The organism is Phocaeicola coprocola, assembly GCF_041333015.1.
GTDB lineage: Bacteria > Bacteroidota > Bacteroidia > Bacteroidales > Bacteroidaceae > Phocaeicola > Phocaeicola coprocola.
In genome coordinates this window covers 2,076,169-2,191,511 of record NZ_JBGKGM010000001.1, presented here as the reverse complement: position 1 = coordinate 2,191,511, position 115,343 = coordinate 2,076,169, and the positions used below count along the sequence as shown (strand labels likewise).

Annotated in this window: 100 protein-coding genes, 3 pseudogenes and 1 riboswitch (2 of these 104 only partly in view); of the genes and pseudogenes, 52 read left to right on the top strand and 51 right to left on the bottom strand. The window is 40.2% G+C overall.

The features are described 5' to 3' along the window. The 11 genes from ACDG22_RS09020 to lepA all read right to left on the bottom strand — a co-directional run. A protein-coding gene (locus ACDG22_RS09020; RefSeq protein WP_007566079.1) for a voltage-gated chloride channel family protein crosses the window boundary here: on the bottom strand, positions 1 to 670 show its 5' portion. Its footprint begins 608 nt before the window's first position; 670 of the gene's 1,278 nt are visible here — the first part of the coding sequence; it begins with the start codon at positions 668 to 670; its stop codon lies off the left edge, out of view. Between the two features lie 113 nt (positions 671 to 783). Further along, positions 784 to 852, bottom strand: a riboswitch (Fluoride riboswitch). A 299-nt stretch (positions 853 to 1,151) separates the two neighbouring features. Further along, the gene (galE, locus tag ACDG22_RS09015; RefSeq protein WP_007566077.1) at positions 1,152 to 2,186 is read right to left on the bottom strand and encodes a UDP-glucose 4-epimerase GalE; all 1,035 of its coding nucleotides are present in this window, start codon (positions 2,184 to 2,186) and stop codon (positions 1,152 to 1,154) included. Positions 2,187 to 2,390: 204 nt separating this feature from the next. Further along, positions 2,391 to 2,990: an electron transport complex subunit RsxA gene (rsxA, locus tag ACDG22_RS09010; RefSeq protein ID WP_007566073.1), complete on the bottom strand. Its 600-nt coding sequence runs from the start codon at positions 2,988 to 2,990 to the stop codon at positions 2,391 to 2,393. Between the two features lie 19 nt (positions 2,991 to 3,009). Then, positions 3,010 to 3,594: an electron transport complex subunit RsxE gene (rsxE, locus tag ACDG22_RS09005; RefSeq protein WP_022125638.1), complete on the bottom strand. Its 585-nt coding sequence runs from the start codon at positions 3,592 to 3,594 to the stop codon at positions 3,010 to 3,012. A gap of 16 nt (positions 3,595 to 3,610) precedes the next feature. After that, a complete protein-coding gene (locus tag ACDG22_RS09000; protein ID WP_007566071.1) occupies positions 3,611 to 4,273 on the bottom strand; it encodes an RnfABCDGE type electron transport complex subunit G in 663 nt (220 codons plus the stop codon). Next, positions 4,270 to 5,259: an RnfABCDGE type electron transport complex subunit D gene (locus ACDG22_RS08995; RefSeq protein WP_007566070.1), complete on the bottom strand. Its 990-nt coding sequence runs from the start codon at positions 5,257 to 5,259 to the stop codon at positions 4,270 to 4,272. The genes ACDG22_RS09000 and ACDG22_RS08995 overlap by 4 nt, the downstream gene beginning before the upstream one ends. 13 nt (positions 5,260 to 5,272) lie before the next feature. After that, positions 5,273 to 6,610, bottom strand: a complete 1,338-nt coding sequence (rsxC, locus tag ACDG22_RS08990; protein ID WP_007566069.1) for an electron transport complex subunit RsxC — start codon at positions 6,608 to 6,610, stop codon at positions 5,273 to 5,275. A gap of 35 nt (positions 6,611 to 6,645) precedes the next feature. Next, complete coding sequence (locus ACDG22_RS08985; RefSeq protein ID WP_007566068.1) at positions 6,646 to 7,611, bottom strand: Fe-S cluster domain-containing protein; 966 nt, start codon at positions 7,609 to 7,611, stop codon at positions 6,646 to 6,648. A 20-nt stretch (positions 7,612 to 7,631) separates the two neighbouring features. Continuing rightward, positions 7,632 to 8,057 carry a SoxR reducing system RseC family protein gene (locus ACDG22_RS08980; RefSeq protein WP_007566067.1) on the bottom strand — a complete coding sequence of 142 codons (426 nt, stop codon included), beginning with the start codon at positions 8,055 to 8,057 and terminating at the stop codon, positions 7,632 to 7,634. A gap of 132 nt (positions 8,058 to 8,189) precedes the next feature. After that, positions 8,190 to 8,741 carry an RNA polymerase sigma factor gene (locus ACDG22_RS08975; RefSeq protein ID WP_370858844.1) on the bottom strand — a complete coding sequence of 184 codons (552 nt, stop codon included), beginning with the start codon at positions 8,739 to 8,741 and terminating at the stop codon, positions 8,190 to 8,192. 543 nt (positions 8,742 to 9,284) lie between these two features. Continuing rightward, the gene (lepA, locus tag ACDG22_RS08970) at positions 9,285 to 11,066 is read right to left on the bottom strand and encodes a translation elongation factor 4 (protein WP_007568864.1); all 1,782 of its coding nucleotides are present in this window, start codon (positions 11,064 to 11,066) and stop codon (positions 9,285 to 9,287) included. 175 nt (positions 11,067 to 11,241) lie between these two features. Here lepA and ACDG22_RS08965 point away from each other — a divergent pair, with 175 nt between their 5' ends. After that, positions 11,242 to 12,399, top strand: a complete 1,158-nt coding sequence (locus ACDG22_RS08965; RefSeq protein ID WP_007568866.1) for a glycosyltransferase — start codon at positions 11,242 to 11,244, stop codon at positions 12,397 to 12,399. A gap of 27 nt (positions 12,400 to 12,426) precedes the next feature. On the opposite strand, the gene ACDG22_RS08960 is transcribed toward ACDG22_RS08965, so the two are convergent. Next, positions 12,427 to 14,622 carry a DUF5686 family protein gene (locus ACDG22_RS08960; protein ID WP_235776960.1) on the bottom strand — a complete coding sequence of 732 codons (2,196 nt, stop codon included), beginning with the start codon at positions 14,620 to 14,622 and terminating at the stop codon, positions 12,427 to 12,429. A gap of 118 nt (positions 14,623 to 14,740) precedes the next feature. Between ACDG22_RS08960 and ACDG22_RS08955 the strand changes: the two genes are divergently transcribed. Beyond that, positions 14,741 to 15,442 (top strand): Crp/Fnr family transcriptional regulator, encoded by a 702-nt coding sequence (locus ACDG22_RS08955; RefSeq protein ID WP_007568870.1) that lies wholly within the window; start codon positions 14,741 to 14,743, stop codon positions 15,440 to 15,442. A gap of 101 nt (positions 15,443 to 15,543) precedes the next feature. On the opposite strand, the gene ACDG22_RS08950 is transcribed toward ACDG22_RS08955, so the two are convergent. Beyond that, complete coding sequence (locus ACDG22_RS08950) at positions 15,544 to 16,788, bottom strand: ABC transporter permease (protein WP_007568872.1); 1,245 nt, start codon at positions 16,786 to 16,788, stop codon at positions 15,544 to 15,546. Between the two features lies 1 nt (position 16,789). Next, positions 16,790 to 17,992 carry a pyridoxal phosphate-dependent aminotransferase gene (locus ACDG22_RS08945; protein ID WP_007568874.1) on the bottom strand — a complete coding sequence of 401 codons (1,203 nt, stop codon included), beginning with the start codon at positions 17,990 to 17,992 and terminating at the stop codon, positions 16,790 to 16,792. Between the two features lie 213 nt (positions 17,993 to 18,205). Between ACDG22_RS08945 and ACDG22_RS08940 the strand changes: the two genes are divergently transcribed. The 7 genes from ACDG22_RS08940 (at position 18,206) to ACDG22_RS08910 (ending at position 26,130) form a co-directional block, all read left to right on the top strand. Beyond that, positions 18,206 to 19,441 (top strand): fucose isomerase, encoded by a 1,236-nt coding sequence (locus tag ACDG22_RS08940; RefSeq protein ID WP_040312018.1) that lies wholly within the window; start codon positions 18,206 to 18,208, stop codon positions 19,439 to 19,441. A gap of 88 nt (positions 19,442 to 19,529) precedes the next feature. After that, positions 19,530 to 20,012, top strand: coding sequence for a DUF4494 domain-containing protein (locus ACDG22_RS08935; protein WP_085960430.1), 483 nt, complete (start codon positions 19,530 to 19,532; stop codon positions 20,010 to 20,012). 24 nt (positions 20,013 to 20,036) lie between these two features. Then, complete coding sequence (locus tag ACDG22_RS08930) at positions 20,037 to 20,705, top strand: YggS family pyridoxal phosphate-dependent enzyme (protein ID WP_007568879.1); 669 nt, start codon at positions 20,037 to 20,039, stop codon at positions 20,703 to 20,705. Between the two features lie 12 nt (positions 20,706 to 20,717). Then, complete coding sequence (locus ACDG22_RS08925; protein WP_007568881.1) at positions 20,718 to 21,695, top strand: dihydroorotate dehydrogenase-like protein; 978 nt, start codon at positions 20,718 to 20,720, stop codon at positions 21,693 to 21,695. Between the two features lie 250 nt (positions 21,696 to 21,945). Further along, complete coding sequence (locus ACDG22_RS08920; protein WP_007568883.1) at positions 21,946 to 22,875, top strand: GIN domain-containing protein; 930 nt, start codon at positions 21,946 to 21,948, stop codon at positions 22,873 to 22,875. Between the two features lie 336 nt (positions 22,876 to 23,211). Further along, on the top strand, positions 23,212 to 24,870 hold the full coding sequence (locus ACDG22_RS08915) for an AMP-binding protein (protein ID WP_007568884.1): 1,659 nt from the start codon (positions 23,212 to 23,214) through the stop codon (positions 24,868 to 24,870). A 6-nt stretch (positions 24,871 to 24,876) separates the two neighbouring features. After that, positions 24,877 to 26,130, top strand: a complete 1,254-nt coding sequence (locus ACDG22_RS08910) for a hypothetical protein (protein WP_007568886.1) — start codon at positions 24,877 to 24,879, stop codon at positions 26,128 to 26,130. A gap of 93 nt (positions 26,131 to 26,223) precedes the next feature. Here ACDG22_RS08910 and ACDG22_RS08905 read toward each other — a convergent pair whose 3' ends face one another. Together ACDG22_RS08905 and ACDG22_RS08900 are read right to left on the bottom strand one after the other, a co-directional pair. Continuing rightward, positions 26,224 to 26,811, bottom strand: coding sequence for a Crp/Fnr family transcriptional regulator (locus ACDG22_RS08905; RefSeq protein WP_007568569.1), 588 nt, complete (start codon positions 26,809 to 26,811; stop codon positions 26,224 to 26,226). A gap of 32 nt (positions 26,812 to 26,843) precedes the next feature. Beyond that, positions 26,844 to 27,731 (bottom strand): YitT family protein, encoded by an 888-nt coding sequence (locus ACDG22_RS08900; RefSeq protein WP_007568568.1) that lies wholly within the window; start codon positions 27,729 to 27,731, stop codon positions 26,844 to 26,846. Between the two features lie 192 nt (positions 27,732 to 27,923). Between ACDG22_RS08900 and ACDG22_RS08895 the strand changes: the two genes are divergently transcribed. From ACDG22_RS08895 to ACDG22_RS08880, 4 genes are all read left to right on the top strand, one after another. After that, positions 27,924 to 29,153 carry an LL-diaminopimelate aminotransferase gene (locus ACDG22_RS08895; protein WP_007568567.1) on the top strand — a complete coding sequence of 410 codons (1,230 nt, stop codon included), beginning with the start codon at positions 27,924 to 27,926 and terminating at the stop codon, positions 29,151 to 29,153. Between the two features lie 54 nt (positions 29,154 to 29,207). Further along, positions 29,208 to 31,397 (top strand): glutamine synthetase III family protein, encoded by a 2,190-nt coding sequence (locus ACDG22_RS08890; RefSeq protein WP_007568566.1) that lies wholly within the window; start codon positions 29,208 to 29,210, stop codon positions 31,395 to 31,397. Positions 31,398 to 31,515: 118 nt separating this feature from the next. Further along, positions 31,516 to 33,177, top strand: a complete 1,662-nt coding sequence (locus ACDG22_RS08885; RefSeq protein ID WP_040311985.1) for a putative transporter — start codon at positions 31,516 to 31,518, stop codon at positions 33,175 to 33,177. 27 nt (positions 33,178 to 33,204) lie between these two features. Then, on the top strand, positions 33,205 to 35,202 hold the full coding sequence (locus ACDG22_RS08880) for a fructose-1,6-bisphosphatase (RefSeq protein ID WP_270230188.1): 1,998 nt from the start codon (positions 33,205 to 33,207) through the stop codon (positions 35,200 to 35,202). Between the two features lie 79 nt (positions 35,203 to 35,281). Here ACDG22_RS08880 and panD read toward each other — a convergent pair whose 3' ends face one another. Beyond that, positions 35,282 to 35,632 carry an aspartate 1-decarboxylase gene (panD, locus tag ACDG22_RS08875; protein ID WP_007568563.1) on the bottom strand — a complete coding sequence of 117 codons (351 nt, stop codon included), beginning with the start codon at positions 35,630 to 35,632 and terminating at the stop codon, positions 35,282 to 35,284. A gap of 5 nt (positions 35,633 to 35,637) precedes the next feature. Next, positions 35,638 to 36,483: a pantoate--beta-alanine ligase gene (panC, locus tag ACDG22_RS08870; protein ID WP_007568562.1), complete on the bottom strand. Its 846-nt coding sequence runs from the start codon at positions 36,481 to 36,483 to the stop codon at positions 35,638 to 35,640. A gap of 261 nt (positions 36,484 to 36,744) precedes the next feature. Between panC and ACDG22_RS08865 the strand changes: the two genes are divergently transcribed. Both ACDG22_RS08865 and ACDG22_RS08860 read left to right on the top strand, forming a co-directional pair. Beyond that, the gene (locus tag ACDG22_RS08865; RefSeq protein WP_007568561.1) at positions 36,745 to 37,563 is read left to right on the top strand and encodes a glycogen/starch synthase; all 819 of its coding nucleotides are present in this window, start codon (positions 36,745 to 36,747) and stop codon (positions 37,561 to 37,563) included. A 33-nt stretch (positions 37,564 to 37,596) separates the two neighbouring features. After that, a complete protein-coding gene (locus ACDG22_RS08860; RefSeq protein ID WP_270230187.1) occupies positions 37,597 to 39,045 on the top strand; it encodes a DUF4270 domain-containing protein in 1,449 nt (482 codons plus the stop codon). Positions 39,046 to 39,429: 384 nt separating this feature from the next. Here the strand turns inward: ACDG22_RS08860 and gap are convergent, their stop codons facing one another. Both gap and ACDG22_RS08850 read right to left on the bottom strand, forming a co-directional pair. Then, positions 39,430 to 40,440: a type I glyceraldehyde-3-phosphate dehydrogenase gene (gene gap / locus ACDG22_RS08855; protein ID WP_007568559.1), complete on the bottom strand. Its 1,011-nt coding sequence runs from the start codon at positions 40,438 to 40,440 to the stop codon at positions 39,430 to 39,432. A 5-nt stretch (positions 40,441 to 40,445) separates the two neighbouring features. After that, positions 40,446 to 40,706, bottom strand: coding sequence for a hypothetical protein (locus tag ACDG22_RS08850; protein ID WP_270212972.1), 261 nt, complete (start codon positions 40,704 to 40,706; stop codon positions 40,446 to 40,448). A gap of 411 nt (positions 40,707 to 41,117) precedes the next feature. On the opposite strand from ACDG22_RS08850, the gene guaA reads away from it, so the two are divergent. After that, entirely contained in the window at positions 41,118 to 42,671 is a 1,554-nt protein-coding gene (guaA, locus tag ACDG22_RS08845) for a glutamine-hydrolyzing GMP synthase (protein ID WP_270230186.1), read from the top strand. Positions 42,672 to 42,863: 192 nt separating this feature from the next. Beyond that, positions 42,864 to 43,637 (top strand): SGNH/GDSL hydrolase family protein, encoded by a 774-nt coding sequence (locus ACDG22_RS08840; RefSeq protein ID WP_007568554.1) that lies wholly within the window; start codon positions 42,864 to 42,866, stop codon positions 43,635 to 43,637. Between the two features lie 96 nt (positions 43,638 to 43,733). Here ACDG22_RS08840 and ACDG22_RS08835 read toward each other — a convergent pair whose 3' ends face one another. Then, entirely contained in the window at positions 43,734 to 44,114 is a 381-nt protein-coding gene (locus ACDG22_RS08835; RefSeq protein ID WP_007568552.1) for a DUF3127 domain-containing protein, read from the bottom strand. A 209-nt stretch (positions 44,115 to 44,323) separates the two neighbouring features. Between ACDG22_RS08835 and dnaN the strand changes: the two genes are divergently transcribed. The 6 genes from dnaN to ACDG22_RS08805 are packed head-to-tail and all read left to right on the top strand — an operon-like array spanning position 44,324 to position 51,661. Further along, positions 44,324 to 45,448: a DNA polymerase III subunit beta gene (dnaN, locus tag ACDG22_RS08830; RefSeq protein WP_007568550.1), complete on the top strand. Its 1,125-nt coding sequence runs from the start codon at positions 44,324 to 44,326 to the stop codon at positions 45,446 to 45,448. Positions 45,449 to 45,497: 49 nt separating this feature from the next. Then, complete coding sequence (locus tag ACDG22_RS08825) at positions 45,498 to 46,274, top strand: 3'-5' exonuclease (protein ID WP_007568548.1); 777 nt, start codon at positions 45,498 to 45,500, stop codon at positions 46,272 to 46,274. Positions 46,275 to 46,279: 5 nt separating this feature from the next. After that, positions 46,280 to 47,473: a bifunctional phosphopantothenoylcysteine decarboxylase/phosphopantothenate--cysteine ligase CoaBC gene (coaBC, locus tag ACDG22_RS08820; RefSeq protein WP_007568546.1), complete on the top strand. Its 1,194-nt coding sequence runs from the start codon at positions 46,280 to 46,282 to the stop codon at positions 47,471 to 47,473. 20 nt (positions 47,474 to 47,493) lie between these two features. Beyond that, entirely contained in the window at positions 47,494 to 49,167 is a 1,674-nt protein-coding gene (recN, locus tag ACDG22_RS08815) for a DNA repair protein RecN (RefSeq protein ID WP_270230185.1), read from the top strand. Between the two features lie 20 nt (positions 49,168 to 49,187). After that, positions 49,188 to 49,940: a 23S rRNA (guanosine(2251)-2'-O)-methyltransferase RlmB gene (gene rlmB, locus ACDG22_RS08810; protein WP_007568542.1), complete on the top strand. Its 753-nt coding sequence runs from the start codon at positions 49,188 to 49,190 to the stop codon at positions 49,938 to 49,940. A 20-nt stretch (positions 49,941 to 49,960) separates the two neighbouring features. Continuing rightward, positions 49,961 to 51,661 (top strand): trypsin-like peptidase domain-containing protein, encoded by a 1,701-nt coding sequence (locus tag ACDG22_RS08805; protein ID WP_007568540.1) that lies wholly within the window; start codon positions 49,961 to 49,963, stop codon positions 51,659 to 51,661. 133 nt (positions 51,662 to 51,794) lie between these two features. Here the strand turns inward: ACDG22_RS08805 and ACDG22_RS08800 are convergent, their stop codons facing one another. From ACDG22_RS08800 to ACDG22_RS08775, 6 genes are all read right to left on the bottom strand, one after another. Then, the gene (locus ACDG22_RS08800) at positions 51,795 to 54,449 is read right to left on the bottom strand and encodes a TonB-dependent receptor (protein WP_148315617.1); all 2,655 of its coding nucleotides are present in this window, start codon (positions 54,447 to 54,449) and stop codon (positions 51,795 to 51,797) included. A 106-nt stretch (positions 54,450 to 54,555) separates the two neighbouring features. Beyond that, positions 54,556 to 56,316 carry an IS66 family transposase gene (tnpC, locus tag ACDG22_RS08795; RefSeq protein ID WP_143723011.1) on the bottom strand — a complete coding sequence of 587 codons (1,761 nt, stop codon included), beginning with the start codon at positions 56,314 to 56,316 and terminating at the stop codon, positions 54,556 to 54,558. Positions 56,317 to 56,404: 88 nt separating this feature from the next. After that, positions 56,405 to 56,749 carry an IS66 family insertion sequence element accessory protein TnpB gene (gene tnpB, locus ACDG22_RS08790; protein ID WP_007567398.1) on the bottom strand — a complete coding sequence of 115 codons (345 nt, stop codon included), beginning with the start codon at positions 56,747 to 56,749 and terminating at the stop codon, positions 56,405 to 56,407. 1 nt (position 56,750) lies between these two features. After that, positions 56,751 to 57,119, bottom strand: a complete 369-nt coding sequence (locus tag ACDG22_RS08785) for a hypothetical protein (RefSeq protein WP_009131422.1) — start codon at positions 57,117 to 57,119, stop codon at positions 56,751 to 56,753. Between the two features lie 140 nt (positions 57,120 to 57,259). Beyond that, the gene (locus ACDG22_RS08780) at positions 57,260 to 58,273 is read right to left on the bottom strand and encodes a FecR family protein (protein WP_007568084.1); all 1,014 of its coding nucleotides are present in this window, start codon (positions 58,271 to 58,273) and stop codon (positions 57,260 to 57,262) included. A gap of 54 nt (positions 58,274 to 58,327) precedes the next feature. After that, positions 58,328 to 58,804, bottom strand: coding sequence for a sigma-70 family RNA polymerase sigma factor (locus tag ACDG22_RS08775; RefSeq protein WP_007568082.1), 477 nt, complete (start codon positions 58,802 to 58,804; stop codon positions 58,328 to 58,330). Between the two features lie 589 nt (positions 58,805 to 59,393). Here ACDG22_RS08775 and ACDG22_RS08770 point away from each other — a divergent pair. The 7 genes and pseudogenes from ACDG22_RS08770 to ACDG22_RS08740 all read left to right on the top strand — a co-directional run. Beyond that, entirely contained in the window at positions 59,394 to 60,524 is a 1,131-nt protein-coding gene (locus tag ACDG22_RS08770) for an ISAs1 family transposase (protein WP_007565353.1), read from the top strand. A 125-nt stretch (positions 60,525 to 60,649) separates the two neighbouring features. Then, positions 60,650 to 61,744 (top strand): annotated as a pseudogene (locus ACDG22_RS08765) (transposase); the annotation flags it as partial. Positions 61,745 to 61,807: 63 nt separating this feature from the next. Next, a complete protein-coding gene (locus ACDG22_RS08760; protein ID WP_040312234.1) occupies positions 61,808 to 62,194 on the top strand; it encodes an ISAon1 family transposase N-terminal region protein in 387 nt (128 codons plus the stop codon). Then, positions 62,160 to 62,393, top strand: a pseudogene (locus ACDG22_RS08755) (ISAon1 family transposase); the annotation flags it as partial. The gene ACDG22_RS08760 and the pseudogene ACDG22_RS08755, both read left to right, overlap by 35 nt. Positions 62,394 to 62,756: 363 nt before the next feature. Further along, the gene (istA, locus tag ACDG22_RS08750; RefSeq protein ID WP_007566682.1) at positions 62,757 to 64,364 is read left to right on the top strand and encodes an IS21 family transposase; all 1,608 of its coding nucleotides are present in this window, start codon (positions 62,757 to 62,759) and stop codon (positions 64,362 to 64,364) included. Between the two features lie 6 nt (positions 64,365 to 64,370). Further along, positions 64,371 to 65,093, top strand: a complete 723-nt coding sequence (gene istB / locus ACDG22_RS08745; RefSeq protein WP_040311749.1) for an IS21-like element helper ATPase IstB — start codon at positions 64,371 to 64,373, stop codon at positions 65,091 to 65,093. Between the two features lie 82 nt (positions 65,094 to 65,175). Continuing rightward, positions 65,176 to 65,940, top strand: a pseudogene (locus ACDG22_RS08740) (ISAon1 family transposase); the annotation flags it as partial. 422 nt (positions 65,941 to 66,362) lie between these two features. Here the strand turns inward: ACDG22_RS08740 and ACDG22_RS08735 are convergent. Next, on the bottom strand, positions 66,363 to 67,448 hold the full coding sequence (locus ACDG22_RS08735) for an HpaII family restriction endonuclease (protein WP_022125875.1): 1,086 nt from the start codon (positions 67,446 to 67,448) through the stop codon (positions 66,363 to 66,365). A 349-nt stretch (positions 67,449 to 67,797) separates the two neighbouring features. On the opposite strand from ACDG22_RS08735, the gene ACDG22_RS08730 reads away from it, so the two are divergent. Next, positions 67,798 to 68,259: an alanyl-tRNA editing protein gene (locus tag ACDG22_RS08730; protein ID WP_007572024.1), complete on the top strand. Its 462-nt coding sequence runs from the start codon at positions 67,798 to 67,800 to the stop codon at positions 68,257 to 68,259. 12 nt (positions 68,260 to 68,271) lie between these two features. Further along, the gene (locus ACDG22_RS08725) at positions 68,272 to 69,159 is read left to right on the top strand and encodes a DNA/RNA non-specific endonuclease (protein WP_007572025.1); all 888 of its coding nucleotides are present in this window, start codon (positions 68,272 to 68,274) and stop codon (positions 69,157 to 69,159) included. Here ACDG22_RS08725 and ACDG22_RS08720 read toward each other — a convergent pair. Then, positions 69,156 to 69,929, bottom strand: a complete 774-nt coding sequence (locus ACDG22_RS08720) for an EFR1 family ferrodoxin (RefSeq protein WP_007572027.1) — start codon at positions 69,927 to 69,929, stop codon at positions 69,156 to 69,158. The genes ACDG22_RS08725 and ACDG22_RS08720 overlap by 4 nt on opposite strands. 632 nt (positions 69,930 to 70,561) lie before the next feature. Here ACDG22_RS08720 and ACDG22_RS08715 point away from each other — a divergent pair. Next, positions 70,562 to 71,692 carry an ISAs1 family transposase gene (locus tag ACDG22_RS08715; protein WP_007565353.1) on the top strand — a complete coding sequence of 377 codons (1,131 nt, stop codon included), beginning with the start codon at positions 70,562 to 70,564 and terminating at the stop codon, positions 71,690 to 71,692. Between the two features lie 290 nt (positions 71,693 to 71,982). On the opposite strand, the gene ltrA is transcribed toward ACDG22_RS08715, so the two are convergent. The 10 genes from ltrA to ACDG22_RS08665 form a co-directional block, all read right to left on the bottom strand. Further along, a complete protein-coding gene (gene ltrA, locus ACDG22_RS08710) occupies positions 71,983 to 73,389 on the bottom strand; it encodes a group II intron reverse transcriptase/maturase (RefSeq protein WP_007567634.1) in 1,407 nt (468 codons plus the stop codon). A 484-nt stretch (positions 73,390 to 73,873) separates the two neighbouring features. Further along, complete coding sequence (gene rplT, locus ACDG22_RS08705; protein WP_007564746.1) at positions 73,874 to 74,224, bottom strand: 50S ribosomal protein L20; 351 nt, start codon at positions 74,222 to 74,224, stop codon at positions 73,874 to 73,876. A 109-nt stretch (positions 74,225 to 74,333) separates the two neighbouring features. Next, positions 74,334 to 74,531 carry a 50S ribosomal protein L35 gene (gene rpmI, locus ACDG22_RS08700; RefSeq protein WP_007564747.1) on the bottom strand — a complete coding sequence of 66 codons (198 nt, stop codon included), beginning with the start codon at positions 74,529 to 74,531 and terminating at the stop codon, positions 74,334 to 74,336. 80 nt (positions 74,532 to 74,611) lie between these two features. Beyond that, complete coding sequence (gene infC / locus ACDG22_RS08695) at positions 74,612 to 75,187, bottom strand: translation initiation factor IF-3 (RefSeq protein ID WP_007564748.1); 576 nt, start codon at positions 75,185 to 75,187, stop codon at positions 74,612 to 74,614. A 99-nt stretch (positions 75,188 to 75,286) separates the two neighbouring features. Further along, positions 75,287 to 77,227, bottom strand: coding sequence for a threonine--tRNA ligase (thrS, locus tag ACDG22_RS08690; protein WP_007564749.1), 1,941 nt, complete (start codon positions 77,225 to 77,227; stop codon positions 75,287 to 75,289). A gap of 122 nt (positions 77,228 to 77,349) precedes the next feature. Next, positions 77,350 to 79,380, bottom strand: a complete 2,031-nt coding sequence (locus ACDG22_RS08685) for a tetratricopeptide repeat protein (RefSeq protein WP_007564751.1) — start codon at positions 79,378 to 79,380, stop codon at positions 77,350 to 77,352. Continuing rightward, positions 79,377 to 79,931, bottom strand: a complete 555-nt coding sequence (def, locus tag ACDG22_RS08680; RefSeq protein ID WP_007564753.1) for a peptide deformylase — start codon at positions 79,929 to 79,931, stop codon at positions 79,377 to 79,379. Before def ends, ACDG22_RS08685 begins: the two co-directional genes overlap by 4 nt. Positions 79,932 to 79,952: 21 nt before the next feature. After that, positions 79,953 to 80,369 carry a Holliday junction resolvase RuvX gene (ruvX, locus tag ACDG22_RS08675; protein ID WP_022125869.1) on the bottom strand — a complete coding sequence of 139 codons (417 nt, stop codon included), beginning with the start codon at positions 80,367 to 80,369 and terminating at the stop codon, positions 79,953 to 79,955. Between the two features lie 195 nt (positions 80,370 to 80,564). Further along, the gene (locus ACDG22_RS08670) at positions 80,565 to 81,512 is read right to left on the bottom strand and encodes a PCMD domain-containing protein (protein ID WP_118483453.1); all 948 of its coding nucleotides are present in this window, start codon (positions 81,510 to 81,512) and stop codon (positions 80,565 to 80,567) included. Between the two features lie 118 nt (positions 81,513 to 81,630). Beyond that, on the bottom strand, positions 81,631 to 82,131 hold the full coding sequence (locus ACDG22_RS08665; protein WP_007564758.1) for an SPOR domain-containing protein: 501 nt from the start codon (positions 82,129 to 82,131) through the stop codon (positions 81,631 to 81,633). A 220-nt stretch (positions 82,132 to 82,351) separates the two neighbouring features. Here ACDG22_RS08665 and ACDG22_RS08660 point away from each other — a divergent pair, with 220 nt between their 5' ends. From ACDG22_RS08660 to ACDG22_RS08650, 3 genes are all read left to right on the top strand, one after another. After that, positions 82,352 to 82,555, top strand: a complete 204-nt coding sequence (locus ACDG22_RS08660; protein ID WP_007564760.1) for a YtxH domain-containing protein — start codon at positions 82,352 to 82,354, stop codon at positions 82,553 to 82,555. Positions 82,556 to 82,636: 81 nt separating this feature from the next. Beyond that, the gene (locus ACDG22_RS08655; RefSeq protein WP_022125867.1) at positions 82,637 to 83,008 is read left to right on the top strand and encodes a phage holin family protein; all 372 of its coding nucleotides are present in this window, start codon (positions 82,637 to 82,639) and stop codon (positions 83,006 to 83,008) included. 10 nt (positions 83,009 to 83,018) lie between these two features. Further along, the gene (locus tag ACDG22_RS08650) at positions 83,019 to 83,282 is read left to right on the top strand and encodes a hypothetical protein (RefSeq protein WP_022125866.1); all 264 of its coding nucleotides are present in this window, start codon (positions 83,019 to 83,021) and stop codon (positions 83,280 to 83,282) included. Here the strand turns inward: ACDG22_RS08650 and ACDG22_RS08645 are convergent. Next, positions 83,279 to 84,454 (bottom strand): hypothetical protein, encoded by a 1,176-nt coding sequence (locus ACDG22_RS08645; protein ID WP_270230365.1) that lies wholly within the window; start codon positions 84,452 to 84,454, stop codon positions 83,279 to 83,281. The genes ACDG22_RS08650 and ACDG22_RS08645 overlap by 4 nt on opposite strands. A gap of 112 nt (positions 84,455 to 84,566) precedes the next feature. On the opposite strand from ACDG22_RS08645, the gene ACDG22_RS08640 reads away from it, so the two are divergent. Together ACDG22_RS08640 and nifJ are read left to right on the top strand one after the other, a co-directional pair. After that, the gene (locus tag ACDG22_RS08640; RefSeq protein WP_022125864.1) at positions 84,567 to 85,745 is read left to right on the top strand and encodes an ATP-binding protein; all 1,179 of its coding nucleotides are present in this window, start codon (positions 84,567 to 84,569) and stop codon (positions 85,743 to 85,745) included. Positions 85,746 to 85,791: 46 nt separating this feature from the next. Beyond that, the gene (gene nifJ, locus ACDG22_RS08635) at positions 85,792 to 89,340 is read left to right on the top strand and encodes a pyruvate:ferredoxin (flavodoxin) oxidoreductase (protein WP_022125863.1); all 3,549 of its coding nucleotides are present in this window, start codon (positions 85,792 to 85,794) and stop codon (positions 89,338 to 89,340) included. A gap of 169 nt (positions 89,341 to 89,509) precedes the next feature. Here the strand turns inward: nifJ and tnpC (ACDG22_RS08630) are convergent, their stop codons facing one another. The 3 genes from tnpC (ACDG22_RS08630) to ACDG22_RS08620 all read right to left on the bottom strand — a co-directional run bounded on the left by tnpC (ACDG22_RS08630) (position 89,510) and on the right by ACDG22_RS08620 (position 92,092). After that, positions 89,510 to 91,291, bottom strand: a complete 1,782-nt coding sequence (gene tnpC, locus ACDG22_RS08630) for an IS66 family transposase (protein WP_370858843.1) — start codon at positions 91,289 to 91,291, stop codon at positions 89,510 to 89,512. Positions 91,292 to 91,377: 86 nt separating this feature from the next. Beyond that, on the bottom strand, positions 91,378 to 91,722 hold the full coding sequence (tnpB, locus tag ACDG22_RS08625; RefSeq protein WP_009131421.1) for an IS66 family insertion sequence element accessory protein TnpB: 345 nt from the start codon (positions 91,720 to 91,722) through the stop codon (positions 91,378 to 91,380). Between the two features lies 1 nt (position 91,723). Continuing rightward, positions 91,724 to 92,092 (bottom strand): hypothetical protein, encoded by a 369-nt coding sequence (locus ACDG22_RS08620; RefSeq protein ID WP_227994625.1) that lies wholly within the window; start codon positions 92,090 to 92,092, stop codon positions 91,724 to 91,726. A 361-nt stretch (positions 92,093 to 92,453) separates the two neighbouring features. Here ACDG22_RS08620 and yfcE point away from each other — a divergent pair, with 361 nt between their 5' ends. Next, positions 92,454 to 92,993: a phosphodiesterase gene (gene yfcE / locus ACDG22_RS08615; RefSeq protein ID WP_118483029.1), complete on the top strand. Its 540-nt coding sequence runs from the start codon at positions 92,454 to 92,456 to the stop codon at positions 92,991 to 92,993. 116 nt (positions 92,994 to 93,109) lie between these two features. Here yfcE and ACDG22_RS08610 read toward each other — a convergent pair whose 3' ends face one another. From ACDG22_RS08610 to ACDG22_RS08600, 3 genes are all read right to left on the bottom strand, one after another. Further along, positions 93,110 to 94,519: a DUF5723 family protein gene (locus ACDG22_RS08610; protein WP_118483027.1), complete on the bottom strand. Its 1,410-nt coding sequence runs from the start codon at positions 94,517 to 94,519 to the stop codon at positions 93,110 to 93,112. A gap of 357 nt (positions 94,520 to 94,876) precedes the next feature. Continuing rightward, a complete protein-coding gene (locus ACDG22_RS08605) occupies positions 94,877 to 95,629 on the bottom strand; it encodes a LytR/AlgR family response regulator transcription factor (protein WP_178269804.1) in 753 nt (250 codons plus the stop codon). Further along, positions 95,578 to 97,545, bottom strand: coding sequence for a tetratricopeptide repeat-containing sensor histidine kinase (locus ACDG22_RS08600; RefSeq protein ID WP_270230366.1), 1,968 nt, complete (start codon positions 97,543 to 97,545; stop codon positions 95,578 to 95,580). Before ACDG22_RS08600 ends, ACDG22_RS08605 begins: the two co-directional genes overlap by 52 nt. A gap of 295 nt (positions 97,546 to 97,840) precedes the next feature. On the opposite strand from ACDG22_RS08600, the gene ACDG22_RS08595 reads away from it, so the two are divergent. Then, a complete protein-coding gene (locus ACDG22_RS08595) occupies positions 97,841 to 98,725 on the top strand; it encodes an aldose 1-epimerase family protein (RefSeq protein WP_022125858.1) in 885 nt (294 codons plus the stop codon). Positions 98,726 to 98,745: 20 nt separating this feature from the next. Next, complete coding sequence (locus tag ACDG22_RS08590; protein ID WP_022125857.1) at positions 98,746 to 99,513, top strand: TIGR03915 family putative DNA repair protein; 768 nt, start codon at positions 98,746 to 98,748, stop codon at positions 99,511 to 99,513. Between the two features lie 2 nt (positions 99,514 to 99,515). On the opposite strand, the gene truA is transcribed toward ACDG22_RS08590, so the two are convergent. Beyond that, positions 99,516 to 100,274, bottom strand: coding sequence for a tRNA pseudouridine(38-40) synthase TruA (gene truA, locus ACDG22_RS08585; RefSeq protein WP_022125856.1), 759 nt, complete (start codon positions 100,272 to 100,274; stop codon positions 99,516 to 99,518). A gap of 6 nt (positions 100,275 to 100,280) precedes the next feature. Further along, positions 100,281 to 100,922, bottom strand: coding sequence for a DUF5715 family protein (locus tag ACDG22_RS08580; protein WP_022125855.1), 642 nt, complete (start codon positions 100,920 to 100,922; stop codon positions 100,281 to 100,283). A 278-nt stretch (positions 100,923 to 101,200) separates the two neighbouring features. On the opposite strand from ACDG22_RS08580, the gene ACDG22_RS08575 reads away from it, so the two are divergent. The 5 genes from ACDG22_RS08575 to ACDG22_RS08555 all read left to right on the top strand — a co-directional run bounded on the left by ACDG22_RS08575 (position 101,201) and on the right by ACDG22_RS08555 (position 105,796). After that, on the top strand, positions 101,201 to 102,178 hold the full coding sequence (locus tag ACDG22_RS08575; RefSeq protein WP_007564808.1) for a PhoH family protein: 978 nt from the start codon (positions 101,201 to 101,203) through the stop codon (positions 102,176 to 102,178). Positions 102,179 to 102,229: 51 nt separating this feature from the next. Then, the gene (locus tag ACDG22_RS08570; RefSeq protein ID WP_118483019.1) at positions 102,230 to 103,174 is read left to right on the top strand and encodes a phosphoribosylaminoimidazolesuccinocarboxamide synthase; all 945 of its coding nucleotides are present in this window, start codon (positions 102,230 to 102,232) and stop codon (positions 103,172 to 103,174) included. Between the two features lie 122 nt (positions 103,175 to 103,296). Further along, positions 103,297 to 104,037 (top strand): bifunctional demethylmenaquinone methyltransferase/2-methoxy-6-polyprenyl-1,4-benzoquinol methylase UbiE, encoded by a 741-nt coding sequence (gene ubiE, locus ACDG22_RS08565; RefSeq protein ID WP_007564810.1) that lies wholly within the window; start codon positions 103,297 to 103,299, stop codon positions 104,035 to 104,037. A 23-nt stretch (positions 104,038 to 104,060) separates the two neighbouring features. After that, the gene (locus tag ACDG22_RS08560) at positions 104,061 to 104,804 is read left to right on the top strand and encodes a shikimate dehydrogenase family protein (protein WP_022125853.1); all 744 of its coding nucleotides are present in this window, start codon (positions 104,061 to 104,063) and stop codon (positions 104,802 to 104,804) included. Between the two features lie 44 nt (positions 104,805 to 104,848). Next, on the top strand, positions 104,849 to 105,796 hold the full coding sequence (locus tag ACDG22_RS08555) for an alpha/beta hydrolase (protein WP_022125852.1): 948 nt from the start codon (positions 104,849 to 104,851) through the stop codon (positions 105,794 to 105,796). A 72-nt stretch (positions 105,797 to 105,868) separates the two neighbouring features. Here the strand turns inward: ACDG22_RS08555 and ACDG22_RS08550 are convergent, their stop codons facing one another. After that, complete coding sequence (locus ACDG22_RS08550) at positions 105,869 to 107,197, bottom strand: leucine-rich repeat protein (protein WP_178269807.1); 1,329 nt, start codon at positions 107,195 to 107,197, stop codon at positions 105,869 to 105,871. A gap of 223 nt (positions 107,198 to 107,420) precedes the next feature. On the opposite strand from ACDG22_RS08550, the gene ACDG22_RS08545 reads away from it, so the two are divergent. The 4 genes from ACDG22_RS08545 to ACDG22_RS08530 are packed head-to-tail and all read left to right on the top strand — an operon-like array spanning position 107,421 to position 111,406. Then, the gene (locus ACDG22_RS08545) at positions 107,421 to 108,002 is read left to right on the top strand and encodes a LemA family protein (RefSeq protein WP_007564815.1); all 582 of its coding nucleotides are present in this window, start codon (positions 107,421 to 107,423) and stop codon (positions 108,000 to 108,002) included. Positions 108,003 to 108,007: 5 nt separating this feature from the next. Next, complete coding sequence (locus tag ACDG22_RS08540; RefSeq protein ID WP_178269808.1) at positions 108,008 to 108,934, top strand: TPM domain-containing protein; 927 nt, start codon at positions 108,008 to 108,010, stop codon at positions 108,932 to 108,934. Positions 108,935 to 108,958: 24 nt separating this feature from the next. Further along, positions 108,959 to 110,038 carry a chorismate synthase gene (aroC, locus tag ACDG22_RS08535; RefSeq protein WP_022125848.1) on the top strand — a complete coding sequence of 360 codons (1,080 nt, stop codon included), beginning with the start codon at positions 108,959 to 108,961 and terminating at the stop codon, positions 110,036 to 110,038. A gap of 9 nt (positions 110,039 to 110,047) precedes the next feature. Further along, positions 110,048 to 111,406, top strand: coding sequence for a dipeptidase (locus ACDG22_RS08530; protein ID WP_007564818.1), 1,359 nt, complete (start codon positions 110,048 to 110,050; stop codon positions 111,404 to 111,406). Between the two features lie 151 nt (positions 111,407 to 111,557). Here ACDG22_RS08530 and ACDG22_RS08525 read toward each other — a convergent pair whose 3' ends face one another. Then, positions 111,558 to 112,445 carry a glucosaminidase domain-containing protein gene (locus ACDG22_RS08525; protein ID WP_007564819.1) on the bottom strand — a complete coding sequence of 296 codons (888 nt, stop codon included), beginning with the start codon at positions 112,443 to 112,445 and terminating at the stop codon, positions 111,558 to 111,560. Between the two features lie 121 nt (positions 112,446 to 112,566). On the opposite strand from ACDG22_RS08525, the gene ACDG22_RS08520 reads away from it, so the two are divergent. Next, complete coding sequence (locus tag ACDG22_RS08520) at positions 112,567 to 113,049, top strand: cytidine deaminase (RefSeq protein WP_007564820.1); 483 nt, start codon at positions 112,567 to 112,569, stop codon at positions 113,047 to 113,049. A 110-nt stretch (positions 113,050 to 113,159) separates the two neighbouring features. Here the strand turns inward: ACDG22_RS08520 and ACDG22_RS08515 are convergent, their stop codons facing one another. After that, the gene (locus ACDG22_RS08515; RefSeq protein ID WP_007564822.1) at positions 113,160 to 114,779 is read right to left on the bottom strand and encodes an ABC-F family ATP-binding cassette domain-containing protein; all 1,620 of its coding nucleotides are present in this window, start codon (positions 114,777 to 114,779) and stop codon (positions 113,160 to 113,162) included. A 296-nt stretch (positions 114,780 to 115,075) separates the two neighbouring features. Between ACDG22_RS08515 and ACDG22_RS08510 the strand changes: the two genes are divergently transcribed. Next, positions 115,076 to 115,343, top strand: the 5' end (the start) of a protein-coding gene (locus ACDG22_RS08510) for a PepSY-associated TM helix domain-containing protein (protein WP_178269809.1). The gene runs 1,223 nt beyond the window's last position; only the first 268 of its 1,491 coding nucleotides appear in the window; its start codon is at positions 115,076 to 115,078; the stop codon falls past the right edge of the window.

Genomic DNA, 115,343 nt, shown 5'->3' with positions numbered 1-115,343 from the left:
CGCCCAGTTCCGGAACTACAGGAGCCGGATAAAGCGTATGCTCTACGCCCCAGGAATGGCAAGTCAAATGTGCAAAGGCAGCCGACAAAAAGACCGGAAGAATAGATTCATAACGCATTCTTCCCACAATGATTACCTCCAGGCCAAATACAGCTCCTGCCAGCGGTGTACCGAAAATAGAAGCAAAGCCGGCACTGATACCTATTGCCACCATAACCCGATGGTCGCGTCTGGGCAAACGGAAAAGCTTGGAAAAACGGTCGGCTATTGCCCCTCCCATCTGCACTCCGGTTCCTTCACGTCCGGCTGATCCGCCAAACAGATGTGTCAGAACTGTTCCTATATAAACAAGAGGAGCCATCCGAAAAGGAATTATGTCATGCGGAGAACGGATTTCTTCTATCAAAAAATTATTTCCCCGTGACGCCGTACCTGCCAGGTAATGATACATCAGTCCGATGACCAAGCCGGCTACAGGAAGCAGGGCTATAATCCACAGATGGTGTTCACGATATTGGGTTGCCCATTCCAGCGAAACCAACAATAAGGCGGAAGCCGAACCGATACACGCTCCGGATATAGCAGAAAGAAAAAGCCACTTGAATAAATAAAAAAGTAAAGGAAACTGTTGCAGTTTCATCGCAATGTTTTGATTTTTCTGAATCTTCATCTCTTGTCTATATTTTGTCAAACAATAAAAATAACTTCTTCGAAAACGGAAGCCGGATTCTTTTTTCAGACAAGCAGATATAGATTTTCCTGCCAGTCTTACTCCAAAGACCAACTCCGGCAGGAACTATCAGCTACTTTATTAGCGGTTTATAACAGGGAAGTCCCATTCCCCTGACTTTGAATCAGCCTGAATAATCGGTAAAATCGGACAGAATTCAAAATCGGCTGCAAAGTTATACAAAATTCTGCAAACAAAAAACTGTTTCCCGACTCACGTCGAGAAACAGTCACAACACAAACACAAAATAAAACACGACAAAACTACTATGCATTAACGCTCCTTTTCCACTTCTGGAACAGGTAACACTTACACATATTCACATACATCCAAGTGTTTTAAGCGTCTGCATCAATAAAACATTTCTTCAAACGTTTTGGTTTTATATATTAACGTTTTTTATCATTTTTCATTCAACCGATTACTGAACTCCTTTTTCACGAAGTTTCAGCTGCCAGTTCCATGCTGAACGCAGTGTTTCTTCGATAGAAGTTTCAGCCTTCCAGCCCAATTCATTGTTAGCGTAAGAAGGATCGGCCCACACTTGTTCGATATCTCCGGCACGACGACCTGCAATCTGATAATTCAGCTTCACTCCTGTTGACGATTCAAAAGCATGAATCAGTTCCAGAACAGAAAGGCCTCTACCTGTACCAATATTGAATACTTCAACTTTGTCTTTCTGTTTGTTTTCCAGGATACGGTTCATGGCAATAACATGTGCCTTAGCCAAATCGACAACATAAATATAATCGCGGATACATGAACCATCAGGTGTATTATAATCATCACCAAATACACTCAATTTTTCACGGATGCCGATAGCTGTCTGAGTCAGATACGGAATAAGATTCTGCGGAACACCGTTAGGCAATTCACCGATGAGTGCTGTAGGATGAGCACCTATCGGATTGAAGTAACGCAACAGAATAGCATGAATCGGAGAGCCGGAAGCCACAGTATCACGAATAATTTCTTCGTTTATCTGTTTTGTATTTCCATAAGGTGATTCTGCTTTCTTAATCGGAGCCTCTTCTGTAACAGGAAGTTTGTCGGGCTGACCGTATACTGTACATGAAGATGAGAAGATAATGCCCGGAACGTTATGCTTAGGCATCAGCTCCAGCAAGTTAATCAATGAAACCAGATTGTTGCGATAATACAACAAAGGTTTCTGCACTGATTCACCTACAGCCTTGCTTGCTGCAAAATGGATAATTCCTTTAATACCTGGATATTTGGTAAACACAGCATCCATTCCTGCATAATCCAAGCAGTCTACCTGTTCGAATTCAGGACGAATACCTGTAATCTTTTCAATATTATCGACTACATCAGCACGAGAGTTCGAAAGATTATCTACAATAATTACCTCATAACCACTATTCTGAAGCTCTACAACTGTATGAGAACCAATATAACCGGTTCCACCTGTTACCAGAATTCTTTCTTTCATATTGCTATAAAATTACGTCCTTCAAATTTTTTCTTCAACAAAAGTAGAAATAATTATCGAATATCACGTCATCTGTCAGAAAAAACTCTCTCAAATTTATCAAATAAATATGCAAAGGCATAAAAAAAGCAGAACTCTTTCATCCTTCCGGACAGAAAAGAGTTCTGCTCATTCAATATATTAACCAATCAGGTTTCGTGCGGATTACAGTCCAAATAAAACTGCCAGGCCTTTATCTACACCAGAGAAGCCCATGAATGCCATTGCCAGCAGACCAGCTGTGACCAATGCAATAGACATGCCACGCATACCTTTAGGGATATTCACCAGACTGAGTTGTTCACGAATTCCAGCAAAGACGATCAATGCCAAAGCAAAACCGAGAGCTGTAGAGAACGCATAGACAACACCTGTCAGCAAATCATAATTCTTCTGAATAACCAGAATAGTCACACCCAAGATACAGCAGTTTGTTGTAATCAACGGCAAGAATACTCCCAGAGCCTGATACAAAGCCGGAGAAACTTTCTTCAAAATAATTTCCACCATCTGAACCAATGCCGCAATGACAAGGATAAATGCAATGGTCTGCAAATAACCCAGTCCGAAAGCATCGAGCACAAACTTCTGGATAACGTAAGTCACAATGGTAGCCAGCGTCAACACAAAGGCAACAGCAGCTCCCATACCCATAGCGGTTTCTACCTTCTTAGAAACGCCCAAGAACGGACAGATACCGAGAAACTGTGACAACACAATGTTGTTCACAAAGATAGCGGTGATAAATATCAATATATATTCCATATCTTCTACTTTTTAGGAGTTATGCCTTTTTCAGACGGTTTACAATAGCAATCAGGTAACCCAATACGATGAATGCTCCCGGAGCCAGTACAAAGATCAGCATACCATATTCTTCCGGCATGATGGCAATGTTAAACAACTTACCTGTTCCAAGGAATTCACGAACACCGCCCAACAGTGTCAGAGCAATGGTAAAACCAAGTCCCATACCCAGTCCGTCGAAGAACGACGAAAGCGGATTATTCTTTGCAGCAAAAGCTTCTGCACGTCCCAGCAAGATACAGTTTACCACAATCAAGGGGATAAACAATCCGAGGGTAGCATACAGTGCGGGGACATAAGCCTGCATCACCATCTGCAACAAGGTTACGAACGAAGCGATAACTACAACGAAAATAGGAATACGTACCATGTCAGGAACCAGATTCTTAATCAACGAAATCACCACATTCGAACAGATAAGAACGAACATAGTAGCCAGTCCCATTCCCATACCATTAATGGCAGAAGAGGTAGTACCCAGCGTAGGACACATACCCAAAAGGAGTACAAACGTAGGATTTTCTTTTACAATCCCGTTCATCAATACTTTAAAATTATTCATAGTCTGCTCCTTCCTATTAATTATTTTCAACATTTGTACTATCAGCAGCAACAGCTGTTTCAGCATCTGCCTCTTCAGCCTGGGTAGTTGCACCGCTAGCACCATCTACATACTGATTCTTATATGCTGCATAAGCATTGTTCACTGCCAGCAAGAAAGCGCGTGAAGTAATGGTAGAAGCCGTAATCGCATCGATCTGTCCCCCATCCTTGCTTACAGTCAGGGCTGCTTCACCCGGATTCTTTCCGGTAATGTCGCCTTTAGCTCCCTTTTTAAACCAGTCGGCAGCCTTCGAACCCAATCCCGGAGTTTCTGCATGACTTAACAGAGAATAATCGATGATATTTCCATCATTATCAAAACCAACCAATACGGTCAGCGCACCACCGAATCCGTTTGCCGACGACTCTACGGCAGCTCCTATCGGCTCTCCGCCTTTAGTTGCTTTATAAATCTTATAAGTAGCACCGTTTACCTCTACAGTTTCGGGCGCTTCGGCAGGGTTGTTGTCAAATCCCGGAACCACTACAGCAATTGCATCACTCAATGTTTTAGCATTTGCCTGAGCAATCGGCTCAGCGGTAATATCGTTCACCCAGCCCAATAAACCTCCGGCTACTACAGAAAAGCCTGTTAGTGCCAAGGCCATATTCTTTAAAGATGATTCAAGTTTTTTCATTTCTTTACTACCTCCCCGAATCGTTTAGGTTTACAATAAGTGTTAATCAACGGAGTAAATGCATTCATGATGAAAATAGCGAATGACATTCCTTCCGGATAAGCACCGAAAAGACGAATTACCACTGTCAGGAATCCGATAGCTACACCATAAATGATCATTCCTTTATGAGTCATAGGTGAAGTAACATAGTCGGTAGCCATAAAGATTGCTCCCAACATCAAACCACCGGTAAACAGGTGAACGAACGGAGATGCATAAGCTACAGGGTTTGCCAGATGCATCAAGCCTGAGAATACGAACACTGTTGCGATGATAGATACCGGAATATGCCATGAAATGATTTTTTTCCATAACATATATACCAGACCGATAAGCAAAGCCAATGCACTGATTTCACCGATACATCCCGGATTGTTACCCAAGAAAAGACTCATTGTATCGGGCAACTGGCTCAATGCATTTGCATCGCCATGTACAGCCTGCTTCATCAGAGCAAGTGGAGTTGCAGCTGTTTCAGCATCTGTATAGCTTGCCCACTGACCGGTAACAGGCCATGAAGTCATCTGTACAGGGAAAGAAATCAGCAAGAAAATACGTCCTACCAAAGCAGGGTTGAACGGGTTACATCCCAATCCGCCGAAAGTCATCTTACCAATACCGATAGCAACCAGCGCACCGATGATGATAATCCATAAAGGAAGATTAGAAGGCAAGTTGAATGCAAGAAGAATACCGGTCAGCGCAGCAGAACCATCCATAATGGTAGTACGTTCACGCTTCAAGATATACTTTGTAATAGCCCATTCGAAAAACAGACACGCAATGACAGAAGTCAACGTGACAATGACAGCCCCCAGACCGAACATGTAGAATGATACAAGCAAGGCAGGCACCAAAGCGATGATTACACCATACATATTCTTCTGTACGCTGTCACCGCTATGCACGTGGGGTGATAATGATACAATTAATTTGTTTGCCATAATTAAAATTCAATTATTTTTTAGCGTTACGTGCACGGATAATTCCGCCCACCTTACCTTTACCTAAACGAATATAGTCCAGCATCGGACGATGAGAAGGACATGTGAACTGACAAGAACCGCACTCGATACATGACATAATCATTTCATGTTCTACACGTTCCCAGTCGCCATGAGCCGAGCAAGTAGCCAGCAAGAACGGTTCCAGTCCCATCGGACAAGCACTAACGCACTTAGCGCAACGGATACATGGCTGAGGTTCTGCACGACATGCTTCCTTATCGTTCATGATTAATACGCCCGAACTACCTTTGCAGATAGGAACTTCGGTATTGGCCAGTGCCTTACCCATCATCGGACCACCGCCGATTACCTTTCCTGTGTCTTCGGGCAGACCGCCGGCAGCTTCAATAAGCTGGCTCATCGGAGTACCCATACGTGTCAGGAAGTTTGAAGGGTTCTTCAACGATTTTCCTGTAACGGTTACGATACGTTCGAACAAAGGCTTGTTTTTCTGTACAGCCTCGTATACTGCATAAGCAGTTCCTACGTTCTGAACGACTGCACCTACATTAATAGGAATTGCGGGAGGAGCAGGAACCTGACGGCCAATAACAGCATCAATCAACTGTTTTTCACCTCCTTGCGGATATTTCACTTTCAAAGGAACAATCTCAATACCAGGATAAGCAGCAGCCTTCTCTGTCATCAGCTTGATGGCATCCGGCTTATTATTTTCAATGCCGATATATCCTTTGGTAACCTTAGCTGCTTTCATCAGAATCTGTACGCCAACCAATATTTCATCTGCCTTTTCCAGCATCAGACGATGGTCGGCTGTCAGATATGGTTCACATTCTACTGCATTGATAATTACGCAGTCTGCCTTACAGCCCGGAGGAGGAGTAAGTTTTACATGAGTAGGGAAACAAGCACCACCCATACCAACAACACCTGCATTTTTTATCTTAGCAACAATTTCTTCAGGAGTCAGGTTACATTCTTTTACCAGTTCGCTGCTGCGGTCGATGCTTTCTTCCCATTCGTCACCTTCCACATCAATAAAAATAGCCGGTTTACGATAGCCACTGGCGTCGATAACGCTATCCACTTTGTTTACTTTACCAGAAACAGAAGAGAAGATAGCGGCAGAAACAAAGCCTCCTGCTTCAGCAATCTTGGTTCCGACCTTCACTACATCACCTTTTTTTACGATAGCAGTAGCGGGAGCACCGATATGCTGTGACAAAGGGAAAACAGCCTGCTTAGGAAGAGCAAGCGTTTCGATAGCTTTGCCTGCTGACAATTTATTTTCTGCTGGATGAACTCCACCAATTCTAAATGTCTTCACTGTAAATATCTTTTTAATTTAATTACTAATTTTGATTAAGCCTCAGTTTTAGGAGCTTCTTTCGGAGCTTCAGCAGCTTTAACTTCCACTGTTTCCTTTTTAGGTTCAGCTACAGGCTGAGCAGCCTTTGGTGCAGCAGAAGCAGCCTGTGCTGCAGGAGCAGCGTCAGCAGGTTTAGCCTTGCGAGGAGGGAAATTTACTGCAACAATTGCATTCTGAGGACATTCAGTTTCGCACTTGCGGCAAGATTTACACTTAGCCGGATCGATGTATGCCAGATTATTTTCGAGTGTAATAGCTTCGAACGGACAAACCTTCACACACTTGCCACAGCCGATACATGCAGCGGTACAAGCCTTACGTGCAACAGCACCTTTATCTTTATTGACACACTGTACGTATACACGACGGTTGTTCTTTCCTTTCGGACGGATTTCGATAATGTTGCGCGGACATGCTTTGCTACAAGCACCACAAGCAGTACATTTACTTTCATCCACTTCGGGTAATCCGGTTTCCGGATTCATGTGAATGGCATCGAACTGGCAAGCACTCACACAGTCGCCACATCCCAAGCAGCCGAATGTACATCCGGTTTCACCTCCATAAGTGGAATTAGCTACTACACATGAACGCACACCGTCGTACTGAGTAAGTTTAGGACGGTTGGCACATGTACCGTTACATCTCACTACCGCTACTTTAGGTTCTGAAGCTGTAGCCTCCAGTCCTAAAATACCAGCAACCTTTTCCATGGTAGGCTGACCGCCCACCGGACACAGTTTTCCTTCGAGTGAACCAGCCTTCACGCAAGCAGCGGCAAAACCAGAACATCCCGGATAACCACATCCACCGCAGTTAGCTTGTGGAAGCACTTCGGCTACCTGAGCAATTCGCGGATCTTCATACACAGCAAATTTCTTTGAAGCCACAAACAAAATAACTGCGGCAATCAAGCCAATGGCCCCCAATGAAATCACTGCAACCAAAATTAAGTTCATAAAAATATAAAGTTAGTTTATTAATTATATATTGATTCTAGGGTAAACATAAACGAGCGGCTGATTTTCTGCCGGCACATATATATAATAAGGTAATAGGGAACCAGGGTAGCCAAAGAAATCAAAGCCGACAAAACCTCATCCCCCCCAGTCAGTTTCAACGAAAAAATCAGGGCAAGCAATAACACGACAAAAGGGAGTACAAAAGCTAAAAAGACAGCTTTCATACCCATTGAGGTAGTTCCAACAATCATTACTCGTTCGCCAATCTGGCATGGAACTCCATTCTTATTATAAACATCAATTATTTTTTCTTTGGTTTCGGAAGCACTACAGTGTCCTTTCACACTACAAGACGAGCAAGCTGAACTCTGCACAATTCTTACTTTCAAGCGAGAGCCATTGATGTTTTCCACAATACCTAGATGTTTTATACTATTTACCATGTTTTGCAAACCGTACTTTACAAATCCGTGGCAAATGTACTATAAAAATTGTTTCATTGGTAACGTTAACAATGTTTTTCTCATTAAAAAAAGTAAAATTTTATATCAAAGCATCGTCATATCCTTTAGCAATCATCCTTTTTCCAACTCCTGATAAGCAGACTTCAAGCGTTTTACAACTGTAGATCTATTAATACCTGTCTGTTCTGATATTTCCTGATAGGTCATCCCCTCCCAGATTTTCATTTTAACCAAACGGCCCAATTCTTCCGACAGGCCTTCTACAGCCTCTTTCAGATCCTCGAATTTCCGCTCTCTTCTTTCTGCTGAAATATAATTATCGACAAGACAATCGTCATCTTTCAATATATCAAGTTTCAATGGAAGGCAATCCTGATGTTTCTTACGATACACACTACATAAAAAATTCCCAACGACGCAATTCAGCCATGCTCCGAAATGGCCATTTGCCTTGTATACGCATTTTAGTTTTTCATAGAGATGGGTAACAATTTCCTGATACAGGTCTTCTACGCTATCATTATTATTAATGGTACTCTTTCGGATAGCTCTCATTATGCATTCATCATAACGTGACAACAAAATTTCGAAAGCGTGACTGTCACCATTACGAAACATAGAAACCAACTTATCATCCGGGAATATTCTTTCGTTATCTTCCATAGCAGGATTGACTTTTAAGGGTTTAACAATCTGCCCGCACACAGCGTCCCCTGCTCAATTATTCCTTCTGAAACCCAAAGACAACTACTGTAGAAGAGTGATACCGTGTTACAGACAATTTCAAAATCAAGAACTCAAAACCACAAACGAATTTATATTCAACAGAAAGCGTTTTTGAATTCCTATTAAACACGGATTTGTTTAATGATTTGTTACAAAGGAAACTCTTTTTTCCGTAATATCAAAATATTAATTAAAGACTTTGATGAAAAAGTGAAAAAACCTTTTAAAAAGAAGAGTATAAAGTTTTGCCTCCTTTTATAGGAAAAGACAAATTATTTATACAAAAAGACAAAGATTCTACAATAAATTTTCATATAGAACAGCTGGTCGACAAAAGGAGAACATAGACCCTAAGACATTACACCCTCTGTATTTTTCATTATTCAAAGACTGGTACAATACCAAGTCATTTACATATCATGAAAATACAGAGGGCGTCTTTAAAAAGAGCACAGTCTATAGACTGACTAAATTACCTGTTTAATCCAATTTCAACACAGCAAGGAAAGCTTTCTGAGGCACTTCTACCGTACCGATCTGCTTCATACGTTTCTTTCCTTTCTTTTGTTTTTCAAGCAACTTACGCTTACGGCTCACATCACCACCGTAACACTTGGCTGTTACATCCTTACGTACTGCTTTAATCGTTTCACGAGCAATAATCTTAGCACCGATAGCTGCCTGAATGGCTATTTCAAACTGCTGACGGGGAATCAGCTCCTTCAGTTTCTCGCACATGCGACGTCCCAAATCGTATGCATTATCAAAATGAGTTAGGGTAGAAAGTGCATCTACAGATTCACCGTTCAACAGGATATCCAGTTTAACAAGTTTCGAAGGACGGAAGCCCGACTGATGATAATCAAAAGAAGCATATCCCTTCGATATACTCTTCAACTTATCGTAAAAATCTATCACAATTTCACCCAACGGCATTTTATAGTGAAGCTCTACACGATTACCCGAAATATAATCCTGACGAACCAGCTCACCACGCTTACCCAAACACAATGTCATAATCGAGCCAATATAATCGGTAGCAGTAATGATGGACGCATCGATATAAGGCTCTTCGATATGATCGATAAGAGTCGGATCAGGCATGCCACCAGGATTATGTACCTCCTGCACATTTCCCTGCTTATCATACACCATATATGACACGTTGGGAACAGTCGTGATGACATTCATATCAAACTCACGGTCCAGACGTTCCTGAACGATTTCCATATGGAGCAATCCCAAGAATCCGCATCGGAAGCCGAAGCCCAATGCCAATGATGATTCCGGCTGGAAAGTAAGTGAAGCATCATTCAGCTGAAGTTTCTCCAACGATGCACGCAGATTCTCATAATCCTCAGCCTCTATCGGATAGACACCGGCAAAGACCATAGGCTTAACCTCTTCAAAACCATCGATAGCTTTATCACAAGGACGAGAAATATGAGTAATCGTATCGCCGACCTTAACTTCCTTCGAGGTTTTGATACCGGATATGATATAACCAACATCACCGGTACGAAGCTCCTTACGAGGAACCATATCCATTTTCAACACTCCAACCTCATCGGCATCGTATTCTTTTCCAGTATTGAAGAATTTAACTTTATCACCGGCACGAATCACTCCGTTTACTACCTTGAAATACGCAATGATACCTCTAAACGAATTGAATACAGAGTCGAAGATCAAAGCTTGCAAAGGTGCTTCTTCATCTCCCACCGGGCATGGAATCCGTTCGACTACCGCCTGAAGAATCTCTTCTACGCCCATGCCGGTTTTTCCAGATGCACGGATAATATCTTCACGCTTACACCCCAACAAGTCGATAATTTCATCTTCCACTTCTTCCGGCATAGCACTCGCCATATCACACTTATTCATTACCGGAATAATCTCCAGGTCATGTTCCAGTGCCATATAAAGATTAGAAATGGTCTGTGCCTGCACTCCTTGCGAAGCATCTACTACCAATAAAGCTCCTTCACATGCAGCGATAGAACGAGATACCTCGTAAGAAAAATCGACGTGCCCCGGAGTATCAATCAGATTCAGTATATATTTTTCACCTTTATAGGTATACTCCATCTGAATAGCATGACTTTTGATAGTTATACCACGCTCGCGCTCCAAATCCATGTCGTCCAACATCTGTCCTTCTGTGACCTTCACTGTCTGAGTATACTCCAGAAGGCGGTCTGCCAGTGTAGACTTTCCGTGGTCGATATGGGCAATAATACAAAAATTACGTATATTCTTCATTTCTTACTTTTATTATTTTCTGATTCTTCCGGCAGCGTAACATTATTTTACGCCATGCAAAGATAGCGAAAATTGAATAAGGCACAAAAAATCATCCTTTATTAGAAGACAGATTGAGCGCAATCTCGAAAAATTACTCTATTTTTGTACCGATTTTTATTATAAGACTCACAATATGATTACACTCGATTTGGCATCTACCACTTTTTTGCTGGTTGCAGTCTGTGGCATACTTTGTGCGATTCAGTTATGTTACGTTTTTGGAATCTACAACCGCATACATCGGCATTTCAAAAAAAAGAATGAAGCTGCCGGCACAGAACTTCCACCACTATCAGTTATTATCGTGACCAAAGACTCCGGAAGTGCATTAACCAAAAACCTTCCTGCCATTCTCGAACAAGATTATCCGGAATTTGAGGTAGTTGTCATCAATGACAAGTCGGCTGGAGAAGATGAAAACATCCTGAAGTTATTATCCGACAAATACAATAATCTGTATCACACCTTCATTCCGGAAACTGCCCGCTACGTCAGTCGGAAAAAGCTGGGCATCGCAATGGGAATACGTGCCAGCCGTTATGAATGGCTTGTAGTTACAGAACCTTATTGCTGTCCTGTCAGCCGGAACTGGCTGAGAAGACTGGCCGAACAAATGACTCCAAATACAGATATCGTACTAGGATACAGCAATTATCTACCCCAAAAAGGATGGTTTGCCCGACGAATCACAACCGACTCATTTTTCCATTCACTCCGGTATTTAGGTATGGCTTTAGCAGGCAATCCGTATATGGGTATAGGACGTAATCTGGCTTACCGAAAAAGTTTGTATGAAAAGCATAAGGGTTTTGCAGATCATCTGCAACTGCAACGAGGAGAAGATGACTTATTCATCAATGCAGTTGCAAACAAATACAATACTCGTGTAGCTTCAGGAGAAGACAGCATTGTCCGCATGCCGGTTCCTCCTTACAAGCGTATCTGGTTTGAAGAAAAAATGAATGCGATGGTTACCGGACACTATTATCAGGGCATGGCAAGGTTTATCAATGCTATCGACACATGGACCTGCGGACTATTTCATCTAGCTACAATTTCGGCTTTGGCATTCAGTATTATAGAGCAACAATGGATCGGTATGGGCCTCATTGTCTTGTTTTGGCTAATCCGTTTTATTTCGACAATGACTGTCTTTCACCATACGAGCCGCGATCTGAATGAAAACCTATGTTGTATTTTCCCATTGTTTGACATTCTTCGTCCATTATGGAGTCTGGTACGGCAAATGCAATATCTGCTACGCAAAAAGAAAGACTTCCTAAGAAAATAAAGAAAGAATACATAAAGAATTAGATTATCATCTATTGAACAGCTCGAAGGTAAATTTACATCCCACAGATGTGAATTTACCTTTTTCATTTCCCACGAATACCCCAAAATCAAACAGATGTGTACCTATTCCATAACCTAATTCCAGATAGGGATTCAAATGAGGCATGAACAAGATACCTGCATAAACTCTTTCCTTTTGAATAAACGACAGCAACCGACTTACAGGATATAATAATAAAAAAGGAGTTTCATATGTCATATTTCCACGGAAATAATGACGTGAGGCATTATACCAGCGCCCATCCAGCATCTGAAATGTACCTCCGATATCATCATTCCATCCTTGAGGCAAATTGCGATTGGCAAAATTCACATAATCCACAAAATACATATCATTCTGATTTGTAAAAAAACCTCCACCCAGATGATAAGCAATCGTATGCAGGTCACGAACACGTATCTTTTGCTCCGCTGAGAATTCAAAACGTTCATATTCCCCTGAATTCTTCATTATCTTTATTCCACGTTCATAATCTATAAGGAAAGTAGGATAACTCGAGCCAACATTCACCTTTCGATTTCCGTTTATATAATAGTGCATACCCGGTGTCCATTCAACACGCAATCGAGGAGCAAAACTGTTATACTTCAAACGTACCCGGCTTGCCACTTCCGGAGTACTTTCTGCTGCATAACGCCAGTGCATGGCCACCCCTGTCCATAAAGTCAGTCCGTTTATAATCTCAATATTATGAGAAATATTCAGATATACATCCTTAAAGTAATCCAGTTCAAGCCCATCAAAGCTAAACAGACTGTCCGGCATTTCTTTCAGTTGGTCGAGCACCAAACTACTATAGATACGGTTACCGTTTCCTACATTCACAGAAACAGATCCATGTTTCATAGGGTTGTAAACATATTCTGCATCCATTTTAGCATAAAGCTCTTTCTTCGTAAAATTATAACCGATCTGAGGTACGATGTGCAATAATCTCCCATCGTGGAAAAGTTTATTATATTTAAACTCCTGACGATACGAAATTCCATTGCGATGGCTATAACTTACGAGCAAAGGGTTTATTAAAGGAGAGCATGTAATATTACCAACTTTAGATATATCAATATCATAACTACTAATCAAGGCATCTCCCAACTGTCCGATATACACCAGATTTTTCTTAAATTTAGTTTCTACTCTTTGCAAAGTATCTCCCTGTTCCTTGCGGCGACGCTCATCGAAAGACAAATATAAACTGTCTTCCCAATCGGTAAGAGGCAAAGGACGAATACAGGCAAACGAATCACGATCCTGAACCAAACGTGTGGTATCACAAGTTAACGTGTAAGAATTAGACAAATTATATTTATGCCGTTTCTTCAGCAGTACATCCATTTCTTCTTTTTTCTTAAAAATAACCTCATCATACTTTAGCCAGCCCGTATAATTCATTTCCAGGTTATTACGCAAAAACTTAAATACGATATCCAAATTTATCAGCTGAGGAAGATACTTTGTTTTTTCCGTCTCCCCCATACGCATTGCCACATGAAAGCGAATCAGGTCGTACGTTCCATGAAAATTCAGATAACGTATCGTCCAGTCATTCGTAGTTATCCAAAAAAATCCCTCAAGCAACTGGGTACTACGATAACGGGGTATTACACGTATTTTATAAACTTCTCCCTCCTTCCAGTAATCGATCGAATCAAGCAGATAATAATAATGTACACTAGACTGTTCGTTAAGTGGTGAAAGAACTTTGTCTTCCATCAACGAAGGAGCATAAATATTAAACTTAACAAAATCCATTATATCAAAAAAACGGCTGTTACCTCCCGTAAAAGTTGTAGAAACAGCACGAATCTTCCGGTCGTATATATGAGGAGCCGTATAATGTAATTCGCTGATGGACTCATGTATATAGTCATTTACTCCCTTCTCAAAACGAAACATAGAAGGAACATACTTGATGATTCTATTTTGCTTATGAATCTGCAACCGACCTTTCAGGTACAAATCGGCTTTATACTCTCCCACCTCTTGAGCATAGACTGATGCCGAATGAAAAATATGGGAAAGTACAGAATCGGTAACATGTGGTTTGGAAAGATAAGACGGCATATTATCCCCTCCCCTTGCTTCAGTGGCAAAACTTAAAGCAAGAAGGTACATTAACAATCGGAATATAATATGATATATATTTCTTAATTTTCCCATAAACAGAAGCAAATATATAACAAATCCATATGTACACACGACATTTTTCAAGGATAAAATTAAGTTTTTAAATTTTTCTTCCTACCTTTGTGCTACAAAACATGGTTTTATAGCAGTTATGGTCAAGAAGGAATTAACAGAAGCCGAGATTGCCGAAAGTATCCCTGATTTGTGGCAGCCTCTTACCGAATCGCAACGTGAATTACTTGCGCAAAATTTTACAATACAGAAATATAAAAAAAACGAAACAATCTACTGTGAAGGAGAAACTCCCATGCACCTGATGTGCCTGCTCAGTGGCAAAGTAAAGATATACAAGGATGGTGTAGGCGGACGCAGTCAGATTATTCGTGTCATAAAGAATAAAGAATACTTTGCTTATCGTGCTTACTTTGCAGAGGAAAACTTTGTAACAGCAGCAGCGGCATTCGAGCCATGTACAATGTGTCTGATACCCATGCCTGTCATTATCAAGTTAATTCAGGAAAATGCAGATCTGGCAATGTTCTTTATTCGCCAATTATCAAAAGATTTGGGTATTTCGGATGAACGTACGGTAAACCTGACTCAAAAACACATTCGAGGACGTCTTGCCGAATCACTTCTGTTCCTTAAAGATACTTATGGAGTAGAAGAAGATCAATGTACACTTAGCATTTATTTGTCAAGAGAAGATTTGGCTAACTTATCCAATATGACTACTTCGAATGCTATTCGTACCTTATCTAATTTCGCAACAGAAAAACTGATTATTATTGACGGACGTAAGATAAAGCTAATTGATGAAGAACGTCTGAAGAAAATCAGCAAAATAGGATAGCCTCATACCAAGACATATAAAATGTCCTGATATTTTAGTGAAAGTCGATAACCTTCTTTAAAATATCAGGACATTTTTATATGGTTACTGTAAAAATACCCTTATTCGAATCTTACGGATTTAGCCGGATGAATACGACTGACAAGATAGGAAGGTCCTACCAACATTAAAACAGAAACTATCAATGTACAGATATTCAACAACAGCCAGACTCCTATATTCAGCTCAACAGGAACAGAATCGACATAATATGTCGCCGGATCTAGTTTTACAATTTTGAAGTAATACTGTAGAATACAGAAAGAAAGAGCGACAATATTTCCCCACAGCATACCTTTTCTGATAAGAAGTACGGAGAACGAAAGAAAAATCTTTCGGACAGCAGTATTATCAGCTCCCAATGCTTTCAGCACCCCTATCATATTTGTACGTTCCAATATAATAATCAGCAGTCCGGAAATCATAGTAAATCCTGCAACACCAACCATCAGAATCAGAATAACCCACACATTAACATCAAGCAAATCCAACCATGCAAATATCTGAGGATATACTTCTTCTACTGTACGCGAATAATACATATTGCCGTATCGATCACTCTTTTCATCAAACAAACCACGTATATTATCGTTGACCTGCTCGAGTAATGCATAATCACTGACTTCAATCTCCAATCCTCCCACCTGGTCTTTTTCCCAATTATTCAGACGAACGACTGTATATAAATCCGTTATCAAAAACAAATCGTCATAGGCAGAAAAATTTGTTTGATAAATACCAGAAACAGTAAGTCGACGAGCACGAATATTGTTCTCCAGATAATAAGTATACAGATTATCCCCAACCTTTAAAGACAAACGGTCGGCAATGGTTCTCGATACAAGAACTTTATTGCTGGCTATCGAATCTGTAAATGCTGGAATTTCTCCCTCAAGAAGATGGTTTTGCAAAAAAGTCATATCATACTCCTGAGCTATACCTTTCAGAAGCATTCCCTGAAAATTATCAGCAGTCATAATCATCCCCGGCTTACTGGCATAACGCTGTACATGGCTCACAGAAGGTAAGCTTCTTAACACTTGCATCACACTGTCTCCTCCGGCAACCGGAGTTGTCTGGTATGCCTGAGCCTCATCCATACTAGTAACAAGAATGTCCGAACTAAGACCGATAACCTTATCGCGTACCTGATGCTTAAAACCAATGACAACCGCCACCGAGATGATCATTACAGCCAGCCCAATAGCAATTCCAGCCATCGCAATACGTATGGCTGGCTTTGAAACTTCCTTTCCGCCTTCATTATCTTTATAGATACGGCGTGCAATAAAAAGCTTCCAGTTCATATCATTCGTCTACGTGTCCGGGATATGCTTCAAGGGCTTTACGCAACACAAACAAAGCACGCGCCAGGTCTTCTTTTTTCAGAACATATGCAACACGTACCTCATTGCGACCTGCACCCGGAGTCGTGTAAAAGCCTGCTGCAGGAGCCATCATTACAGTTTCTCCTTCATAATTAAAATCGCTTAAACACCATGCGCAGAACTTTTCCGCATCGTCAACCGGAAGTTTTGCCACGGTATAGAAAGCCCCCATAGGAATAGGTGAATATACTCCTGGAATACGGTTCAAGCCATCAATCAGACATTTTCTACGCTCTACATACTCATCATACATTTCACGAGAATACTCTTCCGGTTCATCAAGCGAAGCCTCTGCCGCAATCTGCCCAATCAAAGGAGGACTTAAACGTGCCTGACAGAATTTCATAACAGCTTTACGGACTTCTTCATTCTTGGTTATCAGAGCACCGATACGGATTCCACATTCAGAATAACGCTTAGAAACAGAATCAATCAAGACAACATTCTTTTCGATTCCTTCTAAATGACATGCTGAAATATATGGAGAACCTGTATAAATAAATTCGCGATAAACTTCATCAGAGAACAAGAATAAATCGTACTTCTTAACCAAATCGCGAATCTGATTCATTTCCCGACGAGTATACAAATAACCAGTCGGATTATTGGGATTACAAATCAAAATACCTTTGGTCCGTTCGTTTATCAATTCTTCAAACTTTTCTACCTTAGGCAAAGAAAACCCTTCTTCAATCGTCGTTGTTACTGTACGAATTATAGCTCCCGCCGAAATAGCAAATGCCATATAGTTAGCATATGCAGGTTCGGGCACAATAATTTCATCACCCGGATTCAGACAACTCATAAAAGCGAACAAAACAGCTTCAGATCCTCCGGTAGTAATAATAATATCATCAGCATCAAGGTTTATATCGTATTTTTTATAATAGCCCACCAGTTTTTCACGATAGCTACGATAACCTTGACTGGGACTATATTCGAGAACTGTACGGTCTATATTACGAATCGCATCGAGGGCCGCTCGAGGTGTAGGCAGGTCTGGCTGACCAATATTCAGATGATATACATGAATTCCTCTTCCTTTTGCAGCTTCAGCCAAAGGAGCCAGCTTACGAATAGGTGACTCTGGCATTTCGTTTCCTCTAATGGATATTTGTGGCATAAATAAACAATTTGATTTTAATGTGGCTACAAATATAACCCGAAAGAACAAAATGCACAACATTTCTTATAAAATAAATCCAAAGACGTATTGAGTGAAAAGACTAAACAGGCTCTAAACTCTATCAAAAAACATAAAAACTTCACACAACTTCAGAGAGCCAAAAAGAAAAAAATGTATATTCGTAAATGTTAAACCATTACATATAGAGCTATGAATTTATACCTTATTATATTCACATCCGGAAGTTATAAAATGGAGCAAATTTATCAAAGCCATAAAGAATTGTTCATGGCTTTAGAAAAGCATTTTACCCTCCATTTAGTAAACTATAAAGAAGTAGAAAGTATTCCAGCCAATGCATATAAAATGGCATTTATAGCAAGCGGAGGTGTAGAAGATTGTGTCATCAGAAATTTCAGTATACTTCCCTACCCTATTACACTACTCTCTGACGGATTGAACAACTCGCTTGCTGCCGCTCTGGAAATAGCAGCCTGTGTACGCAATAAGGACATGAAAGTACGCATTATCCATGGCCATACAAGCGATATGGCAAAACAAGTATTATTACACCACAAAGCTTTTGCAGCCAAACGTTCGTTAAAAGGCAAACGTATCGGAGTCATTGGAACTCCGGCTTCATGGCTGGTAGCCAGCCATGTGGACTATTTATTGGCAAGTCAACGATGGGGAGTAAACTATATAGACATACCTCTTCAGGAAGTCTACAAACGGTTCTATGAAATCACAGATGATGAAATCGGACTTGAAGCTTCTATCTTTGCCAACAAAGCAAAAGCATGTCAGGATGCTACAGCCGAAGATCTTTTAAAGGCCATGCGTTTATACAAAGCCATCAAACAGCTATGTGTATCAGAGCAACTAGATGCAATAGCCTTATCTTGTTTTGCCCTTGTAAAACAATTGAATACCACAGGATGTCTGGCACTATCCTTATTAAATAATGAAGGAATACCGGCCGGTTGCGAAGGTGATTTACAAGCTATCATGACCATGCTGATGGCTAAGGCCGTAACCGGACAACCCTCATTTATGGGAAATCCATCATTTATCGACGTCAAACGCAACGAGCTTCTGTTAGCCCACTGCTCTATTGCGACTAAAATGGTTAATGAATTTATCATACGCGACCATTTTGAGACCCAAAGCGGAATTGCTATACAAGGACTGATGCACGAAGGAGATGTAACAATTTTCAAGTGTGGTAGTGAATGTCTGGACGAATATTATCTAGCAGAAGGTTATATGACTGAAAATACAAATCTTTCAACATCCTGCCGTACACAATTAAAAATCAAGCTAAACAAGCCTGTCAGCTACTTCCTGACCAATCCATTGGGCAACCACCATATTCTGCTTCAGGGAAGCCATGCCGATGAGATACAAGAGTTCATGCAACAGAATCGGTGTAAGCCACGCGAATGAACAAATAAATTATCAGTGTAAGAGTTTTTATTAAAATTTTAGTGTACATTTGCATGAACATTGTCAAACTAACACAGAAAAAAAATTCATTATGATGCATAATTGGTTCGAATGTAAAATCCGCTACGAAAAAGTTGCGGAGAACGGCATGAACAAAAAAGTAACAGAACCTTATCTGGTAGATGCACTCAGTTTTACAGAAGCTGAATCACGCATCATCGAAGAAATAACCCCATTCATCAGTGGAGAATTTACGGTAGCAGACATTAAACGAGCTAACTATAGTGAACTATTCCCATGTGAAGAAGATGCAGCCGACCGCTGGTTTAAATGCAAACTGTATTTCATTACACTCGATGAAAAAAGCGGCGCTGAAAAGAAAACAGCAACAAACGTACTGGTACAAGCTTCCGACTTACGGGATGCTGTAAAAAAGCTGGATGAAGGAATGAAAGGCACAATGGCCGATTACGTCATTGCTTCGATTGCAGAAACAGCAATTATGGATGTATATCCCTATTCTGCCGAACCAGACGTTAAGCCGGAATTTCCAGATGCCGATAAAAGATAAGACTGAAAAAAACAACAATCAGAAATGGATATTCAAGCTAATTTAAAGGAAGTAATAGCGGAACTACCGACAAATGTACGCCTTGTAGCTGTATCAAAGTTCCATCCTGCCGAAGCTATCGAAGCTGCATATTCGGCAGGTCAACGCATTTTTGGCGAAAGCAAAGAACAAGAGCTATCCGGCAAGCATGAACAATTACCGAAAGATATTGAATGGCATTTTATCGGACACTTACAAACCAACAAAGTAAAATACATTGCACCCTACATCGCAATGATACATGCCGCCGATTCCTATAAATTACTGGTTGAGATAAATAAGCAGGCTGCCAAGCACGAACGCACTATTCCCTGCTTACTCGAAATTCACATAGCACAGGAAGAAAGCAAATATGGCTTTACATTCGACAGCTGTCGGGAAATGCTTCGTACAGGAGAATGGAAAAATCTGAACAATATCTGTATCGCAGGTGTTATGGGTATGGCGACGAATACTGAGGACGAAACAGAAATTGCCAACGAATTTCATTCTCTAAAAGTATTTTTTGATGAGCTGAAACAAGAATTCTTTTCCGATCGCCCTGAATTTAAAGAAATCTCTATGGGAATGTCACACGACTACCCGATAGCCGTAAAAGAAGGAAGTACAATGGTACGCGTAGGGAGCAAAATTTTTGGAGACAGAAACTATTAAAATCTAACTAATATGGCACAACTAAAAACAACTTTCGCAGGATTAGCACTTGAGAACCCTATTATTATCAGTAGTTCGGGACTTACTAACAGTGCTGAAAAAATAAAAAAACTAGAAGAAGCCGGCGCTGGAGCTGTTGTTCTGAAATCAGTTTTTGAAGAACAAATCAGCATGCAAGCAGGATCAATGCAGGGCTATGGTTCACCAGAAGCAGACGACTATCTGGGAGCTTACGTACGTTCTCATGCGCTTAACGAACATATCAATTTAATAGAAGAAACAAAAAAAATATGTCATATTCCTGTTATAGCTAGCATCAACTGTTACAGTGACAGCGAATGGGTAGATTTTGCTACAATGATGGAAAAAGCAGGAGCAGATGCTCTGGAAATTAATATCCTATCTCTACAGACAGATAAGGATTACACTCCAGGCAGTTTCGAACAACGTCATATAGACATTCTCTGCCACATCAAGAAAGTAGTAAAAATCCCTGTAATCATGAAATTGGGAAGCAACCTTACAAATCCGGTTGCGTTGATTAATCAGCTTTATGCTAACGGAGCTGCAGCTGTAGTTCTATTCAACCGTTTTTATCAGACTGATATAAACATCGACACCATGGCTTTCACCAGTGCCAATGTAATGAGTACTCCTAATGAACTGCCCGACCGTCTGCGCTGGACAGCTATTGCTTCAGCAGCTGTTCCACGTTTGGATTACGCTGTTTCGGGTGGCGTACATTGCGGCAAAGGAGTTATTAAATCTATTTTGGCTGGCGCAGCTGCTGTTGAAGTATGCAGTGTAATTTATCAATATGGTGCAAAAGAAATAGAGAATATGAAAAAAGAACTAAGTGAATGGATGGACGAAAAAGGTTATGAAAGCCTGTCACAATTCAAAGGCAAGATGAACGCAGAATCAGCTGGCGAAATCAATCCATTCGAACGCACTCAGTTCATGAGATATTATAGTAACAGAGAAGAATAAGAATATCGTTGCGAATTAAAAACGAATCCGGCGGACTTAGATATTTAAGTTCACCGGATTTTTTATATCCTTATCTGTATAACTTTCCTCCGCAAAAGATAAAAGTTCCAGATAGAAACAGGATCTACTTATTGCTACCACAGTATCTAGAACATTAAAAAGATACTCTCAAATGTTTTTTTCAGTAAAACATGTTACTTTTGTGATATATCTGCGTCTAAATATATAAAAGACACCAAAACTTAATTTTATGAAAACATTTACATTTGCAGCCTCATTGGCTATAGCACTGACACTGATTACTTCCGAAAGTTGTTCTTTTGCTATAGGAAATACACCTATTAAACCAAGCAAAAAATACGTAACCAAAAAGGTAGAAATCAAGAATATTAATTCTATCAGCGCTTCAACTTCAGTAGACGTTGTATACACACAATCGCAAGGAAAAGCCTATGCAGAAGTATATGCGCCCGACAATATTATTCCATACATAAAAGTCCAGCAAAATGGAAATAAGCTAAAAGTAAACTATGATTTTCCAAAAGGGAAATCATTATCCATACAAGGAAAATATGTATGTGAAGTAAGAGTTTTTGCACCGGAAGTAACAGACTTTTCGACCTCCAGTTCCTCCGATATCAAATTTGCCAACGGACTAAAGACTCATAAAGATGTCACTCTCAACACATCGAGCAGTGGAGATATCGATGCAACAAACATTACTTGCAGCAATCTGAAAATGAGCACTTCCAGCAGTGGAGATATCACAATAGATAATATCACATGCCATATGCTTAGCCTTTCAACCAGCAGCAGTGGAGATATGAAAATTAACACAGCCCGGTGTAACGAAACTGACATTAAGTCGAGCTCATCAGGTGACTGCGAGATAGAATCACTATCATGCAGAGGTACAGTAAAAGCAACAACTAGCTCTTCCGGTGACATCAGCTTATCTGGAAAATGTGAGGATGCTAATTATTCTGCACAGTCAGGAGGAAATATTTATGCCAAAAGTCTGAAATCGAAGAATGTAACAGCCTCAGCCACTTCTGGAGGAGATATTGAATGTTATGCCAGTGACAGACTTTCTACTCATACAAGCAGTGGAGGTGACATCCGGTATGCCGGAAATCCGAGAAGCATAGAAGGGAAGTCGGATAATGTATCCAAACTTTAAAAAAGTAAACGGTTAGAATCTCCTCCTCTATCTTCCACAAGAAAAGATGCTGAAAATCAAGTATTCTATCTAAATCAAGAATCATTTTCAGCATCTTTTTTCTTTTCAGACTCAGTCATATCATGCTCCTACCCAAATCTTTCATCAGCCAGACACTGCATACTTCTTCAGATAAAGATAGCAAACAGCATAACTCCAATAAATAATCAGAATATTTCACCACATAAAGTGCAAAGAATGAAACAGTATGAAGCTGTTTAATTTGGAATACTAAGAATTAAACAATATCTTTGCACAATAAAGCACATTTTGTGCACTACTAAATTTTTACATTTTATGGAAAAAAGTTTTATTGCCTTTGTAGAAGAAAGCATCAAGAAACACTGGAATCTGGATGCATTGACTGATTATAAAGGTGCAACCTTACAATATAAAGATGTTGCCCGCAAAATAGAAAAGTTACATATCCTACTTGCAGAAAGCGGAATCAAACCGGGTGACAAAGTAGCTGTCTGTGGACGAAACAGCTCACACTGGGGAGTGGCCTTTCTTGCCATACTGACTTATGGAGCAGTAGCCGTACCTATCTTGCATGAATTTAAAGCAGACAATATCCACAATATAGTCAATCACTCAGAATCACGCTTGCTCTTTGTGGGCGATGTAGTATGGGAGTCACTAAACGAAGCAGAAATGCCTCTGCTGGAAGGTATCATCCTCATGACTGACTTTACGCTATTGGTATGCCGCAGCAAACAGCTGGAATATGCTCGCGAACATCTGAATGAACTTTTCGGCAAGAAATTTCCTCGTAATTTCCGCCGTGAACATGTATCATACCGCCGCGACAATCCGGAGGAACTGGCTGTAATAAACTATACTTCGGGAACTACAAGTTTTTCAAAAGGAGTTATGCTTCCCTATCGTTCACTGTGGGCTAATACTCAGTTTGCTTTCGATGTACTGACATTAAAGCCTGGCGACAGAATTGTTTCCATGCTGCCAATGGCACATATGTACGGTCTGGCATTCGAGTTTTTATATGAGGTTGCTTGTGGATGTCATGTATTCTTTCTCACTCGTATGCCTAGTCCCAAAATCATTTTCCAGGCATTTGCTGATGTTAAGCCGCATATTGTTATTGCCGTACCACTGATAATAGAAAAAATTATTAAAAAGAACGTACTGCCTAAACTGGAAACACTCAAGATGAAAGTCTTGCTGAAGGTTCCCATTATCAACGACAAGATAAAAGCAACTGTCCGTGAACAGATGATTCAAGGGTTTGGAGGTAATTTTTACGAAGTTATTATCGGTGGAGCTGCTTTCAACCAGGAAGTAGAAAAATTACTTAAAAGCATTGATTTTCCTTATACCGTAGGTTACGGAATGACTGAATGTGGTCCGATTATCTGCTATGAAGACTGGAAACGTTTCAAACCGGGTTCTTGCGGAAAAGCAGCACCTCGTATGGAAGTACGTATCGACAGTCCCGACCCACAAAATATAGTAGGAGAAATTCTAACACGTGGCGATAATGTTATGTTGGGATATTACAAAAATCCTGAAGCGACAGCACAAATTCTCGATGCTGATGGCTGGTTGCACACGGGAGACCTGGGTGTAATGGATGAAGAAGGTAACGTAACCATCAAAGGAAGAAGCAAAAACATGCTTCTCGGTCCTTCCGGCCAAAATATCTATCCAGAAGAGATAGAAGAAAAGTTGAATAACTTACCATTTGTCGCAGAGTGTATCGTTATCCAGCAAAACGATAATAAACTCGTTGCCCTGATTTATCCTGATTTTGAAGATGCATATTCGCAGGGTATGAGCGACAGCGACATAGAAGCAGCAATGGAAGAAAATCGCACAACGCTAAATGCAGAACTTCCAGCTTATTCACAAATTTCACGAATAAAAATCTATCCAGAAGAATTCGAAAAGACTCCGAAAAAGAGTATCAAGCGATTCCTTTATCAGGATGTAAAATAAAAACTGATGAAACTTAACACCAAACTTATAAGCATGTTCCTGTCAGGTTGTCTGCTGGCAGGAACAATGCCTTTTTATGCTCAAACACGCTCCAACAAAGGATTGAAAAAAGGAGTAAATCTAGCAGCTAATATCACAAATAAGAAGAAAGAGCCTCCACGAACCTATCTGAATCTTGGCCTCATAAGCAATTATAGTTGCCTGAATGGTGTAGGGATCAATGCAATTTCCAGTATAACTCATTATCATTCCATAGGATTTCAAGTAGCAGGAATAACCAATGTTACAGGATTAAACGCGTCAGGATTTCAGTTATCAGGTATAGCTAATGTAACCGGAAAAGACACAAAAGGAATTACACTTGCCGGACTGATGAATGTAACAGGAAATTCCTCATCAGGAATCGCAGTATCTGCTATTGGAAACGTTGCCGGACTAGATGCAAAAGGTATTTTTATAGGTGGACTGGTAACCATTGCAGGCAGAAATAGCTCAGGAGTACATTTTGCAGGACTCGCCAATGTTACAAAGAAAACACAAAAAGGTGTCTTTATAGGTGGTTTAATGAATGTAAGCGGAGAAACCCTGAAAGGAGTACAGCTTACCAGTTTACTGAACGTTGCCGGAACTCAGAACAAAGGTCTGCAACTTGCCGCATTAGGAAATATAGCTGTGGATAATCGAGGAATGCAATTGGGTATCACAAACTATGGAGAACAGAACAACGGTTTGCAGGCAGGTCTGGCAAATGTATCTGTCAAAACTGCAAAAGGTTTGCAACTGGGTATTGTAAATATCAGTCAAGATAGTACAGCACATCAAATAGGCTGTATCAACATTACTCCCCATACAAACTACCAGATGATTATCTCAGGAGGCAATCTCAACAAGGTAAATCTGGCTATACGTTTTAAAAATCGACATACATATACAGAACTTGGAGGCGGAGCATTTTACTTAAATTCCGATTATAAAGCATCCGTTTCGGCATTCTATCGGGGAGGTTTATATTGTTCTCTCCTCCCGCGACTAGAGCTGAGTGCAGATGCAGGATTTTACCATATTGAAACACTTGATAATAAGAACCAAGGAATACCAGCAAGACTATATGCTTTACAACCACGAATAAACGTAGAATATCGCATAGGAAGTAAATTGGGAATCTTTGCTTCAGGAGGATACAGCTGGACCCGCCAGTATGGTCACAGTAGCATGTTCGACCACAAAGCAACCTTCGAAGCTGGAATCGTATTATTTTAAATTACTATATCTCTAAAAAAATTACCGCTGTATAAACTCCCTATTCACCAAGGGAACTATACAGCGGTAATTTTATATTCTCAAAAAGAAATTTTATCCATTTAAGCTAGCAGAACGTACTCTACTCAATGTTTCAGGTGTCATTTGAAGCAGAGAGGCGATATAAACAAGCGGTGCACGTTTTAATATCTCCGGATGCAACTGAAGAAGCTTGTTGTACCGTTCGTGTGCTGGTTCAAAACGCAATGTATCTGCTTTAATCTGTGAGTCAATCAAAGAATATTCAAAGAACTTTCTATATAACACTCCGATATCTGAGTGTTCCATAGACAAGCGTTCTATATCATCTTTTTTTATTTCCCACAAAACTGTTGGTTCCAGAGCTTCAATCATTATACGAGTAGGCTTTTGTTTCAGATAACTTTCCAGACATATTATCATTCCTCCCTCATATCCGATATGCTCAGTCACATCCTTATCATATTTAAAATAAAACTGGCGAGTCATTCCTTTTTCTATATAGCGCATGCATTCACATACCTCGCCTTCATTCAAAATAATTTCGCCTTTTTTATATTTCCTACATACCAGAATGCCTGCCATTGCATGAATACTTTCCCGCTCCAGCAAAACATGCTTTCCGGCGGCTATTTGCCGCACAACCTCAACACTTGTCATCATACAATCTCCATATTACCTTTGTTAATATTATATCATCTCACCTTAATACGATCAAAACCTTCTCCAAAGACTCCGATTACTGCACTTTGAGATACAAAAGCTCCCGGATCTATATCTTTTATCAAACGGAAAATAGTATTCGATTCGCTTTTCTTTGCCAATACAAACATCATTTTCACATTGTTATGCGTATAACATCCTACACCATCAATAAAGGTTACACCACGATGGAGATCAAGATTAATACGCTTTCCTATTTCCTCATACTTAGAAGAAATTATAAAAAACTGTACAGACTGACGAGCACTATTCACAACCTGATCGAGAACAAAACTGGAAACAAACAAAACTACATATCCGTATACAACCCGTTCCCAATCATGTAAAACCAAATAGCTGGAAGAGATAATAATTATGTCACACATAAGGATGACACGTCCTAATGATATATCACGATATTTATTGACTATCGCAGCTATAATATCTGTTCCACCGGTACTTCCATTTGCAGAAAAAGCGACTCCGATACCTCCCCCGCAGAATGAAGCCCCTAACACACATGCCATAAAAGGCTGATCATGTATCAAGCTGCCCTTTATCAAATCTTGTATTATAGCCAACAATATAGTTAACACGGCAACCGCCCAAATTGTCTTCAGACAAAATTTAAGTCCCAGTATTTTCAAAGCCAGCAACAATAATGAAAAATTAATAATCAAATATGTGTACTGAACCGGAAAACCTGTTGCCCAAAACACGATAGATGCAATACCGGGAACCGCACCCGATGGGATGTCATTAGGCAACAAAAACACTGTCCATCCCACACCATACATTAGCATACCTAAAGCAATCATCAAATAGTCTCTAGTTTCCCTAAAAAACTGTTGCGACTTCGTAAGCGGCTTCATTTGATTCATCTTATAAATTACAAGTTATAGTTTTTGAATTTGGTGATACAAAATTACGAAAAAATCACCTATAACGATACAATGCAAACAAATTTCTTACAAGAAATAAAGAAAAGGAAATAGACGGTTTTGTAGATCATATAATTTTCGTAATTTTGCCCCAAATTGGGATAAACATTTAGAACTGTTTTAATACATATCATGGCGTTAGTAAACGAACATTTCCTGAAATTACCGAACAATTACTTCTTTTCGGATATAGAGAAGAAAGTAAATTTGTTCAGGGTAACTCATCCTAAAGCTGATATCATTCGTTTAGGAACAGGAGATGTCACTCTTCCCCTTCCCCCAGCTTGTATAGAAGCCATGCACAAGGCTATAGACGAAATGGGACATGAAGCAACTTTTCACGGATATGGTCCTGAAGAAGGTTATCATTTTCTCATTAATGAAATTATTAAAAACGACTATGCTGCAAGGGGAATACATTTGGAGCCTAATGAGCTATTTATCAGTGACGGTAGCAAAAGTGATACCGGTAGTATCGGTGACATTCTTCGTCATGATAATAGTATCGGAGTTACAGACCCCATCTATCCCGTTTACATCGATTCAAATGTTTCCTGTGGACGTGCTGGAGAACTTCAAAATGATGGTAAATGGAGCAATGTAGTATACATGCCTTGCCTTCCGGAAAATAATTTTATTCCTCAAATCCCTAGCCAGCGCGTTGATATCGTTTATTTATGTTACCCCAATAACCCTACGGGAACTGTACTTAGCAAAAATGAGCTTAAAAAATGGGTAAACTATGCTCTTCAAAATGATACTCTGATCATTTTTGATGCAGCTTACGAAGCATATATTCAGAATCCAGATATACCACATTCCATCTATGAAATAAAAGGAGCTAAAAAAGTAGCCATAGAATGTAGAAGCTTTTCGAAAACAGCCGGGTTTACTGGTGTGCGGTGTGGATATATGGTTATACCCAAAGAAATAACAGCAGCGACATTGGCTGGCAAGCGCATCCCACTCAATCCAATGTGGAAGCGGCATCAGGAAGTAAAATTTAATGGAACATCCTATATTACCCAGCGAGGGGCTGAAGCTATTTATACTCCAGAAGGTAAAGAGCAAGTAAAAGCAAATATCCGATACTACATGGACAATGTACAAATACTGAAACGAGCATTAACCGAACTCGGACTAAGAGTAGCAGGAGGTGAAGATGCTCCCTATCTCTGGGTACAAGCACCTAACGGAATGTCATCGTGGAAGTTTTTCGACAAGCTATTATACGAAGCACATATTATAGGAACTCCCGGTATCGGCTTCGGACCTAGCGGAGAAGGATATATGCGATTTACCGGTTTTGGCAAAAAAGAAGATTGCAAGGAAGCAATATATCGCCTCCGTCGATGTTTATAACCAAAAAAAGATAATATACAAGAAAAAACAACATAAAAATTATTTTTAGGTATTATGTCAAAATTAAGATTCAGAGTTGTAGAAAAAGCGTTTCACAAGAAACCAATTGAAGTTACTCCCCCGTCAGAGCGCCCAAGCGAATATTTCGCTAAATATGTGTTCAACCGGGAAAAAATGTTCAAATATCTGCCAAGTAAAGTATATGCCAAATTAATAGATGTTATTGACAACGGAGCTGCACTCGACAGAAGTATTGCAGATGAGGTAGCTGCTGGAATGAAAAAATGGGCAGTAGAATTAGGTGTAACTCACTACACTCACTGGTTTCAGCCATTAACAGAGGGTACAGCAGAAAAGCATGATGCCTTTGTTGAGCATGACGGTAAAGGTGGTATGCTGGAAGAGTTTTCAGGTAAACTTCTTGTTCAGCAAGAAGCAGACGGTTCTTCCTTCCCTAACGGTGGAGTAAGAAATACTTTTGAAGCACGTGGTTACAGTGCATGGGATCCGTCTTCACCTGTTTTTGTCGTAGATGATACATTGTGTATACCTACCGTATTTATAGCATATACGGGAGAATCATTGGATTATAAAGCACCATTACTAAAAGCTATTCAGGCCGTAACAAAATCAGCACTCGATGTAATGCATTATTTCGATCCTTCCGTAAAAAAGATTATTTCGTATCTGGGATGGGAACAGGAATATTTCCTTGTTGACGAAGGTCTGTACGCCGCACGTCCGGACTTACTGCTGACAGGACGTACACTTATGGGACATGAAGCATCAAAGAACCAACAGTTGGAAGACCATTATTTTGGCGCAATACCTCCCCGTGTTGCCGCATTTATGAAAGATCTGGAAATTCAGGCTTTGGAATTAGGTATTCCTGTCAAGACACGACACAATGAGGTTGCTCCCAACCAGTTCGAATTAGCTCCTATTTATGAAGAATGTAATCTGGCTGTAGACCACAACATGCTTATCATGTCGCTGATGCGTAAAATCGCACGTAATCACGGTTTCCGTGTGCTGCTTCATGAAAAGCCATTCAAAGGTGTAAACGGTTCAGGAAAACACAATAACTGGTCATTGGGAACAGATAATGGAACATTGTTGATGGCTCCGGGTAAGACATCGGAAGAGAACCTGCGTTTTATCACTTTCGTTGTCAACACGCTAATGGCAGTTTACCATCATAATGGTCTACTGAAAGCTTCTATCATGAGCGCAACAAATGCTCATCGTCTGGGAGCTCATGAAGCACCTCCTGCAATTATTTCATCTTTCCTGGGTACTCAGCTAAGCAAAGTTCTCGACCATTTGGAAGAAAGTACAAACAATGAGTTAGTAGCCTTGGGAGACAAGCAAAGTATGCGCCTGGATATTCCCCAAATACCAGAACTTCTGATTGATAATACCGACCGTAATCGTACTTCACCTTTTGCGTTTACAGGAAACCGTTTCGAATTCCGTGCTCCAGGTTCAGAAGCCAATTGTGCCAGTGCAATGATTGCTTTGAATGCTGCTGTAGCAGAACAGCTCACAGTATTCAAGAAAGACGTAGATGCATTGATCGAAAAAGGTGAGCCTAAAGTTTCGGCAATTATCCAAGTAATCCGCCAGTACATCAAAGAATGTAAACCTATCCGTTTCGACGGAAATGGCTATAGTGATGAATGGAAGGAAGAAGCCTTGCGTCGTGGACTGGATTGCGAAACCAGCTGTCCACTTATTTTCGATAATTATCTGAAACCGGAAACAATCCATATGTTTGAATCTACCGGAGTCATGAATCGAAAAGAACTGGCAGCACGTAACGAAGTGAAATGGGAAATGTATACTAAAAAGATACAAATCGAAGCACGTGTTCTAGGCGACTTAGTAATGAATCATGTGGTTCCTGTTGCTATTGAATATCAGACAAAACTGATAGATAATGCCTACAAGATGAAATCACTTTTCCCAGCTGATGAAGCAGCCGTATTATCAGCTGAAAATCTAGCAATAATCAAGGAAATAGCAGAACATACAGCATTTATCAAAGACCATGTAGATGCAATGGTGGAAGCTCGTAAAGTAGCTAACCGTATCACCACCGAAAGAGAAAAAGCTATCGCCTACCATGATAATATTGCTCCAATGCTGGAACAGATCCGCTATCATATCGACAAGCTTGAATTGATTGTCGATGACCAGATGTGGACATTGCCGAAGTATCGCGAGTTATTATTCGTGCGATAAACAAATTATTCTTGCCACAAAGGGCACAGAGTTGTACACAAGACAAATTTTACTTGTTTAGAGTGTCACTCTGTGTCCTTTGTGGCGATAATAATTTTATTTTATGTATCTTTACAACATGGAATGGTTATACGATTTATTTTTTGAACAAACAGCCTTACAGGCAGTAATCATACTGTCCCTCATTATATCTACTGGCCTTGGACTAGGGAAATTACACATTTGTGGAATATCCTTAGGATTGACATTTGTTTTTTTCATGGGTATATTAGCCGGACATCTCGGATTTGCTATTGACCCACAGATGCTTACCTACGCTGAAAGCTTCGGACTTGTGTTATTTGTATATGCCCTAGGATTACAAGTCGGTCCTGGTTTTTTCAGTTCTTTACAACAAGGCGGATATAAGTTAAATATGTTAGGACTAGGGGTTATTTTATTGGGTACGATTATGGCTGTGGCACTGACAGCGATTACTCCTATATCTATGCCCGATATGGTAGGTATTTTATGTGGAGCTACAACCAACACTCCTGCTCTGGGTGCTGCACAACAAACACTAAAACAGTTAGGAGAATCAACAAGTGGAGCTGCACTGAGCTGTGCTGTAACATACCCGTTAGGTGTCGTTGGGGTTATTCTGGCTATTATTGTAGTAAAGAAGCTTTTCGTTCGGCCCGCTGATATGGAGCAGCATGAACACGAAGATCCCAATCATACATATATTGCAACTTTTCAAGTGCACAATCCAGCAATATACAATAAAAGCATCCAAGATTTAGTACATATAAGCACCATCAAATTTGTCATATCACGCTTGTGGAGAAACGGACAAGTATCTATCCCTACTTCTGAGAAAATATTAAAAGAACATGACCGGTTATTGGTCATCACAACAGAGAAAGATGTACAGGCTCTGACAATTCTGTTCGGAGAGCAAGAAAAAAAAGACTGGAACAAAGAAGACATTGACTGGAATGCCATCGACAGTGAATTGATCTCAAAGCATATTGTCATCTCCCGCCCGGAAATAAACGGAAAAAAACTTGGTTCACTACGCCTGAGAAATACCTATGGAATAAATATCAGCCGTGTATTACGTAGCGGAGTTCAACTACTGGCTACCCCCGAATTAGTATTACAGCTAGGTGACCGTCTAACTGTTGTCGGCGAAGCCGCTGCTATAAAAAATGTAGAGAAAGTATTGGGTAATACTGTAAAAACCTTAAAAGACCCCAACTTGGCTTCTATTTTCATTGGTATTGTTTTAGGATTGATTGTAGGATCCATCCCTATTGCAATTCCGGGAATCAGTTCTCCTGTAAAATTAGGACTTGCTGGAGGACCGATTATTGCAGGTATAGTGATAGGTTCATACGGACCTCGCCTACATTTGGTAACATATACTACCCGTAGTGCCAGCCTGATGCTTAGAGGAATCGGTCTGTCACTCTATCTGGCCTGCCTGGGACTTGACTCTGGAGTCCATTTCTTTGATACAGTAATGCGTCCCGAAGGAGCATTATGGATAGGCATAGGCTTTCTCATTACTTTTATTCCTGTAGTCATTATGGCACTGGTAGCCCTTCGTCTTTGTAAAATGGACTTTGGCAACACCTGTGGTATGCTATGTGGAAGTATGGCTAATCCAATGGCTCTGAATTATGCAAACGATATAATCCCGAATGATAATCCGGCAATCAGTTATGCAACCGTTTATCCTCTCGGTATGTTTATACGTGTAATCATTGCACAACTTATTTTAATGATATTCTTATAACTAACCATTCTAACCTAAATAAATAACATGAAAATCTATAAACAGATTACACTGGAAATGATACAGAAAGATATCCGCTACCTGGAACTTCTTTCACATAGCTTTCCTACAATCGCTTCGGCCAGTACCGAAATAATAAATCTGGAGGCAATCATGAATTTGCCTAAAGGTACAGAACACTTTTTAGCCGATTTACATGGAGAGTATGAGGCATTCCAGCATGTTTTAAGAAATGCTTCAGGAGCTATCAAACGGAAAGTCAACGAAATATTCGGAAATACATTACGCGAATCTGAAAAGAAGGAAATCTGTACACTGATTTACTATCCGGAACAAAAGCTACAATTAGTAAAAGATGTCGAAACCGATATTGTAGACTGGTATGTTATTACGTTAAATCAGCTGGTAAAAATCTGCCAGAATGTGTCATCCAAGTATACACGTTCCAAAGTACGTAAAGCATTGCCTGAAGAATTTTCATATATCATACAAGAATTACTGCATGAAAGCAGTATGGAACCCAATAAGCAAGCATATATCAATGTTATTATCAGTACTATTATCGACACACATCGAGCTGATGATTTCATTGTTGCAATGTGTAATCTGATACAACAGCTAACTATCGACTCCTTACATATTCTGGGAGATATATTCGACCGTGGTCCTGGTCCTCACATCATCATGGATACTCTCTGCAACTACCATAATTTTGACATTCAATGGGGTAATCATGACATATTGTGGATGGGAGCAGCTTCTGGAAACGACTGTAGTATAGCCAACGTATTACGACTTGCCATGCGTTATGGAAACCTTTCGGCTTTGGAAGATGGCTACGGTATCAACTTGCTTCCTCTGGCCACATTTGCCATGGAAACTTATGCCGATGATCCATGTAAATGCTTTACCCCAAAAATAGACAAGGCAGTAAGTCCATACAATGATAAAACCATCCGTCTGATTGCCCAAATGCATAAGGCCATCAGTATCATCCAGTTTAAACTGGAAGCAGAAATTATCCGCCGCCGTCCGGAATTTGAAATGGAAGACAGATTATTATTGCACCATATAGATTTCGAACGTAAGGTCATCACATTAGATGGACAAGAATACGCCCTGCGTGATGGTTTGTTCCCGACTATCGATCCGGCAGATCCTTATAAGCTAACCGACGAAGAAAGAGATATAATACAAAAATTACATCATTCATTCACCGGAAGTGAGAAGCTTCGTAAACATATGAAGTGTCTGTTCCGCTATGGCTGTATGTATAATGTATGCAACTCTAACCTACTGTTTCATGCCTCCATGCCTCTCAACGAAGACGGCTCTCTGAAAGAAGTAGACATTCTAGGGAAGAAATATAAAGGCAAAGCATTATTGAGCCGAGCAGGCGAATTAATACGCACAGCTTATTTTGCAGAAAACGACAACGAAGAAAAGGTCTTTGCTCTTGACTATGTATGGTATTTATGGTGTGGAAAAAATTCTCCAGCATTCGATAAAAGTAAAATGGCCACATTCGAACGCTATTTCCTAACTGACAAAGAAACGCATAAAGAAGTAAAAGGTTTCTATTATACATTACGAGATCGGGAAGATATATGCGATATGATTATGGATGAATTCGGTGTAGAAGGCGAACATCGCCACATCATCAACGGTCATGTACCTGTAAAAGCTGTAAAAGGAGAAAAACCGATTAAAGCCAACGGAAAACTGATGGTTATCGACGGAGGTTTTTCTAAAGCATATCAGCCAGAAACCGGTATTGCGGGATATACACTTGTTTATCACTCACGCGGTTTCCAACTAGTACAACACGAACCATTTACTTCCACTCAAAAAGCGATAGAAGAAGGGCTTGATATTAAATCAACAACTCAAATCGTGGAAATGAGCAGTAAACGTATGATGGTAAAAGACACCGATAAAGGGCGAGAATTAAGCATACAGATAAATGATCTGAAGAAATTGCTTGTTGCCTACCGGACTGGTACTATCAAAGAGAAATCATTATAGTAATTATATAGTGGCATTTTTTTATGCCACTATATAAAAAGAAAAATCCCGAAGTCAGAAAAACCAACTTCGGGATTTTTTATACTATCTTGTTTGTTACCGTATCAGGGAATATCACTGTTGGCTTAAAGGTTTTGGCCTCTTCAAAGTCCATTAGAGCATACGACATAATAATCACCACATCTCCTACTTGCACTTTACGCGCAGCAGCTCCATTCAGACAAATGCATCCTGACCCACGTTCGCCTTTTATGATATAGGTTTCAAAACGTTCACCATTATTGTTGTCCACAATCTGCACCTTCTCCCCGGCAATCATATTGGCAGCATCCATGATGTCTTCATCAATAGTGATGCTTCCCATATAATTCAAATTAGCTTCGGTTACGGTAACACAGTGAATTTTTGATTTCAACACTTCTATCATCATAGCCGTTACTCCTTATATTTAATATTATCTATCAAACGAACTTCTCCACAGAAAACAGTTATGCACCCTACGATATAACTGCCATCTTTCCAATCGCATACAGTCTGCAATGAATTGCCATCTACAATTTCAAAATATTCCAATCTTAATCCTTCTGCAGTAGAAATAGCAGATTCCACGAATGCTTTTGTTTCAGCCAATGTATGTGTCTGAGCATATTCTACACTCGCAAACAAAGTTTTTGAGATCTGTAAAGCCTGAATACGCTGTTCATCGCTTAAACGAGCATTGCGACTGCTTAGAGCCAGCCCGTCTGCTTCACGAACAATAGGACAACCTACAATTTCCAAATTGAAAGGATATTTGCGTACCATTTCACGAATAATAGCAAGCTGCTGAAAATCTTTTTCCCCAAAATAAGCACGCGTAGGCTCAACAATCAGGAAAAGCTTACTTACAATCTGGCATACTCCATTAAAATGACCAGGACGGAACTTTCCTTCCATTACTGTATCAAGTGGAGCATAACTAAACTGACGAGTATCCGGCTCCGGATAAATTTCTTCAACTGACGGTGCAAATACAAACGAAGCTCCACACTCCTCCAGTAATTTACAATCAGCATCTAAAGTACGAGGATATTTTAACAAATCATTCTTGTCGTTAAACTGAGTGGGATTCACAAAATCGCTCACTACAACAACGTCATTTTCAGCAACAGCACGTTTTACAAGCGAAGCGTGACCTGCATGCAAAGCTCCCATAGTAGGAACCAGTCCGATAGTCTTGCCCTCCTTACGAAGCGCATCTAACTCCGTACGAAGTTCTTGAATAGTTTGAATTAACTTCATTTTCTTTGATTATTAAACCTATAGTTTTCTAAAATCGGCTGCAAAGTAACCACATTTTTATCATATAATAAAACAGATTGATAAAAAAGAGTAAAGTTTTTTATTGGGCATTTACTTGCAAAATGAAATAGTTTCATTTGCAACACTCTATTTTACAAGACATTAACAAACTATAAGGAATAAATAACAAGAGGTATTTGCCTTTCTCGTCCATTTTTTTTATATCTTTGCAAAATGTTTATGAGCAACTATTAAAATAACATGAGCGCGAAAAAAGTATTATTCATTACACAAGAAATTACTCCCTACGTACCCGAAAGTGAATTATCTCTAATCGGTCAAAATCTACCACAAGCCATCCAGGACAAAGGTCGTGAAATCCGTACATTCATGCCTAAATGGGGCAATGTAAACGAACGTCGCAACCAATTACACGAAGTAATCCGTTTATCAGGAATGAACATCATTATCGATGATACAGACCATCCATTGATCATTAAAGTAGCTTCTATCCAAGCTGCAAGACGTCAGGTTTACTTTATTGACAACGATGATTACTTCCAGCACCGTTTGATGACAACCGACGAAGAGGGTAAAGAATATGAAGATAATGGCGAACGTGCTATTTTTTATGCCCGAGGCGTATTGGAAACCGTTAAAAAACTTCGCTGGTGTCCGGATATCATACATTGCCACGGATGGATGAGTGCTATTGTACCTCTATTCATAAAAAAAGCATATTACGACGAACCCTCGTTTAGAGATTCAAAAGTAATTTTCTCGGTTTACGGCAACGGATTCCAATCAAATTTGGTTCCTAACTTTAAAGACCAGATTTTATTTAGAGACATAACTTCTGACGACCTTAACATGATAGCAGACCCAGTAAACCATGATGAATTATGCAAACTGGCTATCACATACTCAGATGGAGTTATCCAAAACAGTGAAAATGTAAATCCGGCTATTATGGATTATGCACGTAGCCTTAATATTCCGGTAGTCGACTATCAACCCGAAGATACTTACGCTGATGCATGCAATGCATTGTACGATAAAGTATGGGAAGAAGCCGAATAACTCTCTTAATATACAACATCTTAATTTGAAACAATGAAACTCAAGTTCTTGGTAGCATTAGGAATTGCCGCCACACTCTACAGTTGTGATGACGAAACGACAGGAATCGGTCAGTTTGTGGCCGACAATGACATGATTCCGGCTAAAGCCGATTCGTATACAATTGAAACAAGATCTCATTTGTTAGATTCTGTTTATTCACGTTCTAGTACGGCTTATCTCGGTAAATTTACAGATCAGGATTATGGCACTTTCAGTTCTGATTTTCTAGTTCAGATAAACTGTCCTGAGAATTTTATATTGCCAGATAGAATTGAAGAAATTAAAGAAGCAACGCTGGGATTATACTACACGAGTTATTTTGGAGATTCTTTGGCAAACCTTCGTGTGCAGGTTGATCCGCTAACCAAGGTTATCAAAGACGACGGCACGGATAAAGCATTATATTATAGTAATATGGAACCGACAGATTATTACGATAAAAATGCTGCTCCGCTAGCCACAAAAGATTATTCAGCATACGACCGTACTATTCCTGATTCTATCAGAAATGAAGATACCTACTACCCCAATGTTTCTATTGGATTAGGAAAAGATTTCTGTAAAGACTTTCTTGAGAAATACAATTATACAGAAACTGTAAACGGAAAGACTATCCATCCCTATTTTAAGGATTCAGAGTCTTTCATCAATAATGTACTAAAAGGATTTTATGTACATACCACTAGCGGCGAAGGTTCTATTTTGTATATCTCTGATATCTACCTTCATCTGACCATAGCATATTGGACAAAAACCGATGAAAACAAAGACACCTTGGTACATACAATCGTTCCGATGTCATCTACCAAAGAAGTTTTCATGTCTACCCGTTTTCAAAACTCAGGCATGAAAGAACTGGTAAACGATACCAAATGTACATACCTTAAAACACCTGCCGGTCTTTGTACAGAAGTAACTCTTCCAATAGACTCAATGTATAAAATACACAAAAACGATACCTTGAATTCGATTTCTGTTTCATTTCAAAAACTGAAAGATCAAAGCAATACTCCTTTTAAAATGGGAACCCCCGGAACCTTGCTTATGGTAAGAAAAAGCGAAATGAAAGATTTCTTCGAAAACAACAAGGTACATGACAATAAAACAACATTCTTAGCAACGTATGATTCTAACTCTAACTCATACTCTTTTTCAAAGCTAAACCGCTTAATATCATATATATTCAGTGAAATAAGAACTGAAATTGAAAAGGGAGAGACGGAATGGAATAATTGGAAAAACGAGCATAAAGACTGGAACAAATTATTACTTGTACCTGTAACAACAGAAACAGACTCACAAGGTAACATCATCGGAGTAGAAAACGACCTGAATGTAAATTCTGCTATGCTAGTAGGTGGTGAAGACCTAAACAATTCATCCGATGAAAATCAACGAATTAAGATGAGTATCATTTACACAAATCCGGTACAAAAGTAAATTCAACTCGTTTGTCATATCAATAAATACCAGATAAAAATATCCTGAATGCTCTTGTTGTAAAAGCATTCAGGATATTTTTATGCCCAATATTCTCTCTTCTCTCTCCTCTTCCTTTCCAAAGATCTTCTTAAAAGGGATATCTCCTAACCTAAGAATAAACATGCTACAAATCAGCAAACTTATCTTATGCTGACAATATCAATAAATGAGTTTCTCAATCCTATCCCTTTACGATAATAATACAAGAACACCCAAAGACATCATTTTCAGAGGAGAATTTAAGCACTTAACATTCAAAGAAAGAAAACAAAACTTGCATACAACAAAAAAGCCGATCGGAAATCCGAGCGGCTTTTTTGTTGTATGGTTTTAATTAACTGATTAGCAGTTTACAGAAGCCATGTGAGCGATCAAATCCAATACTTTGTTAGAGTAACCGATTTCGTTGTCATACCAAGAAACAACTTTAACGAAAGTATCAGTCAAAGCGATACCAGCTTTAGCATCGAAGATAGAAGTGTGAGTGTCACCCAAGAAGTCAGAAGAAACAACTGCATCTTCAGTGTAACCCAGGATACCCTTCAATTCGCCTTCAGAAGCTTCCTTCATAGCAGCGCAGATTTCAGCGTAAGTAGCTGGTTTAGCCAAGTTAACAGTCAAGTCAACTACAGATACGTCCAAAGTCGGAACACGCATAGACATACCAGTCAATTTACCGTTCAATTCAGGAATAACTTTACCTACAGCTTTAGCAGCACCTGTTGAAGACGGGATGATGTTACCAGAAGCAGCACGACCACCTCTCCAGTCTTTCATAGAAGGACCGTCAACAGTTTTCTGAGTAGCAGTTGTAGAGTGAACTGTAGTCATCAAACCATCAGTGATACCCCATTTGTCGTTCAAAACCTTAGCGATAGGAGCCAAGCAGTTAGTAGTACAAGAAGCGTTAGAAACGAACTGAGTACCTTTAACGTAAGTCTTTTCGTTAACACCGCAAACGAACATTGGAGTGTCATCTTTAGAAGGAGCTGACATTACAACATATTTAGCACCAGCTTCCAAGTGAGCCTGAGCTTTTTCTTTAGTCAAGAACAAACCAGTAGATTCTACTACGTATTCAGCACCTACTTCGTTCCAAGCCAATTCTTTAGGATCTTTGCAAGCTGTTACACGGATTTCTTTACCGTTAACGATCAATTTGCTGTTTTCAACATCTGCTTCGATAGTTCCGTTGAACTGACCGTGCATAGTATCATATTTCAACATGTAAGCCAAGTAATCTACTGGGCACAAGTCGTTAATACCTACGATCTGGATATCGTTTCTGTTCTGAGCTGCGCGGAATACGAAACGACCGATACGACCGAAACCGTTAATACCTACTTTAATCATTTTGTTTAAATTTTAAAGGTTTTATAATACAATTTTAAAACACTCGCTTTTTCAAAATCAATCACTGGAAATTTCAGAATCATATCATCCGTTCTTTCCCGATTGCGTTGCAAAAATAAGAATTTCTTTTTGAACTTAGGCACGAAAAGTATTAAAATTAAGAAAAAATCAAGACGTTTTTTCAGCAAATTTCCTTGATACCTCAGTAAGAAAGGATGTTTTATAGCATTTTGCAATCCATAGTTTACACGTTGCTTGAATTTCATCCAGCAAAACCTTCTACACAATGCCTCCCAAAAACATACGTTACAAAGTTTTTGATACATTTATTTCTTTTTAGGAAAAGACAAAAGCCCTCTCTACATGTTCTCTAACCAGGCTTTTTTCTACACCTTATTTATATTATGCCAAGAAGAAATTATCCATCTACATACTTCATATCCTCATTTCCGTAATATTTTGTAGCAAAAATGCCTGCCTCTGGATATTTCAACTAAAAGTTCTCGATATCTCTAAAAATTTTGTACAAAGGTTTTCTACTTTCGTACAAAAAATAAAAAAATATCGAGATGTTTTTCATAAAACATGCCCAGGTTTTTTGCAAAGCACTTGTAGTATTTATAAAAAAATATGAGTATCTTTGCACACATAGAAAATCTTACAGATAGAATAAATATATGCAGGAAAAAATTATTATTCTCGACTTTGGCTCACAAACCACGCAGCTTATCGGCCGCCGTGTACGCGAGCTGAACATGTATTGCGAGATTGTTCCCTACAACAAGTTTCCACACAATGACCCGTCGGTTATCGGAGTTATCCTGTCAGGAAGCCCATTCTCTGTTTATGATGAAAAGGCTTTCAAGGTTGATCTGACTGATATCCGAGGCAAATATCCTATTTTAGGTATTTGCTATGGTGCACAGTTTATGGCTTATACCAACGGTGGAAAGGTAGAACCTGCCAATACTCGTGAGTATGGCCGTGCACACTTGGCAACGTTCGATCATGAGAATCCCTTGTTGAAAGGTATCCGTGAACACTCTCAGGTATGGATGAGTCACGGAGATACAATCACAGCTATCCCTGAAAATTTCGAAATCATCGCTTCTACCGACAAAGTTGCTGTAGCAGCTTATCAGGCTAAAGGAGAAAAACTTTGGGGTGTGCAATTCCATCCGGAAGTATTCCACAGCGAAGATGGTACTCAACTGCTGAAAAACTTCGTGGTTAACATCTGCGGCGGAAAGCAAGACTGGAGTGCTGCATCATTTATCGAAACAACCGTAGCCGAATTGAAACAGCAATTGGGCAACGACAAGGTTGTACTCGGTCTGAGTGGCGGTGTCGACTCATCAGTAGCAGCCGTATTGCTGAACAAAGCGATCGGTAAAAACCTGACCTGTATTTTTGTAGACCATGGTATGTTGCGTAAGAATGAGTTCAAGAATGTTCTTCATGATTACGAATGTCTTGGTCTGAACGTTATCGGTGTAGATGCAAGCGAAAAATTCTTCAGTGAACTGGCAGGCGTAACCGAACCGGAACGCAAGCGCAAGATTATCGGTAAGGGCTTTATCGATGTGTTCGATGAAGAAGCTCACAAGATAAAAGATGTAAAATGGCTGGCTCAGGGAACTATCTATCCTGACTGCATCGAATCTCTGTCAATTACAGGTACTGTAATCAAGAGTCACCACAACGTAGGTGGTTTGCCAGAAAAAATGAACCTGAAACTATGCGAACCTCTTCGCCTGCTGTTCAAAGACGAAGTTCGTCGTGTAGGTCGTGAATTAGGCATGCCAGAGCATCTTATCACTCGTCATCCGTTCCCGGGACCGGGACTTGCCGTACGTATCCTCGGTGATATTACACGCGAAAAAGTACGTATCCTGCAAGACGCCGATGATATCTTTATCCAAGGTTTGCGCGATTGGAAAGTAAAAGATGCAAACGGCAATGAAACAGCTCTTTACCATCAAGTATGGCAAGCTGGTGTTATCCTGCTTCCAGTACAAAGCGTTGGTGTAATGGGTGATGAACGTACTTACGAACGTGCCGTTGCATTGCGCGCTGTCACAAGCACTGATGCCATGACTGCCGACTGGGCTCACCTGCCTTACGAATTTATGGCAAAAGTGTCAAATGACATCATCAACAAGGTAAAAGGCGTAAACCGCGTTTGCTACGATATTTCTTCAAAGCCACCCGCCACAATCGAGTGGGAATAAAAGAATAATATCCCAGTCCAAGCACAGATTACACGAGTTCCTTTCAGGTAAAAACATCTGATAAATTCGTGAAATCTGTGCTTTATTTTTCACCTTATTTTAGTATCCAGAAACAAAAGAAACATCATGTACACAAAATATATGGCATATCTTCTGTCGGGACTACTCTTGAGTACCCAGACAAGTCCCTGTATGGCAATAACAGATGAGCCAAAAGCATCGACAAACATACAAAAGAGTCAATGGAAAGGAAAAAGAGTCGCCTTCCTGGGTGATTCCATCACCGATAAAAAGCATGTAGGAACCACCAAAAATTATTGGCAATATCTGGCAGAAATGCTGGGGATCGAACCTCTGGTTTATGGTATCAATGGCAATCAATGGAACGGTGTATTGAAACAAGCACAGAGGCTGAAAGCAGAAATCGGAAATGAAGTAGATGCCATTATCATCTTTGCCGGGACAAACGATTATAATGCCGGAGTTCCCTTAGGAGAATGGTATACGTTCAGCTACGAAGAAACAACTATAAAAGGTGGAGGAAAAGAAGTACGCAAGAGAAGAAATACCGATCTGAACAGCAATACATTCCGTGGTAGAATCAATGAAGCCCTCAGTTACCTGAAACAAAACTTTCCCGACAAACAAATTATTTTAATGACTCCAATACACCGGGCTCAAGCACGTTTCAGCAATGAAAACATTCAGCCAGAGGAAGCCTTTCCCAATAAACTAGGATTATACGTAGACGAGTATGTAAACGTCATAAAGGAAGCCGGAAACGTATGGGCTGTTCCAGTAATAGATTTAAACAGCATCAGCGGATTATATCCAATGTTTGACACCCATGCCCAATATTTCCACGATGAAGTGACTGACCGCCTTCACCCTAATGCAAAAGGACACTACCGTATGGCAAAAGCTATCATGTATCAACTACTGGTCTACCCTGCCGATTTTGAATAAAGGACATACAGCTTATAATACAGACGGGCTCATGCAAACCGCTTTCTTTGTAAAGCATACTGCATGAGCCCGTAATATTTTTCAACAGAAGAATGATCAGAAAGGCAAATCATCTTTCTCATCCGATGCAGCAAAGTCAACCGGAGCAGCCGGTGCAGCATTCATCGGAGGGAAAGGAGCATCCATAGGCGGCATCTGCTGAGCAGCAGAAACGCGTTCTACCTTCCAGGCACGGATACTATTAAACCAACGTCCCTGCCATTCACGAGCATCTATATCAAAAAAGACATTCAATTCTTCACCTACCTGAATATTAAACTGCTGTATCTTGTCTGCCCCAAACACATCAAAGCACATCCGACGAGGATACTGGTCGTGAGTTTCGATGACATATTCCTGTACCTTCCATTCATTACCACTCTTAGAAACACCACCTCTGGGTTCAAGAACTGCTATAACTTTTCCTGCTAATTCCATATTTTAAGTTTTTAAATCGGTCACGAAATTACGCTTTTCCGAAGAAGAAAACTAATTTTTACCCTCTTTTTTGCAATGCATCTACAATCTTTTCGTAACTTTGGCAAGATTAACAGCACACTGCAAAGTGCTTTATTATCCGGACAAAAACATTCGTCCGAAAGACATATTTTGATATAATTTAGAAAATAATTAATATACGAAAGACCATGAAATTTATTGTTTCAAGTACAGCCTTATTCAGCCACTTACAGGCTATCAGTCGTGTTATCAACTCAAAAAACTCATTACCGATATTAGATTGTTTTCTTCTGGAATTACAAGACGGGACACTGTCGATGACTGCTTCCGACAATGAAACCACATTGTCTACTTCCATCGAAGTGAACGAGTTCGATGGCGACGGCCATCTTGCCGTTTCATCAAAAACGCTACTGGAAGCTCTGAAAGAAATTCCTGAACAACCATTGAGTTTCCAAATTAACCCAAGCAATTTGGAAATCACTGTACAATACCAAAACGGTAAATATAGTTTAATGGGACAGAATGCAGACGAATATCCGCAAACACAGGAACTGGGCAGTAATGCCGTACAAGTCAACATTCCTGCTGATGTCCTCATGGGTGGAGTAAACCGCAGCATCTTTGCAACAGCCGACGACGAATTGCGTCCGGTAATGAATGGTATCTATTTTGATATAACTCCGGAAGACATTACTTTGGTAGCTTCTGACGGTCATAAACTAGTTCGCTGCAAAACATTTGCTGCGCATAGTGATGAAAAAGCTGCATTCATTTTGCCTAAGAAGCCTGCAAACCTACTTAAGAACCTGTTGCCGAAAGAGCAAGGTGATGTACAAATCGGTTTCGACGACCGCAACGCTTCATTCACGTTAGAAAATTACCGCATGGTCTGCCGTCTGATCGAAGGACGTTACCCTAATTACAATTCGGTAATTCCTCAAAACAATCCACATAAAGCAACCATCGACCGTGCTGCATTTATCAGCGCATTACGTCGTGTTTCTGTATTTTCTTCTCAGGCCAGCAGTCTTATCAAACTGAGTCTGTCTGAAAATCAGATGAAAATCTCAGCACAAGACATCGACTTCTCTACCTCTGCAGAGGAAACAATCATCTGCCAGTATGAAGGCAATGCTATGAGTATCGGATTCAAGTCATCATTCCTGATTGACATCCTGAACAATCTTTCTGCACAAAATGTAGTTATCGAACTGGCAGATCCGTCGCGTGCAGGAGTCATCGTACCGGAAGAACAGGAAGAAAATGAAGATATCCTGATGCTGCTGATGCCGATGATGCTGAACGACTGATAAAAAACTAACTTCAGAGCTATTTAAAGCTTAAACAAAAATATTGTATATGAAACTGAATTTAAAGAACCCGTTGGTTTTCTTCGATCTGGAAACGACGGGAACGAACATAAATACAGACCGTATAGTCGAAATTTGCTACCTGAAAGTATATCCTAACGGAAACGAGGAAAGCAAAACAATGCGTGTCAATCCGGAGATGCATATACCGGAAGCTTCTACTGCCATCCACGGTATTCACGACGAAGATGTTGCCGACTGTCCGACATTTAAGGAAATAGCTAAAGACATTGCTCGCGACCTGGAAGGAGCAGATATTGCCGGATTTAATTCCAACCGTTTCGACGTACCGGTGCTTGTCGAAGAATTTTTGCGTGCAGGTATAGACATTGACCTTACCAAACGTAAATTTATTGATGTACAGGTTATTTATCACAAGTTGGAACAGCGCACTTTATCAGCAGCATATAAATTTTATTGCGGAAAGAATCTGGAAGATGCCCATACCGCTGAAGCAGACACACGTGCAACTTATGAGGTGCTGAAGGCCCAGCTTGATCATTATCCGGACGTATTGGAAAATGATATCAAATTCCTGTCCGAATATTCTACTTATAGTAAGAATGTAGATTTTGCAGGACGTATTGTATTTGATGACAACGGTGTAGAAGTGTTCAATTTCGGTAAATACAAAGGAATCTCTGTAGCAGAGGTATTACAGCGTGATCCGGGATACTATGGCTGGATATTAAACGGAGACTTTACACTGAATACAAAGAATGTATTGACAAAAATCAGATTGCGCGAAAGCGGATTGGTGAAATAAGTATAATGAAAGGGAAAAAAATAGTATTAGGTATTACAGGCAGTATTGCAGCCTACAAAGCTGCGGTACTGACACGCTTGTTGATAAAGAAAGGCGCAGAAGTACAAATCGTCATCACCCCGGCCGGAAAAGAATTTATTACTCCTATTACACTATCGGCACTGACCAGCAAACCTGTTATCAGTGAATTCTTTTCACAACGCGACGGAACATGGCACAGTCACGTCGACTTAGGACTGTGGGCTGACGCAATGGTCATAGCTCCTGCCACAGCTTCCACCATTGGTAAGATGGCACATGGTATTGCAGACAATATGCTGGTCACAACTTACCTCTCGATGAAAGCCCCGGTATTCGTTGCTCCGGCAATGGACCTGGATATGTTTGCGCATCCCTCTACTCAACATAATCTGGATATCCTCCGTTCATACGGAAACCATATCATCGAACCGGCTTCGGGCGAACTGGCCAGCCATCTGGTTGGTAAAGGAAGAATGGAAGAACCTGAAAAAATAGTAGAAGCACTGGAAAACTTTTTTGCCAAACAAGAAGATTTGAAGGGCAAAAAAGTAATGATAACAGCCGGTCCTACTTACGAAAAAATAGATCCGGTACGTTTCATCGGCAACTACTCTTCCGGAAAGATGGGTTATGCACTGGCAGAAGTTTGTGCTGAACGTGGTGCGGAAGTGACACTAATCAGTGGTCCTGTAAACCTGAATGTATCTCATCCTAACATTCACCGCATAGATGTAGAAAGTGCAGAGCAAATGTATCAAGCAGCCAAAGAAGCATATGCTCAGGCAGATGCAGGTATCCTCTGTGCTGCCGTTGCCGACTTTACTCCGGAACAAACTGCCGATCATAAAATAAAGCGTGAGAAAGACGATCTGGTATTACGTCTGAAGCCAACTCAGGATATAGCTGCTGCACTTGGAAAAGAGAAAAAGCCACATCAGCTCTTGGTCGGGTTCGCATTAGAAACTAATGACGAGATTCTGCACGCCCAAGATAAGCTCGTACGGAAAAATTTTGACTTCATCGTACTCAACTCCTTGAACGATAAAGGTGCCGGTTTCCGTTGCGATACCAATAAAATTACCATCATCGAACGACAAGGAGAAACTCCTTATCCACTAAAAGGGAAAAAGGAAGTAGCTGAAGATATTATTGACAAACTTGCCTCTATACTTCACTAAGCTCACCGAAAGGAATACATATGTTACAGTCCATTTACATACAAAACTATGCATTAATCGACAAGCTGGATATCAATTTCACATCCGGCTTTTCGGTTATTACAGGTGAAACAGGAGCCGGAAAATCTATCATTCTGGGAGCTATCGGATTATTATTGGGACAGCGTGCTGATATAAAAGCGATTAAAAATGGAGCATCAAAATGCATTGTCGAAGCCCATTTTCATATTTCAAATTATGGAATGGAATCTTTTTTTGCTGAAAACGATATCGAATATGATCCAGAAGAATGTATTCTCCGCCGGGAGGTTTCAATAAATGGTAAAAGCCGCGCCTTTATCAATGATACTCCGGCTTCGCTGGCACAAATGAAACTTTTGGGCGAAAAATTGATTGATGTGCATAGCCAGCATCAGAACCTGCTCCTTAACAAGGAAGGATTTCAGTTGAACATTCTCGACATTCTGGCACAAGATGACAGACAGCTCGTTCAATATCAGCAAGTATATACCGACTATAAACAGGTATGTCGGGAGCTGGATGATTTTATCGCACAAGCTGAAAAAAGTCGCCAAGACGAAGATTATATTCGTTTCCAACTGGAACAGTTGGAGGAAGCTAACCTACAAGAAGGCGAACAAACAGAATTGGAGCAAGAAGCAGATACGTTAAGTCATGCGGAAGAGATAAAAGCTGGACTATATAAAGCCGAACAGCTGATTGACGGAGATGAAGGCGGTGCACTTTCACATACCAAAGAGTGTATGCAAACCCTGCAAGCCATATCGCGTGTATATGCTCCTGCCTCCGATTGGGCTGAAAGACTGAACAGCTGTTATATTGAGCTGAAAGACATTGCACACGATTTATCCGGAGCTGAAGAAGAAATAGAATTTAACCCTTCACGACTGGAATATGTAAACGAGCGGCTGAATCTGATATATAGCCTTCAGCAAAAACATCGGGTAGAATCAACAGAAGCACTTATCGAGCTAACAGCACACTATCGACAGCAACTGGATGCTATTACTTCATTCGACGATCGCATTGCCGAATTGAATCAGCATAAGGAGAAGCTGTATAACGCTGTATTGGAACAAGCCTCCCAACTAACAGCACTTCGCACTGCTTCTGCACGACATATAGAAGAGCATATGAAGTCCCTACTCGTCCCGTTGGGTATGCCCAATGTACGTTTTGCAGTAGAGCTTACTCCACGCAAAGAACCAGATGCCAACGGGATGGACAGCGTGACGTTCCTTTTCTCAGCCAACAAAAACGGAACTTTACAAAATGTGGCTTCCATTGCTTCCGGTGGCGAAATTGCTCGTGTAATGCTTTCCCTAAAGGCTATGATTGCCGGAGCTGTAAAATTACCGACCATCATTTTCGATGAAATCGATACAGGCGTTTCCGGCTCTATTGCCGAAAAAATGGCACTCATCATGCAAGATATGGGACGTCAGAACCGTCAGGTTATCAGCATTACCCATCTTCCGCAAATTGCAGCACGAGGCATTGCGCATTATAAGGTATACAAAGAAGATACAGAAACAGGAACAAACAGCTACATTCGTCTGCTGAACAATGACGAGCGTATAAAAGAAATAGCCAACATGTTAAGTGGAAGTACGCTGACTGAGGCTGCACTGAACAATGCACGTGCACTGTTGGAAGGAAATTCAAATCTTTAAACGAAATTAGAAAACAGCATATGATTGAAAAAAATGAAATGATATTCGGCGTAAGAGCCGTTATAGAAGCCATACAGGCAGGCAAGGAAATCGATAAGGTACTGGTAAAAAAAGATATCCAAAGCGACTTATCGAAAGAGCTTTTTGCTGTATTAAAGGAAACATTCATCCCTGTACAACGTGTACCGGTAGAGCGTATCAACCGTATTACAAAGAAAAACCATCAGGGAGTAGTTGCCTTCATCTCTCCTATTACCTACCAGCGTACGGAAGACATTGTACCTTTCTTGTTTGAACAAGGAAAAAATCCGTTGCTGATCATGCTGGACGGACTGACTGATGTACGCAACTTCGGAGCCATTGCACGTACTTGTGAATGTGCCGGAGTAGATGCTATTATTATCCCTTCAAAAAATAGTGTCAGCGTAAATGCCGATGCAATCAAGACTTCAGCAGGAGCATTGCATACCATTCCCGTATGTCGCGAAAACAACCTTACTAACACTATCAAGTTCTTAAAAGATAGTGGATTCAAAATTGTAGCAGCAACCGAAAAAGGTGACTACGACTATACCAAAGCAACTTATACCGATCCAACTTGTATCATTATGGGAGCAGAAGACACCGGTGTTCCTTACGAGCATCTTGCTTTATGCGACGAATGGATAAAAATACCTCTGTTTGGCTCCATCGAGTCACTCAACGTATCTGTAGCTGCAGGAATCCTGATTTACGAAGCTGTCAAGCAACGTGGATTCACAAATGAAGAATAAAACGTAAACGCTAAAGACACATGAAAAAGACAATACTCATATTAGCTTGTGGAATGTCTTTCCTTACAGGATTTTCACAAGAACTCCCCAAATGGGCAAATAAAGCCAAAAAGGCTGTATTCTCGGTTATCACCTACAACAAGGATAATCAAATTCTGAATACAGGAAACGGATTCTATATAGATGAACAGGGAACAGCTGTTTCCGACTACAGTCTGTTTAAAGGAGCCGACCATGCAGTCATTGTTACCGCTGATGGTAAAGAACTACCTGTAAAATATATTATGGGCGCAAACGACATTTACGATGTCGTTAAGTTCAAAACGGAATTCGACAAAAAGGCAGCAGCTTTACAACCAGCATTACAAGCTGCTACACCAGGAGAAACAGTTTACCTGCTTCCCTACTCAACACAGAAATCTGCCAACGGACAGAATGGAACGATTGCCAAGATTGACACGATAGGGAATAACTCTTTCTACTATACGTTGAATATGCAAACGACAGATAAAACTGTAAGCTGTCCGATAATGAACGGAAATGGCGAAGTACTGGGACTTATTCAAAAAAATTCTGATCCGGAAAGTAAAGAAAGCTATGCTATTGGAGTAACTTATGCTTCATCACTATCTATCAGTGCACTATCGGTAAATGATCTTACGCTAAACTCTATCGGTATAAAGAAAGGGCTTCCTGAAGATGAATCACAAGCATTGGTTTATCTCTACATGGCAGCATCTACACTCGATCGTGACAGTTACCTGGGATTGTTAAACGATTTCATCAGCCAATATCCAGAGAATCAGGAAGGGTATCTGCGCCGTGCTACCTGTTACATAAATTTCGGTGATGACAGTCACAATGCACTTGCCGAAGAAGATCTGAAGAAGATGCTCGACATTGCCAAACAAAAAGATGATGCCCATTATAATATTGCCAAACTGATTTACAGTTACCAGTTGAATAAAGGAGACAAGCCTACATATGCAGACTGGACTTTCGAACGGGCACTTAATGAAATCAATACAGCTATCCAGATAACCCAACAGCCCATCTATTATCAGGTACAGGGAGATATTTATTTTGCCATGCAGAAATACGCTGAAGCTTTTGCAGCTTATGATACGGTAAACAAAAGCTCACTTGCATCGGCAGCTACATTCTATTCAAGTGCAAAAGCAAAAGACTTGATGGAAGGTGTAGACAAAAAAGAAGTCGTTGCACTAATGGATAGTGCTGTAGCACGCTTTAATAAACCATACGGAAAAGATGCAGCTCCATACCTGTATGAACGTGCGGGAGCCAAAACAGCTGTTAAAGATTTCCGGGGAGCCGTAGCAGACTACAACGATTTTTATGATGCCATGATGGGACAAGTTTCTGCCGAATTTTATCTGATCCGCACGCAGGCAGAAATGCAATGCCGCATGTTCCAACAAGCTATAAATGATATTAATAAAGCTATCGAACTGGATCCTCAAAATGTAAATTACTGGGTAGAAAAAGGAGGAGTATGTTTACGTGTCAACCAAACAGCAGAAGCAGTTCAAGCTCTCGAAAAAGCAATCTCTATTGATTCGCAAAACGCTCCAGCCTACCGTATGTTAGGTTATATTCAGGTTCAGCAGAAACAGACAGAAAAAGGTATTGCTAATCTGAAAAAGGCCAAAGAACTGGGTGATGAAGTAGCCATTGGATTGCTCGAAAAATACAGCAAATAAAAAAAACAGTTAAAGGGAATTCATCAGTGAATTTCACTGGATATAGAAAGAGCCATAGTAAACCTGTTTTTAGGAATACTATGGCTCTTCCGTTATTCATAAAAAAGAAATAATCAATGATGTTTGGTAAACATTACAAACGATCTAACTCATTAAAGTCTTGCTTATGAGTTCTACTCTTTTCTTTCCCAAATCTATAAGATATATTCAGCTTTATTTGTCTTGACTCACCCTTTCCCCAATTCCAAAGATGAAAACCTTCAAATGAACTATAATTATCCCAATTGTTAGTCCAAAACAAATCTGTCAATGATAAATTCACAGCTAACCGTTTATTCATAAACGCCCTGCCAAGTGCTATATCAATGTATCCACTTGAATCCATTTTTTCATTTGAGGCTCCAAGTCTTTTAGTTGCATACGACCCATTCATTTCCAATCGGAGTTCCCAAGGAAGACGAAATGTATTCATCATGGTAAAAATTCCAGCTATAGCATCTTTTTTAAATTTCCGGTACGTATCAAAAGCAATATCTTTATAAACGTAATAACCAACTAAGTTCAAATTCATCTCCCACCCCTGAACCGGAGTTAAGCCCTGATTAAAGGTTATCGAGAACTGTTGTTGCTTACCAATATTTCTAGGAGTCATAATTACTTTGTTAATAGACAGAGTATCAGTAATCTGCGCCTTATAATCTTTCATATAGGTATAAGCAGCGGTTACAGAAGTGTACTTATTACTATAGGTTGCACTGATCCGATAAGTTTTCTGAGGCATAAGGAAAGGATTTCCTTTCCAATACGAAAGTTCATCCAGTAAGTACTCAAACGGATTCAAATCCTGATAAGCAGGTCGGTCTATCCTACTCCCATAACTGATAGAAAGAGCCTGTTCGTCTGCTATCTGATAATTCATACTCACAGAAGGAAATATATTGAAATAATTTCTTTTGTTATTCTTATCACCCACTCCATCTACAGTAAACAAACCTCCCTCAGACCAAGTTTTTTCACCTCTTAACCCGACTTCCAAATTTATCCTACTATTCAACGGATATACATAGAGTAAATATGCAGCAAGTATTTGTTCTTTGTAAGTAAAGTCATTGGATTGCGTAACATCTATTATCTCTTTATTATCTTTTATCTCAAAAAATTTATAACCATTGTCTGCATTAACGTTAGAATATTTAATACCAGATTTTAAATCACCTTTTCCAATTTTATGTTGCTGGGCATATGCTAAAGCATAAATATGAATATTCCTACTGTTTACCGATTTATAAAGAAAATCGTTCAAAACCATCCCATCTGGCGATTGGTATGTATTAGGCTGTAAGTTACCAGAGCCACCATCAAACCATGCATAATTTGCATCAACTGTATATTTTACACCTTCTTTAGGAGTTGATACGTAATAGAGATTTGCTCCATAACGATTCCCTTTTTGCATATAATATTCGTTTCTAGCATAAAGAATCTGTTCAAGTTTATTTTGTTCCAAGTTTCTGATCTCTGTTGTTGTAATAGTCTGCCCAGGCCCAAACAAGGCATTTGCCGTAAGCTCTCCACCAACGAGATTTTGTTTATTGAATTTATATTCAAAATTTAAACTTCCGGCAATAGTCTTCCGCTTGTCTGTATCAATAGTCGGACTATAGAATTCTTTCCCCGCCTGAATACGACGCATCCCATAATCCAAGTTATAATATCCAAACTGATGATGATAATTACTTACTAGACTAAACTTACCATGTGTATAACCAAATGTTAACTCAGTATTCTGACGAATATTATCCCAATAAGATACACCATTATTTATCGAAAAGGAATAACCTTCGGAATGCTGTTGCTGTGTATTAATATTAATTATTCCTCCAGATCCTTCGGCATCATATTGAGCTGAAGGATTATTGATAATCTCTATTGAAGTTACGGCAGACGATGACATGGATTTCAGTATGGAAACCAGTTCTTCCTGTTTCATGTAAGTAGGCTTTCCATTAAAAATTATCAATACGCCATTTCTCCCACCTATACTGATATTATCGTTACCATTTACCAATATGCCTGGTGTCTTTTTTAACACATCTAAAGCAGAACTACCAGCTAAAGTAGAACTATTTTTTGGAAAAAATACTGTATTACCATTTACAATTCGTACAGACGGAGTCTGTTTTTCACCTATCACAAGTATATCGTCAAGAAGTATACTTGCAGATTGGAGTTTAATATGAAAAGTAGTATCCTGGTCAAGCTCAAAAGAAGAGGTCAAAAAGGGAATATAACCTAAACAACTGACATATAACTGAATATTTCCTTTTGCAGCGAGTTTGAAAATACCTTTATCAGACGTAATACCTTGACTTAGAGAAGTACTTGTTTGAGAATTTATTACGCTGACAACGGCAGCATCAATAGGGCGACTTAGAGAATCTGTAACCAAACCAGACAGTGTATATTCCAACCTCTTTTGTACAGAATCTGATTTTTGAATTACATAAGTTTTTTCACGTACTTTCGTATAAATAAGTGGCTTTTCTTGTAATATTATCCCTATTATATCCTCGAGGGTCTGATCTTTTGCATGAAAAGTCACATGATAAGACTCAACATCTTTATAGTCGAACAAGATATGAGTGCCACTTTCGTTTTCGAGCTTTTTCAAAGCTTCTGCCAGAGTTACATTGTGTAATTCAACATCGATAGCTTGCGTCGTTTGTGCAGTCAGGGCAGAACTACACAACAACATGAAGCAAAAGGATTGTGCTAACCGTAATTTCATAAAATTATTGTTTTAATTTGTAACCATTCTATTTTCCGCCACGACAATTTTATCGGCTGTTTTTCAGCCGATAAAATAAAAATGTCCGCAAGAAAATAGTTTAGTTTTAACATTCCGATTTATAAAAACATGGCAGAAGGACCTTCTTGTCGCAGTCCTTACCATGAAGAATACATTCAAACAAGTGCTTCAGGTAATCCTGAGGGGCTATATCATTAAGCTTGCAGCTTTCTATCAGAGAAAAGATGAATGCCGAGTTTCCTGCTGCATCCTCACTGCCTATGTTCATACAGTTCTTGAGCAGCAGCTTTACAGGTTTCATCCTTTGCTCACAGAGGTTGTTCGATATTTCCGCAGAACCGTCCTTGAGGATATTTTTCAGGGATTTCCACTGGTTTATCGTATAGTTCACAGCCTTTCTCATCAGTTCGTTTGCCATGAGTTTGGTATCCTGCATCATCATGACCACCTTATGATGGATACGTTCAAGAATAGGTCTCGTAAGCTTAAGTCTTTTTTCCTTAATCTGCTCACCGCTGAGTTTCATTGTGCGGAACAAGTCTTCATTTCTGAACATATCACCGATAGGGTCTATTATATCCATCGCAGTTCTGTCTGATGGCAAGGCATCGACCCACAGCCTCCTGCAGTGTGTCCAGCATCCTATATGAAGCACCTTTGAGTCTTCTCCGTCGAACATCCTGTAAACCGTATATCCGTCTGTAGATACAGATCCCATAAAATGTTCAAGGAAGGTCTTTGCTACATCAGAGGCTCTGCTGCCGTTATTGTAATGATAGTAAACCAACTTGACATGCTTTGCAAAAAAAGCCCATAAATACTTTCTCCTGTAAGCCTTGCCTTCCGGTGTTTCAACTCCGACAAGCTCGGTCGTCTCGTCAACCATAAGGTATTTTGCCTGTTGTACAAACTCCTTGAAGACATCTTCCATAAACTCCCTAAGCCTGGAGATTCCGTTATGGATATAGCCGTTCAGCGTGGTATTGCTTATGTGGATGCCTTCTCTTGCAAGCAGTCTTATCTGTCTGTTCTCAGGCATACTGAAGTCATATTTCAGACAAAGCAGACGGGCAAGCAAATCAGGGGAAAAGATTCCTCCAAGGTTTTTCAAGGGATGCTCCATCGTGTTAGTGAAAGTGCCGTCTGCAAGCTTTACCCTTGCCACCTTGTACACATGCTCCACGTTATGAGCACGCACATGTTCTATAAACCTGTATTCCCACACATCAGCCATTCCGTTACGCTTCATAAGCCTTGCACCATCCGGGAGTTGGTAATAGTCTTCTATTTCATGAACAATTACCTTATCCACCTTCAGCCTGGTCTTTGCTGCACGGGGAGCAGTTTCCTTTTTCCTTGAAGGCCTGCAGTTCTGTGCAGGTACGTTACCGGAAGAGGTATTGCTGCCGGTACCGTTACCATCGGTCTTATTATCATCATCACCTTTCTTGCCAGAACCGTCGTACTCGGACTTCTCCATTGCAGACTTGTCAATGTTACGGTTGTTCAGCAGCCTTCTTTGCTCTGAGGTACGGCCGAAACGGTGTTTCCTGCTGTCCTCAAGTTGAAGCCTGAGATTGGATATCTCATTTGCAAGCATCATGTTCACCTCGTCTTTTGCCTCAAGCTGCTTTCTCATAAGTTCCATTTCCTTTCGATTATTCTCGACTGTTGTGGACAACTCATTGATTGTATCAACCAGAGCCTTGGAGTTCTCTTTGTTTGATTCTTCAATAGCCTTAAGCCTCGCAATCAGTTCGTTTACCTGTTTGCGAAGCCCCGCCTTTTCCTCATTCGCCAGACCCAGTTGGCAGCAAAGTAACTCGTATGCCCTTTCATCAATCATGATATAAAGGTACGAAAAATCAGGCAGTTACGCAAACTTTTTATCGTTTATTCTTATATTATTTTTATTGATAATCAATGTATTAATATTAATCTTTCGGACTGACGTACATCTTGTCAACTACTATACTTTCCGTAAGATAGGCCATGTCCGACCATTGTATCCGGTAGCATTTGGAGACTTCATCAAACACAGGTTTCTTGAATCTCCCCATGACAGGACGTTTCTCGTAAAGCACATAAAATCCGCGTTCATAATGAAGTATTTTCACAACTTTTCGGTTCCTGGACATGAACATATATACATTGGATGCATCGCTCGGGTCAAGTGACATCTCTTCCCTTATACTCTCACACAGGCGGAAGATTCCTTTCCGCAAATCCACATTACCGTTGAACAGGTAATAGTTCAGGTTAGCGCTAAGTCCAAGCATATCATCCTATCATTTTATTAAGCAACAGACTCAAATCAAGAACTGTGGTATTTCTTAGGAACAATGTGGCACCTGATGTCAATTGCAGTTTTACCCACTTAATCGGAGATTCACCTTCAGGTTGTTTCACCTCCAACTTTACGGTTGGACTGTTGCAAGGCTTGCCGGTTATCCGGACTTTGGCAACCTTGGGCTGCTCAACCTGGACTGTCTTGCCTAACTTTTCGCTCCATAGCTGATGACGCTGCCAGTTCATGAACTTGTCGTAATTTACTCCATAATCCGCACAGAACTCACGAAGATCCTTGGTCTCACTGCATAACTGATAGAGGTCATATACCTCCTGGTAGTTTACTTTTTCTTTTGCCATAATCATTGTTGTTTAAGGGTTACGGCGCAAAGGTAGGTTTAGGGAACATGCGTGTCAAGGCGGAAAATAGAATGGTTACTTTTAATTTATATCTGCTATCAATACGAATTACACAATATAACGGGTACCACTTTAGGAAATTATTTTCCAACAATTATCGTTCTGTCTTCAAGTACAACAGGATTTTTACTGACATAATTCAATAATTCCACAACTGAAGCCAGCGATTCATTTCGAAATGCCTTAAAATGTAAACGAGTGTTCATACAATCCTTACTTTTAAATATTACACTCACATTATACCAGCGTCCCAGTTCACACAATATTTCAACCAATGTCTGATTATCAAAATAAAAATTACCTTCAGCCCAAGATGTAATATCTTCAGTTTGCGGTATTTTGACTGTACGCAACTCTTGTTGGTTTGTCAAAATAGCCTGTTCACCAGGATGAATAAATACACTATCCGTCTTTTGTTGTGAAGTAATTTTCAAAGAACCTGAGAGCAAAGTAATTTTCATCTCTTCTGTTGAATAGTCTTTTACATTAAAAACGGTACCTAATGCCTTAGTACTCAATTTACCAGATTGGACAATAAACGGACGAAGAGAATCTTTTGCAACATCAAACAGTGCTTCGCCTTGTAGTATAACCTTTCGTTCGTTTTGGCCAAATTGAGAAGTTTCGTAAGTAAGTTGACTCTCTGCATTAAGTGTAACACATGTACCATCAGGAAGTTCAAGTCGTTTTTGCATACCTCGTGGAACATAAACTGTTGTCATTCCATTTACTGTTTCTTCTTTTACAATCTGCACTGTTTGCGTTGCCTCAAAAACCCGCAATCCTCCTTCAACTTCTTTGGATAAACTAAATATAAAAAACAAAGCAATGCAAGAAGCTATCGCTAGACCTATTATTATTGGAATAATTGATGTTTTTTTATGATGACGCTCAAAAGTTCTCCATTCCTTATCAATATCAGGTTGAGGAATCTGTTGTCGAGCCAAAGATTCTTTAGCATATAATATAGTACGTGCATATCGCAAACATTCTTTATCGGAAAACAAACTTTTCAGTTCTTCTTGCGTAAAAGATGACGGATTTTCCAACGCTTCTAAAACATGAGCTAATTTATCTTCTGAATCTTGTTTCATGATACAAGTCTTTATTATAATGAATTATTATATGGTATCAGGATAATATCAAAGTTACTCTATATCAAATTCCCTCCGTATCAAACGTAAAACTTTCATAACATGCTTCTTTATGCCACTACTGCTAATATGATACTCCTGAGCAACTTCTGCATATTTCTTATTCTGAAAATAACATTGGATAAAAATACCTTTCGTGGGTTCTCCTAGTTTTTCAATAATTTTCTCGATACGTGACATCCGATATTCATATAGTTCTGAATCATCAAATTCTTTCTGTGAGATAAGATCGTAAAGATCAGCATACTGCTGTTCTACTTTTTTATGCCGTAAGTAATCAAGACATCTGTTACGAACAAGCGTATAAAGATAGGAAGACAATGTTTCTAATTTCAACTCATGACGCTGAATCCAGATTTTTTCGAAAACATCATTTACTATATCTTTTGAATTTTCCTCGTCTGTAATAAATTGAAAAGTATAGTAGTCAATACTTCGGTAAATTTTTACCGATAAATTAAAATTAAACATAGAATCGGCATAATCCGGTTCAAAAATATATTCAAGAGATCATTGAAATACTGTCAAGAATGAATCGTCAAGGAGTAAGAAAAGGGATGAAAAAGATATGCTAAACAGCTGAAAACCAACAGAAAAAGTATTACATAATTTGTTGATTATTAGTAAATTAGAAGTATTCCACCACTTTTAATTATGACTAAAGAATCACTCCTTATGCAATACCAATCCGAGTGCAGAAACGCTCTCGAATCAGTTGTAAATATAAGCAAATCTTTTCAGAAAGTATTCATGGATGCAATGAAATTGTTCATGGCTATACACGGCTCTTTCATTTAAAACAACCTCTATAATCCTTGTTATTCTCCGAAAAACCATTATTTTTGCGCACAGCGATGCAGGAAGCACCGCTTCCGGTGTTTCTTTTTATCGTTCATATAAAATTATTTTTGTAGGCGGAAATCAAATGCGACAGAGGTCGTTTTTTGATTTCCGCCTTAATTTTCGCTATGCGAAAATAAGATTTATTTTGCTGATATGCAACATTTTGCATATCTAATATATAAAAAAGAAACATGCATTCTGCCGTCGTGGCAGCATAATGAAACATCTGAAAGAATTTGTGAAATCAGTGCCGGATTACCGCAGGACAGACAAGGGAAACTACAAATACAAGCTGGAAGATATTCTTCTCCTTGTAATACTCGGACGGCTGGGCAAGTGTATGACAAGACCGGATATAATCAGATTCGGCGAGCGTAATCTGAAACGCTTCCGCTCTTTAGGAATTTTGTTGGACGGTGTGCCTTCTGAACCTACGCTCTGCCGTATATTCAAACATATTGATGATGAAGCCATGTCTGAGCGGATGTCTGAATTTACCTCCACCTTCCATGATGAGCTTGTCGGTTGTGCCGGAGACATCCTCTGTATTGACGGCAAGGCAATGAGAGGGACGGTACTTGAAAACGGACGCACCCCCGACATCGTATCCGCCTATTCCCTTGAAGGAGGTTTCACCCTTGCCACGGACATGTGTGAAGAAAAAAGCAACGAGATAACTTCCGTACCCAAACTGTTGGACAAGGTGGATGTGTCAGGATGCATAGTTACGGCAGACGCCATGTCCTTCCAGAAAGCCATCATAGATAAAATCCGGGAAAAAGGCGGTGATTTCCTTATCGAGCTGAAGGCAAACCAGAGAACTCTGCGATATGGGGTTGAGGACAATGTCGAACTTGCAGAGCCTGTGGATGTATATTCGGAAGGCCCTTTTCTTGAACATGGCAGAATAGAGACCAGAGTATGCCGTATCTTTCGTGGAAATGACCTGATTACGGACAGGAAAAAGTGGAATGGAAATCTGACGGTTGTCGAAATACGGACTGCAACGGAGAGAAAATCTGATGGTCAGAAATCTTCCGAGAGGAGGTTCTATGTCTCCAGTTTTCACGGAAGTGCCAGGCGGCTGAGTACAATAGCCAGAATGCATTGGGCAATAGAAAGCATGCACTGGGACCTTGACCGCAACCTGAGGCAGGACTTCATCAGGCGGAATAGTGCAAGGTCCGCCAGAAACCTTGACACGATACAGAGGATAGTACTGGCAATACTTTCTATATGGAAAGGTAAAAGGAAAAAGCTCTCCGACAAGGCTAAGGGAACGGCCGAACTTATTAGAGAACTTTCTTTGGACTTTACCGCAATGATACATATGCTGGATCAAAAATGAGATAATTTGTAATTTCAGAGGATTCGTAACGTTTTGGGTATCAATCATAACAAAATCCCTACTTCCCATAAGAAGTGGGTGGGGGAATTATGTGCCTTTATCTAAGCTTAAATGAAAGAGCCGTGATGGCTATACCTAACCGCGTCAATTTCCTTCAAATGGGACGATATGGATGTTTCTCGGAACAGACATACCGGAACAATTTTGAGAATGATGACTTTGACTGGTTTTCCTTCAATGAAGCCATCATCAGGGAACACCTTAAAGGTGGTCGCAAGGCGATAGCCGTTGATCCGTCTTTCATTCCAAAATCAGGCAGCAAAACGCCGTGGATTGGCTATTTCTGGTCCGGTTGTGCCGGTGAATACAAACGTGGACTGGAAATAACCGGTATTGGAGTTATAGACGTTGACAACCATGAATGTATGACTTTGGGCTCTGTACAGACACCTGATAACGCAACGTTGGAAAGCTACGGGAAGAATCTTGTAGACTGGTACAGTTCTTACCTTATCAGCATACAGGAACATCTGAAACGTATTTCTGGCACTGTCGTATGTGATGCGTTCTTTTCAAAGGCAACTTTCATCAAACCATTGTGTGAGAACGGATTCCACGTTATAAGCCGCTTCAGAAATGATGCAGTGTTGTTTTATCCCACCTTAGAAAATAGGACAGGAAAACGCGGACGTCCAAAATTGTATGACGGAAAGATTGATTTTGAAAATCTGGACATCACAAGATGTACCGAGTATAAAGTGAACAAGGGTAAACTTTATGGACTGAAAGCATACTCCAAAGCATTCAAACGTTTTGTGAGCTTAGCTGTATGGTATCCTATGGATGGAAGAACGGACAAATGGCAGCTGTATTTCTCCACGGACGAGATGCAGGATGCCAAGGAGGTTTTAGACTTCTACAGGACACGTTTCCAGCTCGAATTCTGCTTTCGCGATGCCAAGCAACATGCCGGAATGACGAACTGTCAGGCAACCGACTTCAGAAAACTGGCATTTCACTTCAATGCGTCACTTGCAGCGATAAACCTTGCCAAAGCTGCCTGTAAGAAGATGGGAATGAAATATTCCATATCATCATGCAAGTCAGTCATACACAATGCTTACATGCTTGAACGATTTATTTGCGTGTCTGGGATTGAGCCAAACACGCAATTAATTGACAAACTTTTCAAAGAACTCATTTTATTTACCGCCAAAGCCGGGTCAGTAGAAATTTCGTGGGGATTATTTTTTATACTCGTAAAGTATTGCTTACTTCGCATTATGAAAAACGATTATTTGAACATGCTAGCCAGCCTCGTGTTGCCGGCTCAGATATTAGATTACTTTCTTATCTCTGGAGTTGAACAAACCTCTCAAGAGATTCATATTAGTCTGGATGAAAAGATGAATTCCAAGTTAAGCAATGACGAACATTTTGAATCCAAAGGTTTTATGGAAGCTGTTAATGTGACAGACTTTCCCATACGGGACCATAAGGTAATCCTCAAGATCAGACGTCGTCGTTGGACGGACTTGCGCGCAGGTAAAAGTTTCAGTATTCCCATCGACCTCGATGTTGTAGCCAAGGGAACCAGATACTCCAAAGAATTTGGGGCTTTTTTAAAAGAAACGTATGGAGACATCCCCAGTGACCTGCCGTACGCTTGAGGAATTCTATCATATAGATGGTCATACATTTGAAAAACAGTACAAGGAGGTTCTCAGCGGATATCGTAATTGGGAACAGTTATCCCATGCCGGTGAATGGATGCTGTTTCCGGAAAATATGGGACCGTATCTGGCGATTGACGAGACCTCACTCTCCAACGGTGAACTTTACACCTTTGTAACCAACCGTGATGCCTGTATACATATTCCGGAGCATACCCGTTCACTTTCCGGCAGCTTATTAGGGTATAAAACCATACCTTAAAAGCGTAATTTTTATCCGTTCATCCCCTAAAAGGATGAAAAAATGGATAACCAGACATTAAAATCTCAATTTTTCCGGAGCATATCCGTTCACCTCCGAGAATTGCAGGTTGTAGCACCCTTTTTCCGGAGCATACCCGTTCACTTTAGACGTATGCTTTCAGATTTTCCGGAGTATATCCGTTCAGCCGTGCATGGAATTGTGAGCGTATATCTTCGTTTCCGGAGCATATCCGTTCATTCTTTCCCCGGTTTCAGTTTCCTTTGTGCTGGTAAGCTAACAAGAAACAGCACAGTCATGGCAGGAACAACAAAGGATATGAGTCTGATAAAACAAGTACTCCAGCTCAAGCAGGCCGGAGAATCCAACCGCGGTGTAAGCCGCAAGTTACCGATTGACAAGGAAACCGTCAACGGTTATGTGAATACAGTAAAAGCCAACGGATGGAACATCAGCGACCTCCTTGAGATTGACGATCCCGAGTTGGAACGGATGTTCCATGCTGGTTCTCCGGCATATACGGACAGGAGAATGGAAGAGTTTCTGATCCTGCTACCCAGATACAGGGAACTGCTGGCGGACCCCAAATCCCATGTAAGCCGTCAGGTCCTGTTCGATGAATACCGTGCGACTCATCCCGATGGTTACGGCAAGTCACAGTTCTATTACCATCTGAAGCAGAATCTCGTTGCGAAGAAGGATGTTACGGCCGTACTGGCCAACACCTACAAACCGGGTGAAAAGCTCATGGTGGACTTTGCCGGTGACAAGCTCAGCTATGTGGATGCCGAAACCGGAGAAATTGTCAAGGTGGAGGTGTTTGTCGCCTGCATGCCTTACAGCGACTATACCTATGTGGTATGTGTACCTTCGCAGAAGACGGAGGACTTTCTGTATGCCATAAGGATGTGTCTGGAACATCTGGGCGGTGTACCTTCCATACTGACTCCTGACAACCTCAAATCGGCTGTAATCAGCAATGACCGGCATGAGCCGAAGCTGAACAAGGCTCTTGAGGACATGGGCAACTACTACCATTTCGTGGTACTGCCATGCGACCCGGCATCGCCGACACAGAAGGCTCTGGTAGAGGACTCCGTAAGGATTACATATAACCGTGTCTATGCCAGATTGCGTAACCGTACCTTCCATTCACTCCTGGAACTGAACCGTGCCGTATGGGAGCTGATGGAAAGGCACAACCAGACCCGTATGCAGAAGCGTCCCTACAGCCGTGAGGAGCGTTTTCATGCCATGGAGAAGGAGCTGCTGAAACCCTTGAAACCGGAACCCTATGAGATGCGCCTGTATGCCGATCTGAAAGTACAGGCAAACTGCCATGTGGAGCTGAGACAGGACAAGGTGACCCATTTTTACTCCGTCCCCTATATCCATGTAGGAAAACAGGCAAGAGTAGTCTTTACGCGTTCATGGGTCAAGGTCTATGTGGAGCAGAAACTGGTGGCCTCACATATCCGCAGCCATACATACGGCTATACCACAGTCAGGGAACATCTCGCATCCAGCTGCAGGGTGATTATGGAGCGTTCGGCAGCCTATTATGTGGAGAAAGCAAAAGATATATCACCTGACTGCCATGAATATGTAAAAAGAATCTTTGACCCCAAACGTACCGCACAGCCTGAAGAGGTGTATTACAAGCTGTGCAACTCCATAGTCAGCCTCAGAAGGAAGTATGACCTTGCCACGTTTGACCTTACCTGCCGTCAGTGCATGGAGTACGGTATTTACTCCTACAGCAAGTTTGAAGCCATACTCAGACGTAACGGCATGAATGCATCCGCAGACGAGACGGTAATCTTCCATGCGCCTACACCGTCAAACCACGGGAACATGCGCGGAAAAGACTATTTTACAGGAAATGACATAAACCAACAACAATAAATGATTATGAGCAACGAAACAGAAAGAACACTGCACGAGCTGAAGCTTCCGGGAATGGCAAGCTGCTGGAGCTCTCTGGAAGAAACACATCAGTTGGACAAGCTTACCCTGCGTGAAGGCATGCAGATCATGCTCCAGTACGAACGTGACACGAGAGGGAACAACCGCATCCAGCGTCTTATAAAGAATGCCGGCTTCCGTCTGAGAGCCTCGATGGAAGAACTTGAAACGGACACGGCAAGGGGCATACAGACCTGCTCTGCAGCCGACCTTGCAACCGGAAATTACATCACGGGCGGAATGACGGTCATCATTACCGGACCGGCAGGAACCGGGAAGTCCTACTTTGCCTGTGCCCTGGGTGACAGGGCATGCAGGAACGGCCGGAAGGTACTGTACTTCACGATGAACATGCTCATCGAGAACCTGAAGCTTGCACATCTGGAAGGACGGGAAACAAACTTCTTCCGGAAGCTGAACGCACATGACCTGCTGATTATCGATGACTTTGGGATGGTCAAGCTGGACGGCCAGATACAGCATGACTTTGAACAGATCATAGATGACCGGTACAACCGGAAGGCACTCATCCTGGCCAGCCAGCTTCCCGTTGCAGACTGGTATGATGTGTTCCAAAGCGAGCTCATTGCGGAAGCCTGTCTGGACAGAATCGTGCATAAGGCAATAAAATTTGACCTTAAAGGAGAGAGCCTAAGAAAGAAGTATTAACTTTGCCAACAACACTGAATACTAACTGGGGACTGAACGGATATCACCGGAAATGCTGAACGGGTATCCGCCGGAATATGCAGCCTGTACGAGAGAGTGCTCCCTGGTAGCTGTCGTGGCAGGAACTAAATCAGAGGATGTAATAGCTGTGCTGCAACGAATTGACGAGGAAAGCCGTTATGCCGTTAAAGAAGTGACACTTGACCTTTCAGACTCCATGCGCAAGATTGTACGGACTGCATTTCCTGAAGCCAGCCGTGTAATAGACCGTTTTCACATTCAGAAATTAGCTTGTGATGCCGTGCAGGAATTACGCATCAAACACCGTTGGGATGCCATACAGCAGGCCAATGAGGAAATGGAAGAAGCTAAGCGGAAGAACGAAGATTATGTCCCATACCGATATTCCAATGGCGACACCCGTAGGGAATTACTTATACGCTCCCGGTATCTGCTTTTCAAGTCAGCTGATAAATGGACGGAAAAACAGAAGCAAAGGGCAGCAATCCTATTTGAGGAATACCCTGACATCAAAAAGGCATACGGTTTGTGCCATTCCCTGCGGATGATTTTCTCTAAGAACACCATAAAGGACGCTGCACGTTTGGCTATGGCACGATGGTATAATAAAGTAGAAGAAGCAGGGATGCATTCTTTTAATGTCATTGCTGCTACTTTCTATGAGCACTATGATGAAATACTGAATTTCTACAACCATCGTTCTTCAAATGCGATGGCAGAATCGTTCAATGCAAAAATTAAACTGTTCAGAGCAAATCTAAGAGGAGTAGCTGATAAGAAGTTCTTTTTATTCCGCATTGCGAAGCTATATGCGTATCCCCACTAAATTTCTACTGACCCCCAAAGCCGCTTAGGCTTGGCGAATTTTTAACGAACTATTGTGTAGTAGTACAACCGAGAATAATAAGTCTTATAAATTATCTCAAAGTCTTCATCCGACAATGTGCGATTCTTATTTGAGAAATGAAATATTGTCATAAAATAAAAGTAACAATAAAAAGGAGCCACGACATGCTTATGCCATCCTCAATATGTTTCATAATATCAAATTAAGATATTAGCATAAATCTAAATCCACAGATTTTATACTAACAAATTTATCCGATAAGAAGATACAGACAACGCTTCATCTACACAGAAAGTTCAAAATAACATTTTACACCCAATCAATTGCCTTTAAACTTTCCCTTCAAATAGCTTCCTAAATTATTCCATAAAATTCTTACCGGATAATAGTATTTGATTGAATCAGCGTTTCAGGAGTCCTATTTTCAGATTCAATTTAAAGTAATAAACTCCGTTTTCACGCTCCAGATATCCATATTTATCTTTCTCTGTTGAACCTTTTTCTAAACGTGAATTATAGAAAAGGAAATCGGCAAAGACCTGACGGTAAGCACGCTGATAGCACAAAACATCTCCGTCACCTGTCACAAACAGAAAACCGCATATAGCTGATTCAATTCCATTGTAAAGTTTGGCCGGACGCATACCTGTAGCAAGTGCCAATAAAAATTCTTTTATTTTATACTCATAAAAACCGTGCTTGTTTATCAGTTCGTCCTTTATTTTTAGAGGATTCAGCTGTTTTATCGCTTCTGTAAGCTCAGATACTTTCGTAATACCATCCAGCCACATCAAACGTGTCATTTCAGCGAGCAAACGTCCCATGTGAAGATCAATCATAGAAAGATTACTTCGGAATATCTTATCTGCTACATCATTATATTTCAAAACTCCTCCTAAACGTTCTATCATCAGCATTCGGGATATGACGTCGTCTTCCTCACCTTCCGCATTAATCTTATTTATTGTTGGTACGGCAAATTTTACTCCTGTTTGCTCAAATTTAAAATTAGCCGTACGCCCTCCATCAAGCAATGGTAGCATCATACCCAAGCGCGAACGTACACAAAAACCTGTCAGCGGAGCCGACTCATCGTAAAATGCAACACTAAAGTCGGTACGATCGTCAGTTTTAGCCTCCAAGTCATAAATAGCCACTTCATCAAGAAATTCTTCTACTCCATCTGGAGAAGTTACATCATCCTGACGACTATTACGAATAGCATGCAATATTAGTTCAGCTACTGTTTCGAAATCCTCGCGAGGAACAAGCTTATCTATCTTTTCGCCCTTTATATGGATATTATTTTTTTCGATAACATACTGACGCGTTCCATCATGTTCCTCACGCTGTACCATAGCTATAGGAATACACTGTTGCTCATTCTTTTTTACATCAGAAGTACCGGCATACACATAACCATTTGCCAATAGGCGAAAAAATGCATATAATTCGCCCCATTCTCTTTTTGTTGCCTCAAAAGCCATATTATTATCAGTTTTAACAGGTGCAAAGATAAGTAAAACAGATGTTAATAAAAAGGTTTACATAAGATACAAATATTAAACAATGTTATACAGCAGAAAATTATATCTTTTTTGTTTGCAGTATAACAAAAAGTACCTACCTTTGCAGTGTGTTTTTCATAGTATTAGATTTAAGGTTAACAAAAGGTTGGAGTACAGCGGTACTCCTTTTTTTATGCCCATAAGTAAAGAGATTAAATTCTTATAGATATTTCTCTAAAAATCGCATATATTTGCATACGGATTGTTTTCTTCTTTTTATAATGAGTTGATTCATCCAGCACAAATTTTTCTCTAATAATATATAAATATGGAACAAGAAACTCTACTTAATGAGCATAATAAACAGGAATATCCTCCTATGCATACTTGCGAACATATCGTAAACCGTACAATGGTAAACATCTTTGGATGTGGACGCGCAGTGTCGGCACACATCGAACGAAAGAAAAGCAAACTTGATTTTGCTTTACCTAAGGCGCCTTCAGTTGAGGATATTGAAAATATTGAAAAAACTGTCAATGAAGTAATTGCCCGCCATCTACCCGTCACAACAGAATTTATCACACAAGAGGAAGCTGTTGGAAGATTTGACTTAAAACGACTGCCAGACAATGCGTCAGATACAGTCCGAATTGTACGAGTCGGCGACTATGACGAATGTTTATGTATTGGACTGCACGTTACAAATACCTCAGAAATAGGTACTTTCCGCATTATTAGTTCTGATTATAAAGATGGGATATTCCGCATTCGCTTTAAATTAGCATAACTTAAATAACATATGAGTAAGAAAAAAACAAACTCTACAGGTTCACTGAAAGGGTTTATTCTTCTAATTATTCTTGTAGCAGGAGTTCTTTACTTCTACCAAAATAAAGACAACCCTACCATTTCCAAGCAGCTTCAGCAACAAATGAAGGAAGTTGTTGACAACACAAGTCAACAGTTAGGAAAAGAAACTTCTGAAGCAGAAGTAGATAAACGTACAATATCACAGCTGGAAATACCTGTTACGATAAAAAAACGCAATGAAATCAGACTAAATCGCACAGGATTTACCATTTCATATAATAATTTCTATAAAGTGCCTAATTGGGTTGCATGGGAATTGACACGTCAGGAAACAACCGGAAACGAAGAACGTAAAAGTAAATTTCTCCCTGATCCTGATTTGCCCGAACCACGGGTAGAACATTCTGATTACACTCACTCAGGATACGACAGAGGGCATATGGCTCCAGCTGCAGACATGAAATGGAGTGAAAAAGCAATGCAAGAGTCATTTTATATGAGTAACATTTGCCCTCAAAATCAAAAGTTGAATCGTGATGATTGGGGAGATTTGGAAAATGAATGCCGAACATGGGCAAAAAAATACAGAAATGTATATATTGTATGTGGACCTATTTATGACAGTTCTAATCCTAAACGCGTCGGGCAACATAAAGTAGCTGTACCCGACCGTTTTTTTAAAGTAGTATTGATTTATAACCGCAAAAATCCGGTTGCTATGGGATTTCTATTCGAAAACAAAGCAGGACATCATAAACTGGAAAAATATATGGTATCTGTCGATTCTATAGAAACAATTACTGGGTTAGACTTTTTTTCCCAGCTTCCTGATAACATAGAAAAACAAGTAGAAGCAAATATACCAGCTTTACCTTAAAGTCCCTTATTTGACTTATCAAATAGATACTGACCTTTTTTCTGTGTTAAACAACTATATTCAATGGTGTGCTTCGGACAAGAATGATAGCACGCCAGACACATAGTACAATGACTTCCCCACTCAGGCTTACCTCTCTCCTTTAAATGTATATTACGCACAGGACAAGCCTTTTCACACAAGCCACACGAAATACATGAATCTGCTGCCTTAAAAGGCTTAGGCGACATTAAAGTATGCATAAAAAGAAAATGGATTAAATAACTTTTTATCCATGGAAATGCCCCCTCATAACAATCGATAAGCCGCGCTCTTGCAGCTAATTTACTTGATATATATTCAATTCTTTCTTTTGCTTCTCTCAACTTCTTCGATACTATATGCAACGGATCAACATCAAATCCGGGTAAAGACACATATGTATTAGGCATAATTACAGAAAATCCTGCGTTACATTCCCAACCCTTCTCTTTAATTGCTTTACAAAAAATATCAGCAGTCTTACCTGAATCATCACCGCAAGTACATACAAAAAATACATACTTAGGAGCTGAAGATAGACGAAGCAAAGAAATAAAATCCATCACAATAGTAGGAGGTGCCCATGCATAAACAGGAAAAACAAACCCTAATATTTCTCCTTCTGACAGGGTATATTCTTCTTTCTCAATTTTCACATCTGCTATATCCTCTACCGCATCCCCCAATCTTTTTCCAAGAGATTCAGCCACCCATCGCGAATTACCTGTTCCAGAAAAATAAAATATCATATAAACTGCAATTAAAAATCAAAGGAATCCCTAAAAAGCATGATAAAAAAAATAAAGCGAAGATTATATATCAAATCGATATAAAATCTTTCGCTTACTATAAAAGAAAAGCCGCACCAGAGGCGTGACGAAACTCCGATAAACATGATTTGAGTGCTCTCCCCCTTTGTAATCCACCGGCATAAATGCTACCCGAAGGCGTGGCCCGCCATTGGAAGATGAAGCTGTTCTCGGTATTTCTTATAATTTGATGAGTTTCCCGATTCTGCAAGTGCGGCTTCATTCTTGTATTACAAAAATAATACTTTAATCTGAAAAAACAAAATATTAGTCAGTTATTTTATATGTAGCACACGGCTCTTTCATTTAAAACAACCTCTATAATCCTTGTTATTCTCCGAAAAACCATTATTTTTGCGCACAGCGATGCAGGAAGCACCGCTTCCGGTGTTTCTTTTTATCGTTCATATAAAATTATTTTTGTAGGCGGAAATCAAATGCGACAGAGGTCGTTTTTTGATTTCCGCCTTAATTTTCGCTATGCGAAAATAAGATTTATTTTGCTGATATGCAACATTTTGCATATCTAATATATAAAAAAGAAACATGCATTCTGCCGTCGTGGCAGCATAATGAAACATCTGAAAGAATTTGTGAAATCAGTGCCGGATTACCGCAGGACAGACAAGGGAAACTACAAATACAAGCTGGAAGATATTCTTCTCCTTGTAATACTCGGACGGCTGGGCAAGTGTATGACAAGACCGGATATAATCAGATTCGGCGAGCGTAATCTGAAACGCTTCCGCTCTTTAGGAATTTTGTTGGACGGTGTGCCTTCTGAACCTACGCTCTGCCGTATATTCAAACATATTGATGATGAAGCCATGTCTGAGCGGATGTCTGAATTTACCTCCACCTTCCATGATGAGCTTGTCGGTTGTGCCGGAGACATCCTCTGTATTGACGGCAAGGCAATGAGAGGGACGGTACTTGAAAACGGACGCACCCCCGACATCGTATCCGCCTATTCCCTTGAAGGAGGTTTCACCCTTGCCACGGACATGTGTGAAGAAAAAAGCAACGAGATAACTTCCGTACCCAAACTGTTGGACAAGGTGGATGTGTCAGGATGCATAGTTACGGCAGACGCCATGTCCTTCCAGAAAGCCATCATAGATAAAATCCGGGAAAAAGGCGGTGATTTCCTTATCGAGCTGAAGGCAAACCAGAGAACTCTGCGATATGGGGTTGAGGACAATGTCGAACTTGCAGAGCCTGTGGATGTATATTCGGAAGGCCCTTTTCTTGAACATGGCAGAATAGAGACCAGAGTATGCCGTATCTTTCGTGGAAATGACCTGATTACGGACAGGAAAAAGTGGAATGGAAATCTGACGGTTGTCGAAATACGGACTGCAACGGAGAGAAAATCTGATGGTCAGAAATCTTCCGAGAGGAGGTTCTATGTCTCCAGTTTTCACGGAAGTGCCAGGCGGCTGAGTACAATAGCCAGAATGCATTGGGCAATAGAAAGCATGCACTGGGACCTTGACCGCAACCTGAGGCAGGACTTCATCAGGCGGAATAGTGCAAGGTCCGCCAGAAACCTTGACACGATACAGAGGATAGTACTGGCAATACTTTCTATATGGAAAGGTAAAAGGAAAAAGCTCTCCGACAAGGCTAAGGGAACGGCCGAACTTATTAGAGAACTTTCTTTGGACTTTACCGCAATGATACATATGCTGGATCAAAAATGAGATAATTTGTAATTTCAGAGGATTCGTAACGTTTTGGGTATCAATCATAACAAAATCCCTACTTCCCATAAGAAGTGGGTGGGGGAATTATGTGCCTTTATCTAAGCTTAAATGAAAGAGCCGTGTATGTAGCAGGCACAGACATACTATTATTATCTACAGCAATCTACTCTTAATATTTTCGATAAAATCGAGTAGGAGGTAAACATTAATCATAGGTGTTTATCTCCTATTTTCATGTTCACCGACCTCTCACACCACCGTACGTGCCGTTCGGCATACGGCGGTTCCTATTTTGGGTACCATTCGAGATACGAGCCCATTAAGGTAGGATATCCTGCTTTTCGCAGGCTATCATTATTTATCGCCACTTTCAATATAGGACTGTCAGCGATACGCCAATAACCTTTGCGAGTGTTACCCCATTCACATGCCTTATATTTTTCTATACCGCATTTAATGAGGTTCCCCACCTTGGTCTTGGGTTTCTTCCAAGCTTTCCATATACACATACGTATTCTACGTCTTAACCACTCATCTGTGTCAAGAAGAAAGCGTTTCATATCGGCAAGGTGATAGTATCCAATCCACCCACGTATGTAATCTTTCAGCTTCTGTTTCCTCTTGACGTATCCCCATCCATTGCTACGATTAGTCAGCTCTTTGAGGCTCAATTTCATCTTTGCTTTGGATTTAGGGTGTACTGTAAGGCGATATTTGCCTTTCATTACATAAAAGGAATAACCGAGATACTTCACTCCTCGAACATACGATACTACAGTCTTTTCCTTGTTGACTTTAAGATATAGAGTTCCCTCTATAAATCGGGTTATGGACTCTTTGACTCTTCTTGCTGCCCTTTTGGACTTACAGAATATCATCGAGTCATCGGCATACCGCACAAAAGGAAGTCCTCTGCGTTCGAGTTCCTTGTCCAGCTCATTGAGCATAATATTACTTAACAATGGACTTAGTGGTCCTCCTTGGGGAGTTCCTTCCTCGCTCACTTCGAACAGACCTTTGTTCATTACACCGCTTCGGAGATATTTGTGTATCAGACTGACAACTCTGCCGTCTTTAATAGTACGGCTGAGAATTTCTATGAGTTTGCTATGGTTCACGGTATCGAAGAAGCGTTCAAGGTCAAGGTCTACAACGTACGTGTAGCCTGTATTGATTATCTCTTGGGCTCCTCTCACCGCGTCATGACAACCTCTTCTCGGACGGAAGCCATAACTTCTCCTGGAGAATTGTTTCTCATATATAGGACTCAGAACTTGGTTAATGGCTTGTTGCACCAAACGGTCTACCACAGTGGGGATTCCTAATAGACGCATCTTGCCATTGTCCTTGGGGATTTCTACCCTTTTGACGGGGTTCGGACGGTAAGAACCGTCCATCAAGGAACGGATGAGCGCATCTTTGTTGGCTAATAGCCATAAAAACAATTGTTCACATGACATATTGTCGATACCGCCACAGCCCTTGTTTCCAATCACTGCCTTATAGGATCGGTTTAGGTTCGCAGGACTCAGGATTTGCTCGAAAAGGTGTTCCTTGTCGAATGGTACTTCCACGATGTTGTCTTCACATATCCACATGAAAGTCTGCACTCCCTCATACCATTCGGTTTCCGACCTATCTCTTTGAGGGCAGTCATTAACTTCGGATAATGTTTTCTGCATTCGTTCTTTCATTAGGTATGTTTCAATTACTATCGTTTAATTATTAGGTTCAGTCCTTCGCAAACCTATCGGCTCGTTTGCTACTATGACTTCTGCTGACTTCTCACGGCAAGCTTTACTCCGCTGATTTCGATTTTTTTCTATTTTCATGCGTCCGTGAGACCTCCTCGGATAAGGGTATTAACTTTCAATCTTATGTCTGCTTCATCTACATTAACCGTTCCGAATAGCTATAGGGCTTTGGTTTGGGTAGCAACCTTACCCACGGTTTTTATGCCTTATATGAAGTTTCTGTTCGTCAGACCAGATGTTTGCCGCCAGCTTCTTTCAGATTCCACCTCACGATGGACACCCTTGCTATTGGCTGTATGATTCCCGCTATTAGGGCTCATTGGGGACTTGCACCCGTTAGCTAATACTCATGCCGAGCATACTATACAAAAAAGAGTACCACCTTTTGAGTGATACTCTTTTCTTATACGTTAATCGTTCCTATTTAAGCAGCTTTTGCTTTTGCAACAACAGCCTTGAATGCTTCAGGATGGTTTACAGCTAAATCAGCCAAAACCTTACGATTGATTTCAATACCTGCTTTGTGCAATGCACCCATCAATTTTGAATAAGACATACCTTCCAAACGTGCAGCAGCATTAATACGCTGAATCCACAATGCGCGGAAGTTACGTTTTTTATTCTTACGGTCACGGTATGCATAAGTCAGACCTTTTTCCCAAGTATTCTTAGCAACGGTCCAAACATTCTTTCTTGCACCAAAATAACCTCTGGTTAAACCTAAAATTTTCTTTCTTTTTGCTCTAGAAGCAACGTGATTTACTGATCTTGGCATAGTTTTAATTCTTTTTTGAATGATAGCGCCGATATTTTACAATCGAACTTAAAGCTAATACATTCGGTTGATAATTTAAAATGATACGTTTACGCTTTTTATACTAAGATTACTTCATGCAAAGAAGTTCCTTAACCTGAGCCAGGTTAGCACTATGTACCAATCCTGAGTGTACAAGGTTTCTTTTCTGTTTCTTAGTTTTCTTAGTCAAAATGTGACTGTGAAAAGCGTGCTTTCTCTTGATTTTACCTGTTCCGGTAAGAGCGAATCTTTTTTTAGAACCGGAGTTAGTTTTTACCTTTGGCATCTTATTAAATTTTAATTATTATTACTGAATGGCGGTAACGCACTATACCGGCGCATTACACGCTCTTTTTTCCTATTAAGTTAAGCTTCTTCTGGTTTTGGCGTAGCTGGTTTTACAACTTTTTTAGGAGCTGTAGCCTTTTTAGGTGATAAAGAAATAGTCATTCTCTTACCTTCCAAAAGCGGCATCTGTTCAACTTTAGCATATTCTTCCAAGTCATTAGCAAAACGTAAAAGTAACACTTCACCTTGTTCTTTAAATAAGATCGAACGTCCTTTAAAGAACACATAAGCCTTTACTTTATCACCATCTTGCAAAAAGCCAATAGCGTGCTTTAGCTTAAAGTTATAATCATGCTCATCAGTCTGAGGTCCGAAACGTATTTCCTTCACATTGACTTTTACCTGCTTCGCCTTTTGTTCCTTTGCACGTTTCTTTAACTGATAAAGGAATTTAGAATAATCTATAATTCTACAAACTGGAGGAACAGCGTTGGGTGAAATTTCAACTAAATCAGCATCATGTTCTTCAGCCAATTTCAAAGCCTGAGCTATTGGATATACAGCTGATTCGATATCATCTCCCACAATACGTACTTCTTTGGCACGAATCTGTTCATTGATTCGGTGTTGCCCTTTTAAAGTGTCATTCTTCATTAAAATTCTTTTCTTCCTTGTTTGCTTTTTAAAATTATAAATTATTTTGCCTAATTTCAGAAGCGAAGTAAATACTTTTCTTCCGAAACGGTTGCAAAGTTACCATTTATTTATCATATTATGAACTTCTTCTGCAACATTTTTTGCAAAATCTTCAATTTTCATGGTTCCTTTATCACCTTCTCCCTGTTTACGTACAGCTACTTCACCATTTTCAGCCTCTTTTTCACCAACAATCAGCATATACGGAATACGTTTCATTTCGTTATCACGGATCTTTCTACCGATTTTTTCGTTACGGTCATCCACAATAGCACGAATGTCGCTCTTCTTCAATTCTAAGCGAACTTGATTTGCATAATCATTGAATTTTTCAGAAATTGGTAAAATTGCTACCTGATCAGGAGTCAACCACAACGGGAACTTACCAGCTGTATGTTCAATCAGAACTGCGACAAAACGTTCCATTGAACCAAAAGGAGCACGATGGATCATCACCGGACGATGTTTCTGATTATCTGATCCCATATATTCCAACTGGAAGCGTTCTGGCAAATTGTAATCTACCTGAATAGTACCCAGCTGCCAACGACGTCCAATGGCATCCTTAACCATAAAGTCCAATTTCGGTCCATAAAAAGCAGCTTCGCCATATTCAACTTTAGCCTTTAAACCTTTTTCTTCGCAAGCTTCGACAATTGCCTGTTCTGCTTTTTCCCAGTTTTCATCACTACCAATATACTTCTCGCGATTAACTTTATCACGCAAAGAGATTTGCGCTTCGAAGTTTTCAAGTCCCATAGACTTGAATACAATAGATATAATATCCATAACTCGCAAGAATTCATCTTTTACCTGGTCAGGACGGCAGAAAATATGCGCATCATCCTGAGTAAAGCTACGAACACGAGTCAATCCATGAAGTTCTCCACTTTGTTCATAACGGCAAACTGTACCAAATTCTGCAATACGTAAAGGTAGATCGCGATATGAGCGAGGAGTATTCTTATAGATCATACAGTGATGAGGACAGTTCATTGGTTTCAAGAAGTATTCTTCACCTTCCTCTGGAGTATGAATAGGCTGGAATGCATCCTTTCCGTACTTAGCATAGTGTCCTGAAGTCACATAAAGCAATTTATTACCAATAGGCGGGCACATTACTTCCTGATAATCGTAACGAGCCTGGATACGACGCAAGAAGTCCTGCAAACGGATACGTAACGCTGTTCCCTTCGGCAACCACATAGGAAGACCTTTACCAACAGTATCAGAGAACATGAACAAATCCATTTCTTTACCGATCTTACGATGATCACGTTTCTTTGCTTCTTCCAGAAGTGCAAGATACTCATCAAGCATTTTCTTTTTTGGGAAAGTGATACCATAAATACGGGTCATCTGCTTACGGTCTTCCTGTCCTCTCCAGTAAGCACCTGCTACAGAGAGCAACTTGATAGCCTTAACAGGAGCAGTAGAAGGCAAATGCGGTCCTCTACAAAGATCTGTGAAAGCTCCCTGAGTATAAGTAGTAATATGTCCATCTTCAAGTTCTGAAATCAGCTCACACTTATAAGTTTCACCTCTTTCACCAAACATTTTCAAGGCATCTTCCTTAGATATGCTCTTACGAACCAGTTCTTCTTTCTTTGAAGCCAGCTCTGCCATCTTCTTTTCAATAGCAGGCAGGTCACCTTCTTTTATTACAGCCTCTCCCGGATCAACATCGTAATAGAACCCATTCTCAATAGCCGGGCCAATACCAAACTGAATTCCTGGATACAATTCTTGTAATGCTTCAGCCAGCAAATGGGCACTTGTATGCCAAAAAGCATGCTTACCTTGCTCATCTTCCCACTTATAAAGTACGAATTCAGCATCTTCGTTGATAGGTCTTGTCAAATCAATAGTTTCGCCATTTACAGCACAAGCCAAAACATCCTGCGCTAAACGCGAACTGATACTTTCTGCTATTTGCAGACCAGTTACTCCTTCGTTGTATTCACGAACAGAGCCGTCAGGAAAAGTTATTTTAATCATAATTTTTTGTATTGTTCTATTATTGAATCGCAAAATTAAACAAATAAATGAAGAATAAAGAATGAAGAATGAAGAATTTTAAGCTAGTAGCCGTAAAACCTCCATTCCTCATTCTCTACATTTTATTTATCTTTTGTCTCCGTCACCGAAGTAAAACGTTTTATCACACTATACGCCGAGAATATACCAAGTTCTCCAGCCTTACTCAAATCTTGTATTCCTTGACGATTATTACCCAAAAAGACATTCGTCAGTCCGCGGTTATAATACGCATCAGAAAAGCGAGAATCAAGCTCAATAGCCTTGTTATAATCTACTAATGCAGCATGATAATCCTTCATCACAGCCAAGATATTACCACGATTATAATAAGCATATGTAAAATCAGGAGCCAGACGAATCACTTCATCCAAATCACGACGAATAGCTGCATAATCTAAAACTCTAACTTGCTGTTGACTATTATTATCAACTTTCATCTCATACTCCGCTTCGGTATCACGCTTACGATACTCCAATTGCTTATAATGAATTAGTGCGCGCATGAAATAAGCAGGAAAGAAAGTTGAATCACATTCTATTGCTGCATCCAGATCACTTAATGCGTTATCAAAATCCTGCACCAAATAAAAATCTGTAGCACGAGCATAATAGTGCATCACATTATCCGGGTCTTTTACTATCTTTTCCGTCACCTCATCAATCGATGCAAAATGCAGTTTCACTTGCTCTTCGGTCAATGAAGTTTCGTTATTAATAATCAATAAACGTAATGGCAACACATGACGATTATTCAAATCATCGATGTATTTAGAATAGTTAATTTGTCGTTTTACCTCCTCACCTTTCTCGTAATATGTCAACGCAAACATCGGTTGTGGAAGAATCGTTACATTTCTATCCTGAACACGACCACGATAATCCGTCTTATATTTTGTTGTTTCATCCTCAGAATCAGCTACGATAATTTTACGATAGTTATTCATATTTTTATCCGACTTCTTACGGGTTTTATCATCCGCCGAAGCCGTTTGTTTCTGAGAAGTCTTACCATTCTGAGCATCAAGCTGAGCTTTTAATACCTTAAACTCATCTTCATCCGCGCCCCTCAAATCTCCGATCTTACGACGCGCCTGAGCACGATACTGATATCCAGTCAAGAAGTTAGGATATTCATCTATAACTGCAGTATAATCTTCCATAGCTCCAGAGTAGTCTCCTGTTTTATCACGCAACAAACCGCGATTAAATATTGCCATCATATTATCTGGCTCTACCTTTAAAACAAAATCAAAGTCCTCTATAGCACGATTATCATCACCAACCTGAGCACGTAATAAACCGCGATTATAATGCCCGATAAAATTATTACGGTCAATATCTAATGCAAAATCATAATCCTGCATAGCCCCCCTCAAATTATTTTGATAATAACGAGCCAATGCACGATTAATAAACAAACCTGCACTTCGAACAGATAAACGGATTGCCTCTGTTAAATCAGTTTCTGCATCAGCATATTTTTCGCGCTGCATAAACAACATCCCTCGCGAAGCCCATGTATCAGAATTATAACGATCCATTTCTATGGCTCTATCAGCATCAGTCATGGCCTGAAGGGTATCTTTTTGTTTCAACGAAACCTCTGTACGCATCAAATAGGCATCTGTATAGCGCGGAGCAATGCGAATCAACGTATCCAAGTCTGCTTTTGCCAAAGCATAATCCTCTTCACGCATCCGACATAAAGCCAAATTATGCCACAAACTAATATTCTCTGGATCCAGCTTCAATGCTTTTTCATAATCTTGTATAGCATCTTTAAACTTTTCCTGACGAATACGAGATATACCTCTTATCTGATATGCATTCGGCACAAAAGGATTACGCTTGATAGCTTCGGTACAATCATTTTCAGCACCCTGGTAATCATCCAAATTCATTTTCGCCAAACCTCGATAAAAATAAGGTTCAGCCAAATAAGGTTTAGCATTTATTACCTGATTAAAATACTGAATAGAAAGTACATAATCTTCAAAATACAGAGCGTTTCGTCCAATTGTCATTACCCTATCTGTATTGATCTGAGCATGTAGAGATAATGGCCAATATACACCTATTATATATAATATATATAGAAGCTTTCGAATCATTTTACAGTTTTCACCTTGTAGGCACACCGCGCCTTTCCTTTCAGCATATTATTAAGTTTACCCTTTATCATCTGTTTACGCAACGCAGACAAATGATCAATAAACATTGTACCATCCAAATGATCAAATTCATGCTGCATTACACGAGCCAGATAACCTTCAACCCACTCATCATGAGGATTCATATCTTCATCTAAATAAGTAACATGTATTTTATCAGGGCGCTTTACAGCTTCATGTATTCCAGGTAAGCTTAAACATCCCTCCTCCATAGAAACAAGTTCCTCTCCTGTTTCAAGGATATGTGGATTAATATATGCACGACGGAAATCTTTAAACTCCGGCATATCTTCAGACAAAACGTCCAAATTAATCACTACCACACGGATTGGCAAGCCTACCTGAGGAGCAGCAAGTCCAACACCATCTGCACGATCCATTGTTTCGAACATATTCTGAATCAGTTCTTTCAAATTAGGATAATCTGGAGTTATATCTTCAGCCTCTTGACGAAGAACCGGCTGACCATATACATAAATAGGTAAAATCATTTCTTTTTTATTTTTTAGTTTTTAAATTCTTCTTGACTCGAGATAAGATTGCAAAATAATAGTAGCACTTATTTCATCGACTAATGCCTTATTCTGTCGATCCTTTTTTTTCAGCCCACCAGCCAACATTGTTTGATGCGCTAAAACAGAAGTAAAACGTTCATCAACCAACTGTACCGGCATATCAGGCAGTATCTTTTTCAGGCGATTTATAAAAGGAACAATATTTTTCATGTTTTCAGAATCCTCATTATTCAATTGTTTCGGATGCCCAATAATGATACACTCTACCTGCTCTTGCTTGATATAATTCAACAAGAAATCCATTAACTGATGCGTGGGTACAGTTGTCAATCCGCTAGCGATAATCTGCAATGGATCTGAAACAGCTATTCCCGTACGCTTCCTTCCGTAATCTATTGCTAAAATTCTACTCATAGTTGCCGACAAAAATACAAAATTTGTCGAATACCGGACATACAGCCAGCAGCTTTTTATATTTTTTCACCACGAAAATAAAAGAGTAACATATATCGCAATAACTTTTGCCATACTTATTAATCAATATTCACCGAATATTTACGACCATATAAAACAAAAAAGAGGAAGATCATCATCCTCCTCTAAAATTAATTAATACACTAAGCACACATTATCTATCCAGAATTTATTACCTGGAGATCCGACAAATGCTCCTCCCAAACTAGAAGTAAACTGCAATATCAGATGTGTAGGAGTTTCATCAGAATCTGCCCAGCCATTTTCTTGTATAAGCACACTTTCGCCTTTACTATTTCGCGCATAATATCCTCCAACTCCCAACTTCATGAGTTCTGGATCATAGCTAGAATCATGGGTTATATCACCATACTTTATTTCATAAGTAGCCTTATCATTCCATCCTTCAGTACGGCTATAACGCACAACAGCTGTGCCCACACGTTTGGCAATAATATTTCCATTAGCATCTTCCGTACGCTTCTGAAGCAAACAAGTCATAATAGCGCAATCTTGTCCAGGAACAACGCTTTTACGACTAAAACCTGTCTGTTTTATACGATTTGCCTCACCAGACATCTGCACCTTATAATCATAACGTACTGCTTTAGGACGAGAAGTAAACTTTACACCAGAATTTAAAGCTTTTTCTCCATCTTTTGTTCCCGTAATAGGTTCTTTCATATCTCCTAAAAACATAGAACCTGAAGCCAATACAGTTATATTAACCAATCCTAATACTTTCACGCTTTCAATATGAGTTTCCAAACGAGCACAATACCCATTTCCCCGACGCTCCGGATAAACACTGGTATTTGTCTTTACAATACCCATAACTTTTGCCATAACATTAGAATTTGCCCAAGGAGATCCACCTTGATTTACGTATGCTTCATTCCCTTCTATTACTTTTGTAGGCCCTACCTCATATAATAATTTAGTATCACCTCCAATTACACCCGATTCATGTATCTTACGTGTAACCCACTGATCCATATTACCATATTTCAAAGGCACAACTTTTTCTTGTGCATACGCAATAAAAGGGAAAGCTATGAGAGCCATCACAGCTACTAGTTTCATTTTCATAATTACTACATTATTCATTTTTGCCGAACAAAGGTACAAAAAAAAGCGATAGCCTAAATGCTATCGCTTCGAATACGCTTTATAGAATAATATTTCTTACTTATCGGCCATATTAATTAACTCTATACAGCAACCATGCTCCCTGGAAATCTTTACGATTTGGGTATTTTGCTTTAAAAGCATCTCTAGCACGGGCAGCTTCGCTACGAGTATCAAAAGACTCTACTATAACACGATACATGTTATTTTGAGCATTATAAACAACCTTTGCATTATAACCCTCATTATCCATTTGAGCTTTCAAACCATCTGCGTTCGATTTAACACCGAAGCTACCGCAAACCACGCTATATGCTCGAAGTCCTTCACCTGATACCAATTCTACCTTTTCTTCACGTACTGGAGCTGAAGTTACAGGAGCTACAGGAGCAGTTTCTACCGGAGCAACAATTTCTGCAGGAGCTTCTGTAGTAGTGCTAGCAGCCGAAGCATCAGCTAACTCTTGCTGTTTAGCTTTTTCGTAAGCTTTCTTGTAAGCACTTTCACTTGATTTGCAGGAAGAGAATGCTAAAGCAACGCATAATCCCATTCCCAATACAACGATCTTTTTCATGTTGACTGAAATTTTATTTAAGTTTATTGTTCAATTTTCAGCATTTCAAAATTTACTTGCAAAAGTAGTAATATAAAAGCACCTGATAGTACTTATAATATTAAAATCTGTTAATATCCAAATAGGATTAGCAGCAATAAAAGTTTTTTCCGCACAAAAGAAATAATATCTCAAAGATTTACTTATATTTGTAAATGTAATAACAATAAAGACCATACTTATGAAAGCATTAAACGTAGTAGCTGCATTCTTAGGTGGACTAGCATTAGGAGCAGCAGCAGGTGTTTTATTCGCACCAGAAAAAGGTGAAGATACTCGTAGCAAAATTGCAGAACTTTTACGTAAAAAGGGAATCCGACTGAACCGTGAAGAAATGGATGATTTGGTAGACCAAATCGCATCAGAAGTAAAAGATGCAGAATAACCGAATTAATGAAAACCAAAGGCAGACTTTTACAGAAACGAATGAAAAAGTCTGCCTTTCTTCATCTAAAAACCAATGCCTATGTTTGCTAATGATAAAAGCATCGACAATCTAACTGAATTATTTAAAGAAGTAAAGAAATATCTAAAATTACAAGGAGAATATGTCAAGTTAGACTTAGTAGAAAAGCTAACTATTCTGTTATCTACTCTGACCCTTATATTTGTCCTTATTATATTAGGCACAATGGCAGCATTCTACCTTTCTTTTATGCTGGTATATGTATTAGCATCGGCTACAGGCAGTTTAGTTGCCGGATATGCTATTATAGGCGGAATACTCATATTACTTGCGTTTATAATTTACAGATTGCGCCAAAAATTAATATTTCAGCCAATGGTTAATTTTTTAGCAAGATTATTTTTAGATGACTCTTCCAACAACTCACTTTAAGTTTCAAACAATGAAAACAGAACAGCCTATTACATACAGTATTGAAAGTATCAGAGAACGTAGACTTGCCAAACAAGAAGAATTGAAACTTTCCAAAGACCGAATGCATAATCTGTCACAACAATTATTTGCCCCTCAGCAAGGTCAGAACAAAATAGACAGTTTAATGCAACAAATCAATATGGGTATTGCTGCATATGATGGTTTAATGACCGGTATCAAAATATTACGTAGAGTACGGGGATTCTTTGGAGGAAAGAATAAAAAATATTAAATCCTGTCTAGTAACAAAAATGCATGATAATGCGTATCCTGCTTCACAGGAGTAAGAGGCATATATCCTTCAGCGAGTTTACCATCGCATAAATGCAATTTATAAGTTGCCTTCATTTGACAAAATGCATCCCAAGCCTCTCCATCTTCAGAATAATATTTCACAATATACTTACCATGGCTTAAGCAATGCACATAACGATTGAATATCGTATGTGATACGACTCCCATATTCATACGCAAATTAATCTCTACACAAGGATGAAGTAAATATTTTCCATCTTCTAAACAGATCATCATATCTACTCCCAAAAATCCACAATAACCTTTATTCAACAGCGAGGCAAGACTTTCTTCCATAGTCCGGCAAACATTATTAAAAACCTCATCAGGTATATACTGCGACAGAATCTTTTTTATCTGTCCATCTGATAATAAAAAATTCCCCTTGTAGTTTCCATGTGCGTCAGTATCAAACAGAGAGTAGCCAACAAAACTAACACAACCATTTCCGTCCGCATAAAACTCCATTGCAAAATCACATACCTTATTATATAAAGGTTCTACCATAATTTCGCCCTGCACCCGCAATACACGCGACACCCATCCCTCAGCAGAGTCATTCCATTCCTTAGAAGGCACGTACATAATACCTCTTCCACTTCCTGACCACGGAGCTTTTAAGACACATCTTTCCAAAGAAGTAATATACTTTTTCACTTGGGTCATAGAATTACATGTCATTGCCTTACCACATAAACCATCCATGCGCGAAAAGCTCTCCAATATTTTCACACAACATTGCCGTCCAGAAAGTACTCTTATTTGCCCCATCTGCATATCCGACAAAAGAAAGCTATCATTTACCCCAGCCTTCCTTAAAGTATAAAGCAAAGAAGGACTCCAGCCCCATGGTTTATAAGGCATATTTTCCCATTCAGCACTCCATATTACATCAGGAAGAAAATCTGACGCCGGACACTGTTCTCTCCACAAAGACACACGTGACAAGGAGTCTACTTTTATCGTACTTCCTTCTGGTGCATACCATGCGGGAAGCACAGATAAATCATTCGCCATACGAATTATTTCAGAAGGAGCTTTATAATAAGGAGTAAAATTGGCTAAAGCCATATCATTTTCCGGGTTAAAGAGATAAATTTCGTTTCGCATAAAAACACTTTTTTTACAAGATACAAAGTTAACGTAAAAAAGAATATTTTGTCAACTCCAGTTTGCAAATTGATGAACTATTACTATATTTGCACCGAAGAAACAGAGATTCATGGAAGTATTTTACAGAACACATAATTATTTGGTCGAACATACCAATGCCCCTGTGCGACGCGACCTGATGGATGAAATAGATTGGAGTGCTCGCTTGATAGGTATCAAAGGTACACGAGGAGTAGGTAAAACAACATTCTTATTGCAATATGCAAAAGAAAAATTTGGTTTTGATCGCTCATGTTTGTTCGTAAACATGAATAACTTCTATTTCTCTCAATGCAGTCTGGTCGATTTTGCCGGCGAATTCGTTAAGCGAGGAGGTAAAGTGCTGCTTATCGACCAAGTATTCAAGTTGCCTCATTGGAGTCATGATTTGCGTACTTGTTATGAACGCTACCCTAATTTAAAAATTGTTTTTACGGGTTCTTCTGTAATGCGCCTGAAAGACGAAAATCCAGAGCTGAATGGAATTGTCCGTTCCTACAATCTACGCGGATTTTCATTCAGAGAGTTCTTAAATCTCCAAACAGGCAATCATTTTTCTTCTTATTCATTGGAAGAAATATTGAATAACCACGAACATATAGCTAAAACAATATTACCTCACACAAATCCGCTTAACTATTTTCAAGACTACATACATCATGGATTTTATCCTTTTTTTCTGGAAAAAAGAAACTTCTCAGAAAACTTATTAAAAACCATGAATATGATGATAGAAGTAGACATACTTCTTATCAAACAAATTGAACTAAAATATCTATCCAAAATAAAAAAATTATTATATTTGTTGGCAGTGGATGGTCCAGTTGCCCCTAATGTCAGTCAACTGGCTACCGACATACAAACCTCTCGTGCTACAGTAATGAACTATATCAAGTATCTTGCCGACGCACGACTCATAAATATGGTTTATCCCAAAGGTGAGGTCTTCCCCAAAAAGCCGGCTAAAATCATGATGCATAATACAAATCTGATGTACAGTATTTATCCGGTAAAAGTAGAAGAGCAAGATGTTCTGGAAACATTTTTCGTTAATTCACTATGGAAAGACCATAAAGTAAACAAAGGAGAAAAAGGAACATCTTTCATAGTAGACGAAAATTTAAACTTCCGCATTTGCAATGAAGGATATAAGTTCAAGAACAATCCTAATATCTATTATGCCATGCATAAATCAGAATTAGGACATGGAAACCAAATACCTTTATGGTTGTTCGGTTTTCTTTATTAACGTTTAACGGCACAGATTTTATTACCTAAATATAATTAGTAATTGTATGACTAAACAAAAAAAATTCATCACTTGTGATGGTAACCAAGCTGCAGCACATATTTCATATATGTTCTCAGAAGTTGCAGCTATTTATCCTATCACCCCATCTTCTACAATGGCTGAATATGTAGACGAATGGGCAGCCGCAGGTCGTAAAAACATCTTCGGTGAAACTGTTTTGGTTCAAGAAATGCAATCTGAAGGTGGTGCTGCTGGTGCTGTACATGGTTCTCTTCAGGCTGGTGCATTGACAACTACTTATACAGCTTCTCAGGGTCTTCTGTTGATGATTCCTAACATGTACAAAATTGCAGGTGAATTCTTGCCTTGCGTATTCCATGTATCAGCTCGTACATTGGCTTCACATGCATTGTGTATCTTCGGTGACCACCAAGATGTTATGTCTTGCCGTCAGACTGGTTTCGCTATGCTTTGCGAAGGTTCTGTACAGGAAGTTATGGATTTGGCTGGTGTAGCTCACTTGTCAACAATCAAATCTCGCGTTCCATTCCTGAACTTCTTCGACGGTTTCCGTACCTCTCATGAAATTCAGAAGATTGAAATGCTTGAAAACGAAGATCTCGCTCCGCTGGTAGACCAAAAAGCTTTAGCTGAATTCCGTGAACGCGCACTTAGCCCTAACAAGCCAGTTGCTCGTGGTATGGCTGAAAACCCAGATCATTTCTTCCAACACAGAGAATCTTGCAATCCGTTCTATGAAGCAGTTCCTGCTATCGTAGAAGAATATATGAATGAAATCAATAAGATTACAGGACGTAACTATGGTTTGTTCAACTACTATGGTGCTGAAGATGCTGAACGCGTAATCATCGCTATGGGTTCTGTAACAGAAGCTGCTCGTGAAGCTATCGACCACTTGGTAGCTAATGGCGAAAAAGTTGGTTTGGTTTCAGTTCACTTGTATCGTCCGTTCTCTGCTAAACATTTCTTGGCAGCTGTACCTAAGACTGCTACACGTATTGCAGTTCTTGACCGTACAAAAGAACCGGGTGCAAACGGCGAACCTTTGTATCTTGACGTAAAAGACTGCTTCTACGGACAGGAAAATGCTCCTCTTATCGTAGGTGGACGTTACGGTTTGGGTTCTAAGGATACAACTCCTGCTCAGATTCTTTCTGTATACGAAAACTTGGCATTGCCAACTCCTAAGAACCACTTCACTATCGGTATCGTAGATGACGTTACATTTACTTCTCTTCCACAAAAAGAAGAAATCGCTTTGGGTGGCGAAGGTATGTTCGAAGCTAAATTCTACGGTCTGGGTGCTGACGGTACTGTAGGTGCTAACAAGAACTCTGTTAAGATTATCGGTGACAACACTAACAAATACTGCCAGGCTTACTTCTCTTATGACTCTAAGAAGTCAGGTGGTTTCACTTGCTCTCACTTGCGTTTCGGTGATCATCCTATCCGTTCTACTTACTTGGTAACTACTCCTAACTTTGTAGCTTGCCACGTACAGGCTTATCTGCACATGTACGATGTAACTCGCGGTCTGCGTAAGAACGGTACATTCTTGCTGAACACTATTTGGGAAGGCGAAGAATTGGCTAAGAACCTGCCTAACAAGGTTAAGAAATATTTCGCAGAAAACAATATCACTGTTTACTATATCAACGCAACTAAGATTGCTCAGGAAATTGGTTTGGGTAACCGTACCAACACTATCCTGCAGTCTGCATTCTTCCGTATCACAGGTGTAATTCCTGTTGACTTGGCTGTAGAACAGATGAAGAAATTCATCGTTAAGTCTTACGGTAAGAAGGGTGAAGATGTAGTTAACAAGAACTACGCTGCTGTTGACCGTGGTGGTGAATACAAACAACTGACAGTAGATCCTGCATGGGCTAGCTTGGAAGTTGAAGCTGCTGCTGCAAACAATGATCCAGCATTCATCAACGAAGTTGTTCGTCCTATCAACGCTCAGGACGGTGACTTGTTACCAGTATCTGCATTCAAGGGTATCGAAGACGGTACATGGCATCAGGGTACAGCTAAATACGAAAAACGTGGTGTAGCTGCATTCGTTCCAGAATGGAATCCTGAAACTTGTATTCAGTGTAACAAGTGTGCTTATGTTTGTCCTCACGCTGCTATCCGTCCATTCGTATTGGATGCAAACGAACAGGCTGGTGCAAACTTCCCGACACTGAAAGCTGTAGGAAAACAGTTCGACGGCATGACATTCCGTGTACAGGTAGACGTTATGGACTGCTTGGGTTGCGGTAACTGTGCTGACGTATGTCCGGGTAACCCGAAGAAGGGTGGCAAGGCTCTGACAATGAAGCCGCTTGAAACTCAGTTGGCTGAAGCTGCTAACTGGACTTACTGCGCTGAAAACGTGAAGTCTAAACAGCACTTGGTAGACATCAAGGCTAACGTTAAGAACTCTCAGTTCGCTCAGCCATTGTTCGAGTTCTCTGGCGCTTGCTCTGGTTGTGGTGAAACTCCATACGTTAAATTGATTTCTCAGTTGTTCGGTGACCGTGAAATGGTTGCTAACGCTACTGGATGTTCTTCTATCTACTCTGGTTCTGTTCCTTCAACTCCTTACACAACAAACGAAAAAGGTCAGGGTCCTGCTTGGGCTAACTCATTGTTCGAAGACTTCTGCGAATTCGGTTTGGGTATGGAATTGGCTAACAAGAAACTGCGTAATCGTCTGGAAGAAGCTATGAAAGCTGCTATCGCTGCAGAAGGTACTCCAGCAGAATACAAAGAAGCATTCCAGGAATGGATCGACGGCCGCAACGATGCTGATAAGAGCAAAGCTGCTGCTGAAAAGATCATCCCGATGGTGGAAGCTGCAAAAGATAAATGCTCTTACTGCGCTACTATCGCTGAATTCAAGGACTATCTGATCAAACGTTCACAATGGATTATCGGTGGTGACGGTGCTTCATACGATATCGGTTACGGAGGTTTGGATCACGTTATCGCTTCTGGCGAAGATGTAAACATCCTGGTATTGGATACTGAAGTTTACTCTAACACTGGTGGTCAGTCATCTAAGGCTACTCCTCTGGGTGCTATCGCTAAGTTCGCTGCTTCAGGTAAGAGAGTACGTAAGAAAGACTTGGGTATGATTGCTACTACTTACGGTTATGTTTACGTAGCTCAGATTGCTATGGGTGCTGACCAGGCTCAGACTTTGAAAGCTATCCGCGAAGCAGAAGCTTATCCAGGTCCATCATTGGTTATCGCATATGCTCCATGTATCAACCACGGTTTGAAAGCTGGTATGGGTAAATCTCAGGCTGAAGAAGCTAAGGCTGTAGAATGTGGTTACTGGCACTTGTGGCGCTTCAACCCAGCATTGGAAGAAGAAGGTAAGAATCCGTTCTCACTTGACTCTAAAGAACCAAACTGGGAAGGCTTCCAAGACTACTTGAAGGGTGAAGTTCGTTTCGCTTCTGTAATGAAACAGTATCCTACTGAAGCTGCAGACTTGTTCGCTGCTTGTGAAGACATGGCTAAGAAACGTTATGCTTCTTACAAGCGTATGGCTGCAATGGACTGGAGTGAAGAATAATTCTCCTGTTTTATTAAACAAGTATTCTGATAAATAATAAAAGAGATTCAAGAACTATTTCTTGAATCTCTTTTTTATTTATGTAACCATTCTATTTTCCGCCACGACAATTTTATCGGCTGTTTTTCAGCCGATAAAATAAAAATGTCCGCAAGAAAATAGTTTAGTTTTAACATTCCGATTTATAAAAACATGGCAGAAGGACCTTCTTGTCGCAGTCCTTACCATGAAGAATACATTCAAACAAGTGCTTCAGGTAATCCTGAGGGGCTATATCATTAAGCTTGCAGCTTTCTATCAGAGAAAAGATGAATGCCGAGTTTCCTGCTGCATCCTCACTGCCTATGTTCATACAGTTCTTGAGCAGCAGCTTTACAGGTTTCATCCTTTGCTCACAGAGGTTGTTCGATATTTCCGCAGAACCGTCCTTGAGGATATTTTTCAGGGATTTCCACTGGTTTATCGTATAGTTCACAGCCTTTCTCATCAGTTCGTTTGCCATGAGTTTGGTATCCTGCATCATCATGACCACCTTATGATGGATACGTTCAAGAATAGGTCTCGTAAGCTTAAGTCTTTTTTCCTTAATCTGCTCACCGCTGAGTTTCATTGTGCGGAACAAGTCTTCATTTCTGAACATATCACCGATAGGGTCTATTATATCCATCGCAGTTCTGTCTGATGGCAAGGCATCGACCCACAGCCTCCTGCAGTGTGTCCAGCAGCCTATATGAAGCACCTTTGAGTCTTCTCCGTCGAACATCCTGTAAACCGTATATCCGTCTGTAGATACAGATCCCATAAAATGTTCAAGGAAGGTCTTTGCTACATCAGAGGCTCTGCTGCCGTTATTGTAATGATAGTAAACCAACTTGACATGCTTTGCAAAAAAAGCCCATAAATACTTTCTCCTGTAAGCCTTGCCTTCCGGTGTTTCAACTCCGACAAGCTCGGTCGTCTCGTCAACCATAAGGTATTTTGCCTGTTGTACAAACTCCTTGAAGACATCTTCCATAAACTCCCTAAGTCTGGAGATTCCGTTATGGATATAGCTGTTCAGCGTGGTGTTGCTTATGTGGATGCCTTCTCTTGCAAGCAGTCTTATCTGTCTGTTCTCAGGCATACTGAAGTCATATTTCAGACAAAGCAGACGGGCAAGCAAATCAGGGGAAAAGATTCCTCCAAGGTTTTTCAAGGGATGCTCCATCGTGTTAGTGAAAGTGCCGTCTGCAAGCTTTACCCTTGCCACCTTGTACACATGCTCCACGTTATGAGCACGCACATGTTCTATAAACCTGTATTCCCACACATCAGCCATTCCGTTACGCTTCATAAGCCTTGCACCATCCGGGAGTTGGTAATAGTCTTCTATTTCATGAACAATTACCTTATCCACCTTCAGCCTGGTCTTTGCTGCACGGGGAGCAGTTTCCTTTTTCCTTGAAGGCCTGCAGTTCTGTGCAGGTACGTTACCGGAAGAGGTATTGCTGCCGGTACCGTTACCATCGGTCTTATTATCATCATCACCATTCTTGCCAGAACCGTCGTACTCGGACTTCTCCATTGCAGACTTGTCGATGTTACGGTTGTTCAGCAGCCTTCTTTGCTCTGAGGTACGGCCGAAACGGTGTTTCCTGCTGCCCTCAAGCTGAAGCCTGAGATTGGATATCTCATTTGCCAGCATCATGTTCACCTCGTCTTTTGCCTCAAGCTGCTTTCTCATAAGTTCCATCTCTTTCCTGTAATGTTCAACCGTACTCGATTGCTTTTCGAGGGATTCTTTGAGGTCATTGATTGTATCAACCAGAGCCTTGGAGTTCTCTTTGTTTGATTCTTCAATAGCCTTAAGCCTCGCAATCAGTTCGTTTACTTGTTTGCGAAGCCCTGCCTTTTCCTCATTCGCCAGACCCAGCTGGCAGCAAAGTAACTCGTATGCCCTTTCATCAATCATGATATAAAGGTACGAAAAATCAGGCAGTTACGCAAACTCTTTATCGTTTATTTTGTATCATTTTGTTGATAATCAATGTATTAATATTAATCTTTCGGACTGACGTACATCTTGTCAACTACTATACTTTCAGTAAGATAGGCCATGTCCGACCATTGTATCCGGTAGCATTTGGAAACTTCATCAAACACAGGTTTCTTGAACTTTCCCATGACAGGACGTTTCTCGTAAAGCACATAAAATCCGCGTTCATAATGAAGTATCTTAACGACCTTCCGGTTCCTGGACATGAACATATATACATTGGATGCATCGCTCGGGTCAAGTGACATCTCTTCCCTTATACTCTCACACAGGCGGAAGATTCCTTTCCGCAAATCCACATTACCGTTAAACAGGTAATAGTTCAGGTTAGCACTCAGTCCAAGCATATCATCCTATCATTTTATTAAGCAACAGGCTCAAGTCAAGAACTGTGGTGTTTCTCAGGAACAGTGTGGCACCTGATGTCAATTGCAGCTTAACCCATCTTATAGGAGATTCACCTTCAGGTTGTTTCACCTCCAACTTTACGGTTGGACTGTTGCAAGGCTTGCCGGTTATCCGGACTTTGGCAACCTTGGGTTGCTCAACCTGAACTGTCTTGCCTAACTTTTCGCTCCATAGCTGATGACGCTGCCAGTTCATGAACTTGTCGTAATTTACTCCATAATCCGCACAGAACTCACGAAGATCCTTGGTCTCACTGCATAACTGATAGAGGTCATATACCTCCTGGTAGTTTACTTTTTCTTTTGCCATAATCATTGTTGTTTAAGGGTTACGGCGCAAAGGTAGGTTTAGGGAACATGCGTGTCAAGGCGGAAAATAGAATGGTTACTTTATTTATCCATTCTCCTCATTTCCTCACCAATATTACAGCTACTGATTACTATAAAAACATAATAATAAGATATCATTGCTGTGCGATATTTTTCTAATCATCAATAACTTATTGACACAATAAAATTAAGCAGTAACTTTAACAAGGGAACTTATCTATAAAAACAATACTTTTTAATAATATCTGTTTTTTTCTAATAACACCGAAAATATCGTAAAAATACTTCTGTATGTTTTCAGAAAACTTTCTATTTTTGCGCAAATTTATAATAACATTATCATGAAATATTTAATTGTATCCGACATACATGGCTCACTGCCAGCCTTGGAAAAAGTCTTAGAGTTTTATAAAGAGCAAGCTTGCCACATGATGTTCATACTAGGTGATATCTTGAATTATGGCCCCCGAAACAGCATCCCTGAAGGAATTAATCCCAAAGGAATAGCAGAACGCCTCAACAGCATGGCAGATGAAATTATTGCCATACGAGGCAACTGTGATTCTGAGGTAGATCAGATGCTGCTCGATTTTCCTATTCTAGCGGATTACGCTTTGGTAGCAGATAACGGAAAACGACTTTTCCTGACACATGGACATGTATATAATGAGGAGAAACTTCCAAAGGGAAAACATGATTACCTCTTCTACGGACACACTCACTTGTGGAAACTTGAAAAGAAAGAAAATATGGTGATATGTAACACAGGTTCTGTCACTTTCCCCAAAGGTGGAAATGTACCTACGTTTGCAATATTCGAAGATGGAAAGGTTTCTATTTATGACTTAAACGGTACGAAACTGAAAGAAGTAAGTAAATAAAAAAAGAGAAGGCTGTTTCTCATTATCATAGTTCTAAGACAGACAAGAACAAGAACCATGAAATGAGCAGACAGCCCCTCTATAAAAAAATCTTAGAATATAACTTATCATCTATATCAAATAGCATCATCGGTGGGTTTATTCTTTCCCAATGGAATCGACAAACCTATAAATCCATTAACAGCCTTGGAGTTGCTGCCAAAATACATATAATCAGTACCAATAAACAATCCTCCCAGTTTTAAGGCAAGTCCGAATGATTTTCCGCCTGCCTGAATAGGAGAATAACTTAGAGCTGCATTAAACCAGCTTTTCGGACGTATAGTTGCCAAGAACGTAAGTTCATTTAATGCTTTAGGCTGAACAAAGTGTACACCATACATAGCTCCAACACTCAACTTATTGTCCCAAAATGTATATTCACCAGCTAACAGAAGTGTAGACGATAGTTTTGTTTTATATGAAGAAGCAGCTTCTTTATCTTCAGCCAAATTAAAACGTTCAAGATTAAGGAAATCTCCATTCAAATATTCCTGATAATTGCTTTGGTCGATTTTGACATCGGCATTTTCGTTTACAGAAGCTACAGTCGTATTGCTGCTGTTCCATTTTATGAAGCCTAAATCGAGTACAGCAGCTGATAGGTTCAGGTTGTCGAGTAACTTATAGCTTGCTCCCAAATCAACTCCGAATCCAGTACCGGCAATACCAAAACCTCCTCCATCGAAGTCGAATCCGTCAATCTGACGGATAGCATTTCCATTACTGTCATACGAATCGGCGAAACTAAGTCCACCTCCTTTTATTGAAGTCATAATATGCGCACATGCCGTTGTAGAACCACCGTATGTACCATTCCAACTATTAGGATCATCCGGATTCTGAGGTATATTCATATCTACAGCAAATTCATCAACTTGCATTTCTGCATGAGCAACACCTAACAGAACCTTTACACGTCCTCCAACAGTCAATTTATCATTTACAGGACGAGAATACCCTAATCCAACCTCAGCATACGCATTCACTTTAAAGTTCATGTCTGTAATATTACCTTGAAGGGTTCCGCGACTTAAATCGAACTGATCTGCATCACGCAAATAATCAAACATGTTTTTAGGAATAGAAGCTCCAATATCGGTACGCAAACCTACATTTACACTCCAAAAACCTTTTCCTTTGTACCATCCAAAAGACAAGATATCTGTATTCAGATTAACATTCAAACGGTTGTCCGCTTTAAGTCGGCCATACAAGTCATCATTAGTAAACAAATCTGAACCAGAGTCGAGAACACCCACAATATCACTCATACCCAACACATCAGAATATGCTCCTATATTGAACGACCCCAAAACCGGAATATTAAAATATCCTCCCGATGGTTGTAAACCCGGATTCAACTGCAAGCGTGAACTTGCTCCTTCCATAAAATAAGAGGTACGAAGATACTGAGCATGTACTGCTCCCCCTAAGAACAATCCCCCAATTAAAAATAAACCTTTTTTTAATGTACTAGTCCACATAATTACTCTCTATTATTTAACGGATGCAAAAATAAGAATTTTCCTGTTAACAAAAAGTTACAAAAAACAGATTGTTGGACTATGTAGAACTAATCATGTACTAAACATACAAAAAACGCGACTATGTGAAAAATATTCTGTCTATGTCATTACCCGATATGTTCGGCTAACCATCAATAAAAGATCCAAATATCAAGCTACAGTCAAGCATAAAACCTCAGCAAAACACCTGATTTTTTCGTACAAAGATTCCGGACAATTGTACGAATTTTAAAAAAATATCAGCATGTTTTTCCTAAAATATGCTGATATTTTAGACAGAATATCCTGCACTTGTTTCAAGCAGATATTTTTGTCTCAAAGTTGATAAAAACGCTCTATCATTTTCTTTTTATACTTTTTAGAAACAACAAGTTCTTCCAAAGAATTAAAAGGTGGATACATGATACAGCGATTATCTTGAACCATAATAAGATAATGTAAATTGATAATATACGACTGATGTATTTGAGTGAAAGCAGTATCGTATGCACAAAGCTGTTCGGCAGTAGTATTTCTTTTTAAAGGGAGAAAAGTTCCATTGGTCAATGCTACTTCCCAAATCTTCCGCGCAGACTGATAACGGAAATAACCGATTTCAGAAGTATGCAAAAAACGTAAGTCACCAGTAGGAGTTGTTACCACAAACGGTTTTCCGGCATCCGCAGTAACAGGAGGCATATAGTTATGCACTATATATTCAGGTTTACACAGACGTGACAGAACAGTCTGAAGCTCAGCTGGTTCTACTGGCTTTAGAAGAAAATCGAAAGCCTTTGCCCGAAGTGCATCAATCACATATCTGTCGTGTGCAGTGTAAAACACGATTTTCATATTCCAGGAAACATAGCCCTCCAGTCTTGCCACTACATCCATACCCAGCATATCGGGTAGTTCTACATCCAAAAACACTAAATCAGGACGAACTCTCTCTATTATTTTCAATCCTAATGTACCAGTCTTTGCTTTACCCTCTACCGAAATATAAGAATAACGTTGTAACTCAAAGCACAAATTATCTATTGCACTCTCTTCATCATCAATGATAACTGTTCTATACACCTTTTCCATAAATTAGTATCCTTTGCTCTTCCTAACAGATATGAATAGTCAAGCGGAATAGTAAACTTAACTTCACATCCTAACTCTCCTCTTTCTTTTATCTCAACATTGTTTATTTGCATAATCAACGGATAACGGTTGTACGAATTCAGTAACTGAATAGTCTGCGACAGCACTTTCATCCCAGTACCAGTTCCGTAACTGTTGCTTTTCACTTTAAAGCCTCCACCATTATCACGTACCAAAGCCTTAATACAATCTTTATCTTTTTTTACTTCAATCCACAACATCCGGATTCCGTCCTTACAACTTAAAGCATGTTTTACTGCATTTTCAACAGGGATCTGTAATAACATCACAGGTATCTTCACCCTATGTATGTCTAATGCTGGATCTATATCAATATGAAATTCAAATCCCGGTTGTAAAACTTGCTCCTCAAGGCCAATATAAGTCTTCACAAAATCCAATTCTTCTGCTAAAGTTACAGCCAGACTTTCCGTCAATTCCAGATTATATCTTATTAACTTAACCAGCTCATATAAACGGTGATTACTTTCTCTATCTTTTAAAGAGCTTATTTCTCTGTTCAGTACATTAAAAATAAAATGCGGCGAAATACGGTTACGAATATTTTTCAGTCGCAAAGACGTCATGGCATTTCTCATCATCCACTCTTCTTTGTCCCGCTTGCGACTTCGATAAGCTATCCATGCTCCAGCAATAAGCATAAATACCAATAACACAATTTCCCCTCCGTACAGCCACTGATTTAAATGAAGCACCTTATTTTCTGCCTGTTGAATAAGCATTTCTTTTTTCATCAAAATACTGTCACGACGATACTTCATAGCAATTTCCTGTGTACGCATTTTTATACGCTCACTTCGTATAGAATCATCTATCCGGCTATTTTCCACCAAATAATAGTAAGCACGACGATAATCTTTACTTTCCTCAAAATAATGTTGCAAATAACGGTTACGGATATGTACCATGTTAGGCTCTACAAAATCCGGAACCACAGCCTCATCCAGACGTTTCTTTGCAAGCGACAGATTTCCTTCTTTCAGAGCCAGTTCAATAAGTTGCGTATCAATATAATAAAGAGCACTATTATTATCTTCTTTTTGAAAGAAATCACGACATCTTGACAAATAATAAGAGGCGGAATCGGTCTGATTCATCAGCAAAAATACTTCGCCCAAGTTTATCATTGTCAAGTTACGCTCATACTCCATTTCAGGATGCGCCAAGGCATGTGCCAACGAACGACGAAAATATTTTAACGCTGTTTTATAATCCTGACGATAATAATAAGAATTACCTCTGTTATTCAGATAGATACCTTTTTCATAAGGTTTCATTTCATCATAGTACTCTCCAGCACGGTCGAAATAAAAATCACACCGTTCAAAATCGTGCAACTGCATATAAACTTGTCCCAGTCCATAATATACAGGAAAGCACTGACTTTTAGGCAAACCCAATGAATCAGCCAATCTCAGCGAACGATGATACCACAAAGCTCCTTTATCACATGCTCCCTCACGAAGAAAAGCATCGGCCAGATTCAACATAACATTGAATCGCTTTAACTTATTACCCGTATGCATATAAAGTTCATATGCCTGAAGAAATTTAACTCGTGCAGAGTCAAACTTTGCCTGACGCGCCAGTATATTTCCCTCCATGTTACAGACAGAAGCATATAAATCGCTTTTATCTTCTTCAGAAGGAGAAGTACAAAACGAACCAGCCTGCCGAAGCATACGAGATGCATCACCGATACGTGACATCAACATATAAGCTTTCGACTTAAACACAATGCCACGGTAATAAGACATGCTGTCTTTCAGATAAGGCAGCAGACTATCCATTTTGTCCATAGCTGTCCCCGGATCATTTTCCAGCAACAATTCCATCTGCTTTATCTTCCATTCATCGGTGACAACATGAGCATCTTTTCTTTCGCCGGAAATACAACCTGTACACAATATTAGACAAACATATAATAATATAAGGTGTAATCTACACATCTTATTTCCTTTCATCCCGATTAACAAGACAAATGTATGTAAAAACAATCAACATACAAAAATAAGTTTAAAAATTATACACAACCATCCTATAAAATCATTACTTTTGAATAGTGGATTTTAACTACACTATTTCAATCAATGAACAACAAGAATAAACTAACAATAAAAAATAGAATATATGAAAAACCTGTCGAACGATAAAATCAGTATTCAAATTGCCGATCACGGTGCAGAACTGGTAAGTATTTATGCAAACGGAACCGAGTATTTATGGCAAGCCGATCCTCAATTTTGGGGACGTCATTCTCCTGTATTGTTCCCGATAGTAGGACGAGTATGGAATAATACCTACCGTCATAAAGGACAAACATATTCGTTAGGACAACACGGATTTGCCCGCGACATGGACTTCCAGCTTACATACGAGGAAGAAAATGCAGCAATCTATACCTTAGAAAGCAACGAAGAGACAATGAAAGTATATCCATTTCCTTTCGTGCTCGAAATAGGATACCGCCTGAAAGGCAACCGTATTGAAGTAATGTGGAGTGTACAAAATACTGGCGACAAAGACCTTCATTTTCAGATAGGTGCTCATCCGGCATTTTACTACCGTGACCTGAATCCTGAAACAAATGAAAGAGGATTCCTCGATTTTGGAAAAAAAATCAAAACATTAGAGTATATTTCTCCTGCAGAAAAAGGATGTGTACTACCTCAGCGTCATACCTTGACCTTGCATGAAGGTCTGATGGAATTAAGACGAGATACATTTGCATGCGATACGTACATGTTCGACAATAGCCAGCTGAAAAAAATAACTCTTCTGGATAAAAAGCAACAACCATACATCAGTCTGGAATTCAACAGTCCGCTGGTTGCAGTATGGTCACCAAGCGCAACTTATCCCAATGTTCCTTTTGTATGTATCGAACCCTGGTACGGACGTTGTGACACAGTAGGTTATGAAGGAGAATTCAAAGACAGAGAATGGATGCAGCATCTTGCTCCCGGAAAAAGCTTTGAAGCAAGTTACTCTATCATTCTGGAAGATATCGAATAACACCTATCTATCCGGAATCTATGATAATTTTCCAGTACGATAAAACATTTGAGGGACTTCTTACAGCTGTATTTGAGGCATACAGACTTAAGAAATTCCCCGATTCTATCATAAAAGAGGGAGACACTCTCCCTCTTTTTTATGATGAAACATATACTGTTATAACTGATGATGAAAAAGCGGAACGAGTCTGGAAATCATTGGAAAAAAAGTTATCAAAAGGAGCACTCTCCATGCTAACTTACAGCTGGCTGTCGGAAGCTTCCGACATAGCTATCGTGCTATTCCGTTATATACGGAAAATAACTGACGCTTCACGCTCAATAGAAACTAATTTTGCAGATCCTGATATTCTTACCATTTCAAAATTAGGGAAAAAAGTAGCCGATGAACGTTACCGCATTTTACAGTTCATGCGTTTCCAGAAAACTACCGAAGGCATATATTACGGAGCCATGGAACCGCTATATGATGTGTTTCCTCTTACTATCCGGCATTTTCGTGATCGTTTTGCCGATCAGAAATGGCTTATTTATGATGTAAAAAGACATTACGGTTACTATTATGATGGAAAAGAAGTAAATGAAATCACATTTGCAGATCCTAAACAGACGCATCTGCAGACAGGAAAACTGGACGAAAGTCTGCTGGATAAAAACGAAAAGCTTTTCCAAACATTATGGAAAAGCTATTTTAAATCTATCTGTATCAAAGAAAGATTGAATCCTGTCAAGCATAAAAAAGACATGCCGGTACGATACTGGAAATATCTGACAGAAAAGAATTAGCCTCAACAAACAGCAAACAAGTCGTCGGGATAGCCAATATCAACAAGAAATAAGGCATGTCCCGGAACCGATGTACCTGCACTGCAGCGATTCTTTTCTTCTATTACCTTACGGAATCCCTCTACAGTAAGTTTACCTCGTCCCACTTCCACCAGTGTACCAACTACGGCACGAACCATATTACGCAAGAAACGGTCGGCTTGAATAGTGAATACCCATTCATCTTCCCCTATCTGTTCCCAACGTGCATGCATGATACGGCAATTGTTTGTCTTTACATCTGTATGCAATTTACTGAAGCTGGTAAAATCTGTATACTCAAACAAAACCTTTGCTGCCTCATTCATCTTATCAAAATCCAATGACTGAAAAACTCTCCAGGCATAATTCCGGTTGAAGGGATCTTTACGGGTTGTGATATAATATTTATAAGTGCGATAAGTCGCATCAAAACGGGCATGAGCATCTTGTCTTACCCTGCGAACCTGATATACAGATATATCTGGAGGCAGTAAACGATTCAGTTTGTCTGTCACACTATCACAATCCAGCATCCGCTCGATATCAAAATGAGCTACCATCAGGCGGGCATGTACTCCAGCATCTGTTCTTCCGGCACCAGTTACTTCTATTGCATCATCACGCAAAAAAGTGATAAGTGCACGAGTCAATGTTTCCTGCACACTATTGCCATTTGGCTGAATCTGCCAGCCATGATAATTGGCACCATCGTAAGCTAAATAAATAAAATATCTGAACATTTCTGATTATCTTGTCGTTATGTGAAAACATCCCTGCTTCAATTCATACTTTACGTAGCAGCGTTCTGCTTTGCGCAAATCACGCAAGACTTCCGACAGGACCAGTTTCAGTGTATCGGCGCTCACATCTTGCATCGGACGTCCGCCTGGATCCTCCACCTTAGTAAAACGTTTCCAGCTTACATCGAAAGTAGTACCATAAAAATGACAGGAGTTCAACGACGCATTTCCGTTAGTACGACGCAGTTTTTTCACATCATCCTTAGTACGTAAAACAGAAGTTACGATTATTTTATTAGGGTTCAGTCCTTTACTTTCCAGAGAATCCAGAAAATTTATACCAAGGGTATCCAGTAAAGCTGCTGCACGAGGAACAAGAAACGGTATGGAGTGAGTCAGGGAATCTACATCATAGCGTTCGCACGATACGATCTCTTTTAAATCACCATCCAAGTCGACTGCTGCTTCACGCGAGGATATAGGACGTATCCCTATACGGCGTGCAGAAGCCAGCTGTACATCATTTAAATCACCAAAACTTCTTTTGTAACTCACCACCCCACGAATATTGCGTGGATTATTCAGTTTGATAGACTTGTCTTCATGGCCACAGCTACCCAATATACCAGCTGCAACCAAAGCTATCATACATGTTATTCCTGTTAGTCTTTTCATGTTTCCAGTCAATCTTTTTCCCAAAATTCATAGAAAATACAAGGGCACAAAGATAAAAAAGAAAGCTGTCTTTTAAAAATTCATGAAGAGAAACTTCCTTAGTTCACCTCACATTGCGGTAATCGTACAACAGATAGACAGAAAACAGCTGGCAGAAAGCAGAAATTAATTTACCGTATATCGTGTACAGATAAAAAGGAATGATTAAATTTGCAGAAAAATAAACAAACGAGCATATCAAAATAATCTGAATGATCGAAAAACATATTGTATTAGAAGATATTGATCCGGTTATTTTTTACGGTGTAAACAATGCCAATATGCAAATGATTAAGGCATTGTTCCCCAAGTTACGCATTGTGGCACGCGGAGATGTCATAAAAGTAATGGGGGATGAAGAAGAAATGTGTGCATTCGAAGAAGCAATACTCGCTTTGGAAAAACATTGCGCACGTTATAATTCGCTGAACGAAGAAGCGATATTGGACATCATAAAAGGAAACAAACCGCAAATCGAAAAGACCGGCGATGTAATTGTATATAGCGTCACCGGAAAACCCATTACCCCCCGAAGTACCAACCAGCTGAAACTGGTAAAAGAATTCGATAAGAATGACATGATCTTTGCTATCGGTCCAGCCGGATCGGGTAAAACGTATACTGCTATCGCATTGGCAGTACGTGCTCTTAAGAATAAAGAAATCAAAAAAATCATATTAAGCCGTCCGGCAGTAGAAGCAGGCGAAAAGTTAGGTTTCTTGCCTGGAGATATGAAAGACAAGATAGACCCTTATCTGCAACCATTGTACGATGCCCTTCAGGATATGATACCTGCTGCCAAACTGAAGGAATACATGGAGCTGAACATCATACAGATTGCTCCTCTTGCTTTCATGCGTGGACGAACATTAAATGATGCAATTGTCATCCTTGACGAAGCACAAAACACTACCACACAACAAATCAAGATGTTTCTTACCCGAATGGGTATGAATACCAAAATGATCGTTACAGGGGATATGACACAGATAGACCTTCCCTCATCACAAACATCGGGACTGGTACAGGCTATCAAGATTCTTAAAGGTGTAAAAGGTATCAGCTTCATAGAACTGAACAAGAAAGACATTGTACGCCATAAGCTGGTAACCCGTATTGTAGAGGCTTACGAAAAATTTGAAGAGAAAACGAAAAGCCTGAAAAATACAGACAAACCTTCTCTCCAATAACTGGAGTTGTAAGTAAAGAAAAATATATTCATTACTAAATATAGAAAGAAAATGAGTAAAGCTTTAACTAAAACAGACTATCACTTTCCGGGACAGAAAAGTGTATATCACGGCAAAGTGCGCGATGTTTACAACATCAATGATGAAAAGTTAGTAATGGTTGCTACCGACCGTATTTCTGCATTCGATGTAGTATTGCCTGAAGGTATTCCTTACAAAGGACAAATGCTGAATCAGATTGCAGCCAAATTCCTCGATGCAACGACAGATATTTGCCCCAACTGGAAATTAGCTACTCCCGACCCTATGGTAACCGTAGGTGTTATGTGTGAAGGATTCCCTGTAGAAATGATTGTACGCGGTTATTTGTGCGGAAGTGCATGGCGTGCTTACAAGAGTGGAGTTCGTGAAATTTGTGGTGTACGTCTGCCGGAAGGTATGCGTGAAAATGAAAAATTCCCTCACCCGATCATTACCCCGACAACTAAAGCTGAAATGGGTATGCACGATGAAGATATTTCCAAAGAAGAAATTCTGGCTAAGGGACTTGCTACACCTGAAGAATATGAAACTCTGGAACGTTATACACTGGCTCTGTTCGAACGTGGTACACAGATGGCAGCAGAACGTGGCTTGATCCTTGTAGATACTAAATATGAATTCGGAAAGCACAATGGAGAAATCTATCTGATGGACGAAATTCATACTCCTGACTCAAGCCGCTATTTCTATTCAGAAGGATACCAGGAACGTTTTGAAAACGGTGAACCTCAGAAGCAGTTATCAAAAGAATTTGTTCGCGAATGGTTGATGGCAAACGGATTCCAGGGTAAAGAAGGACAGAAAGTTCCTGAAATGACTCCGGCAATCGTATCTTCTATCAGCGACCGCTATATTGAATTGTATGAGCACATCACAGGTGAAACATTCGTTAAAGCTGATACAGATCAATTGGCAGAACGCATCGAAAAGAACGTTACTGAATACTTAGGATAATATTTTAAAACGGAGAATGAAGAACAATCAATGAAGATTCTTTCTATACAACGGAATCTTTATTAGAAACAAGTTCTTCATTCTTCTTTTTCCATTCTTCAATCCTTTATTTTATTAAACTTATGCCTCATTATCCACAAGAAGAAATCAAACCTTACAACGAAAGCGAAAGTAAAGCCGTACAAGTAGAAAAAATGTTCGACAACATTGCTCCTGCTTACGACAACCTGAACCATGTACTCTCATGGGGAATAGATAAAAGCTGGAGGCGCAAGGCTATCAACTGTCTGAAACCCTATCATCCTCAACGTATCATGGATGTAGCTACCGGCACAGGAGATTTCGCCATACAAGCCTTTACAATGCTTCATCCGCAGGAATTGATAGGTACAGACATTTCGGAAGGCATGATGAACATAGGACGGGAAAAAGTTAAGCAAGCCGGATTCTCTGAACATATATCCTTTGCCAAGGAAGATTGTACTAATCTTTCTTTTACCGACAATTGCTTTGATGCCATAACAGTAGCTTTTGGAGTACGTAACTTCGAGAATCTGGATAAAGGATTACAAGAAATGCATCGTGTACTAGTACCAGGAGGACATCTCGTTATTTTAGAATTATCAGAACCTGAATGGTTTCCGATGAAACAACTATATGCCCTCTATTCTAAAATTGTAATACCCACATTGGGAAAACTTTTCTCTAAAGACCGCAGTGCCTATACATATTTACCCCAGTCCATCAAAGCCTTTCCACAAGGAGAAATCATGCAAGGTATCATCCGCAAGGCTGGTTTTAGTCAAGTACACTTCCAAAGACTGACCTTAGGCATCTGCACACTTTATTTTGCGACTAAATAATTAAGAACTTAAATATCTTTTTTATGAAAAAATTCGGTTTGATAGGCTATCCGCTCGGACATTCTTTCTCCAGGAATTTCTTCAATGAAAAATTTCAGTCAGAGAATATCGATGCGGAGTACGTAAACTTCGAAATCCCTACTATAGAAGATTTTCCACAAGTTATTGTATCCAACCCCACACTAGAAGGGTTAAACGTTACAATTCCTTATAAAGAGAAGGTCATTCCCTACTTAAACGAATTAGCCCCAGACGCAGCAGCTATAGGAGCTGTAAACGTTATCAAATTCGAACGCAATAAAGGAAAACTTAAACTGATAGGACACAATTCGGATGTTATCGGTTTTACCCGATCTATCGAACCACTTTTAGAATCTTTTCATACTAAGGCTCTTATCTTAGGAACAGGAGGAGCATCAAAAGCCATCAATTATGGTCTCAAGACACTTGGCATAGAAACACTTTTTGTTTCACGAAGTGCACACAATGAGCATACCATTACGTATTCAGAACTGACACCGGAAATAATGGACGAATACAAAATAATTGTAAACTGTACACCCGTAGGAATGTATCCGCAAGCAGACAAATGTCCGGAAATACCTTACGAATATCTTACTCCACGTCACTTGCTTTACGATTTGCTGTATAATCCTAATACAACACTATTTATGAGAAAAGGAAGTGAACATGGAGCTGTAGTAAAGAACGGACTCGAAATGTTACTCTTGCAAGCTTTCGGTGCATGGGATATCTGGAACAAATAAGGCATATAACTTGTTATTAAAGTAAATCAATCAGTAAGTTATATATGAAAAAACGAATTGCCATTGGCACAGGAATCTTTTTATTGGTTCTAGTGGGTTTACTTGCCGGAGGAAGCATATACATGATAAACTTTTCACTCCGCCCTGAAAACAGAGGAAAAGATATGGAAGGCTCTTTCACTTTTATGCGAGAAAAATATCCGCAAATTATCCCATGGGTAGACAGCCTTCAGAATCATCATGCACTACGCGATACTTTTATCATCTCTCCCGATGGTATACGGATGCATGCCTTCTATGCCAGAGCCATGAAGCCCACCTCGCATACGGCAATTATCGTACATGGATATACAGACAACGCTATCCGCATGTTTCACATCGGTTATCTGTATAACCATTCATTAAACTATAACATTTTACTCCCTGATTTACGCTATACAGGGTTATCTGAAGGTGACGCTATTCAAATGGGATGGTTAGACCGAAAAGATGTCATGCAGTGGATTGACATTGCTCCTGCATTGTTTGGTGATTCCCTACAAGCAGTAGTACACGGTATATCAATGGGAGCTGCCACTACCATGATGCTCTCAGGAGAAAAGCTTCCAGCATATATACGTTGCTTCGTTGAGGATTGTGGATATACCAGTGTATGGGATCAGTTCCAAAAAGAATTAAAAGAACAATTCGGACTTCCCGCATTCCCTTTACTATATACTGCCAGCTGGCTGTGTGAATGGCAAAATGGATGGAACTTCAAAGAAGCATCTGCTGTAAAACAAGTTGCCAAATGCCAAAAACCAATGTTCTTTATCCACGGTGATAAAGATAATTTCGTACCCACTTATATGGTACATAAAGTTTACGAAGCAAAGCCTCAGCCCAAGGAACTTTGGATTGTTCCGGGAGCTGACCATGCAACCTCTTATTTCTATTATCCTGAAGAATATACCTCACGTGTAGAACATTTCATCAAAAAGTATATTCCTTAAGAAGATTTTTATTCCTCCTCGAGCAAAAACAAAGAAATGCCCTTGGAGGAATTTTTATATCTATCAAAATAATCAGTTACTTTCTTTCATTCTGCCGACTAATGTTCCCCAACTATTTCGAAGGCTCTCATTGTCAACTTTATGGTTGTATGCTTGTAACGCACCTTTGGGAACGATAACTTGTTCAACTTGTTCCGGTAAAGAATAAATTTCTAAAGAAGGAGGTTCCGGTGCATTCACGGTAAACACCTTCACAGAACTGTTACCTAAAGCATTAAAAGCTAAATACTTCAGATTTCGACCAAGAGTAAGAACATCAAGGTGAACATTGGCAGAGAAAAGAGTTTGCCCTACAGATTCAACACTTTCCGGAAGTTCTACAACAGATAAATCCGGACAATATTGGAAAATACCATGATGCATAATACCTGTCACTCCCTGCTTTAAGATACCGGTACTTTTTACCTGACGCAGATTACGACACAAATAGAAAGCTCTTTCTTCTATCAGTTCAATACTATTCGGTAAAGTCACTTCACGTAATCCTGATTCACGGAAAGCTTCAATCCCAATTTTCTTCAGAGATTCAGGAAGAGCTATCGAACGTAAGTTGTCTGTATGCAATAACGACTGACTGCTTATTTCCTCCAATGAAGCAGGTAAAACAATCGTTTCTGCAGCAACATTCGAAAGTGCCCGCATCGGTATAGTTTTTATTTGGGTATGTCCTAAATCGAGCTGAATCAGATTCCGGCAACCATAAAAACAATATTCACCTATCTTTTTCAGACTTTCAGGAAAGACTATTTCCTTCACCGGATTGTTTGAAAAGGCATCAGCCTGAATTTCCTCCAATCCTTCATTTAAAATGATTTTATTGAAAGAACAAGAAGCAAAAGCAGAAGAGGCAATTACCTTTACATCGGTTGGAAGACGATATTCCTCCCCTTCTTTCATTAAAACTTCTGTCAGTACTCCGTCTTTGATTACATAGTCAACCACTTTAATTGTGAAGCTGGCTTGCTTACCATCTATAACAATTGTTACAGGAAGTTCTTCTGATACATTTTCTGTCGAAAACCCTAAAATATTATCAGCCGAAACAGACAGCCTTTCCCGCTTACCATTATCGTATATACCTTCCACAACAAGTCCTTCCAGGTTTAAACCAGTATCAGCATGAAGTAAATAAGTCGTTTGCACAGGAAGAGACACAATCTCTATACGTGTAAGAGTACCTTCCGGAGTTGAAGAAGAATCATCTTTTCCATGCTCGTCCGAGCTTCCATCCGACGGAGATATTGTCTGTTTCCGCTCTTCAACTATCGGGTCTTTCTTACAAGCAACGACAAGTAATACTGAGATTACAAGAAGTAAGGAATAACAAAGAAATCGCTTCATAAAATCTTCACTAAATAAAAAAAATGATAAAACAATAATGTATAATAACCATTTCGGCGAACTTTTGTTCAGCAGCTTTTCCTTTTTTATTCAAAAATACCTCCATCCTAGTAATCATGCTTTCCATTATAAAGCAAACTAACAGTTTTTTCAATAAGCCTTTCGGTTTTCCGCATAATTTTATGTATGTTTGTAACAGAAACCAAATACAACATTTACATTTATGAAAAAGACATGGATTATCATTATTGCCGTAATAGCTGTTATTGCTGTTTACGGAATTTCTTCGTATAACTCAATGGTATCACAGGAAGAAGCTGTAGGAACAGCATGGAGTAATGTAGAAAACCAATACCAGCGCCGTGCTGACTTAATACCTAATCTGGTCAATACCGTCAAAGGATATGCAGCACACGAAAAGGAAACGTTCGACGCTGTTGTGTCTGCTCGTGCCAAAGCAACCCAGACAACGGTAAGCATCGACGATCTGACTCCAGAAAAGATGGAAGCATATCAGCGTGCACAAGGTGAAGTAGGCAGTGCTTTGAGCCGTCTGCTTGCCGTAACAGAAAATTATCCAGACTTGAAAGCCAATGAAAACTTCCAGACACTTCAGGCACAGTTGGAAGGGACTGAGAACCGCATCAGTGTGGAACGCCGTAACTTCAACAATGTAGCACGCAAATACAATACAGCAATACGTCGCTTTCCGAAAAATATCTTTGCCGGTATGTTCGGATTCGAAAAGCGTCCTTATTTCGAAGCTCAGGAAGGAGCCGAACAAGCTCCTGAAGTTAAATTCTAACAAGAATGAGAAGAATCATATCGCTTGCACTGCTGCTTTGCAGCATCTTCACCACACTGTGGGCACAGTCGCATGCCTATAAGGTAGAAGAAATACCGATGGTTCACCTGCAGAACCGTACCCGCTATGTCAGCAATCCCGATGGAATATTGAGTGCCGGTGCAGTAGCTGCGATGGACACTACACTTTTTGCTTTGGAGCAACGGACTGGTGTTCAAACGCTAGTCGTAGCCGTAAAGCAAATAGACGGAGGTGACTGCTTCGAATTTGCTTATCAGCTGGGAGAAAAGAACGGTGTGGGAGAAAAAGGAAAAGACAACGGACTGGTTGTCCTGCTGGTTACAGAAGAACGTTGCATTCAGTTTGCCACAGGATATGGTCTGGAAGGTGTTCTTCCTGATGCTGTCTGCAAACAGATACAAGTAAGGTACATGAACAAATACCTGGGAGAAGGCAACTGGGATGCCGGTATGCTGGCAGGTATTCAAGCTATCAGCCGCCAACTGGACGGAACAGGTGAACCTCCCGTTCCCCGGAAGGAAGAAGAAACAGATTATTTACCTCTCATCATCCTGATATGCTGTTTCATCATTGTGCCTACACTTTTATGGTTCAGCGTACGACAACGCAAGAGATGTCCACAGTGCCATAAACATACGCTTCGCCAGCTTTCCATACGAACGATATCACGTATGAACGGCATCCGCACTGAAGAAATCGTGCTACACTGCACAAACTGTGGACACATTGTCCGCCGACAAAGACAAGTACGTGACGAAGACGATTTCCATCACCGTGGAGGCAACGGAGGTCCTTTCCTTGGCGGACCGTTCTTCGGAGGAGGTTTCGGAGGTAGCGGCGGTGGAGGCTTCAGTGGTGGCTCTTTTGGCGGAGGAAGCTTCGGAGGAGGAGGAGCTGGAAGCAAATTCTAACTAAAAACGAACATTAAAGAATCTATGTACAATAACACTTTTGGAAACATATTCCGTCTGACTAGTTTCGGCGAATCACACGGAAAAGCTATTGGCGGAGTGATAGACGGATTTCCGGCAGGCATTACCATAGACATGGAATTTATACAAAAAGAACTGAACCGCCGCCGTCCGGGACAGTCTGCCATTACAACTGCACGTAAAGAAGCTGATGAAGTAGAGTTTCTTTCAGGCATATACGAAGGAGTATCAACAGGATGCCCTATCGGATTTGCCGTATGGAATACCAATCAGCACTCAAACGATTATGACAACATGAAAGATGTCTATCGTCCTTCGCACGCAGATTATACTTACACCCAGAAATATGGCATACGCGATCATCGGGGCGGAGGACGTTCATCTGCCCGCGAAACAATAGCCCGTGTAGTGGCCGGAGCATTGGCCAAGCTTGCCTTACGTCAGTTAGGTATCAGCATTACGGCATTTACTTCACAGGTCGGTCCGTTTAAACTGGATAAAGACTATACAGCTTACGATTTAACCAGCATAGAAAACAACCCGGTACGCTGTCCTGACCAGGATCTGGCACGCCAGATGGCCGATTACATTTTCCGTATAAAAGGAGAAGGCGATACCATCGGCGGTGTAATAAGCTGCGTCATCAAAGGATGTCCCGTCGGACTCGGGCAACCAGTATTCGGTAAGCTGCATGCCGCACTGGGAAATGCGATGCTCAGCATCAATGCCGTAAAAGGATTCGAGTATGGACAAGGATTCAGCAACATGGAACTGAAGGGAAGTCAGCAGAATGATATCTTTTATAACAATAATGGAGAAATAGGCTTCCGCAGCAATCGCTCGGGAGGTATTCAGGGAGGTATCAGCAACGGACAGGATATCTATTTCCGGGTAGCATTCAAACCTGTGGCAACCGTTCTCATGGAACAGCCTACGGTAGACATTCACGGAAATGAAACCATTCTGAAGGCTCGCGGACGACACGATCCTTGTGTACTGCCCCGTGCTGTACCCATCGTAGAAGCTATGGCTGCCATGACATTACTCGATTATTATTTACTCGATAAAGCCTCAACATTATAAATCATAACCATGGAAATCAAACAATACATCAAAGAAAACGAATCCCGCTTTTTAGAGGAACTCTTCAGCCTGATTCGCATACCCAGTATCAGTGCCCTGCCTCAACATAAAGATGATATGCTTGCCTGTGCCGAACGCTGGCGTCAGTTGCTTCTGGAAGCAGGAGCAGACGAAGCAATGATTATGCCTTCACAGGGCAATCCGCTTGTCTACGCAGAAAAGCGCGTCAGTCCCGATGCACCGACCGTACTTATTTATGCTCACTACGATGTCATGCCTGCCGAACCGCTTGAACTATGGAAGAGCCAACCTTTCGAACCGGAAGTGCGCGACGGACACATTTGGGCACGTGGAGCCGATGACGATAAGGGACAAGCTATGATTCAGGCAAAGGCATTCGAATACGTAGTAAAAGAAGGGCTGCTGAAGCACAATGTGAAATTTATTTTCGAAGGAGAAGAAGAAATCGGCTCACCCAGCCTCAATGCTTTCCTGAAAGAGCATAAGGAATTGCTGAAAGCCGACGTTATCCTCGTTTCAGATACAAGTATGCTTGGAGCCGACCTGCCATCGCTGACAACCGGACTACGCGGACTGGCTTACTGGGAAATAGAAGTTACCGGCCCGAACCGTGATTTGCATTCCGGACACTTTGGAGGAGCTGTTGCCAACCCGATAAACACGTTATGCAGCATGCTTGCACAGGTTATAGATGCAGACGGCCGTATCACCATTCCTCACTTCTACGATGATGTAGAGGAAGTACCAGCAGCTGAACGCGACATGATTGCCCATATTCCTTTCGATGAAAAGAAATACATGGAAGCCATCGGTGTAAAAGCGTTGAAAGGTGAAAAAGGTTATTCTACTCTGGAGCGCAACAGTTGCCGTCCGTCGTTCGATGTTTGCGGAATCTGGGGAGGATATACGGGAGAAGGTTCAAAAACCGTTCTTCCATCGAAGGCATACGCCAAAGTATCTTGTCGTCTGGTTCCTCATCAGAACCATGAAGTCATCTCAAAACTGTTTGTCGATTACATTAACAGCATCGCTCCTGAATATGTACAGGTAAAGGTTACTCCTATGCACGGAGGCGAAGGCTATGTATGTCCGATATCTCTTCCAGCTTATCAGGCTGCCGAAAAAGGATTTACCAAGGCATTCGGTAAAAAACCACTGGCTGTACGACGCGGAGGAAGTATTCCTATTATCAGCGATTTCGAACAGATTCTGGGAATCAAAACTGTCCTGATGGGATTCGGCCTGGAAAGTGATGCCATTCACTCACCCAATGAGAACTTCTCGCTCGACATTTTCCGTAAAGGAATAGAAGCTGTAGTAGAATTCCACAAAGAGTTCAGCAAATAACAACAAATACATTAAGTAGCAAAGAGACTTTCTGAAAAACGAAAGCATTTGCTTCATCTTTATAAAAAACCCTCCCTGTTTCAGTCCTCATTTATTATGCAAGACTAAAACAGGGAGAGTTTTTTATCTGTACCCCAAAGTTTTGCAGCTGTTAACGCAAGCGTAAGATATCTCCAACTTTCGGTGCTGGAGAATCAGGGTCCATATTGTTCATCTTATACAGACGCTCCAGTCGTACACCAAACTTCTGTGAAATGCTATACATCGAATCACCGCTACGAACAACATATGCAATATGATCTTTAGTAGCACGACGACGCTTTTCTTCCAAATATACGATTTCACCACCGCGGAATACATAGTCCTTAGGCAGTTCATTATATTTACGCAACTTACGGTGACTGATATCAAACTCTTTTCCCAATGACTTGAATGTATCTCCACGACGTGCTACGACATAAAGAAGTTCGTTTGCCAGATAAGGCTGATGAGGATTCGGGAACTCTTCCGCCCATTCCAGTCCCCCTTTATGATCGTACTTATCCAAGTCATACAATTCTATGATATTAATCAGACGATTGGCATACTGCGGATCGGTAGCATAACCAGCTTTTTTCAATCCCCTTGCCCAGCCTTTATAATCAGTAATTTTCAAACGAAACAAAAACGCATAGCGCGCACCCGAACGTAAAAATTTTGAATGGTCGCGATAAGAGTCCTTCGGATGCTTGTAAGCACGAAAACACTCATTACGCGCATCATCGTCATGACGTACGGAACGTCCGTCCCATGAACCGCCACACTTGATACCAAAGTGATTGTTCGATTTCCGCGCCAACTCACTTTTTCCAGCTCCCGACTCCAGCAGTCCCTGTGCCAGCGTAATACTTGCCGGAATACGGTAATGCTTCATTTCATCTACAGCGATACCCCGGTATTTATGTATATAGTCTTCGTATACTTTGTTACGCTTTTGTGCCGACGTAGAAACCGTAATACACATCAGGCACATAAATATCAACCAATGAGATAGTTTCATTCTTCTTTCCGTTTAAATTAAAGCAGGGCAAAGATAAACTATTTACACGAATAATACCACAGATGATAGGAAATCTCCCTTTTTTTCCTTACATTCGTATAAACTTTAACCCCCACTGCCTATGAAAGAAATAAAGATTGAAATAAATATCCGCGCTTTACGTTACGAAGAACTGGACGAAAAAGACCGTAAGCTGATAGATGCTGCCAAAGAAGCTACGGCACGAAGCTATGCCCCTTACTCACACTTTTCGGTAGGAGCAGCAGCTTTACTGGCAAACGGTGTGGTAGTAACCGGAAGTAATCAGGAAAATGCTGCTTACCCGTCAGGAACATGTGCCGAACGTACCACGCTCTTTTATGCCAATTCACAATATCCGGATCAGGCAGTAGACACACTTGCCATTGCAGCCCGCAGCGAAACGGGTTATCTCGACTCCCCTATTCCCCCATGTGGAGCCTGCCGTCAGGTTCTTCTGGAAACAGAACAACGTTTCCACCAGCCCATGCGGATACTGCTTTACAGTAAAAACGACATTTATGTACTGGAAGGAACCAAAGACTTGCTTCCGCTTTCATTCGGAGGTGAATACCTGAAAGTCTGAAGAGTTTTCCATCGGCAGTCATTAAGTCCGATGAAAACAAAATAAAAAAACGGAGAAGTGACCCCGAAACAAGTTCCACTTCTCCGTTTCTTTGTTATTTCATTTCCTTCTTATTTATCACCATACATGCGTGCACGCATTTCTTTAATATGATCGGAAGTGATATATTCATCATATTCCATCATCTTATCGATGATACCATTCGGCGTCAATTCGATAATACGGTTCGCTACTGTTTCGATAAACTCATGGTCGTGTGAAGAGAAGAGTACGTTACCCTTATAAATCTTCAAGTTATTGTTGAATGCCTGAATAGATTCCAAATCCAGGTGGTTGGTCGGAGTATCCAGAATCAAACAGTTCGCATTGCGAAGCTGCATGCGGGCAATCATACAACGCATCTTTTCACCTCCCGAAAGTACGTTGACTTTCTTCATCACTTCTTCACCCGAGAACAGCATACGTCCCAGGAAGCCTTTCATTTCTACTTCATTGCCCTGACCATACTGGCTCAACCAGTCTACCAGATTCAGGTCGCAGTTAAAGTAGTCTGTATTATCGAGCGGCAAATAAGCTGTTGTAATAGTCACACCCCAGTTATAGTGTCCGGCTTGTGCCTTACGATTGCCGTTGATAATTTCGAACAAAGCAGTCATGGCACGCGGATCGCGACTCAGGAATACAATCTTATCTCCTTTTTCTACAGTAAAGTTCACATCATTGAACAAGACTACGCCGTCTTCTGTTTCAGCACGCAAACCAGAAACTTCCAGAATCTGATTTCCCGGTTCACGATCCATCGTAAAGATGATACCCGGATATTTACGAGATGACGGTTTGATTTCATCCACATTCAATTTCTCCAACATCTTCTTACGGCTGGTAGTCTGCTTCGACTTAGCCACATTGGCAGAGAAACGACGGATAAACTCTTCCAGCTCCTTACGCTTTTCTTCAGCTTTTGCTTTCTGGTTCTGCTGCTGACGAAGTGCCAGCTGACTAGATTCGTACCAGAAGCTATAGTTACCGGCAAAGAGATTTACCTTGCCAAAGTCAATATCTACCGTATGCGTACAAACTGAATCGAGGAAGTGACGGTCGTGGCTCACAACCAGCACAGTATGTTCGAAGTTAGAAAGATATTCTTCCAACCAAGTTACCGTATCCATATCCAAGTCGTTGGTAGGCTCGTCCAGCAACAGGTTGTCAGGATTTCCAAACAATGCCTGAGCCAACATCACACGCACCTTTTCCTTACCACTCAGATCACCCATCAGTGTATAATGCTTGTCTTCCTTTATTCCCAGACCGCTCAGCAAGATAGCTGCATCACTTTCAGCATTCCATCCTTCCAATTCAGCAAATTTTTCTTCCAGTTCCGCCGCCTTAATACCGTCTTCATCGGTAAAATCTTCCTTTGCATAAAGGGCTTCACGCTGCTTCATGATGTCCCACAGTACAGTGTGTCCCATCAACACGGTATCGAGCACCGTATGGGCATCGAACTTAAAGTGGTCCTGACTCAAGACAGAAAGGCGTTCGCCCGGTCCCAGTGTCACACTTCCTTTCGTAGGGTCAAGCTCTCCCGAAATCACTTTCAGAAAAGTAGACTTACCCGCACCGTTAGCACCGATAATACCATATATATTACCATTCGTGAACTTCATGTTCACATCATTATACAACACTCTTTTTCCAAATTGAACGGCTACGTTTGAAACTGTAATCATTTCTTTCTATACCTATTTAAAAATTAATCGGATGCAAAGATAATATAAAAAAGTGAGATACAGAGCAAAGCAAAGCGTAATGATTGAGGATAATAAAAAGAAGGAAGTCAGACAAGGGGAATTTGGAGGAATCAATCGGAACTGATACTTTTGCAAAATACTTTCAAAAAGACCTGCCGATAAGGTGTCAAAAACTTCAGCAAGAAAGGATTATTTTTCGTACAAAAAATAAAAAAAGATCTCGATGTTTTGTATAAAAGATGCTGAAGAATTAATAGCAACAAAAATTGAAACAAATGAAGAAATCTACCTGGAAAAAACATCATAAATGGTTCGGGCTGATATTTGCCTTTTTTATTATCTTGTTTGGTGCTTCGGGCATTGTCTTGAACCACCGGCAGCTCTTTTCTGATTATCAGATCAGCCGGAAATGGCTACCCGACGCCTACCGGTACAAGAGCTGGAACAACGGAATGTTGCGGGGAACTCTCTCCTGTCCTCCCGGTATCTGTCAAGAAGACAGCGCTATCTTATTGTTTGGCAATGCCGGCATTTTTCTGACCG

Bases quoted from the DNA above. Each gene is read 5' to 3' on its own strand.
- galE (WP_007566077.1), bottom strand. From the start codon at position 2,186: ATGAAAGAAAGAATTCTGGTAACAGGTGGAACCGGTTATATTGGTTCT.
- rsxA (WP_007566073.1), bottom strand. From the start codon at position 2,990: ATGGAATATATATTGATATTTATCACCGCTATCTTTGTGAACAACATT.
- rsxE (WP_022125638.1), bottom strand. From the start codon at position 3,594: ATGAATAATTTTAAAGTATTGATGAACGGGATTGTAAAAGAAAATCCT.
- ACDG22_RS09000 (WP_007566071.1), bottom strand. From the start codon at position 4,273: ATGAAAAAACTTGAATCATCTTTAAAGAATATGGCCTTGGCACTAACA.
- ACDG22_RS08995 (WP_007566070.1), bottom strand. From the start codon at position 5,259: ATGGCAAACAAATTAATTGTATCATTATCACCCCACGTGCATAGCGGT.
- ACDG22_RS08985 (WP_007566068.1), bottom strand. From the start codon at position 7,611: ATGAACTTAATTTTGGTTGCAGTGATTTCATTGGGGGCCATTGGCTTG.
- ACDG22_RS08980 (WP_007566067.1), bottom strand. From the start codon at position 8,057: ATGGTAAATAGTATAAAACATCTAGGTATTGTGGAAAACATCAATGGC.
- ACDG22_RS08975 (WP_370858844.1), bottom strand. From the start codon at position 8,741: ATGGAAGATAACGAAAGAATATTCCCGGATGATAAGTTGGTTTCTATG.
- lepA (WP_007568864.1), bottom strand. From the start codon at position 11,066: ATGAAGAATATACGTAATTTTTGTATTATTGCCCATATCGACCACGGA.
- ACDG22_RS08965 (WP_007568866.1), top strand. From the start codon at position 11,242: ATGATTACACTCGATTTGGCATCTACCACTTTTTTGCTGGTTGCAGTC.
- ACDG22_RS08960 (WP_235776960.1), bottom strand. From the start codon at position 14,622: ATGGGAAAATTAAGAAATATATATCATATTATATTCCGATTGTTAATG.
- ACDG22_RS08955 (WP_007568870.1), top strand. From the start codon at position 14,741: ATGGTCAAGAAGGAATTAACAGAAGCCGAGATTGCCGAAAGTATCCCT.
- ACDG22_RS08950 (WP_007568872.1), bottom strand. From the start codon at position 16,788: ATGAACTGGAAGCTTTTTATTGCACGCCGTATCTATAAAGATAATGAA.
- ACDG22_RS08945 (WP_007568874.1), bottom strand. From the start codon at position 17,992: ATGCCACAAATATCCATTAGAGGAAACGAAATGCCAGAGTCACCTATT.
- ACDG22_RS08940 (WP_040312018.1), top strand. From the start codon at position 18,206: ATGAATTTATACCTTATTATATTCACATCCGGAAGTTATAAAATGGAG.
- ACDG22_RS08930 (WP_007568879.1), top strand. From the start codon at position 20,037: ATGGATATTCAAGCTAATTTAAAGGAAGTAATAGCGGAACTACCGACA.
- ACDG22_RS08925 (WP_007568881.1), top strand. From the start codon at position 20,718: ATGGCACAACTAAAAACAACTTTCGCAGGATTAGCACTTGAGAACCCT.
- ACDG22_RS08920 (WP_007568883.1), top strand. From the start codon at position 21,946: ATGAAAACATTTACATTTGCAGCCTCATTGGCTATAGCACTGACACTG.
- ACDG22_RS08915 (WP_007568884.1), top strand. From the start codon at position 23,212: ATGGAAAAAAGTTTTATTGCCTTTGTAGAAGAAAGCATCAAGAAACAC.
- ACDG22_RS08910 (WP_007568886.1), top strand. From the start codon at position 24,877: ATGAAACTTAACACCAAACTTATAAGCATGTTCCTGTCAGGTTGTCTG.
- ACDG22_RS08905 (WP_007568569.1), bottom strand. From the start codon at position 26,811: ATGATGACAAGTGTTGAGGTTGTGCGGCAAATAGCCGCCGGAAAGCAT.
- ACDG22_RS08900 (WP_007568568.1), bottom strand. From the start codon at position 27,731: ATGAATCAAATGAAGCCGCTTACGAAGTCGCAACAGTTTTTTAGGGAA.
- ACDG22_RS08895 (WP_007568567.1), top strand. From the start codon at position 27,924: ATGGCGTTAGTAAACGAACATTTCCTGAAATTACCGAACAATTACTTC.
- ACDG22_RS08890 (WP_007568566.1), top strand. From the start codon at position 29,208: ATGTCAAAATTAAGATTCAGAGTTGTAGAAAAAGCGTTTCACAAGAAA.
- ACDG22_RS08885 (WP_040311985.1), top strand. From the start codon at position 31,516: ATGGAATGGTTATACGATTTATTTTTTGAACAAACAGCCTTACAGGCA.
- ACDG22_RS08880 (WP_270230188.1), top strand. From the start codon at position 33,205: ATGAAAATCTATAAACAGATTACACTGGAAATGATACAGAAAGATATC.
- panD (WP_007568563.1), bottom strand. From the start codon at position 35,632: ATGATGATAGAAGTGTTGAAATCAAAAATTCACTGTGTTACCGTAACC.
- panC (WP_007568562.1), bottom strand. From the start codon at position 36,483: ATGAAGTTAATTCAAACTATTCAAGAACTTCGTACGGAGTTAGATGCG.
- ACDG22_RS08865 (WP_007568561.1), top strand. From the start codon at position 36,745: ATGAGCGCGAAAAAAGTATTATTCATTACACAAGAAATTACTCCCTAC.
- ACDG22_RS08860 (WP_270230187.1), top strand. From the start codon at position 37,597: ATGAAACTCAAGTTCTTGGTAGCATTAGGAATTGCCGCCACACTCTAC.
- gap (WP_007568559.1), bottom strand. From the start codon at position 40,440: ATGATTAAAGTAGGTATTAACGGTTTCGGTCGTATCGGTCGTTTCGTA.
- ACDG22_RS08850 (WP_270212972.1), bottom strand. From the start codon at position 40,706: ATGAAATTCAAGCAACGTGTAAACTATGGATTGCAAAATGCTATAAAA.
- guaA (WP_270230186.1), top strand. From the start codon at position 41,118: ATGCAGGAAAAAATTATTATTCTCGACTTTGGCTCACAAACCACGCAG.
- ACDG22_RS08840 (WP_007568554.1), top strand. From the start codon at position 42,864: ATGGCAATAACAGATGAGCCAAAAGCATCGACAAACATACAAAAGAGT.
- ACDG22_RS08835 (WP_007568552.1), bottom strand. From the start codon at position 44,114: ATGGAATTAGCAGGAAAAGTTATAGCAGTTCTTGAACCCAGAGGTGGT.
- dnaN (WP_007568550.1), top strand. From the start codon at position 44,324: ATGAAATTTATTGTTTCAAGTACAGCCTTATTCAGCCACTTACAGGCT.
- ACDG22_RS08825 (WP_007568548.1), top strand. From the start codon at position 45,498: ATGAAACTGAATTTAAAGAACCCGTTGGTTTTCTTCGATCTGGAAACG.
- coaBC (WP_007568546.1), top strand. From the start codon at position 46,280: ATGAAAGGGAAAAAAATAGTATTAGGTATTACAGGCAGTATTGCAGCC.
- recN (WP_270230185.1), top strand. From the start codon at position 47,494: ATGTTACAGTCCATTTACATACAAAACTATGCATTAATCGACAAGCTG.
- rlmB (WP_007568542.1), top strand. From the start codon at position 49,188: ATGATTGAAAAAAATGAAATGATATTCGGCGTAAGAGCCGTTATAGAA.
- ACDG22_RS08805 (WP_007568540.1), top strand. From the start codon at position 49,961: ATGAAAAAGACAATACTCATATTAGCTTGTGGAATGTCTTTCCTTACA.
- ACDG22_RS08800 (WP_148315617.1), bottom strand. From the start codon at position 54,449: ATGAAATTACGGTTAGCACAATCCTTTTGCTTCATGTTGTTGTGTAGT.
- tnpC (WP_143723011.1), bottom strand. From the start codon at position 56,316: ATGATTGATGAAAGGGCATACGAGTTACTTTGCTGCCAACTGGGTCTG.
- tnpB (WP_007567398.1), bottom strand. From the start codon at position 56,749: ATGCTTGGACTTAGCGCTAACCTGAACTATTACCTGTTCAACGGTAAT.
- ACDG22_RS08785 (WP_009131422.1), bottom strand. From the start codon at position 57,119: ATGGCAAAAGAAAAAGTAAACTACCAGGAGGTATATGACCTCTATCAG.
- ACDG22_RS08780 (WP_007568084.1), bottom strand. From the start codon at position 58,273: ATGAAACAAGATTCAGAAGATAAATTAGCTCATGTTTTAGAAGCGTTG.
- ACDG22_RS08775 (WP_007568082.1), bottom strand. From the start codon at position 58,804: ATGTTTAATTTTAATTTATCGGTAAAAATTTACCGAAGTATTGACTAC.
- ACDG22_RS08770 (WP_007565353.1), top strand. From the start codon at position 59,394: ATGAAACATCTGAAAGAATTTGTGAAATCAGTGCCGGATTACCGCAGG.
- ACDG22_RS08760 (WP_040312234.1), top strand. From the start codon at position 61,808: ATGAAAAACGATTATTTGAACATGCTAGCCAGCCTCGTGTTGCCGGCT.
- istA (WP_007566682.1), top strand. From the start codon at position 62,757: ATGGCAGGAACAACAAAGGATATGAGTCTGATAAAACAAGTACTCCAG.
- istB (WP_040311749.1), top strand. From the start codon at position 64,371: ATGAGCAACGAAACAGAAAGAACACTGCACGAGCTGAAGCTTCCGGGA.
- ACDG22_RS08735 (WP_022125875.1), bottom strand. From the start codon at position 67,448: ATGGCTTTTGAGGCAACAAAAAGAGAATGGGGCGAATTATATGCATTT.
- ACDG22_RS08730 (WP_007572024.1), top strand. From the start codon at position 67,798: ATGGAACAAGAAACTCTACTTAATGAGCATAATAAACAGGAATATCCT.
- ACDG22_RS08725 (WP_007572025.1), top strand. From the start codon at position 68,272: ATGAGTAAGAAAAAAACAAACTCTACAGGTTCACTGAAAGGGTTTATT.
- ACDG22_RS08720 (WP_007572027.1), bottom strand. From the start codon at position 69,929: ATGATATTTTATTTTTCTGGAACAGGTAATTCGCGATGGGTGGCTGAA.
- ACDG22_RS08715 (WP_007565353.1), top strand. From the start codon at position 70,562: ATGAAACATCTGAAAGAATTTGTGAAATCAGTGCCGGATTACCGCAGG.
- ltrA (WP_007567634.1), bottom strand. From the start codon at position 73,389: ATGAAAGAACGAATGCAGAAAACATTATCCGAAGTTAATGACTGCCCT.
- rplT (WP_007564746.1), bottom strand. From the start codon at position 74,224: ATGCCAAGATCAGTAAATCACGTTGCTTCTAGAGCAAAAAGAAAGAAA.
- rpmI (WP_007564747.1), bottom strand. From the start codon at position 74,531: ATGCCAAAGGTAAAAACTAACTCCGGTTCTAAAAAAAGATTCGCTCTT.
- infC (WP_007564748.1), bottom strand. From the start codon at position 75,187: ATGAAGAATGACACTTTAAAAGGGCAACACCGAATCAATGAACAGATT.
- thrS (WP_007564749.1), bottom strand. From the start codon at position 77,227: ATGATTAAAATAACTTTTCCTGACGGCTCTGTTCGTGAATACAACGAA.
- ACDG22_RS08685 (WP_007564751.1), bottom strand. From the start codon at position 79,380: ATGATTCGAAAGCTTCTATATATATTATATATAATAGGTGTATATTGG.
- def (WP_007564753.1), bottom strand. From the start codon at position 79,931: ATGATTTTACCTATTTATGTATATGGTCAGCCGGTTCTTCGTCAAGAG.
- ruvX (WP_022125869.1), bottom strand. From the start codon at position 80,369: ATGAGTAGAATTTTAGCAATAGATTACGGAAGGAAGCGTACGGGAATA.
- ACDG22_RS08670 (WP_118483453.1), bottom strand. From the start codon at position 81,512: ATGAAACTAGTAGCTGTGATGGCTCTCATAGCTTTCCCTTTTATTGCG.
- ACDG22_RS08665 (WP_007564758.1), bottom strand. From the start codon at position 82,131: ATGAAAAAGATCGTTGTATTGGGAATGGGATTATGCGTTGCTTTAGCA.
- ACDG22_RS08660 (WP_007564760.1), top strand. From the start codon at position 82,352: ATGAAAGCATTAAACGTAGTAGCTGCATTCTTAGGTGGACTAGCATTA.
- ACDG22_RS08655 (WP_022125867.1), top strand. From the start codon at position 82,637: ATGTTTGCTAATGATAAAAGCATCGACAATCTAACTGAATTATTTAAA.
- ACDG22_RS08650 (WP_022125866.1), top strand. From the start codon at position 83,019: ATGAAAACAGAACAGCCTATTACATACAGTATTGAAAGTATCAGAGAA.
- ACDG22_RS08645 (WP_270230365.1), bottom strand. From the start codon at position 84,454: ATGCGAAACGAAATTTATCTCTTTAACCCGGAAAATGATATGGCTTTA.
- ACDG22_RS08640 (WP_022125864.1), top strand. From the start codon at position 84,567: ATGGAAGTATTTTACAGAACACATAATTATTTGGTCGAACATACCAAT.
- nifJ (WP_022125863.1), top strand. From the start codon at position 85,792: ATGACTAAACAAAAAAAATTCATCACTTGTGATGGTAACCAAGCTGCA.
- tnpC (WP_370858843.1), bottom strand. From the start codon at position 91,291: ATGATTGATGAAAGGGCATACGAGTTACTTTGCTGCCAGCTGGGTCTG.
- tnpB (WP_009131421.1), bottom strand. From the start codon at position 91,722: ATGCTTGGACTGAGTGCTAACCTGAACTATTACCTGTTTAACGGTAAT.
- ACDG22_RS08620 (WP_227994625.1), bottom strand. From the start codon at position 92,092: ATGGCAAAAGAAAAAGTAAACTACCAGGAGGTATATGACCTCTATCAG.
- yfcE (WP_118483029.1), top strand. From the start codon at position 92,454: ATGAAATATTTAATTGTATCCGACATACATGGCTCACTGCCAGCCTTG.
- ACDG22_RS08610 (WP_118483027.1), bottom strand. From the start codon at position 94,519: ATGTGGACTAGTACATTAAAAAAAGGTTTATTTTTAATTGGGGGATTG.
- ACDG22_RS08605 (WP_178269804.1), bottom strand. From the start codon at position 95,629: ATGGAAAAGGTGTATAGAACAGTTATCATTGATGATGAAGAGAGTGCA.
- ACDG22_RS08600 (WP_270230366.1), bottom strand. From the start codon at position 97,545: ATGGAATTGTTGCTGGAAAATGATCCGGGGACAGCTATGGACAAAATG.
- ACDG22_RS08595 (WP_022125858.1), top strand. From the start codon at position 97,841: ATGAAAAACCTGTCGAACGATAAAATCAGTATTCAAATTGCCGATCAC.
- ACDG22_RS08590 (WP_022125857.1), top strand. From the start codon at position 98,746: ATGATAATTTTCCAGTACGATAAAACATTTGAGGGACTTCTTACAGCT.
- truA (WP_022125856.1), bottom strand. From the start codon at position 100,274: ATGTTCAGATATTTTATTTATTTAGCTTACGATGGTGCCAATTATCAT.
- ACDG22_RS08580 (WP_022125855.1), bottom strand. From the start codon at position 100,922: ATGATAGCTTTGGTTGCAGCTGGTATATTGGGTAGCTGTGGCCATGAA.
- ACDG22_RS08575 (WP_007564808.1), top strand. From the start codon at position 101,201: ATGATCGAAAAACATATTGTATTAGAAGATATTGATCCGGTTATTTTT.
- ACDG22_RS08570 (WP_118483019.1), top strand. From the start codon at position 102,230: ATGAGTAAAGCTTTAACTAAAACAGACTATCACTTTCCGGGACAGAAA.
- ubiE (WP_007564810.1), top strand. From the start codon at position 103,297: ATGCCTCATTATCCACAAGAAGAAATCAAACCTTACAACGAAAGCGAA.
- ACDG22_RS08560 (WP_022125853.1), top strand. From the start codon at position 104,061: ATGAAAAAATTCGGTTTGATAGGCTATCCGCTCGGACATTCTTTCTCC.
- ACDG22_RS08555 (WP_022125852.1), top strand. From the start codon at position 104,849: ATGAAAAAACGAATTGCCATTGGCACAGGAATCTTTTTATTGGTTCTA.
- ACDG22_RS08550 (WP_178269807.1), bottom strand. From the start codon at position 107,197: ATGAAGCGATTTCTTTGTTATTCCTTACTTCTTGTAATCTCAGTATTA.
- ACDG22_RS08545 (WP_007564815.1), top strand. From the start codon at position 107,421: ATGAAAAAGACATGGATTATCATTATTGCCGTAATAGCTGTTATTGCT.
- ACDG22_RS08540 (WP_178269808.1), top strand. From the start codon at position 108,008: ATGAGAAGAATCATATCGCTTGCACTGCTGCTTTGCAGCATCTTCACC.
- aroC (WP_022125848.1), top strand. From the start codon at position 108,959: ATGTACAATAACACTTTTGGAAACATATTCCGTCTGACTAGTTTCGGC.
- ACDG22_RS08530 (WP_007564818.1), top strand. From the start codon at position 110,048: ATGGAAATCAAACAATACATCAAAGAAAACGAATCCCGCTTTTTAGAG.
- ACDG22_RS08525 (WP_007564819.1), bottom strand. From the start codon at position 112,445: ATGAAACTATCTCATTGGTTGATATTTATGTGCCTGATGTGTATTACG.
- ACDG22_RS08520 (WP_007564820.1), top strand. From the start codon at position 112,567: ATGAAAGAAATAAAGATTGAAATAAATATCCGCGCTTTACGTTACGAA.
- ACDG22_RS08515 (WP_007564822.1), bottom strand. From the start codon at position 114,779: ATGATTACAGTTTCAAACGTAGCCGTTCAATTTGGAAAAAGAGTGTTG.